Origin of the sequence: Brevibacillus sp. M2.1A, from assembly GCF_013284355.2 — a bacterium.
Taxonomy (GTDB): Bacteria; Bacillota; Bacilli; order Brevibacillales; family Brevibacillaceae; genus Brevibacillus.
The window spans coordinates 3822916-3938258 of the sequence record NZ_JABSUY020000001.1 but is presented as its reverse complement, the minus strand read 5'-3'; the positions used below and the strand labels follow the sequence as shown (position 1 = coordinate 3938258).

At 47.2% G+C, this 115343-nt stretch carries 120 protein-coding genes and 4 riboswitches (1 of these 124 running past the window's edge); of the genes, 90 read left to right on the top strand and 30 right to left on the bottom strand.

Translation table 11 applies throughout. The features are described from left to right. The first annotated feature begins 94 nt into the window (after nucleotides 1–94). Genes HP567_RS18935 through HP567_RS18890 form a run of 10 tightly spaced genes read left to right on the top strand, consistent with a single transcriptional unit; the run spans nucleotide 95 to nucleotide 7905 of the window. Nucleotides 95–2065, top strand: a complete 1971-nt coding sequence (locus HP567_RS18935) for a BglG family transcription antiterminator (RefSeq protein ID WP_173607796.1) — start codon at nucleotides 95–97, stop codon at nucleotides 2063–2065. After that, nucleotides 2025–3170: an amidohydrolase/deacetylase family metallohydrolase gene (locus HP567_RS18930; protein ID WP_173607795.1), complete on the top strand. Its 1146-nt coding sequence runs from the start codon at nucleotides 2025–2027 to the stop codon at nucleotides 3168–3170. Before HP567_RS18935 ends, HP567_RS18930 begins: the two co-directional genes overlap by 41 nt. Continuing rightward, entirely contained in the window at nucleotides 3161–3532 is a 372-nt protein-coding gene (locus HP567_RS18925) for a hypothetical protein (RefSeq protein ID WP_173607794.1), read from the top strand. Before HP567_RS18930 ends, HP567_RS18925 begins: the two co-directional genes overlap by 10 nt. A 32-nt stretch (nucleotides 3533–3564) precedes the next feature. Then, the gene (locus tag HP567_RS18920; protein WP_007727312.1) at nucleotides 3565–3927 is read left to right on the top strand and encodes a glycine-rich SFCGS family protein; all 363 of its coding nucleotides are present in this window, start codon (nucleotides 3565–3567) and stop codon (nucleotides 3925–3927) included. Nucleotides 3928–3930: 3 nt separating this feature from the next. Continuing rightward, nucleotides 3931–4269, top strand: a complete 339-nt coding sequence (locus tag HP567_RS18915) for a DUF4312 family protein (RefSeq protein ID WP_173607793.1) — start codon at nucleotides 3931–3933, stop codon at nucleotides 4267–4269. A 22-nt stretch (nucleotides 4270–4291) separates the two neighbouring features. Further along, nucleotides 4292–5080: a DUF4311 domain-containing protein gene (locus HP567_RS18910; protein WP_047067408.1), complete on the top strand. Its 789-nt coding sequence runs from the start codon at nucleotides 4292–4294 to the stop codon at nucleotides 5078–5080. Next, a complete protein-coding gene (locus HP567_RS18905) occupies nucleotides 5080–5730 on the top strand; it encodes a DUF4310 family protein (protein WP_173607792.1) in 651 nt (216 codons plus the stop codon). Before HP567_RS18910 ends, HP567_RS18905 begins: the two co-directional genes overlap by 1 nt. A 40-nt stretch (nucleotides 5731–5770) precedes the next feature. Continuing rightward, nucleotides 5771–6886, top strand: a complete 1116-nt coding sequence (locus HP567_RS18900; protein WP_173607791.1) for a DgaE family pyridoxal phosphate-dependent ammonia lyase — start codon at nucleotides 5771–5773, stop codon at nucleotides 6884–6886. A gap of 5 nt (nucleotides 6887–6891) precedes the next feature. After that, nucleotides 6892–7614, top strand: a complete 723-nt coding sequence (locus tag HP567_RS18895) for a KDGP aldolase (RefSeq protein WP_173607790.1) — start codon at nucleotides 6892–6894, stop codon at nucleotides 7612–7614. Between the two features lie 33 nt (nucleotides 7615–7647). Then, the gene (locus HP567_RS18890; protein WP_173607789.1) at nucleotides 7648–7905 is read left to right on the top strand and encodes an HPr family phosphocarrier protein; all 258 of its coding nucleotides are present in this window, start codon (nucleotides 7648–7650) and stop codon (nucleotides 7903–7905) included. A 103-nt stretch (nucleotides 7906–8008) separates the two neighbouring features. Here the strand turns inward: HP567_RS18890 and HP567_RS18885 are convergent, their stop codons facing one another. From HP567_RS18885 to HP567_RS18865, 5 genes are all read right to left on the bottom strand, one after another. Beyond that, on the bottom strand, nucleotides 8009–8707 hold the full coding sequence (locus HP567_RS18885; RefSeq protein ID WP_173607788.1) for a DUF4386 domain-containing protein: 699 nt from the start codon (nucleotides 8705–8707) through the stop codon (nucleotides 8009–8011). A 177-nt stretch (nucleotides 8708–8884) separates the two neighbouring features. Continuing rightward, nucleotides 8885–9229, bottom strand: coding sequence for a YkgJ family cysteine cluster protein (locus HP567_RS18880; RefSeq protein ID WP_173607787.1), 345 nt, complete (start codon nucleotides 9227–9229; stop codon nucleotides 8885–8887). A 198-nt stretch (nucleotides 9230–9427) separates the two neighbouring features. Then, nucleotides 9428–9739, bottom strand: a complete 312-nt coding sequence (locus tag HP567_RS18875) for a GNAT family N-acetyltransferase (RefSeq protein WP_229088077.1) — start codon at nucleotides 9737–9739, stop codon at nucleotides 9428–9430. A 162-nt stretch (nucleotides 9740–9901) separates the two neighbouring features. After that, complete coding sequence (locus HP567_RS18870; protein WP_173607786.1) at nucleotides 9902–10393, bottom strand: GNAT family N-acetyltransferase; 492 nt, start codon at nucleotides 10391–10393, stop codon at nucleotides 9902–9904. 173 nt (nucleotides 10394–10566) lie between these two features. Continuing rightward, the gene (locus HP567_RS18865; RefSeq protein WP_173607785.1) at nucleotides 10567–11244 is read right to left on the bottom strand and encodes an O-methyltransferase; all 678 of its coding nucleotides are present in this window, start codon (nucleotides 11242–11244) and stop codon (nucleotides 10567–10569) included. A gap of 611 nt (nucleotides 11245–11855) precedes the next feature. On the opposite strand from HP567_RS18865, the gene HP567_RS18860 reads away from it, so the two are divergent. Next, nucleotides 11856–12329 (top strand): YhcN/YlaJ family sporulation lipoprotein, encoded by a 474-nt coding sequence (locus HP567_RS18860; RefSeq protein WP_173607784.1) that lies wholly within the window; start codon nucleotides 11856–11858, stop codon nucleotides 12327–12329. 136 nt (nucleotides 12330–12465) lie between these two features. Here HP567_RS18860 and HP567_RS18855 read toward each other — a convergent pair whose 3' ends face one another. Beyond that, nucleotides 12466–12714: a hypothetical protein gene (locus tag HP567_RS18855; protein ID WP_173607783.1), complete on the bottom strand. Its 249-nt coding sequence runs from the start codon at nucleotides 12712–12714 to the stop codon at nucleotides 12466–12468. A 177-nt stretch (nucleotides 12715–12891) separates the two neighbouring features. Between HP567_RS18855 and HP567_RS18850 the strand changes: the two genes are divergently transcribed. Together HP567_RS18850 and HP567_RS18845 are read left to right on the top strand one after the other, a co-directional pair. Then, nucleotides 12892–13866 (top strand): bile acid:sodium symporter family protein, encoded by a 975-nt coding sequence (locus HP567_RS18850; RefSeq protein WP_173607782.1) that lies wholly within the window; start codon nucleotides 12892–12894, stop codon nucleotides 13864–13866. Nucleotides 13867–14073: 207 nt separating this feature from the next. Next, nucleotides 14074–14325, top strand: a complete 252-nt coding sequence (locus HP567_RS18845; RefSeq protein ID WP_173607781.1) for a YolD-like family protein — start codon at nucleotides 14074–14076, stop codon at nucleotides 14323–14325. A 216-nt stretch (nucleotides 14326–14541) separates the two neighbouring features. Here HP567_RS18845 and HP567_RS18840 read toward each other — a convergent pair whose 3' ends face one another. Beyond that, nucleotides 14542–14775, bottom strand: a complete 234-nt coding sequence (locus HP567_RS18840; RefSeq protein WP_173607780.1) for a hypothetical protein — start codon at nucleotides 14773–14775, stop codon at nucleotides 14542–14544. Nucleotides 14776–14953: 178 nt separating this feature from the next. On the opposite strand from HP567_RS18840, the gene HP567_RS18835 reads away from it, so the two are divergent. Continuing rightward, complete coding sequence (locus HP567_RS18835; protein ID WP_173608362.1) at nucleotides 14954–15511, top strand: GNAT family N-acetyltransferase; 558 nt, start codon at nucleotides 14954–14956, stop codon at nucleotides 15509–15511. Between the two features lie 60 nt (nucleotides 15512–15571). On the opposite strand, the gene HP567_RS18830 is transcribed toward HP567_RS18835, so the two are convergent. Both HP567_RS18830 and HP567_RS18825 read right to left on the bottom strand, forming a co-directional pair. Next, entirely contained in the window at nucleotides 15572–15757 is a 186-nt protein-coding gene (locus tag HP567_RS18830; RefSeq protein WP_083994995.1) for a hypothetical protein, read from the bottom strand. Nucleotides 15758–15829: 72 nt separating this feature from the next. Beyond that, nucleotides 15830–16837, bottom strand: a complete 1008-nt coding sequence (locus tag HP567_RS18825; protein WP_173607779.1) for a glycerophosphodiester phosphodiesterase family protein — start codon at nucleotides 16835–16837, stop codon at nucleotides 15830–15832. A gap of 171 nt (nucleotides 16838–17008) precedes the next feature. Between HP567_RS18825 and HP567_RS18820 the strand changes: the two genes are divergently transcribed. Together HP567_RS18820 and HP567_RS18815 are read left to right on the top strand one after the other, a co-directional pair. Next, nucleotides 17009–17254 carry a hypothetical protein gene (locus tag HP567_RS18820; RefSeq protein ID WP_173607778.1) on the top strand — a complete coding sequence of 82 codons (246 nt, stop codon included), beginning with the start codon at nucleotides 17009–17011 and terminating at the stop codon, nucleotides 17252–17254. Nucleotides 17255–17273: 19 nt separating this feature from the next. Continuing rightward, the gene (locus HP567_RS18815; RefSeq protein ID WP_173607777.1) at nucleotides 17274–17624 is read left to right on the top strand and encodes a DUF952 domain-containing protein; all 351 of its coding nucleotides are present in this window, start codon (nucleotides 17274–17276) and stop codon (nucleotides 17622–17624) included. 4 nt (nucleotides 17625–17628) lie between these two features. On the opposite strand, the gene HP567_RS18810 is transcribed toward HP567_RS18815, so the two are convergent. After that, nucleotides 17629–17844: a hypothetical protein gene (locus HP567_RS18810; protein ID WP_056487845.1), complete on the bottom strand. Its 216-nt coding sequence runs from the start codon at nucleotides 17842–17844 to the stop codon at nucleotides 17629–17631. A 124-nt stretch (nucleotides 17845–17968) separates the two neighbouring features. Between HP567_RS18810 and tlp the strand changes: the two genes are divergently transcribed. The 4 genes from tlp to HP567_RS18790 all read left to right on the top strand — a co-directional run bounded on the left by tlp (nucleotide 17969) and on the right by HP567_RS18790 (nucleotide 20348). Next, nucleotides 17969–18187, top strand: a complete 219-nt coding sequence (gene tlp, locus HP567_RS18805) for a small acid-soluble spore protein Tlp (protein WP_173607776.1) — start codon at nucleotides 17969–17971, stop codon at nucleotides 18185–18187. 139 nt (nucleotides 18188–18326) lie between these two features. Further along, complete coding sequence (gene mnmA, locus HP567_RS18800; protein WP_173607775.1) at nucleotides 18327–19439, top strand: tRNA 2-thiouridine(34) synthase MnmA; 1113 nt, start codon at nucleotides 18327–18329, stop codon at nucleotides 19437–19439. A gap of 27 nt (nucleotides 19440–19466) precedes the next feature. After that, nucleotides 19467–19796, top strand: a complete 330-nt coding sequence (locus tag HP567_RS18795) for a hypothetical protein (protein ID WP_173607774.1) — start codon at nucleotides 19467–19469, stop codon at nucleotides 19794–19796. 39 nt (nucleotides 19797–19835) lie between these two features. Next, entirely contained in the window at nucleotides 19836–20348 is a 513-nt protein-coding gene (locus tag HP567_RS18790) for an ACT domain-containing protein (RefSeq protein WP_173607773.1), read from the top strand. A gap of 31 nt (nucleotides 20349–20379) precedes the next feature. On the opposite strand, the gene HP567_RS18785 is transcribed toward HP567_RS18790, so the two are convergent. Continuing rightward, nucleotides 20380–21201, bottom strand: a complete 822-nt coding sequence (locus HP567_RS18785; RefSeq protein WP_173607772.1) for an alpha/beta hydrolase — start codon at nucleotides 21199–21201, stop codon at nucleotides 20380–20382. Between the two features lie 170 nt (nucleotides 21202–21371). Further along, nucleotides 21372–21571, top strand: a riboswitch (cobalamin riboswitch). A 161-nt stretch (nucleotides 21572–21732) separates the two neighbouring features. Between HP567_RS18785 and nrdI the strand changes: the two genes are divergently transcribed. The 18 genes from nrdI (at nucleotide 21733) to HP567_RS18695 (ending at nucleotide 44166) form a co-directional block, all read left to right on the top strand. Then, entirely contained in the window at nucleotides 21733–22092 is a 360-nt protein-coding gene (nrdI, locus tag HP567_RS18780; RefSeq protein WP_173607771.1) for a class Ib ribonucleoside-diphosphate reductase assembly flavoprotein NrdI, read from the top strand. Next, on the top strand, nucleotides 22079–24163 hold the full coding sequence (nrdE, locus tag HP567_RS18775) for a class 1b ribonucleoside-diphosphate reductase subunit alpha (RefSeq protein WP_173607770.1): 2085 nt from the start codon (nucleotides 22079–22081) through the stop codon (nucleotides 24161–24163). Before nrdI ends, nrdE begins: the two co-directional genes overlap by 14 nt. Before the next feature lie 54 nt (nucleotides 24164–24217). Beyond that, the gene (gene nrdF, locus HP567_RS18770) at nucleotides 24218–25168 is read left to right on the top strand and encodes a class 1b ribonucleoside-diphosphate reductase subunit beta (protein ID WP_087350004.1); all 951 of its coding nucleotides are present in this window, start codon (nucleotides 24218–24220) and stop codon (nucleotides 25166–25168) included. An 86-nt stretch (nucleotides 25169–25254) separates the two neighbouring features. Next, nucleotides 25255–25453: riboswitch (cobalamin riboswitch) on the top strand. Nucleotides 25454–25598: 145 nt separating this feature from the next. Then, a complete protein-coding gene (metE, locus tag HP567_RS18765; RefSeq protein WP_173607769.1) occupies nucleotides 25599–27881 on the top strand; it encodes a 5-methyltetrahydropteroyltriglutamate--homocysteine S-methyltransferase in 2283 nt (760 codons plus the stop codon). 14 nt (nucleotides 27882–27895) lie between these two features. Next, nucleotides 27896–28390: an acyl-CoA thioesterase gene (locus HP567_RS18760; protein WP_173607768.1), complete on the top strand. Its 495-nt coding sequence runs from the start codon at nucleotides 27896–27898 to the stop codon at nucleotides 28388–28390. A gap of 323 nt (nucleotides 28391–28713) precedes the next feature. Next, nucleotides 28714–29712: a thiamine pyrophosphate-dependent dehydrogenase E1 component subunit alpha gene (locus HP567_RS18755; RefSeq protein ID WP_173607767.1), complete on the top strand. Its 999-nt coding sequence runs from the start codon at nucleotides 28714–28716 to the stop codon at nucleotides 29710–29712. Nucleotides 29713–29739: 27 nt separating this feature from the next. Then, on the top strand, nucleotides 29740–30774 hold the full coding sequence (locus HP567_RS18750) for an alpha-ketoacid dehydrogenase subunit beta (protein ID WP_173607766.1): 1035 nt from the start codon (nucleotides 29740–29742) through the stop codon (nucleotides 30772–30774). A 51-nt stretch (nucleotides 30775–30825) separates the two neighbouring features. Continuing rightward, on the top strand, nucleotides 30826–32070 hold the full coding sequence (locus HP567_RS18745) for a dihydrolipoamide acetyltransferase family protein (RefSeq protein ID WP_173607765.1): 1245 nt from the start codon (nucleotides 30826–30828) through the stop codon (nucleotides 32068–32070). A gap of 13 nt (nucleotides 32071–32083) precedes the next feature. After that, the gene (gene lpdA, locus HP567_RS18740) at nucleotides 32084–33463 is read left to right on the top strand and encodes a dihydrolipoyl dehydrogenase (RefSeq protein ID WP_173607764.1); all 1380 of its coding nucleotides are present in this window, start codon (nucleotides 32084–32086) and stop codon (nucleotides 33461–33463) included. A 190-nt stretch (nucleotides 33464–33653) separates the two neighbouring features. Further along, entirely contained in the window at nucleotides 33654–35537 is a 1884-nt protein-coding gene (locus HP567_RS18735; RefSeq protein WP_173608361.1) for a sigma-54-dependent Fis family transcriptional regulator, read from the top strand. A gap of 79 nt (nucleotides 35538–35616) precedes the next feature. Continuing rightward, the gene (locus tag HP567_RS18730) at nucleotides 35617–37125 is read left to right on the top strand and encodes a YcdB/YcdC domain-containing protein (RefSeq protein ID WP_229088076.1); all 1509 of its coding nucleotides are present in this window, start codon (nucleotides 35617–35619) and stop codon (nucleotides 37123–37125) included. A 165-nt stretch (nucleotides 37126–37290) separates the two neighbouring features. Further along, nucleotides 37291–37656 carry an SH3 domain-containing protein gene (locus HP567_RS18725; RefSeq protein ID WP_173607763.1) on the top strand — a complete coding sequence of 122 codons (366 nt, stop codon included), beginning with the start codon at nucleotides 37291–37293 and terminating at the stop codon, nucleotides 37654–37656. A gap of 159 nt (nucleotides 37657–37815) precedes the next feature. Then, nucleotides 37816–38703, top strand: coding sequence for a MurR/RpiR family transcriptional regulator (locus tag HP567_RS18720; RefSeq protein WP_173607762.1), 888 nt, complete (start codon nucleotides 37816–37818; stop codon nucleotides 38701–38703). Nucleotides 38704–38743: 40 nt separating this feature from the next. Further along, the gene (locus HP567_RS18715; RefSeq protein ID WP_173607761.1) at nucleotides 38744–40045 is read left to right on the top strand and encodes a CapA family protein; all 1302 of its coding nucleotides are present in this window, start codon (nucleotides 38744–38746) and stop codon (nucleotides 40043–40045) included. Between the two features lie 46 nt (nucleotides 40046–40091). After that, nucleotides 40092–41351 carry an MFS transporter gene (locus HP567_RS18710; protein WP_173607760.1) on the top strand — a complete coding sequence of 420 codons (1260 nt, stop codon included), beginning with the start codon at nucleotides 40092–40094 and terminating at the stop codon, nucleotides 41349–41351. Between the two features lie 63 nt (nucleotides 41352–41414). Continuing rightward, on the top strand, nucleotides 41415–42923 hold the full coding sequence (locus HP567_RS18705) for a fatty acid--CoA ligase family protein (protein WP_173608360.1): 1509 nt from the start codon (nucleotides 41415–41417) through the stop codon (nucleotides 42921–42923). A gap of 24 nt (nucleotides 42924–42947) precedes the next feature. Continuing rightward, nucleotides 42948–43424, top strand: a complete 477-nt coding sequence (locus HP567_RS18700) for a GNAT family N-acetyltransferase (protein ID WP_229088075.1) — start codon at nucleotides 42948–42950, stop codon at nucleotides 43422–43424. Nucleotides 43425–43602: 178 nt separating this feature from the next. Beyond that, the gene (locus HP567_RS18695; protein ID WP_173607758.1) at nucleotides 43603–44166 is read left to right on the top strand and encodes an NAD(P)H-dependent oxidoreductase; all 564 of its coding nucleotides are present in this window, start codon (nucleotides 43603–43605) and stop codon (nucleotides 44164–44166) included. A gap of 66 nt (nucleotides 44167–44232) precedes the next feature. On the opposite strand, the gene HP567_RS18690 is transcribed toward HP567_RS18695, so the two are convergent. The 3 genes from HP567_RS18690 to HP567_RS18680 all read right to left on the bottom strand — a co-directional run bounded on the left by HP567_RS18690 (nucleotide 44233) and on the right by HP567_RS18680 (nucleotide 47039). Further along, entirely contained in the window at nucleotides 44233–44598 is a 366-nt protein-coding gene (locus tag HP567_RS18690) for a winged helix-turn-helix transcriptional regulator (RefSeq protein ID WP_173607757.1), read from the bottom strand. 105 nt (nucleotides 44599–44703) lie between these two features. Continuing rightward, on the bottom strand, nucleotides 44704–46215 hold the full coding sequence (locus HP567_RS18685) for an MFS transporter (RefSeq protein ID WP_173607756.1): 1512 nt from the start codon (nucleotides 46213–46215) through the stop codon (nucleotides 44704–44706). A gap of 269 nt (nucleotides 46216–46484) precedes the next feature. Then, on the bottom strand, nucleotides 46485–47039 hold the full coding sequence (locus HP567_RS18680; RefSeq protein ID WP_173607755.1) for a GNAT family N-acetyltransferase: 555 nt from the start codon (nucleotides 47037–47039) through the stop codon (nucleotides 46485–46487). A gap of 283 nt (nucleotides 47040–47322) precedes the next feature. Between HP567_RS18680 and HP567_RS18675 the strand changes: the two genes are divergently transcribed. Further along, complete coding sequence (locus HP567_RS18675) at nucleotides 47323–48156, top strand: MerR family transcriptional regulator (RefSeq protein WP_173607754.1); 834 nt, start codon at nucleotides 47323–47325, stop codon at nucleotides 48154–48156. Between the two features lie 12 nt (nucleotides 48157–48168). Continuing rightward, a complete protein-coding gene (locus tag HP567_RS18670; RefSeq protein ID WP_173607753.1) occupies nucleotides 48169–49182 on the top strand; it encodes a serine hydrolase domain-containing protein in 1014 nt (337 codons plus the stop codon). An 82-nt stretch (nucleotides 49183–49264) separates the two neighbouring features. Here HP567_RS18670 and HP567_RS18665 read toward each other — a convergent pair whose 3' ends face one another. Next, nucleotides 49265–50002, bottom strand: coding sequence for a MerR family transcriptional regulator (locus tag HP567_RS18665; RefSeq protein ID WP_173607752.1), 738 nt, complete (start codon nucleotides 50000–50002; stop codon nucleotides 49265–49267). Between the two features lie 133 nt (nucleotides 50003–50135). Between HP567_RS18665 and HP567_RS18660 the strand changes: the two genes are divergently transcribed. Next, nucleotides 50136–51134: a phosphotransferase enzyme family protein gene (locus HP567_RS18660; RefSeq protein WP_173607751.1), complete on the top strand. Its 999-nt coding sequence runs from the start codon at nucleotides 50136–50138 to the stop codon at nucleotides 51132–51134. 236 nt (nucleotides 51135–51370) lie between these two features. Next, nucleotides 51371–52144 (top strand): alpha/beta hydrolase, encoded by a 774-nt coding sequence (locus HP567_RS18655; RefSeq protein WP_173607750.1) that lies wholly within the window; start codon nucleotides 51371–51373, stop codon nucleotides 52142–52144. Nucleotides 52145–52311: 167 nt separating this feature from the next. Here HP567_RS18655 and HP567_RS18650 read toward each other — a convergent pair whose 3' ends face one another. Further along, nucleotides 52312–54252 (bottom strand): helix-turn-helix domain-containing protein, encoded by a 1941-nt coding sequence (locus HP567_RS18650; protein WP_229088074.1) that lies wholly within the window; start codon nucleotides 54250–54252, stop codon nucleotides 52312–52314. A gap of 306 nt (nucleotides 54253–54558) precedes the next feature. On the opposite strand from HP567_RS18650, the gene HP567_RS18645 reads away from it, so the two are divergent. Then, nucleotides 54559–56010, top strand: a complete 1452-nt coding sequence (locus HP567_RS18645) for an aldehyde dehydrogenase family protein (RefSeq protein ID WP_173607748.1) — start codon at nucleotides 54559–54561, stop codon at nucleotides 56008–56010. 26 nt (nucleotides 56011–56036) lie between these two features. Beyond that, the gene (locus HP567_RS18640; RefSeq protein WP_173607747.1) at nucleotides 56037–56927 is read left to right on the top strand and encodes an NAD(P)-dependent oxidoreductase; all 891 of its coding nucleotides are present in this window, start codon (nucleotides 56037–56039) and stop codon (nucleotides 56925–56927) included. A 94-nt stretch (nucleotides 56928–57021) separates the two neighbouring features. On the opposite strand, the gene HP567_RS18635 is transcribed toward HP567_RS18640, so the two are convergent. Continuing rightward, nucleotides 57022–57651 (bottom strand): LysE family translocator, encoded by a 630-nt coding sequence (locus HP567_RS18635; protein ID WP_173607746.1) that lies wholly within the window; start codon nucleotides 57649–57651, stop codon nucleotides 57022–57024. Nucleotides 57652–58067: 416 nt separating this feature from the next. Between HP567_RS18635 and HP567_RS18630 the strand changes: the two genes are divergently transcribed. The 12 genes from HP567_RS18630 to HP567_RS18575 all read left to right on the top strand — a co-directional run bounded on the left by HP567_RS18630 (nucleotide 58068) and on the right by HP567_RS18575 (nucleotide 67622). Continuing rightward, complete coding sequence (locus HP567_RS18630) at nucleotides 58068–58376, top strand: thioredoxin family protein (protein ID WP_173607745.1); 309 nt, start codon at nucleotides 58068–58070, stop codon at nucleotides 58374–58376. Between the two features lie 64 nt (nucleotides 58377–58440). Then, nucleotides 58441–59724, top strand: coding sequence for a LysM peptidoglycan-binding domain-containing protein (locus tag HP567_RS18625; protein WP_173607744.1), 1284 nt, complete (start codon nucleotides 58441–58443; stop codon nucleotides 59722–59724). Nucleotides 59725–59820: 96 nt separating this feature from the next. Then, a complete protein-coding gene (locus tag HP567_RS18620) occupies nucleotides 59821–60048 on the top strand; it encodes a hypothetical protein (protein WP_217366846.1) in 228 nt (75 codons plus the stop codon). Between the two features lie 82 nt (nucleotides 60049–60130). After that, nucleotides 60131–61342: an alanyl-tRNA editing protein gene (locus HP567_RS18615; RefSeq protein ID WP_173607742.1), complete on the top strand. Its 1212-nt coding sequence runs from the start codon at nucleotides 60131–60133 to the stop codon at nucleotides 61340–61342. 33 nt (nucleotides 61343–61375) lie between these two features. Beyond that, nucleotides 61376–61759 (top strand): kinase-associated lipoprotein B, encoded by a 384-nt coding sequence (locus HP567_RS18610; RefSeq protein WP_173607741.1) that lies wholly within the window; start codon nucleotides 61376–61378, stop codon nucleotides 61757–61759. Between the two features lie 41 nt (nucleotides 61760–61800). After that, a riboswitch (TPP riboswitch) is annotated at nucleotides 61801–61911 on the top strand. A 198-nt stretch (nucleotides 61912–62109) separates the two neighbouring features. Continuing rightward, nucleotides 62110–62313 (top strand): sulfur carrier protein ThiS, encoded by a 204-nt coding sequence (thiS, locus tag HP567_RS18605; RefSeq protein WP_173607740.1) that lies wholly within the window; start codon nucleotides 62110–62112, stop codon nucleotides 62311–62313. A gap of 5 nt (nucleotides 62314–62318) precedes the next feature. Continuing rightward, nucleotides 62319–63092 carry a thiazole synthase gene (locus tag HP567_RS18600; protein WP_173607739.1) on the top strand — a complete coding sequence of 258 codons (774 nt, stop codon included), beginning with the start codon at nucleotides 62319–62321 and terminating at the stop codon, nucleotides 63090–63092. After that, a complete protein-coding gene (locus HP567_RS18595) occupies nucleotides 63085–64380 on the top strand; it encodes an acetylornithine deacetylase (protein WP_173607738.1) in 1296 nt (431 codons plus the stop codon). Before HP567_RS18600 ends, HP567_RS18595 begins: the two co-directional genes overlap by 8 nt. Before the next feature lie 8 nt (nucleotides 64381–64388). After that, nucleotides 64389–65069 carry a thiaminase II gene (gene tenA, locus HP567_RS18590; RefSeq protein ID WP_173607737.1) on the top strand — a complete coding sequence of 227 codons (681 nt, stop codon included), beginning with the start codon at nucleotides 64389–64391 and terminating at the stop codon, nucleotides 65067–65069. Then, nucleotides 65054–65836: an ABC transporter ATP-binding protein gene (locus HP567_RS18585; protein WP_173607736.1), complete on the top strand. Its 783-nt coding sequence runs from the start codon at nucleotides 65054–65056 to the stop codon at nucleotides 65834–65836. The genes tenA and HP567_RS18585 overlap by 16 nt, the downstream gene beginning before the upstream one ends. Further along, entirely contained in the window at nucleotides 65836–66594 is a 759-nt protein-coding gene (locus HP567_RS18580; protein ID WP_173608359.1) for an ABC transporter permease, read from the top strand. The genes HP567_RS18585 and HP567_RS18580 overlap by 1 nt, the downstream gene beginning before the upstream one ends. Next, the gene (locus HP567_RS18575) at nucleotides 66591–67622 is read left to right on the top strand and encodes an ABC transporter substrate-binding protein (protein ID WP_173607735.1); all 1032 of its coding nucleotides are present in this window, start codon (nucleotides 66591–66593) and stop codon (nucleotides 67620–67622) included. The genes HP567_RS18580 and HP567_RS18575 overlap by 4 nt, the downstream gene beginning before the upstream one ends. 97 nt (nucleotides 67623–67719) lie before the next feature. On the opposite strand, the gene HP567_RS18570 is transcribed toward HP567_RS18575, so the two are convergent. Next, entirely contained in the window at nucleotides 67720–69102 is a 1383-nt protein-coding gene (locus HP567_RS18570; protein ID WP_173607734.1) for a sensor histidine kinase, read from the bottom strand. Beyond that, nucleotides 69103–69816, bottom strand: a complete 714-nt coding sequence (locus HP567_RS18565) for a response regulator transcription factor (protein ID WP_173607733.1) — start codon at nucleotides 69814–69816, stop codon at nucleotides 69103–69105. A 152-nt stretch (nucleotides 69817–69968) separates the two neighbouring features. Here HP567_RS18565 and HP567_RS18560 point away from each other — a divergent pair, with 152 nt between their 5' ends. From HP567_RS18560 to HP567_RS18550, 3 genes are read left to right on the top strand one after another with little or no spacing between them, the layout of a single operon-like run. Beyond that, a complete protein-coding gene (locus tag HP567_RS18560) occupies nucleotides 69969–70880 on the top strand; it encodes an ABC transporter ATP-binding protein (protein ID WP_173607732.1) in 912 nt (303 codons plus the stop codon). Beyond that, nucleotides 70880–71629 carry an ABC transporter permease gene (locus HP567_RS18555; protein WP_173607731.1) on the top strand — a complete coding sequence of 250 codons (750 nt, stop codon included), beginning with the start codon at nucleotides 70880–70882 and terminating at the stop codon, nucleotides 71627–71629. The genes HP567_RS18560 and HP567_RS18555 overlap by 1 nt, the downstream gene beginning before the upstream one ends. Before the next feature lie 12 nt (nucleotides 71630–71641). Next, on the top strand, nucleotides 71642–72373 hold the full coding sequence (locus HP567_RS18550) for an ABC transporter permease (protein WP_173607730.1): 732 nt from the start codon (nucleotides 71642–71644) through the stop codon (nucleotides 72371–72373). A 262-nt stretch (nucleotides 72374–72635) separates the two neighbouring features. On the opposite strand, the gene HP567_RS18545 is transcribed toward HP567_RS18550, so the two are convergent. Further along, complete coding sequence (locus HP567_RS18545; protein WP_173607729.1) at nucleotides 72636–73178, bottom strand: hypothetical protein; 543 nt, start codon at nucleotides 73176–73178, stop codon at nucleotides 72636–72638. 179 nt (nucleotides 73179–73357) lie between these two features. Here HP567_RS18545 and dacB point away from each other — a divergent pair, with 179 nt between their 5' ends. The 10 genes from dacB to HP567_RS18495 all read left to right on the top strand — a co-directional run bounded on the left by dacB (nucleotide 73358) and on the right by HP567_RS18495 (nucleotide 86259). Next, a complete protein-coding gene (gene dacB, locus HP567_RS18540; protein WP_173607728.1) occupies nucleotides 73358–76252 on the top strand; it encodes a D-alanyl-D-alanine carboxypeptidase/D-alanyl-D-alanine endopeptidase in 2895 nt (964 codons plus the stop codon). A 165-nt stretch (nucleotides 76253–76417) separates the two neighbouring features. Beyond that, on the top strand, nucleotides 76418–77482 hold the full coding sequence (locus HP567_RS18535) for an Ldh family oxidoreductase (protein ID WP_173607727.1): 1065 nt from the start codon (nucleotides 76418–76420) through the stop codon (nucleotides 77480–77482). Nucleotides 77483–77562: 80 nt separating this feature from the next. Continuing rightward, a complete protein-coding gene (gene panD, locus HP567_RS18530) occupies nucleotides 77563–77955 on the top strand; it encodes an aspartate 1-decarboxylase (protein ID WP_173607726.1) in 393 nt (130 codons plus the stop codon). Between the two features lie 38 nt (nucleotides 77956–77993). Beyond that, nucleotides 77994–78686, top strand: coding sequence for a YheC/YheD family protein (locus tag HP567_RS18525; RefSeq protein WP_217366845.1), 693 nt, complete (start codon nucleotides 77994–77996; stop codon nucleotides 78684–78686). 181 nt (nucleotides 78687–78867) lie between these two features. Next, on the top strand, nucleotides 78868–80223 hold the full coding sequence (gene brnQ / locus HP567_RS18520) for a branched-chain amino acid transport system II carrier protein (RefSeq protein ID WP_173607725.1): 1356 nt from the start codon (nucleotides 78868–78870) through the stop codon (nucleotides 80221–80223). Nucleotides 80224–80354: 131 nt separating this feature from the next. Continuing rightward, nucleotides 80355–81560 carry a DUF418 domain-containing protein gene (locus tag HP567_RS18515; protein WP_173607724.1) on the top strand — a complete coding sequence of 402 codons (1206 nt, stop codon included), beginning with the start codon at nucleotides 80355–80357 and terminating at the stop codon, nucleotides 81558–81560. 221 nt (nucleotides 81561–81781) lie between these two features. Then, nucleotides 81782–83194, top strand: a complete 1413-nt coding sequence (locus tag HP567_RS18510; protein WP_173607723.1) for an FMN-binding glutamate synthase family protein — start codon at nucleotides 81782–81784, stop codon at nucleotides 83192–83194. Nucleotides 83195–83200: 6 nt separating this feature from the next. Further along, nucleotides 83201–83995: a YqjF family protein gene (locus HP567_RS18505; protein WP_173607722.1), complete on the top strand. Its 795-nt coding sequence runs from the start codon at nucleotides 83201–83203 to the stop codon at nucleotides 83993–83995. Between the two features lie 127 nt (nucleotides 83996–84122). After that, nucleotides 84123–85298: an acyltransferase gene (locus tag HP567_RS18500; protein WP_173608357.1), complete on the top strand. Its 1176-nt coding sequence runs from the start codon at nucleotides 84123–84125 to the stop codon at nucleotides 85296–85298. 61 nt (nucleotides 85299–85359) lie between these two features. Next, nucleotides 85360–86259, top strand: coding sequence for a DMT family transporter (locus HP567_RS18495; protein WP_173607721.1), 900 nt, complete (start codon nucleotides 85360–85362; stop codon nucleotides 86257–86259). A 134-nt stretch (nucleotides 86260–86393) separates the two neighbouring features. Here HP567_RS18495 and HP567_RS18490 read toward each other — a convergent pair whose 3' ends face one another. Next, entirely contained in the window at nucleotides 86394–87701 is a 1308-nt protein-coding gene (locus tag HP567_RS18490) for an aminotransferase class I/II-fold pyridoxal phosphate-dependent enzyme (RefSeq protein ID WP_173607720.1), read from the bottom strand. Nucleotides 87702–87879: 178 nt separating this feature from the next. Between HP567_RS18490 and def the strand changes: the two genes are divergently transcribed. From def to HP567_RS18475, 3 genes are all read left to right on the top strand, one after another. Next, entirely contained in the window at nucleotides 87880–88440 is a 561-nt protein-coding gene (def, locus tag HP567_RS18485; RefSeq protein WP_173607719.1) for a peptide deformylase, read from the top strand. Further along, nucleotides 88437–89447: a homoserine dehydrogenase gene (locus HP567_RS18480; RefSeq protein ID WP_173607718.1), complete on the top strand. Its 1011-nt coding sequence runs from the start codon at nucleotides 88437–88439 to the stop codon at nucleotides 89445–89447. The genes def and HP567_RS18480 overlap by 4 nt, the downstream gene beginning before the upstream one ends. Nucleotides 89448–89547: 100 nt before the next feature. Beyond that, complete coding sequence (locus HP567_RS18475) at nucleotides 89548–89700, top strand: hypothetical protein (RefSeq protein WP_173607717.1); 153 nt, start codon at nucleotides 89548–89550, stop codon at nucleotides 89698–89700. 64 nt (nucleotides 89701–89764) lie between these two features. Here HP567_RS18475 and HP567_RS18470 read toward each other — a convergent pair whose 3' ends face one another. After that, the gene (locus HP567_RS18470) at nucleotides 89765–90553 is read right to left on the bottom strand and encodes a CAP domain-containing protein (protein ID WP_173607716.1); all 789 of its coding nucleotides are present in this window, start codon (nucleotides 90551–90553) and stop codon (nucleotides 89765–89767) included. 7 nt (nucleotides 90554–90560) lie between these two features. Next, a riboswitch (cyclic di-AMP (ydaO/yuaA leader) is annotated at nucleotides 90561–90717 on the bottom strand. A gap of 84 nt (nucleotides 90718–90801) precedes the next feature. Beyond that, nucleotides 90802–91146, bottom strand: coding sequence for a rhodanese-like domain-containing protein (locus tag HP567_RS18465; protein ID WP_229088073.1), 345 nt, complete (start codon nucleotides 91144–91146; stop codon nucleotides 90802–90804). 430 nt (nucleotides 91147–91576) lie between these two features. Between HP567_RS18465 and HP567_RS18460 the strand changes: the two genes are divergently transcribed. Further along, the gene (locus HP567_RS18460) at nucleotides 91577–91780 is read left to right on the top strand and encodes a cold-shock protein (protein ID WP_007729289.1); all 204 of its coding nucleotides are present in this window, start codon (nucleotides 91577–91579) and stop codon (nucleotides 91778–91780) included. 166 nt (nucleotides 91781–91946) lie between these two features. Here HP567_RS18460 and HP567_RS18455 read toward each other — a convergent pair whose 3' ends face one another. After that, nucleotides 91947–92318 carry a hypothetical protein gene (locus tag HP567_RS18455; protein ID WP_229088072.1) on the bottom strand — a complete coding sequence of 124 codons (372 nt, stop codon included), beginning with the start codon at nucleotides 92316–92318 and terminating at the stop codon, nucleotides 91947–91949. Nucleotides 92319–92525: 207 nt separating this feature from the next. On the opposite strand from HP567_RS18455, the gene HP567_RS18450 reads away from it, so the two are divergent. The 10 genes from HP567_RS18450 to HP567_RS18405 all read left to right on the top strand — a co-directional run bounded on the left by HP567_RS18450 (nucleotide 92526) and on the right by HP567_RS18405 (nucleotide 102365). Continuing rightward, nucleotides 92526–93248, top strand: coding sequence for a 2-phosphosulfolactate phosphatase (locus HP567_RS18450; RefSeq protein WP_173607713.1), 723 nt, complete (start codon nucleotides 92526–92528; stop codon nucleotides 93246–93248). A gap of 80 nt (nucleotides 93249–93328) precedes the next feature. Then, the gene (locus HP567_RS18445) at nucleotides 93329–94918 is read left to right on the top strand and encodes a catalase (protein WP_173607712.1); all 1590 of its coding nucleotides are present in this window, start codon (nucleotides 93329–93331) and stop codon (nucleotides 94916–94918) included. A gap of 142 nt (nucleotides 94919–95060) precedes the next feature. Further along, entirely contained in the window at nucleotides 95061–95636 is a 576-nt protein-coding gene (locus HP567_RS18440; RefSeq protein ID WP_173607711.1) for a TetR/AcrR family transcriptional regulator, read from the top strand. 76 nt (nucleotides 95637–95712) lie between these two features. After that, a complete protein-coding gene (locus tag HP567_RS18435; RefSeq protein WP_173608356.1) occupies nucleotides 95713–97827 on the top strand; it encodes a regulator in 2115 nt (704 codons plus the stop codon). Between the two features lie 335 nt (nucleotides 97828–98162). After that, nucleotides 98163–100073, top strand: a complete 1911-nt coding sequence (locus HP567_RS18430) for a putative bifunctional diguanylate cyclase/phosphodiesterase (RefSeq protein ID WP_173607710.1) — start codon at nucleotides 98163–98165, stop codon at nucleotides 100071–100073. Nucleotides 100074–100231: 158 nt separating this feature from the next. Further along, on the top strand, nucleotides 100232–100690 hold the full coding sequence (locus HP567_RS18425) for a GreA/GreB family elongation factor (RefSeq protein WP_047068594.1): 459 nt from the start codon (nucleotides 100232–100234) through the stop codon (nucleotides 100688–100690). 113 nt (nucleotides 100691–100803) lie between these two features. Continuing rightward, complete coding sequence (locus tag HP567_RS18420; protein ID WP_173607709.1) at nucleotides 100804–101028, top strand: hypothetical protein; 225 nt, start codon at nucleotides 100804–100806, stop codon at nucleotides 101026–101028. Between the two features lie 270 nt (nucleotides 101029–101298). Beyond that, nucleotides 101299–101487, top strand: coding sequence for an alpha/beta-type small acid-soluble spore protein (locus tag HP567_RS18415; protein WP_173607708.1), 189 nt, complete (start codon nucleotides 101299–101301; stop codon nucleotides 101485–101487). A gap of 82 nt (nucleotides 101488–101569) precedes the next feature. Then, nucleotides 101570–101749, top strand: coding sequence for a hypothetical protein (locus tag HP567_RS18410; protein ID WP_173607707.1), 180 nt, complete (start codon nucleotides 101570–101572; stop codon nucleotides 101747–101749). A gap of 73 nt (nucleotides 101750–101822) precedes the next feature. Beyond that, the gene (locus HP567_RS18405) at nucleotides 101823–102365 is read left to right on the top strand and encodes an NAD(P)H-dependent oxidoreductase (RefSeq protein ID WP_173607706.1); all 543 of its coding nucleotides are present in this window, start codon (nucleotides 101823–101825) and stop codon (nucleotides 102363–102365) included. Nucleotides 102366–102393: 28 nt separating this feature from the next. Here HP567_RS18405 and HP567_RS18400 read toward each other — a convergent pair whose 3' ends face one another. Continuing rightward, complete coding sequence (locus tag HP567_RS18400) at nucleotides 102394–103116, bottom strand: EAL domain-containing protein (protein WP_173607705.1); 723 nt, start codon at nucleotides 103114–103116, stop codon at nucleotides 102394–102396. A gap of 223 nt (nucleotides 103117–103339) precedes the next feature. Between HP567_RS18400 and HP567_RS18395 the strand changes: the two genes are divergently transcribed. The 6 genes from HP567_RS18395 (at nucleotide 103340) to HP567_RS18370 (ending at nucleotide 108519) form a co-directional block, all read left to right on the top strand. Beyond that, a complete protein-coding gene (locus tag HP567_RS18395) occupies nucleotides 103340–103954 on the top strand; it encodes a superoxide dismutase (RefSeq protein WP_173607704.1) in 615 nt (204 codons plus the stop codon). Between the two features lie 13 nt (nucleotides 103955–103967). Continuing rightward, nucleotides 103968–104627, top strand: a complete 660-nt coding sequence (locus tag HP567_RS18390) for a helix-turn-helix transcriptional regulator (protein WP_173607703.1) — start codon at nucleotides 103968–103970, stop codon at nucleotides 104625–104627. Nucleotides 104628–104817: 190 nt separating this feature from the next. Next, on the top strand, nucleotides 104818–105696 hold the full coding sequence (locus HP567_RS18385) for a hypothetical protein (RefSeq protein ID WP_173607702.1): 879 nt from the start codon (nucleotides 104818–104820) through the stop codon (nucleotides 105694–105696). Nucleotides 105697–105795: 99 nt separating this feature from the next. Further along, nucleotides 105796–106581 carry a CsxC family protein gene (locus tag HP567_RS18380; RefSeq protein WP_173607701.1) on the top strand — a complete coding sequence of 262 codons (786 nt, stop codon included), beginning with the start codon at nucleotides 105796–105798 and terminating at the stop codon, nucleotides 106579–106581. A 295-nt stretch (nucleotides 106582–106876) separates the two neighbouring features. After that, a complete protein-coding gene (locus HP567_RS18375) occupies nucleotides 106877–108076 on the top strand; it encodes an MFS transporter (protein ID WP_173607700.1) in 1200 nt (399 codons plus the stop codon). Between the two features lie 77 nt (nucleotides 108077–108153). Beyond that, complete coding sequence (locus HP567_RS18370; RefSeq protein WP_173607699.1) at nucleotides 108154–108519, top strand: MerR family transcriptional regulator; 366 nt, start codon at nucleotides 108154–108156, stop codon at nucleotides 108517–108519. Between the two features lie 47 nt (nucleotides 108520–108566). On the opposite strand, the gene HP567_RS18365 is transcribed toward HP567_RS18370, so the two are convergent. From HP567_RS18365 to HP567_RS18345, 5 genes are all read right to left on the bottom strand, one after another. Continuing rightward, nucleotides 108567–109325, bottom strand: coding sequence for an SDR family oxidoreductase (locus HP567_RS18365; RefSeq protein WP_173607698.1), 759 nt, complete (start codon nucleotides 109323–109325; stop codon nucleotides 108567–108569). 508 nt (nucleotides 109326–109833) lie between these two features. Then, nucleotides 109834–110535 (bottom strand): LutC/YkgG family protein, encoded by a 702-nt coding sequence (locus HP567_RS18360; protein ID WP_173607697.1) that lies wholly within the window; start codon nucleotides 110533–110535, stop codon nucleotides 109834–109836. Then, the gene (locus HP567_RS18355) at nucleotides 110522–112021 is read right to left on the bottom strand and encodes a LutB/LldF family L-lactate oxidation iron-sulfur protein (protein ID WP_173607696.1); all 1500 of its coding nucleotides are present in this window, start codon (nucleotides 112019–112021) and stop codon (nucleotides 110522–110524) included. The genes HP567_RS18360 and HP567_RS18355 overlap by 14 nt, the downstream gene beginning before the upstream one ends. Beyond that, nucleotides 112018–112752, bottom strand: a complete 735-nt coding sequence (locus tag HP567_RS18350; protein WP_173607695.1) for a (Fe-S)-binding protein — start codon at nucleotides 112750–112752, stop codon at nucleotides 112018–112020. The genes HP567_RS18355 and HP567_RS18350 overlap by 4 nt, the downstream gene beginning before the upstream one ends. A gap of 100 nt (nucleotides 112753–112852) precedes the next feature. Further along, nucleotides 112853–113554, bottom strand: coding sequence for a FadR/GntR family transcriptional regulator (locus tag HP567_RS18345; protein ID WP_173607694.1), 702 nt, complete (start codon nucleotides 113552–113554; stop codon nucleotides 112853–112855). Between the two features lie 345 nt (nucleotides 113555–113899). Between HP567_RS18345 and HP567_RS18340 the strand changes: the two genes are divergently transcribed. Then, nucleotides 113900–115343: the 5' portion of an L-lactate permease gene (locus tag HP567_RS18340; protein WP_173607693.1), read on the top strand. It continues 254 nt past the right edge of the window; the window shows 1444 of its 1698 coding nt (coding positions 1–1444); its start codon is at nucleotides 113900–113902; its stop codon lies off the right edge, out of view.

Genomic DNA, 115343 nt, shown 5'->3' with positions numbered 1-115343 from the left:
TGATGGGGAAAGGAATCGTTCTTTACCACCGAGAAAGCGTTTTCTATAATGAATCTCAAGCAAGGACACAGCTTTTTATGGAAAGGAGAAAGGAATGGTCTTTTTAACCACACGTTCCCATTCATTACTGAAGGTGATACTCGACAGCTATTATCCGCTGAAAATTAAGGATGTAGCGCGCGATTTCCAAGTTAGCGAGCGAACCGTCAAGTACGATCTGGAGAACGTCAGGCAATGGCTAAAGGAACGAAATGTCATCCTCCATTCTCAACCGAATAAAGGGCTGTGGATCACGGAAGAACAAGAGCATCGAAATGCTTTGAAGGAAAATTTGCAAAGGGATGACAGCAAGACACTCATTCTGCCGCAAAAGGATCGGGTCAAGCATTTTTTGTTCATTCTTCTGCTGTCAGATGGGTATCAGAGGATGAACGATTTGGCCGACCACATGGGAGTCAGTCGCAATACAGTCGTTGCCGATGTTAAGGACGCGGAAAAGCTGCTCGATGGCTGGCGTCTTGAGCTCGTCACGAAGCAGAGGTACGGTGTACGTGTGGACGGGAGTGAGCGGCACAAGCGGTATGCTCTCGAAAACTTGATTCACGATCTGTTGGATGGAAACGACATGTATCGGATGGTACAGGGGATGTTTTTAGAAAATGGACAAGAGGCGAGAACGGGTCCGTTATTGGAGAAGTGGCTGATCAGCCGGGCAGAATTAGGGGAGATTATTCACAGCATCAAAGCATGGATGAATGCTGCTGCGGAGACGCTGACAGACCGAGCGCTGATTAGTTTGCTGATTCGCTTATGCATTGTCGTCCATCGCGTACAGCGGGGTCAATTGGTCACTGCAGATGATGCCGAGATGGGAGAAGCGAGGCATTGGATCGGGTACGAGCTGTTTTCACACGAGGTTCGAGCATTATGTCAGCGATTGAACGTCGTTATTCCCGAACACGAGATTGCGTATGCGTGCCTTCCTCTGTTAGGGACCGAACAGGTGCCACGAGAGGCGCGAGCAGGGAGGATTGTTTTGGACGTTTTCCAGGCCACCAAAGAGCTGACGGAAGCGGTTAGTAACCGGATGCTGGCACCGTTGTACGAGGATCAGGAACTGGTCAGACTGCTATTTGCTCACCTGGATGACAGTTTGAACCGTTATCGTCAGGGAGTTCTTTTTGCGAATCCTCTGACGGAGGAGATTCGCCGTTCCTACGCACGCATGTTTGATGCAGTCAAGCGCTCATGCGAAGAAGTGTTTTGGCATCGCGGGGTGTATTGGCTTGATGCCGACATTGCTTACTTTGTTCTGCATTTTCAAGCAGCTTATGATCGCTGGCTGGAGCAGAAAAAGGCAGATGCGCTCGTCGTGTGCGGAACAGGCAGAGGGACTTCACGGTTTTTGAAAACGTACCTGGAAAGCGAATTGCGTTCACTTCGGGTCGTAGGCCTGTGTTCCAGCACAGAGGTAGAGAAGTATTTGGCGAGTCGTCGCGTGGATGTCATCATTAGTGTCCTGCCGATCAAAGCTGAGGTGCCTGTTGTGATTGTCAGTCCTCTTCCAACCCGACAAGATATCAACCAGATTCAGAACTGTCTGGAAGCCTTGCAAGTGGAGGGAGGAATTCGAGAGCAGGCTGTGAATGCTCGCAAGGAAGCTTGGTTCCCTACTCTGACTGCTGATCTTATTCCGTCAGATTTGCCGGTGGTCGAGAGGCTGTCCCAGGATTTCATTTGCAAAGGGTATGAAATCAGTCAAAAAATCGTGACTGCTTTCCGGGAGTACCTAACAGAACAAATGGCAAGCGGACTGACGCTGCACCTCCTATTGATGGTAAATCGACTGGCTTTTGGCTCACCTTATCAGGAGGAGTGGGAATCGTCGGCAGAGGCGGAATCGATAGAATGGAAGGCATGGCGTGAAAGGCTGAACCGATTGATGGCTGAGGCAAACCTCCAAGTTCCACCTAGTGAAGTGACGGCCATTATGCGCTATTTTTCAGGAAAGGGGACGGTAGAGAGTGAAAGTGGATCTACTCATACGCAACGGACGGGTCGTTGATCCTTCCCAGAACCTGAACGGGCACTATGATCTTGCCATTCGGGAAGGGCGGATCGTTGGGTTGTATGAGAAAGGGAAGACAACCGATGATCAAGGGATGAATCTGGAAAGCAAGGAGATAATCGATGCTGAGGGATATGTGGTGACACCTGGTCTGATCGATTTGCACGCTCATGTTTTTCCGACAAAGACGAGTTTGGGCGTAGCCGCGGATCGGGTCGGGATCGAGCAAGGAGTGACAACCGTAGTAGATGCTGGCAGTGTCGGACTATGGTCGTTTGATGCTTTTCTTGAAGAAGCAGTGTATCCTTCTGTTACTCGTGTTCTGGCATTTCTGAACATTTCAGGGGATGGCTTGTGCACAGGAGGCGGGGAACTCGCAGACATGTCGCGGTTAACCCCGAGAGAAGCGGCAGCCCTCATAAGAAAACAACCGATTTTACGAGGGGTAAAAGCCCGCATGAGCGGTTCTGTCGTCAAGCAAAACGGGATACAACCCTTGCTCGTAGCCAAGGAAGCAGCGAGGGGAGCGGGCGTACCTATGATGGTTCACATCGGAAACGCTCCGCCAAAACTCACGGAAATATTGCCTCTCTTAGACCGGGGAGACGTAGTGACACATGCGTTTCACGGAAAAAAAGGAGGGATGTTCGACGAACGAGGAGAGTTGATACCAGAGGCGCAAGACGCGTTGGAGCGGGGAGTCTTACTCGACATCGGGCACGGCGAAGCGAGCTTCAGCTTCCAAACATTGCGTCATGCGCAGGCCCAAGGTATTAAGCCACATGTCATTAGCACGGATGTTCACCGGCGCAACATCGATGGTCCTGTGCACAGCTTGACGCACACCCTCACGAAGTTTCTCGCCATGGGTTATTCGCTCGACGATGTGATTGCTGCGAGTACGCTTGCGCCCGCACGAATTCTCGGGCTGGAAAACGAGATCGGGACGTTGAAAGTAGGGGCATGCGCGGACGTATCCATTTTGCAGATTAAAAAAGAGCCGACAATTTTGACCGACAGTGAACAAGAAACGGTGGAGACAATGGAAAGAGTAGTGGCTTATCAAGGGATTACTTCGGGAAGGGTACTGACATGCAAATGATTGATGACATTCTCAAGGAACTGATTGAGACAAAATCAGAATATTTATCTGAAATTTCAGAAACAAAACAAATTCTCCAAAAAATTGAGGAGGAGTTCCGCCTCATGGAGATTCAAATACCGAGAGATCGCTGGCTAGCCATCGGAGCTCATGTACTGGCATTTGTACGACGGATGACCAACGGTGAAAGGCTGCCCGTGATTGAAGCGGAGTTATTCGCCGAAATTCATCCCGATATGGTTACGCTCTCGCACAAAGTTCTTTTGGAAGAGAAGAGTGCGTGGCAGGCAGATGACACAGAAGCGTTTCTGTTAGCAGTTCATTTTGAAGCCATCCGTGCCATGCAGATGGGGCCATCGTAAAACATTGCTGTGAATATAGGGAGGTTTTGGATATGTCTAAGGTAAAAATCGTGATTGGTGATCGTCTCGGAAAAGGACAGAACATTGCAAAAGGAATCGAAGCTGCTGGCGGGACCGCGATCGTCATTCCAGGTGTTGGCGCGGATATGAAGGTAGGAGATGTCATGGTCAGTGAGAGTGCAGATCTCGGGTTGTCCTTTTGCGGAAGTGGTGGGGCTGGGGCACTCACTGCCAAGACCAAGTATGGTTTTCCGGTCGAGTACGGCTTGCGCTCCGTAGATGCTGGTATTACTGCCTTGCGTAGCGGAAAAAAAGTAATTGGCTTTGGCTTCATGGATACAGAAGAGCTGGGCAGGCGCATGGTGGAAGAATACATCAAGCTGGGAGGGAAGTAATCCATGTACACGGAGACGACACAGACCTTGCGATTATCCGGCAGTGGCGATACGAAAGAAGGAGCCTTCAACAAGATTTTTTCCCAAATCAAGCATGTGGTTGCGAGACAGACGAGTGATTTGGTCGTGCGAATCGAACCTGTAGGGGTTTCCATTGTGTCGGCGACAGAAACAGTCAAGCATGAGCGATTTTTGGGATTGTTCTTCCCTCGCAAACGGACGCGGTATGACATCACCGCAGATATTCAAGTGAGGCTGGGTCTAATCCATGTAGAAAATATAACGTTTCAGCAGCAGACCGAGCAGAATGCGGGTATAGGGCAGTTGGTTCGTCAGCGATAGAAAGAGACAGGGGGTAGGTTCAGTGGTTACGTTGATGATTGTGTTGAAGTCGATTGTCATCGGGGCATTGGTCGGCTTCGGTGTTGGTGCGGGGGCAGCGAGGATGTTCCATGCACCCAATGTACAGGGGATGGGAGCATTCCGGACTTTTGGAGAGCTGAACGCGTGTGCGGGCGATCCCATTTCCCACTTTTCATTTGGTCTTGGCTTTTTGTTTAACTCGTGGGCGTCTGTTGTTGGTGCGGGTGCGTTGACGCAAGATGTGGATCATCGCGTTATCCCGAACTGGGCGGCGGCCGTGTTGCTCTGGCGCAACAAGAATGTCGCGGAGACGTTGCACAATCCGAAGCAAATGGCGATTGCCGGAGCAGCAGTTGGTGTCGTCGTGGTCACTGTGTTGAATTCCACTGCAACGGCGATTCCCGAATCGATGCAGCTCGTAGCGACGAAGGTACTGGTCCCGGCTGCGAACTGGTTGATCAACCCGATCATGCCGATTGTGTTCTGGATGGCGGCGATGGATGCAGGCAAACGGACAGGGATTTGGGGAACGGTCTTGGGTGGTTTGTCTCACTTGGTCATGGGAAATGCGGTGCCTGGAATCGTCTTGGGTATTTTGATCGGGAAAGGCCTGGACGACAGTGGTTGGAACAAAATTACCAAATCCATGTTTATTGCAGTCATTCTCTTGTTTGTATTCAGTGGCTTCTTCCGCGGTTTTGATGTCGCGCTCTTGAAGAGTATGTACGTGGAAATTCCACAGTGGTTGATAGAGCTTCACGAAACATTTGGATCGGTGGTGAAAAAGTAATGGGTGAATTGCAAGCAAAAGGGTTTTGGTATTCAGAATGGGCATTTCCGCTTTTTGTGGCGTGCTTGTCTGCGGGAATCTTTGCGGGTACTCATCTTTACTATGTGTATCATGTCGGTGCTTTTAACGATATCGCCATCGTTGCGATGCTCGAGGCGGGGATCAAGGGTGGCGGTTATGGTGCAGCTGCTGCGTTTGGTGCGAGCTTTTTGTTTGCACGTGTTTTGGAGGGGCCGCTGGTTGGGATTCTCGATATTGGCGGTTCGTTGCAAACAGGTATCGGGATTGGCGTACCAGCGTTGATGTTGGGAGCGGGATTCACAGCTCCGTTGACTTCTTTTCCTTTGGCGCTGGCGACAGGTGCGCTCTTGGGCTTCATCATTGGTACCGTGATTATTTTGATTCGGAAGTATACGATCAACGCATCGAACTCCACCTTTGGTGCCGATGTCATGATGGGAGCCGGAAACGCTGCTGGGCGTTACTTAGGCCCATTGATCATCATTTCTGCGATTATGGCTTCGATTCCAGTTGGACTCGGCGCAACAGCAGGAGCAGCGATTTTCTACTATTACAACAAACCGATTGCAGGAGGTGCGATTATCGGAGCCATGATTCTTGGCGCCATTTTCCCGATTCCGACACAATGAGGATAGAGAGAAGAGTTTTCACAGGAAGGATGGGCAAACCATGGGAATCTATCAGCAGTTAGGGTTGAAGCAAGTCATAAACGCAAGCGGTAAGATGACGGCACTGGGTGCTAGTGCCGTCCATCCTTCTATCGCACAGGCCATGGGAGAAGCCGCCATGGATTATGTAGAAATCAGTGAGCTGATGATTGTGGCAGGTCATCATATCGCAGAGGCGACAGGTGCAGAAGACGGTTGTCCTACCTCAGGAGCAGCTGCCGGCATTGCTATTAGTGTAGCGGCAGTCATAGCAGGGTGCCATCTGAGTATGATCGAGCGGCTTCCTTTTTCCGAAGGGTTGAATAACAAGATCATCATCCAAAAAGGACACGCGGTGCACTTCGGCGCTTCCGTTCAACAGATGATTGCACTGGGCGGTGGGAAAGTCGTAGAGGTCGGGCATGCCAATCACGTTGAAGCAGAGCATTTGCGAGAAGCCATTGACGATCAGACCGCAGCACTGCTCTATGTCAAATCTCACCATGCGATTCAAAAAGGGATGCAATCGCTAGACGCGATGATTCAACTCGGTCGGGAGTTTGGACTTCCGGTCATTGTTGACGCGGCGGCGGAGGAGGATCTGCGGCGCTACGTGGCGATGGGTGCCGATCTTGTCATCTACAGTGGCGGAAAAGCAATCGGCGGACCAACGTCAGGCTTTATCGCAGGGCGTGCCGATCTGATTGCCGCATGCCGCGCGCAATATAAAGGCGTCGGTCGTGCCATGAAGGTAGGCAAGGAAGCCATTGCGGGTTTGCTTGCAGCGCTTGGACAGTACGACCCCGAAAAGCAAAATGCTCCCGAGCAGCGCAGGCGAGTGGAGTGGCTGGCTGGAGAACTGAACAGCTTGCCCGGTGTGAAAGCAGTGATCGCACAGGATGAGGCAGGCAGGTCGATCTATCGAGTGCAAGTTCAGCTTGACGAACGAGTGGCAGGAATGACGGCTCGGGAGCTTACACGCCAACTGGAGCAAGGAAATCCAGCTATTTTTACCCGTAACCACTATGTGAATACGGGTGTGATTGCCTTTGATCCACGACCGTTTCACGAAGGGCAAGAACACATCATTGCAGCGCGAATAAAGGAACTGCTGCAAAAACAGGGAGAAGGAGAATAACAAAAGTGGGCACACCGAAAATTCGTTTAAACGTTTTGGCAAGGGATGTAGAAAACGCAAAACAAATATGTGCCGTCGCTGATGGCCGCGCTCTAATCGGGATCTTGGTCAAAGGATTTGCGTCCGTAGAAGCAGCAATAAAGGCTGTTGAACAATACCAGCAAGCAGGTGTACCCGTGTCTGTAGGGCTGGGCGCAGGTGATCCTACGCAATGGAAAAAGGTCGCAGAAGTCGCGGTGCAGACCCAACCGGATCACGTCAATCAGGTATTTCCAGCAGCAGGCTATACGCTCGGCGGGCTACAGGCAGTCGGCAACTCACATACGATTGTGAATGCATTGATTGCCCCTGGTGGCCAACCAGGAAAGGTTCACGTCACCACGGGACCAATGAGCAACAAAGTTACAGAATGGCTGTCTTGCGATGCAGCCGCCGCGATGCTGGCGGAGATTGGTGTACACTCGGTCAAATTTTATCCAGTTGACGGACTGGAAAGGCTGAATGAAATCAAGGCGATGGCAGAAGCAGCCGTACGTTACGGGATTCCCGTTTTTGAGCCGACTGGCGGGATCGATGCTGCTTCGATTCGGCCGATTGTGGAGGTATGCCTCGAAGCAGGTGCAAAGCAGGTCATACCGCATATTTATACATCCATCGTGGACAAGGAAACGGGATTGACTCGTTTGGATCAAGTAGAAGAACTGCTGACGGCTATAGAAGGCCTATAGCAATTTAATGAGAAAGGGATAGGAGTGAATCGAATGAGAGAGAGACAGGTCATCGTCCAGTTGGCACAGGGATTACACGCGCGTCCGGCTTCTTTGTTTGTGAAAGTGGCAGCTTCCTTTTCCAGTGAAATCGGATTGAACAAGGATGAGAAGAAGGTGAATGCGAAGAGTATTATCGGCGTCATGTCCCTCGCGGTGTCGAAAGGACAATCGGTCGTCTTGACTGCGGATGGTGCCGATGCGGAGCAGGCGCTGGATGCATTGGAGCGCGTGTTGGCAAGTGTGGAGTAAAGGGATGCGTGAATGCGTGTAAAAGAAAAAGGGATGTCTCAAGTGAAAGCTTTGAGATATCCCTTTCTCCATTGTTTCGCTCTTTAGCACTAAAACACGTATTTTAATTGGTTACAGAATCCTGTTCCGTGGGGTTGAAACCTCTAATGATTAGCCATATAGCCAAAACCAATTGTTGAAAGGCTATTGGAATGTTCAACACCATATAGGATGTATCCAGCCCGATGAAGCGAATCATAAATAATAAGCTAGCCAATATGGACAATGTTGACCCAATAAGACCCCAGACTGACAACCAACGTGGAACTAATGTAGTTCGGTAAAATATGTAGTTGAACAAGAACATAGCCAAAACAAATGCCAGTGTCGTTGCCACATGGTTTACCAAATCACGTCCTTCCCGCAACAATCCACCCAGTGTCTGAAAATACGTTACATGCAAGGTTCCAACCTTTTCCAACTCGTGGCTTGCTGACAATAGCAACAGAAGAATGATTACACCAAGAATAATGAACACGCCCGCAATGATGCCAAAAGCAACAGATCCGAGAGCTAAACATTTATGATGCTTACTTAACAACGGATACATCAAAACAGGAATACCAACATAGGCAACAATCATCAACAATTGAAAAAATGCGCCTAGTAGTACCTGATTCTCATTTGAAGAAGCCATGACAAGGTAGTCTGCTCCATCAATTACAGGAACAACACTAAATAAACCTGTAATCAATCCGGCTATTAATAACACCCCAGTCATAATTGCAGATCTTCTACCTGCATTTGTACTCTTCCTCAACATAAATTGCCTCCTTCGGCATTTTTATTGCGTATCAAGTCTAGAGGGTGAAGACGAGTATAGTTCAATGACGCTGTCTATAACATTACTATTCAGTTGAGATCCATGTTTTGCTTCATGCTGACGTTGAGTCTGGAACTAATTTTCAAACCAAAACCGCACATCTTATAGCTCCATTCTTTAAAAATGCTTCCAAGTAATATCAATACTCAAATACCCAATCGCTTTCTCCTTGAAGGTTAGCGTTTCCTTCGTTGCCAATTCTGGTTTACGAAAACAGACAAGGTCTCTGTGATATCCAAAAGCGCGACACACTTCCGGTCGAACGCTATGAATGCCACACTGATCTTTTTGCATGTCGTAGAAGATACAAGTCCCAAACAGTCTCGGTTGATTTTCCAGGTCGTCACGGAGCTTTTTTGGAAACGCTTTCAATTTCTTGTATATCATTTTAAATTCCTTCTCTGTAATGGGAACAGGACCACAGCACAATCCTTTACAGCCATGGCAAGGCAATGCTTCCATATCATCTACAACCTTTCGTCATGTGATAATTACTAGAAAGAACAAAAAAGATGATCCTCGTTGATTCAGGGGATCATCTTTAGAACTACCGCATGTAATTGTGTGGGTTATTCAGAAATTCCGTTAGAAGAGAATACTGTTCTTTTATTATAACACATGTAGGAAGATTTTGACGAAGCTTTTGAATGAATGGCTTGTTTATTTCGTCAAAACATACAACCACTCACCGTTGCAGTCCTCGTCGTCCCCGGTCAGGCCATCCAAAACGCGTTCAAACGAGAAGCCGAGTTTCTCAATGATGCGCCGCGATGCTTTATTGTCTGGGTGTGCTTTTGCGTACAACCGATCCAATCCGATTACATCAAATGCGTACGCAGTAAGAGCGGAGGCAGCTTCAAAAGCGTAGCCGTTCCCCCAATAATCCCGTCCGATTAAATCATAGAGCTCTTTTTCTGGAGTCAGAAAATCGAGAACGCCAGGTAAACAACTTTGGGTTTTGCATGAGTTCAAAAGATTCCATCAAATCAACTTCTGCGTAAGGACGGATGATGAGGCGTTCGGTTTCTAAGTGCATGGTAGAGATCGTTGATTGCATATAGGATGTTCCCGTTCGATTTAGAAATGATCGTTGGATAAAAAGAGGAGAAGCGCTCACGGTAAGCGCTTCAGACCTCATGTGTGTTTAATCAGAATGAGTTCTTCCACTTCTACGCCTCGTGCTTCCGAAAATGCCCGATCTACACCGAAAGGCTGAAAACCGTTTTTTTCCAACACACGAATGGACGCGATGTTGTCATGGGCGACACGCGCATATACAGGACGTGTTCGGAGTTCCTCTAAAAAGAGAGTAAGTGCATTTGTCGCGACTCCTTTGCCCCAAAAGCTTTTGTCTATCCAGTATCCAATCGTAGGCAAGCCAAACAGTTCAAAGCACGAAACATTTCCGACAATCTGCCCATTCATGACAATGGCTTTTTTCACAATCGAATCATTGTTCAAAATCCTTGTCCAATGAGCGGTGAATCCGTCTCTATCTTCCGGGTCCTTGACAGTAAAGGCCGCCATCTCATGAGCAGATTTGTCTAATTGCTGAGTGAAAAATATGGGGAGATCTGCCTCTGTTACTTCTCGTAAAGCAAGGGACTGATCACGCAATGGTTCCAAGGAAAAGCACCTCCGAAAAACATCAGCTATTCTCTCTTCACCAACACTTTGATAATCATCGACAGTACTGTGAGAACCAAAATGACATTAGCGATGAGCATAAAGCTAGGTAAATCCAGCCTAAACAAGATGTACACACTCCTACTCGTTACTACCTCTGAAAGTGAAGAAGACTAGTTCTCCCCGGTGACAAGCATGATCGCAAAGCCATCATAGCCCTTGCTGCCAACTGTCTGTACAACGGTTCCACTGACACGTTGCTCTTCAGCAACCATATCGGTGAATTGACGTACACCGACAATATTAGGATCCGTGTTTGTTTCGTCCACAACTTGACCACTTCGTACAACATTATCTGTGATAATCACAGTGCCTTTGCGAGAGAGCTTCAATGCCCATTGGAAATAATCGGGGTTTCCTTTTTTATCTGCATCGATAAAAATAAAATCAAAAGGACCCTGATTTTCTTCGTGCAGTTGGATGAGAGAATCAAGGGCAAGTCCGATCTTCACTTCTACAATCTGATCCAGCCCTGCGCGGGTAATGTTCGATTGCGCAACTTCAGCATGCTTCTGATCATATTCGAGAGTAATGAGACGACCATCTTCAGGAAGTGCCCGGGCTAGCCAGATGGTACTGTATCCACCAAGAGTGCCAATTTCCAGGATCGAACGAGCGCCTTGAATCCGTGCTAATAGATGAAGGAATTTACCTTGATTGGGTGCTACATCAATAGCTGGAAGACCTGCAGCTGCATTCACTTGAAGAACTGTGTCCAGAACGGAATCGGCTTCCAGTAATTTATCCGTAAAATAGTGATCAACCGCTGTCCATTGCTCTCTGTTCATCATCTCAACTCCTCAAGAATTTACAGGGATATCATAACACGATTAGCAACTTTTGGCTGAATTTTTTGAAGCAATTAACACATTTCAGCGGAAGGTTCCATGGTCGATCAAGTTTTATAGGTAATATTTTCACCTGTTACCATTATTTTCGCATAGCGTGAACGAAGAGTTTTCAAGATAATAGAAAAGTAATCCAAGCTAGCTAGTATAATCCAACCTTGGGGATTCTATTCCACGCGTCCGACTAATTGATGCAGTCAAAGTCGGCGCCATTTTTTTATTCCATTCATAGGTAAATGTACCTATTATTGCTCGTTGTCAACAGAAAACAAGTCCTATATGATTATATCATTCACGTATGACATACGCGTACTACCCCGTACGCCCCAACCACTTTTTGTTGGTTGGGATTTTTTTTTGGTCCGTTTCATATCCAATTATCTCCTATCGCGTTTCGATGCGATTTTTTATATCCTTGTACATAGGACTCGAAATGTTCTTGGGGTCCGCGGTGACTCAAATTATGCAGAAGAGTCACCGCTTTTTTTCTTTACATACTTCCTCCATTCAAGGTCAAGCTAGTAACAGGTGATTTTGGTCAGGAGGTGTTTTTTGTGCGTGCAACTTTCGTGGTGCTGACCCTAGCTTTTGCTTTGACCGTAACGGGGTGTACAAAGCAATCTGGTACGGAAACAAAGAAATCTGGTACAGAGACGAAGAAAAAAGCGGAAGCGGAGCCGTTGTGCATGCCTGTTCCCGTCAGACATTATCAATGGGAAGATCGGGCGAGATCAATTACAGCTAGCGTGAAGGGCATTGACAAAATAGTGGTTGTGCAAATCGATAAAGATCTCGATGTGGCTATTCAAGTAACGAATTTTAATCGGTTCAAGATGGAATCGATTCAAAAGGAAGTCGGAAAGAAATTAAAAGAGGCCTTCCCAGAAGCCAATATTCATGTGACAGCTGATAAGCGATTGATAAAAGATTTACAAAGGCTGAGTGACGAACGGTGGCCAACCGATGTAAAGGCGGCATGCCAGAAGAAGAAATCCTTAAAAGAAATTGAAAAGAAAATGAAAGGCTAGCGGATTTCTCAAACCTCACATACTACATGGGTAGAGTGAGGTTCTTGTTGTCTCTTTTTGGTGGAATAATTAAAATCGAATGAAAATTATGTGATTGAAAACGAAGAAGGACCCCCTGACTGGGAGTCTATATAAGCTAGTGGTGATCATGATCGTAATAATGCGCGCGTTCTCGATCTCGTTCTCGATCTCGATGGAGGTCGATGCCGCGTAATTCACCCTTGGCTTTTTCCACGAGGACTTGATAATCTCTTACCACTTCCGTCAAGGTCGTAACGGATTCCTTATAGTCGGGATCATTACAGATTCCATCTATCGCTCGATGGAGGTGATACATCTTATCTTCGGTTTTTCGGATAAATTCTACCCAATCCATTCCGTTCATAAAATACCTCCTTTCCGTCATAGCCTTTACTCCCATGTATGAAAGTATGCAAGGTGAAATTCGAATAAATGATGCGTAAGTAATCTAATAATGAACTTTGGTCTTGTAACAATAATCTGTTCATGATAACATACCTCACATCACTAGCATCAAAGGACGAGACTTGAGGTGTATCAAATGAACGGGTTAGCCAAACTGAATCGATCGCTTGAGAAAATCATGCCCATACTAACGCCGAGCAGTGTTGCTATTGGCGTTTTAGCCGGGACACATTTGCAACCGTTTGCTTTTTTGTCCCCTTGGGTGTTTGCCTTCATGACATTTGCGGGCAGTCTCGGTTCAGGATTTAAAGAATTTGCAAAAGTACTGACCAGACCGCTCCCCTTAATCGTCAACTTGTTGATTCTCCATGCACTAATGCCGCTTGTTGCTTGGTCGATGGCGCGGTTGTTTTATCCAGATGATATCCATGTCATCACGGGCTTCTTGTTGGCTGCCTTAATTCCCACAGGGATCACGAGCTTTTTGTGGTCATCGATTTATTTCGGGAATATCGCACTGACGCTATCCATTATTTTGTTGGATACGATGCTCTCCCCACTGATTGTTCCGTTGGGGATGTCCTTGTTTTTGGGGGCTACCGTCGAGATGGATTTGGCAGAGCTGATGAAGGGTTTATTTTATATGATCGTGTTGCCATCTCTTGTGGGAATGCTGCTCAATCATTTGTCAAAAGGGAACGTCAAAAAAACGCTGGCACCAAAATTAGCGCCATTTTCCAAGATGGGTATGGGTGTTGTCGTCGCCATCAACAGCTCGATGGTCTCATCTTACTTTCATATGATGGATGCTAAACTGGTAGGAATGGCGGTCCTCGTACTCGTAGTAGCCATTTCGGGTTATGTAATGGGATGGGGGATCGCAAGGCTATTCGGATGGGAACGTGATGTGATTGTCACGTTAACCTTCAACAGTGGAATGCGAAACATTAGTGCAGGGGCAGTTATGGCAATCACGTACTTTCCGGCGCCAGTTGCTCTTCCTGTTGTTCTCGGTATGCTTTTTCAGCAAATACTCGCTTCTACCTTCGGAAAGTTTTTGGAGCTGGTCGAGAAAAGACCGCAGCATCAACCACAGGAACTATCAAGCTAAAAGCAAGAGCCGTTTTCCAAGACCAATGGGAGAACGGCTTTTTTCTTAGAGATTCTTCCTAAATAAAGCAATTTGTGAGACTTGGCAGGACAATATTGAAAAAAGGGTTGCGAACTTATGTTCTCATTTCCTATAATGTAAATACAATTTCCCACACAGGATGGGTATCTGGATTACAAATGTTCGTAGGTAGGCGGGTGGAAAGGTGTGGCTAACGGCAATCTTGAAGTAACGAACGAAGAAAGAGAGGCATTTATGTACATGCTGCGAGATTCTGCAAGAGAGAATTACCCCTTGAATGTGAGCTGGTGTGTGTCCTTTGAGGGGGAGCGGGGGAATACCTGTAGCATGTGGGGTGTGGTCAAATGGGTAGACCCAAAGGCGAGACGTGTTCAATTAGCAAACCAGACGGGTAGTCAATGGATCGAGATGGAGAAAATTATCAATGTACATGCATAAGGGAACGTATAGAAACCTTACATGAAAATCGACTCATCGTAAGGTTTCTTTCCTTTCTTTGCACAAAGAAGAGGATGTGTCACAAAACTTAACATGAAAACGCAGAAAATTCGAAAGTTTGGTTGACATTCGAATTTTCGATGTTAGAATATATAACATAGCATGCATTCTCTCCACTTCCTATTTTGACCCAATCATTGGGTCCTTTTTTTTTGCCTATGTTTCATTCTTCAAATACGGCTTTCCATCCGCTTGAAATAACTTGCTCACCATTCCATAAAGGCGACCTGACATGTTAGGAAAAACGAAGGAGTATTCATTCGCTCCTTGATTCAGCAAGACAATCGGTGCTTCCACGATGTAGGGGATTTTCATGAGATCGAGCATCTTCTTATATTCCTCTACCTTGGAATGGTCGACCGTATAATAAAATGACTTGGAAAAATTCATGCGAGCACGCTCCTTTTCCTTATTGTAGCATATCCTCAGTATGTCGTATAAATGGACATAATAAATATTATGTAAACACAATGTGATTTTTTCTTTATCCTTAGAAATAGAGAAGATTCACAAAGACCCCTACCTGTGATAAGATGAAAGACCAAAATTTTACCAATAGGAGAAAATGATGATCATCAGCCAACAACTACTTTCTGTGAACGGGTTATCCTACACGATTCGCTCTGCAATGGAGACAGATGCACAACAAATGTCGGAACTGCGACTGCAAATCGATGGTGAGACTGAAAATTTGGACAGAGAAAGAGGGGAGGCTTTCATCGATGTGCAAGGATTCGAACACATCATCAAAACGGATGCAGAAAGTGCAAGAAATTTGTTTTTAGTGGCTGTTACTCAAGATCGGATTGTCGGGTTTTCCAGATGTGCAGGCGTTTACTTAAACAGATTTGCCCACAAAGTAGAGTTTGGTGTATGTGTTTTACAAGAGTTCTGGGGTTATGGCATTGGGAAGAATCTCTTGCAAGAATCGGTTGACTGGGCAGACGCCAACCACATTACCAAAATGACGTTGAATGTAATGGAAAAGAATGAGAAGGCAATTGAGTTGTACAAACGGTTTGGTTTTGAAATCGAAGGGGTACTCAAAAACGACAAGGTCCTTTCTGATGGCAATTACTACAACACCATTATTATGGGTAGATTCAAAGGTGACATGAGAGCGTAATGAAAAAACTCCGCTAGCATAAGCGGAGTTTTGCTGTCTAATCATTGGTGAAACAGTTGTTTAACTGCTGAAGAAGCTACGGCTGGAGTGCTTTCTTTTATAATGAGAGCTGCCGTAATGGGAATGTCCGTACCGATTGCTAGAGCTATACTTTCTGCGGTGTTTGTAATCGCTGCTGCTGTATTTCCGGTACTTATGCGAAGATGAGTGATTACCGAGTAAATTTTTCAAAAGCTTCTTAAGCATATCAATCACTCCTAGTTAGGTTGGAAGTCTATTCCGTATAAGTATATACGAATATGTCTGAGAACCGTTTCATTATTTTTCTACGTTTTCGTGAAAAGCTGGACCAATCAGATCGATCCGGTTCGTCCATATTCCACCTGTAAAGCTTTCTGGCACCCGTTTTAAATCAGTCGGAACATCAAAGCCTTGCGACACATCTCCACTGCCTGCGACTAGGATCACGCGTGTGTCTTTTGCTTCCATTCTTGCCATGAACCGATTCGGCCAACCCCAGAGCCATGGGGCAATCTGATCGGGAATATGCAATTGGGTTTGTGCACAGGCTTCTGGTACATATCCGGACCAACCTGCTGCTATGTACGGGATCAGGCAGCTTTTCATTGTCGCCATAGACATCACACGCAGCTGGGGCAGTTGTTGTTTCAATGTCTCGATTGGCTTGTCACCGCCATAAACAGAGAGCTGTGCCAGTCGTTTTGCAGGCAATGCCGCCAAAACATCCGCCAACGCTTTCCCTTCGAGTGGGTCATTACTTTTGATATGGATAAGCAGTGAGCGATTAGGGAATGTTTGTAGCACATCATCGAGAGAGGGCATCATGCCAATCCCTTTTCCACGGAAGGGGAAGGTTTTCCCTTCATCCGCAGTATAATGGTAGCCAATGTCGAGTTGTTGTAATTCGGCCAAGGTATAATCTCTCGTGACACCGGTGCCATTTGTCCGACAGTCGAGCGTCCAGTCATGAAACACGGCGAATCGATTGTCTTTGGTCCATTGTACATCCAGCTCGACGACGTCCGCACCTGCATCAAAAGCTGCCTGCATGGACGGAATCGTATTTTCCAGGTACGGATGCTCCGGTGGATAAATCCGTTCCGCCGTACAAGTTTCATTGGTGATGTTCTCCATATGAAAGGTTTGTGCCATCCCGCGGTGAGCAAGTAAAAAAGGCTCGCCTTCTGGCTCTTTTGCAAGATAAGAGCTGTTGCCTAGAAAGAGGAAAGCCATGAAAAGAAGGGGAATCCAGATGCGTTTTCGCTGGAACCATTTCTTTCGTGGTTGATTTCGTTGCTTTGACATGATGGAATACCGCCCCTTCCTTAAAATTCTCTGTTCATTGTAGCAAAACGCAAGGGAGGAAGGTACATCCTTTGGGAGTAGGGCTAGGGGCTTGGCATCATTCGAAAAGACTGGCACAATAGACAATAGACGGAAGAGAAGATGTATCCTTGAACAGCAAGGGGAGATTCCATGAAAATAGCATTGCACCAAATCGCTTATCAGATCGGTATGCATCCAACTGAGATGGCGAAGCTTGTCTACGATGGTGAAATAACGGGTGAGGTACCTGACCGCGATCCGCAAGCAAAGGATGCCTGGGTGGATTTGCACGCTCTGCGTAACTTCGTTCAATGGCGATATGATCAGGGACGAATGGAGCAGATGTTCTATGATAAAGCTATGCGTCACCTAAACAAAGCAATGCCAAAAAAATAATCGAAACCGGAGGAGAAACATGCAAGACAATATTATTTACTGCATGGTGCCAAAAGCATACTGGGAAAAGTGGATGGACAAGGATCACTACTTGCCGCGCGATTACGAGCAGGAAGGCTTTATTCACGCGACGAAAGGGGACGAGCTGCTTGAAAAGGTAGCAAACCGCGTCTATGCACAGTTTGACGAGGAGTTGTATGTACTCGTTGTCGATGAAACAAAAACGACTTCGGAAGTCAAATACGAGGCTGCGAAGGACGGGTTGCTGTATCCACACATCTATGGACCGCTGAATCATGATGCGATTGTGGATATAAAGAAAATGAATCGGATAGACGATCAGTGGCGTCTGGGAACGTCCATCCGCTAATCTTCTACCAGCTAAACCACTTGAGTAGCGCAAGCACTTCTTGGCGCTTAGCCTCAGGGAGCTTGTCGAGTCTGCGCAAGAGAAGATCGATTCGCATGCGCTGTTCCACTTCGGATTCCGGTACCTTTTGTCCCTTCACCCATTGACGTTTCAGGCGGACTGGATCTGTATCAGAGATGATCCGAAGCAGCTTTCTTTCCAACAAATCTAAGGAAGCCATAGGTGAAACCCTCTTTTTCGTTTAATCCGTTTCTTCTATTATAACACGGGTACATAAAGAAACCATGATTGGCGCACAATGGTAAAGGTGTTGAATATAACCCTTTGTAGGAGGCGTATCGATTATGGCGAAGCCGGATGACCGTTCTGACAACGCAGAAAAACTTCAACAGATGATTTCCAATACGGAAGAGAACATTCGTGAGTCCGAAGATTACCTGACGGCTCATGCTGGAGAGATTTCTGCAGAGGAAAAATCAACCCTCGAAGCGAAAAATCAGCGTCGTGAAGAAAGCATCGAGGGATATCGCGCGGAAATCAAGGATGAATCTTCGCAGGCATAACCTTGCTATCAAACGTCTGGCGCCACCTATGCGTCAGGCGTTTTTTCATTCTATCGGGCAAAAGTGCAACAAAACATGATTTGTTTTGCGAAACATGGTAATCTGTAAGGGGACAAATTGAATAAGAGGAGAAAGACTTATGAAGCGACCAGAAGATACACGCGTCGTTGTCGGCATGTCCGGCGGAGTCGACTCCTCCGTGACGGCTTACCTGCTTAAGCAACAGGGATATGACGTCATCGGCATCTTCATGAAAAACTGGGATGATACCGATGAATTCGGCCACTGCACGGCGGAAGAAGACTTCCAGGATGTCCGGCGCGTCTGTGAACAGATCGGCATTCCATATTACACGGTAAACTTTGAAAAAGAATACATGGACAAGGTATTCCAGTATTTCTTGGATGAATATAAACGAGGACGTACACCGAATCCGGATGTCATGTGCAACCGTGAAATCAAGTTCGGTGAGCTTCTCGCCAAGGTCATGGATCTGGGGGCGGATTATATTGCTACCGGCCATTACGCGCAGGTCAAGTACATCGATGGCGAGTACAAGCTGATTCGCGGCGCTGACAACAACAAGGATCAGACTTACTTCTTGAATGTACTGGGCCAAGAACAGCTTTCCAAAACGATGTTCCCGATCGGTCATCTTCCGAAACCGCAAGTAAGGGAGATTGCAGAGAAAGCAGGACTTTATACAGCGAAAAAGAAGGACAGTACTGGGATCTGCTTTATTGGGGAGCGCAACTTCCGCGAGTTCCTGCAAAACTACTTACCTGCCAAACCAGGAAATATTGAGACCGTAGATGGAGCAGTCATCGGTACGCACGACGGACTGATGTACTATACATTGGGTCAACGACAAGGCTTAGGGATTGGCGGAGGTCATGGCACGAGCGGACAGCCTTGGTTTGTTGTAGACAAAGATCTGGAACGGAATGTCCTGATCGTTGGTGAAGGCTCTGATCATATCCGCCTGTACTCGAAGAGTCTCTTGGCGACCAACGTGAGCTGGGTCAGTGATAAGAAGCCTTCCGAAACGTTTTCTTGTACAGCCAAATTCCGTTATCGTCAGCCAGATCAGGGAGTAACCGTTCACCTGCTGGAGGATGGCAACGTAGAAGTTGTATTTGATCAGCCGCAAAAAGCAGTGACACCTGGTCAGGCTGTTGTCTTCTACGATGGAGAAGTATGCTTGGGTGGAGGGACGATTGACAAGGTACGCTTAGTCGATAAAGAGAACTAAGATAGACATAGACGGGGGAAGCACTCGGTGGATGCTACGAAAAAATCAAAAGTGATTATCGTTTCATTTTTGGCGGGAGCAGTTCTCTTGGCGATCATCTCTTATTTCGGGATGGCCTCCATGGGTAAAGAGCATATGGCGACGATCCAAAACGTCATCAAGGAGAACGGCGGGGTTGTAAACGCGGGTGGAGTGACAGCGGTTCCGCTGGAGGAAAGTCCTTTTACCAACAGCGGAAAAGGCAATACCATTTACCGAATCCACTTTACGAAAGATGGGCAAACGTTGACGGCTTGGTATCGTGCCGATAACGAATCCTCCATCAAGAAAGAGCCGGAAGCATGGATTCTACCGTAATAACAAGGATAAACCTGACTGGGAGAGTGAAGGCATCACATGACCCAATATGCTGGACTGCGTGAGCTGGCTGAACTGATTCGAAGACTCGAGCCAGAGTTAGCGGGTGCACAATTAAGTATTCTTGCTCATGAGAATAAAGAGGAAATCGCAACACTGCTAGTGGAAGGACTCGGAATGAAGGTTCCTGTCCAACACAGCTCCGGCGAATATGCGAATCATTTGGCGATTTTGCGTGTTGGAGCGAACAAGTACACCTTTGCGCAAGACTGGAGAGAAGTGTACATCAGTGAAATCAACTACTGTGCGTGTCGCATACCTCCAGGGGCCCATGGATTGTTGGTTCACCATATCGATTATCCAGGCGTGATTTATGATGTCTCACGAAAACTGGCCGAGTATGAAATCAATGTTTCCAAGTTGAATGTATCGCGCGAGCAAAAAGGGAAGAATGCCCTGCTTGTCTCTGTGACTGATGAAGAGATTACACCGACGATTGTTTCCGCCATCGAAGAGCTGCCCCAAATCACCAGAGTGTTATCACTACAGTAAGCAAATCATGATAAACAAAAACTGCCCGTTTTTAGCGGGCAGTTTTTTTCGTAGCGAATTTGAGTCCATAGCTAATGAGGACTGGCAAAACAGACGAATGATTTTCGTCAGCAAATTCTTTAAAGGAAGCCTTGATTTGACCTTTACCCATGGAGGATAATCGTTCGACCATCGCCAGGGATTTTTCTTTGACCAAGAACCGGCCATCGTTTTCCAACTCCCCAATGGTGAGGAGCGCATGGACGTCGAGATCATCTGTCAGCAGCTTCGGTAATTGACTCTCCTTCGCAAGCAGCACGCTCTCATTCCAATGAATCGAGGGACTGCCAGCTATATAACGTTGAAAAGCATGTGGTTTGGTCAAAAGTACATGCAAAACAAACAAGCCACCTAGCGAATGTCCAATAATCGCTTGCTGCGTCCGATCGATGGGGAAGTCATTTTCAATGCTAGGCTTGAGATCCTCCTCCAAAAAGGTGAGGAACTGCTCCGCTCCCCCCATCTGAGGCCACTCTGTACCACTTGGGTTGCAAGGAAGCTCTGAGGCTGGAACTTCATATGTGTAATCAAAGAAACGGGCAGGATGGTACGGACCCTCCGTTGGATAGCCAATCCCGACGACGATAGCAGGATACACACCAGTTCGTTCAGGGCCACGTGATTGTATCCGTATCGCTTCGGTCATGGTGGCAAAAACAGAGTTGCCGTCTAGCAAATATATGACGGGAAAACCTGATTCCGGAGCGGGATCAGCAGGTATACTTACGAAAATGTGATAGTCTCGCTCTTGATAGGTCATGTTTTTACTGTATGAACGAGGAATGACGACAGGTTGATAGTCGGTGCTTTTCATGAAGGCTACTCTCCAATCTCCCCAAGGCTAACCAGCACGCACAAAATCTATTATATGAACGAGAACCAGAGATTGGCAATAGCCGAAAAAGGAGAATAGTTAGTTTTCGAAAAGAGCCCATACTGAGCTTGACTCCTACGATATATTGAGGTAAAGTAAGTTTTACCAACTACATATTGATGCGGTAAGGTGTTTGCCAGCCAGATTTGGTAGACTTAATAGGGAAGTCGATGAGAATCCGACGCGGTCCCGCCACTGTAATGAGAGAGTTCCATTTGCGAAAAAATGCCACTGATCCTGAAGGATCGGGAAGGTGTAAATGGAGCGATGATCCAAAAGCCAGGAGACCTGCCTAACCGCTTGCACTGTTTACCCTACGGGAGATAGGGAAGTGTTCGAGCGCTCAATTCGCATTGGCGAATTGCTAGATGGAAGTCATCACGCGCATTCGGCATGTAAACGTCGGATGCGCTTTTACTTTGGCTAAATAACATACATACAGAGTAAAAATAGTAGGATAGGATGAGGGACATGCTAATCGCTTATGATTCAAAAACAGGAAACGTCCGAAGATTCGTCAACAAAATTAATTTGCCACATGTGGAAATTAATCAAGATATGGTGCTGGACGAGCCATTCATTTTGGTCACATACACGACGGGATTCGGACAAGTGCCGGAGAAGGTGGCGACGTTCCTGAAGCGAAATCATGTCCATCTGCGCGGAGTATCTGCCAGCGGCAACCGCAACTGGGGAACCAGCTTTGCCAAAAGCGCGGATACGATCGCGAGCCAATATGGCGTTCCGGTGATTTCTAAATTTGAACTGTCCGGTACCGGCCGTGACGTGGAACAATTTACGAGTGGGGTGGCAGCAATTGCGGCATATTGAACTGAACAACGAACTGATGCAGCGTGGCAACGACGGATTTTATCAACTGGAAAAGGATCGGGAAGCGGTTGCGGTCTTCATGGAAGAAGTGCAGTCCAACACGATGACTTTTAACAGTGTCAAAGAACGCATGGACTATTTGATCGAGAATGACTTCTATGAAAACGTCTATGAAACATACACGGTTGAGCAGGTTGATGAAGTTTTCCGTTTGGCCTATGACGCTGATTTTCAATTTGCTTCGTATATGGCTATCTCCAAATTTTATAAAGATTACGCCTTGAAAACGAACGATAAATCGATGTACTTGGAGCAGTACCCAGACCGGGTGGCCGTTGTGGCACTGTCCCTTGGACAAGGTGACTTTGAGCTCGCCAAGCGTTTAACAGTATCCATGATGGACCAACGTTTGCAACCAGCGACACCAACTTTCCTGAACGCAGGCAAAAGCCGCCGTGGAGAAATGGTCTCCTGCTTCTTGCTCGAAATGGATGATTCACTGAACTCTATCAACTTTATTTTGGGCACTTGTATGCAGTTATCCAAAATTGGCGGCGGGGTAGCCGTGAACCTGTCCAAGCTCCGCGGACGAGGAGAGCCGATCAAAGGCGTCGAGGGCGCGGCAAAAGGTGTCATGCCAGTCCTCAAGTTGTTGGAAGATGCATTTTCCTACGCGGATCAAATGGGCCAACGCAAAGGCTCAGGTGCAGCGTACTACAACATTTTCGGCTGGGATATCAACGAGTTTCTCGATTGCAAAAAGATCAATGCAGATGAAAAAGCGCGCATCAAAACGTTGTCCATCGGCCTGATCGTACCAAACGTTTTCTACAAGCTGGCTGAGGAAAACAAGCCACTGACTGTGTTTGCTCCGTACTCCGTGTACAAAGAATACGGCGTGCATCTGGATGATATGGACCTCGATGACATGTACGAGGAGCTCCTGGCAAACGATCGCATCAAGAAAAAGACCGTGATGAGCGCACGCGAGATGTTGACCAAAATCGCGATGATCCAAATGGAATCAGGCTATCCGTACATCATGAACAAAACGAATGCGAACAACAATCATGCCCTGAAAGATCTCGGCTCGGTGAAAATGTCCAACCTGTGCACGGAAATCTTCCAGCTGCAGGAGACTTCGACGATCACCAATTACGGCGAGATGGACATCATCCGTCGCGATATTAGCTGCAATCTGGCATCGCTCAATATTGTCAACGTGATGGAACGCAAAATGATCCGTGAATCTGTCCACGAAGGAATCGAAGCCATTACAGCCGTAAGTGACATGACGCGTGTAGAAAACGCTCCAGGCGTTCAAAAGGCTAACCGCGAGCTGCACTCAGTAGGTCTCGGTGCGATGAACCTGAACGGTTATCTGGCAAAGAACAAAATCGCTTACGAAAGTGAAGAAGCGAGAGATTTCGCCCGTACGTTTTTCATGATGATGAACTTCTACTCCTTGGAAAAAAGCATGGAAATTGCCAAGGAAACAGGCAAGACCTTCTTGGGCTTTGAACAATCGGAATATGCAAAGGGCACTTATTTTAACAAGTACGTGACGAATGACTACAGCCCACGGACGGAAAAAGCAAAGCTTCTCTTTGAAGGAATGCACATTCCGACGCCAGAGGATTGGGCGGAGCTACAGCAAAAGGTGCAAAAGCATGGCGTTTACCATGCGTATCGTTTGGCGATTGCACCGACACAGAGCATTTCCTACATTCAGAATGCGACTTCTAGCGTGATGCCAATCGTTGAGCATATCGAAACGAGAACGTATGCCAACTCTACGACGTATTACCCGATGCCGTACTTGTCGCAGGAAAACTATTTTTACTACAAATCGGCATATGTGATCGATCAATTCAAAGTAATTGATCTGATTGCCGAAATTCAAGAGCACATCGACCAAGGAATATCGACTGTGCTGCACGTGAACAGCAACATTTCAACCAGAGAACTGGCTCGCTATTACATTTACGCAGCGAAAAAAGGTCTGAAGTCACTCTACTATACGCGTACGAAGCATTTGACTGTAGAAGAGTGCATTAGCTGCGCGGTTTAGTGAACGCGATTCATAAAGGAAAAGCATCAAGCAAAAAGAGAAGAGGAACGCCATATGAAAGCAGTCAATTGGAACAGGCCGGACGACGATTTTACGATGACGTTTTGGAATCAAAACATCATGCAGTTCTGGACGGATGATGAGATTCCGCTATCAGATGACAAGATGGCCTGGATGGAGCTCAGTGCAACTGAACGGGACACGTATAAAAAAGTATTGGGCGGTCTCACCTTGCTGGATACGGTTCAAGGTGGAGTAGGGATGCCGAAAATCATGGAGCATGTCGATGGACTGCAAAGAAAAGCGGTTCTCGCCTTCATGGGCATGATGGAGCAAATCCATGCCAAATCGTACAGCAGTATTTTTACCACGCTGGCATCGACAGAAGAGATTGACGGTATTTTTTCGTGGGTAGAAAATAATCCACATCTGCAAAAGAAAGCGGCCCTCATCTCGAAACGCTATCAAGAAATTGAGAAACCGAAAGATTTGTATATGGCGATGGTAGCGTCCGTCTTCCTGGAAAGTTATCTGTTTTACAGCGGCTTCTTCTATCCGCTCTATTTGGCGGGTCAAGGAAAGATGACAAGCAGCGGGGAAATTATCGATTTGATTGTTCGCGACGAGAGCATCCATGGACTCTATGTCGGCGTTCTCGCGCAAGAAGTCTATCAAGGTCTGAGTGTGGTCGAGCAGACCGCAGCAAAAGAGGAGCTGTATGCCCTTTTGCATGAGCTGCAAGAAAATGAAGAGGCCTATACGACTTCGTTGTATACGGAAATCGGATTGGCTGACGAGGTTCATGCCTACGTGCGCTACAACGCGAACAAGGCATTGATGAATTTGGGGCTGGACCCGCTTTTCCCGGAGGAAGAAGTGAACCCAATCGTGCTGAACGGAATTCGTACGCAGACGAAGCAGCATGACTTCTTCTCGAAAAAAGGAAATGGTTATGTCCGCACGCTAAACGTAGAACCATTGACGGACGATGATTTTAGATTTTAGTATGACAAAAAATGGAATCTGTGTTACTGTATGAACAGTATGCTGCCCTGCTCGTTTAAGGGGGCACTTCACAGAACCATGACAATTTCATAAGAGTGGGAACAGGTTCTTTGGTTATCAAGCTCGACCAAGGATGAAAAGGGAAGTCGGTGAGAATCCGACACGGTCCCGCCACTGTATGTGGGGAGTCGGCACATTTATCAGCCACTGATCCAAACGGATTGGGAAGGCATGTGCAGATGATGATCCCAAAGTCAGGAGACCTGCCTGTTTCGACGACACTGCTTAACCTACGGGAGATAGGGAGGTGTTAGGATGCTGTGATCTCAGTGCTTATTTGGCATTTCTAACGTTCTTTTTGATCGTTGGAGATGCCTTTTTTATTGGGCGGATTCAAGTCAGGATCGAATGAAGAATGGAGAGGAAGCTCATGAAAAGCAGCAATTTGGGATATCCACGGATCGGGAAGAACCGCGAGTGGAAAAAGGCATTGGAAGCATTTTGGGCTGGCACCCTCGATGAGGCAAGCCTGGTTCAGCAAATGGAGCAAATCCGTCACCAAAACCTGTTGGTTCAGCAGGAAAAAGGGGTCGAGCTGATCCCTGTAGGTGACTTTACGTACTACGATCACATGCTGGATATGGCTGTGATGTTTGGATTGGTCCCCAAGCGCTATGAATACGAGGGCGGCCCGGTTTCATTAGCGACATACTTCGCCATGGCTCGCGGTTCGAAAGAAGCTGTCGCCAGCGAAATGACGAAATGGTTTAACACGAACTACCATTATATCGTCCCGGAATTCGGGGAACGACAACCAACCATAACCGAGAACAAGCCTCTCCAGGCATATTTGGAGGCCAAAGAAAAGTATGGCATCATCGGAAAGCCCGTCATTGTAGGCCCGTATACGTTTGTCAAATTGTCCAAAGGATATGAGAAAAACGAATTGGAGATCGTCGTGGATCAACTCGTACCGCTCTACATAGACGTTCTCCAGGAGTTGGAGCTGCACGGTGTGGAATGGGTGCAAATCGATGAGCCTGCATTTGTACTGGATGTTTCGGAGCAAGAACGCGCCCTCATCAAGCGTATCTATGCGCAAATGGGTCAAGCTCTACCACATCTGCAGTGCATGCTGCAAACCTATTTTGAAGCAGTGGATTGGTATGAGGAGCTGGTTTCCTTACCGGTAAAGGGAATCGGTCTTGATTTTGTACACGGAGCGAAGCGAAATCTAACCAATCTGAAAAAACACGGGTTTCCAGCAGGCAAGATTCTCGCAGCGGGAATCATCGACGGTCGAAACATATGGCGTGCATCCATTGAGGAGAAATGGGAGCTGGTCAAAGAAATTTCCGAGATTGTTCCGCTCGAAAAGCTGTGGCTGCAGCCGTCCAGTAGTTTGTTGCATGTACCGGTGACGGTTGAGGCAGAGAGCGGTTTGCCAGAGGAAGTCATGCCTGCATTGGCGTTTTCTGACGAAAAACTGGGGGAAGTACAGCTTTTAGTCCAAGGATTCCGATACGGTAAGTATGTTATATCAAAAGAGATCGCCCAAAATGAAGCGGACTTGCTGAGGCTAGCATTATCCCCAGCGAGGAATCGGGGAGAAGTAAAGAATGCTTTACGTCAAATCGCTACTGCAAAACTTGAAAGAAGTGTTCCTTATCCCGAACGTCGACAGATTCAACAAAATACGTGGAAGTTGCCACTGCTGCCAACTACCACAATCGGAAGCTTCCCGCAGACGGCAGAGGTTCGCCAAGCCCGACAACAGTTTAAAAAAGGGAGTTGGTCAGTGGAGCAATACGATGCTTTCATTCAGGCGCAAATCAAGGAATGGATCGAGATCCAAGAAGAGCTCGGACTGGATGTCCTGGTCCATGGTGAGTTCGAACGAACAGATATGGTTGAGTATTTTGGCGAAAAGCTCGATGGCTTTTTGTTCACGAAAAACGGCTGGGTGCAATCATATGGCTCCCGCTGCGTCAAGCCTCCTATTATTTACGGAGATGTAGAGTTTGTGGCACCAATGACGGTCAAGGAAAGTGTGTATGCAAAATCATTGACCGACAAACCAATGAAGGGCATGTTAACGGGCCCAGCAACCATTTTGAACTGGTCGTTTGCTCGGGTAGATGTCTTCAGAGAAGAAGTGTGCGAACAAATTGCCTTGGCATTGCGAAAGGAAGTAGAAGCCTTGGAAGAAGCGGGGATTCTCATGATTCAAGTCGATGAACCAGCGCTGCGCGAAGGACTTCCGCTCAAAAAAGAAGAGCAAGCCGCTTATCTCGAATGGGCAGTCAGAGCGTTTCGTCTAGCGACCTCTACCGTTGCGCCGAGCACACAGATTCATACACATATGTGCTACTGCGAATTCCATGATTTCATGGATGTCATCAGTGAGCTCGATGCCGATGTGATTTCGATTGAGACTTCCCGCAGCCACGGAGAGCTCGTGTCAGTGTTCGAAACAGGTACATATGACAAAGGCATCGGGCTCGGCGTATACGATATCCATAGCCCCCGAGTTCCAGCTGTCTCTGAGATGGAAGATATGGTAGCCCGAGGTGTACAAGTACTTCCACCTGATCAATTTTGGATTAACCCGGATTGCGGGCTGAAGACAAGAGGGAGAGAAGAAACCGTTCAGTCATTGCGAAACATGGTTGCGGCAACCAAAGCGATTCGGAGTCGTTTGACAGCCCAGTAGGGAAGGTGCACACGATGAGAGGAGCCACACAAATGATGACAGAAGCGCGACCGATCCAACAATCGAGAACCTTTTTGACTGATCTCGTCTTGCCGCCGGATACCAATCACCACCATACCATTTTCGGCGGGAAAGTCATGGCATACGTTGACAAGATCGCCTGCATCGCAGCCATGCGGCATTGCCGTAAGCCTGTTGTCACTGCGTCCAGCGATTCCTTTGATTTTCTAGCGCCAATCAAGACGGGGGAAGCAATCAACCTGGAGGCCTATGTCACCTGGACACATAAGACATCGATGGAAGTATTCGTGAGAGTGGAAGCGGAGAACTTGTTGACCGGAGAAAAGCGGATGACAGCACGCGCGTATCTGACGATGATTGCCCTCAACGATCAAGGAAAGCCGACGAGCGTGCCTGGTGTCATTCCTGGTACAGAAGAAGAGCGGATACAGTATGAAAAAGCGAAGGAACGCCATGTATTGAGAAGGAAGCGGAAGGAAGAGAGGTAAGGAGAAACACCGTGCTACATAGAAGCCTTCGGTTAACTTGTTTGCGACAGGTTACCGGAGGCTTCCTTATTTTATTCGCAAACATAACCCATTTCCAAAAGTTCGTCCCTCGCCGTACCCCTTATCCGTCCAAAGGTATGCGGTGAGCCAGTGTACAAAAGGAGACAAAACGAGACAGGTGTCCACTTTTGTTCCCCCCAAAAAGTAAAGCGGTTACAAAAAACCGCAATGTGACCTGCTTCGGCGGTTGGCATACTTTTTGCGATATCCCTTGAGTCAAAGGCTGGACCTCAATAAAACATGTTCGAGGAGGAGACACGTAAATGACGAAAGTGGATCAGCAAGTCAAAGGGATTCCGTTGTCCCGCGAAAAGGCCGCTTGGATGTACCAAAAAATGCTGGAGATCCGGAAGTTCGAGGACAAGGTGCACGACCTGTTCGGCCAAGGGAAAATACCCGGTTTCGTCCATTTATACGCGGGGGAGGAGGCCATCGCGGTCGGGCTTTGCGCGCACCTGGACGACAGCGATACCATTACCAGCACGCATCGCGGGCACGGACACTGCATCGCAAAGGGGTGCGATCTGAATGGAATGATGGCGGAGATTTACGGTAGAGCCACGGGACTTTGCAAAGGGAAGGGAGGCTCCATGCACATTGCGGATTTGGACAAAGGAATGCTCGGGGCGAACGGCATTGTCGGTGGAGGCTATCCGCTTGCTTGCGGAGCCGCTTTGACTGCCAAGTACAAGCAGACAGGCGCTGTAAGCGTATGTTTCTTTGGTGACGGAGCGAACAACCAGGGGACGTTCCATGAGGGGATCAACCTGGCAGCCATTTGGAAGCTGCCAGCCGTGTTTGTAGCAGAGAACAACGGATATGGGGAAGCCACGCCGTTTTCGTACGCCTCCAGCTGCAAAACCATTGCGGACCGTGCGATCGCCTACAATATTCCCGGCATCCGAGTGGATGGCAAGGATGTACTGGCCGTTTATCAGGCTGCACAGGAAGCGATCGAGCGTGCCCGCCGGGGAGAGGGGCCGACTCTGATCGAGTGCGTGACGTACCGCAACTACGGCCACTTTGAGGGCGACGCCCAGAAATACAAAAAAGAAGAAGACAAGAAGGCGCATTTGTCGGAAATAGATGCGATCAGGAAATTCCGGAACGATTTGCTCTCCGGAAAGCTGTTTACTGAAAACGAGTTGGATGAAATCGAAGCTGCGGTTGACAAGGCGGTCGAGGAAGCAGTCGCGTTTTCGGAAAACAGTCCGTACCCGGAGCCGTCCGAACTGCTGACAGACGTATACGTGTCGTACTGAAAAAACGATAGCAAAGGAGGAAGGAACATGACCAAAAAAATGAGCATGTCGCAGGCAATCAACGAGGCGATGAAACTGGCGATGCGCAGAGACGAAAACGTGATTTTGATGGGCGAGGATGTAGCTGGCGGGGCACAGGTCGACCATTTGCAGGATGAAGAGGCATGGGGAGGCGTTCTCGGGGTAACGAAAGGCCTCGTCCAGGAGTTCGGAAGAGAGCGGGTGCTGGATACCCCGATTACCGAAGCGGGCTATATCGGGGCGGCGATGGCTGCTGCGACCACTGGTCTTCGCCCGATTGCCGAATTGATGTTCAACGATTTCATCGGGAGCTGTCTGGATCAGGTGTTGAACCAGGGGGCCAAGTTCCGGTACATGTTTGGCGGCAAAGCACAGGTGCCGGTTACGATCCGCACGACGCACGGCGCCGGATTCCGGGCGGCGGCGCAGCATTCGCAAAGCCTTTATGCTCTGTTCACGGCCATTCCTGGCATTAAAGTGGTGGTCCCGTCCACACCTGCTGACGCGAAAGGGCTGCTGCTGGCATCCATCGAGGACAATGACCCCGTAATCTTTTTTGAGGATAAAACGCTATACAACATGACGGGGGAGGTGCCAGACGGTTATTACACAATTCCGATCGGCAAGGCGGACATCAAGCGTGCCGGTTCGGATTTGACGATCGTCGCGGTTGGTAAACAGGTGCATACAGCCTTGGAGGCGGCGGAGCAGCTCGCCAGGAAAGGAATTGAAACAGAGGTCGTCGATCCGCGCAGCCTGTCGCCGCTCGATGAGGATGCGATCTTGGGGTCCGTTCAAAAGACGAATCGGCTGATTGTCATCGACGAGGCAAATCCACGCTGCAGCATTGCGACTGACATCGCGGCCTTGGTCGCGGATAAAGGCTTCGACAGTCTGGATGCGCCGATCAAGCGGATTACAGCACCGCATACCCCGGTTCCGTTCTCACCAGTGCTGGAGGACCTGTACTTACCGACGCCACAAACGGTGATTCAAGTGGTATCCGAATTGCTTGGCGACAAATCGCTGTTGAGTGTCTGATTCAGAACGAACGAAAGAAAGAAAGAAAGAAAGAAAACGGAGGGAAAACCGATGGCAGTCGAGGTGCTCATGCCGAAGATGGGAATGGCGATGAAAGAGGGAACGGTTTCCCATTGGAACAAACAAGTCGGCGATCTGGTAACCAAAGGAGAAGTGATCGCTAGTATCAGCTCGGAAAAAATCGAGGCGGATTTGGAAGCACCGGCGAACGGTGTTTTGCTGAAAATCGCTGTTTCGGAATGGGAGGGTGTGCCGCCTGGAACGGTCATTGGATATATCGGTCATCCAAGCGAGCAAATCTCGGAGGAAACGGCCGCAACGGCGACGTTCGAAACGGTTGCTCCCGAGAAAAAGCCGGAGAAGCCAGAGGTTGCGGCGAAGTCGACCACAATAGCAGCAAGTCCGGCGGCTGCGAAAGAAGTGAAAATTTCCCCGGTCGCGCGCAAGTTGGCCGAGGCGGCCGGTCTTCCCTTGGAATCTCTCATCGGCACGGGACCGGTGGGCAGGATCACAAAGGAAGACGTAGAAAAGGCGATCGCTGACCGGGAGGCGAAGCAAGCTGTAGCAGCGGAGGATGATAGACCACCTGCCGTTGTCGTGGAGGAAACGACGGAGCAATTGCCTGTCACGGGAATGCGGAAAGTGATCGCTTCCCGGATGATGGCCAGTTTGCAGGAAAGCGCCCAGCTTACGATCACCACACGGGCCGATGTCACGGACTTGATCGGTTTGCAAAAGAAAATGAACGAAGTCACTCAAAAAGAGCATGACATCAAGCTGACCCTAACCGATCTCATCGCGAGGGCGACGGTTCTCGCTCTCCAAAGGCACAAGCAAGTAAACAGCGCCTATATCGATGACCGGATTCATCGGTACGGGAACGTCCACCTGGGAATAGCCGTCGCGCTCGAACAAGGGCTGGTCGTTCCGGTCGTTCGGTACGCGGAATCAACATCGGTGCTGGACCTCTCCCGCCGGATCAAAGCGCTGGCTGCACAGGCGCGGGAAGGGACGCTTGGCATGGAAGAGATGCAAGGGTCTACCTTCTCCATTACGAATCTTGGGGCTTACGGAATTGATTTCTTTACGCCGGTGCTGAATCCACCGGAGGCTGGCATTCTGGGTGTAGGGGCCGTGCAGGAAACGCCTGTCTTCATCGATGAAGAAGTGCAGCGGCGGAGCATTCTCCCACTCAGTCTGACGTTCGACCATCGCGTACTGGACGGAGCACCGGCAGCCGAATTTTTATACACGCTGAGAAAATACCTGGAAGAGCCGTACCGGATGCTCTTGTGAAGGACGTGATGGGATGAGTACGATTGCAGTGATCGGAGGGGGACCTGCCGGCTACGTTGCAGCGATTGCCGCCGCAAAAAAGGGCAAACAGGTCACCCTGATCGAGCAGCAGGTGTTGGGTGGGACCTGTCTGAACGAAGGATGTATGCCAACCAAATCGCTCCTGGAGTCCGCGGAGATGGCCGAGAAAATAAAGCATGCCGACCGTTTCGGAATTCGCGTGCCCGAGCGGGAAGTATCGATTGACTGGCCGGGAGTGCAGAGCTACAAAAACAACATCGTACAGCAACTCGTCATGGGAATCGGATTTCTCATGAGAAAAAACAAAATCAAGGTGCTGACGGGCAAGGCTCGTTTTGTCAGCCAACGCCAAATAGCGGTAGAGAATGATCAGGGAGAAGAAATTGTTGAAGCCGATAAAATCATCATCGCTTCGGGATCGGAGCCGATTGAGCTACCGTTTGCGCCGTTTGACGATCGCTGGATCATCCACAGCGGACAAGCGATGTCGCTTTCAGCGGTTCCCCAGACATTGCTGATTATCGGCGGAGGTGTCATCGGATGCGAGTTTGCTAGCATATACAGTCGCATGGGGTGCGACGTGACAGTGATTGAAATGGCGGATCAGCTTCTCCCCGGCGAAGATGCGGATATTGCGGGTGTTCTGCATGATCAGCTGGAACGAACCGGGGTGAAGATCTTGACCTCCACGTCGTTGACCTCGGTCGATCAGCAGACGAAAACCGTTCGTTTCAAGAACCCGGATGGTAGCGGGGAAGCCGCAGCAGAGATTGTGCTGGTTGCCGTCGGAAGGATACCACGGACGGCTGAACTGCAACTTGATCGGGCGGGTGTAGCATTCGGCAAGCAAGGTATTTTCGTAAACGGGCATATGCAAACGAACGTGCCACATATTTACGCATGCGGGGATGTTGTCGGAGGCATCCAGCTCGCCCATGTCGCTTTTCATGAGGGAACGGTAGCAGCCTTGCACGCGTGCGGTCTGGACGCCAAAGCCAATTATCGGGCCGTACCGAGGTGCATCTACACGTCGCCGGAAATCGCTGGTGTCGGCCTCACTGAGAAGCAAGCCAGGTCGCAATATGGAGACGTGCGAATCGGAGAATTCTCGTTTTCTATTAATGGCAAGGCAATGATTCTCGGTGAAGCAATCGGAAAGGTGAAGGTCATCACGGAACCGGAATACAACGAAATACTGGGTGTGTCCATCGTAGGTCCGCGTGCGACGGAGTTGATCGGGCAAGGAACGCTCATGATCCACGGGGAAATGACGGCGGATATGATGGAAACGTTCATTTCTGCCCACCCGACGTTGTCTGAAGCTGTTCACGAAGCTCTGCTGTCTGCCATCGGTCATGCCTTGCACGCCTGAAGCATCGGTGCAATCAAAAGCCCCCTGTAACCCAGGGGGGAATTTTGATTTGGACCATTGTAAGCGCTGCTATTATTGATTAGAATTTAGACAAAGAGAGACGACCTTGCATACATTCTGGCAGGAGTTACTTCAGGCGAGTTACTGAGGGAGGGAATGTATCTTGTTTGAATTCGCATTAAGTTCGCAGATGTGGAAGCGGTTCGTTCAGGAAGGTGTATTGGATTCTTCCCGGATTCACCAATCCATCATCGAATCTTGGTATCGCTCCCGGAACGCCCAAGTCAGCCCGTACTTGGACCGGGGAAGGCACATTCTGAGCGGGGAATCTCTTAGGCACCAACAGCAAAAGAATGCTTTGCTTATGGACGTCGCTGCCCCTTTTCTCGAAAAAATGGATCGAATCGCGAGCGAGATGGGAATGATCGCGCTTCTAATCGATCCGGAAGGCTACGTGCTCTGGATGAAGGGAAACAAAAATGTCCGGGAGGTAGCCGAAAAAATACGATTCGTAGAGGGCGTGCGCTGGACCGAAGCCGAAATGGGGACAAATGCAATTGGGACGGCGTTGTCACTGGGGCAGCCGATTATGGTAACCGGCTCGGAGCATTATTCCATAGCTTCCCATGGCTGGAGCTGTGCTGCCGCTCCAATACGCAGCGATGACGGGGAGGTCCTGGGTATCCTCGACGTTTCGTGCCCGGTCGACCGGGCGCATCCATACATGCTGGGGATTGTTACCCAAGCCGCTTATACGCTGGAAAAAGAAGTGAAAATCCGCTCTCATCGCGATGAGATGGAATTGATTCAGGGATCGATGGAAGTACTGGAAAAGGAACAGCCGCTCATTATTTGCACCCCACGTCAAAACGTCGTCGCGGCGAGTAGGTCGATTCGTCAGAACATTCCGAACTGGAGTGGGATGCGTGCCGATGAAATATACATACGCGGGTACCAAAATCGGATGGAAGTGCCGATTTGCTCTGCGGAGCACGGTGGTTTCATCGGCAAATGTATCTACCTTCGGAATGCAGAGGAGCAACAGGTAAGGCAGGCCGTCTATCAGGACAAGGGTTCCGCCAAGCCGTTTCGGTTCCTTGGCGAAGCTGGCACAAGCCGTGTATTTCGAAAGATGCTGGAAGAGCTTGGACGGGTTGCTTCCACGGACATCAATGTCTTTATCCTGGGCGAGACAGGCACCGGAAAAGAAGTGATCGCACGTTCGATTCATGAAAACAGCAAGTGGGCAAGCGGGCCGTACGTTGCGGTAAACTGCGGCGCGATCCCGAGAGAGCTGCTGGAAAGCGAACTATTCGGCTATGTGGAAGGGGCGTTCAGCGGGGCGAAGCGAACCGGAGCGAAGGGGAAATTCCAACTTGCCCACCAAGGAACTATTTTCTTGGACGAAATTGGGGAAATCCCCCACTCCATGCAGGTGTCGCTTCTCCGTGTCTTGCAGGAACGGAAAATTACTCCGCTAGGCGGCAGTCAAGAGATACCCGTCGATTTTCGCGTGATTGCGGCCACGCACCGCAATATCCATCAACTGGTCAAAGAAGGTAAGTTCCGAGAAGACCTTTTTTATCGTCTGTACGTATATCCGGTGCATGTTCCGGTACTCAGGCAGAGGGCAGAAGACATCCCGCACCTCGTTCACCATTACTGCGAAAAGCATGACTGGGATGCTGTTTTCCCTCCGGAATTCTTTGCCGCGCTGATGGCTTACACCTGGCCAGGAAACATTCGCGAGCTTATGAATGTACTGGATAAATTGCGGATTCTCTCTATGAACAGCTGCGACGACCTCTTGCATCTGCTGCATTCCTTGCTCTATCAAAACGCAGAGTTGAGCAAAAGCGTCTCCTCCAGCCTTAGCTTTTCTGAGCAGAGGATGGAGGAACATGGGGCTTCTCTTTCGTTTCGCGATAAGATATTGCAGCAGCAAATGGTCGAGGCGCTGCAAAAGACGAACGGGAATGTGTCGAAAGCGGCAAAACTTCTGGGAATCCCCAGAAGTACATTCTACAAACGAATGCATCGGTTTGAAGAAACGACAAATTCCCCTCGGAGTTGACGGTGTCAGAGGGGAGCACTACAGGATAAGTCTTCCTCTCTGCCAACTGAGAAAATGGAAGAGAAGGTACGCGAGCGAGTTGAAAGGGTATAGGTTAATTAATAAACATTATAAGGAAGACAGCTTTCGCCGTTATCCTGCACCGATCTGGAGCTTGCACTTCACCAACATGCCAAAAACAGCTAAAAAAGAAGAGTATGACGCATACTCATCCGTTAGGCTTGAGCTGGATGCGCATACGGGCCGACTGCTTTTCATGAATATCCGAAATCCAGCATGGGCTTCAGCTGATTACCCGGAAGAAAAGCTTGCCAGAGACAAGGCTGCAACTTTTATCGAGGACTTATTCGGTACGGAAGCAAAACAGCTGAAAGCCGAACAAAATCTCGGCAGAGGAAAAGCAGGATCTGGTGACGGGAAAGGCAACAAGCTGGAATGGGCTCACACCACCGTCGACTATCACTCTCTCATCAATAACCTCCCTCTGTCCAGCAACTCTCTCTCTGTATCCGTTGATCATGCTGGTCATATTATTCGCTATGAAGCGTATGATTTCATCGATCCTAGCAAAGTGAACTGGCCTGATCCGAAAAAAGCGATAACACTTGAGGAAGCGAGCAAAATCTATAAGGACAAGCTTAAGATGGACCTGGTATACGTATCGGAGCAGCCGATTTCCTATGCAAAAAATGGAAAGCCGGCAGAAAAGAAACCGATGCTCATTTATCAATTGAATACCAGTGGTTGGATCGACGCTCTAACCGGCAAAGTCATAAGGGAAGAAACCGAAATGTCAGGAGAGAGTGTTCATGTAAAAGGAGAAGGGAAAAGCATCAAAATAGCTTCCCGCGAACAAGGAGAGAAATGGCTGAAAACTCAGTTTGGTATTGATGTGTCTGGTGCGACCTTTGAATACGATGATCACAAGGACAATCTTTTAGATGGACTTCAGACAATCGAATCCTATCGTTGGATGAACGATTCAAATAAAGGTACGCCTGCATTTGAGCTGGTTAGCATCACGACAGATGAACAGAGTGATCGGCTCATCGACTTCGATCTGATTTTGCCAGACGAACGAAAAACAGAGCAGAAAATCAGTGTAGAGGAAGCGAAGAAAAAAGCGATCGCAGCACTCGTACCTTATCTTGACCCGGCGTTAACGGAGCTATCGCTTATCATAGAGACTCCTGAAGAGGATATTCCGGAGTGGGTAGACAAGAACAAGCTGGATAAGGAAGAGGATAAAGCGTATTCATTCACTTTCCTCGGAAAACGCAACGGGATCGAAGTATATGACGAGTCTTATATGGTGAGGGTAGACAAGGCAACGGGGACGATTACAAAGTTAAACCTCCACCCTCTCAACCCGGGCATTACCCTTCCAGATTCCAAGAAGATTGTAAGTGCAGCAGAAGCAAAAGAAACGATCCAACAAGAAATTGACCTGGAACTGGTCTACGTGTGGGAGCAGTATGATGGTCAAAGAGCTCCCGAACCGCAGTTGGTCTACCAGCGCAAATGGAAGAATGGCTATAGCTTTATCGATGCTTCGACAGGGGAGCTCGTCAAGGTGTCCCGCCAATAAATGACGACAGCCGATTTGCTCTCGCAGCATTATCGGCTTTTTTGGTGCGCCTAGACTGGGCGTCGTCTCAAAGGTGAAAGTCGGCAACCACGCAAAAAAATATCCATGAGACATGAGTTCAGATATAATGAGAATATATGTTCCTATTCTTGTGAGGTGTTTCACGTGACGAAGAAAAATGAGGTCGTAATCAAAAATCATCGCTCCAATTATCCGAATCCGATCACGCTTGTAGAAGGGCAAAGAGTTAGAATAGGCAAGTTGTATGATGGACCGGAAAATTGGCAAAATTGGCGGTATTGCTACACCTTGGATGAACAGCAGCTGGAGGGCTGGGTACCTGAGCAAATCATTGAAAAAGATGGGGAGATTGGGATTTTGACCACCACCTATACGGCAAAAGAGCTAAATGTGGACGCTGGTGATCGCGTAGTCTTTATGCATGAGTTGAATGGCTGGAGCTGGTGCGAATTAGAGAGCACCGGGGAATGTGGATGGATTCCAAATGAATGTCTCAGTACGGAACGATAAAGAAAAGAGAAGGGGGCATCCGACTACGGAGGCTCCTTTTCGTTATCCACCAAAATGAAGCATAAACTACATTTTCCAAGAAGTATTGAAGTGATTTATTGCAAGAGATATACTATTCTCAAAATTAAAACAAATCAGCATGATAAAGGAGCTTCAGGCATGGCACAACTCGTAAAAGAACGGATTCGGAAGCAGTATGGAAAGCTGACAGCAAGCCAAAAAATCATCTGTAAGATCGCGATTGAAAAGCCAAGCTTACTTGCGATCCATACCGCCAAAAAAATCGCGGAGTTTACGAATACCAGTGAAGCGACCGTCATTCGCTTTTGTTATGCATTGGGTTACTCCGGATACACAGAGCTTCAGGAAGAAATCAAAAAGTCTCTATTGATAGGAGACCAAAGGAAGGGGCCGATTCAGAAATATCGAGACACGGAGGTTACGCTGGATCTGAGCAATTACGCTCATCAAGTGATGGAAAGTGATATTGCGTATCTCCAACAAGGCTTGCAGCAAATTGATTACACGTTGCTCCAAGAGGTGGTTAAAAGCATCGTACAGGCAAACCGAATCGTAGTGGTAGGGTTTCGCTGGTGCCATATTCCTGCAAAATGGTTGTTCCAGGCGTTGAATGCGATCAAAGGAAACACACATCTGTATACGGGAGCCGTTGATAACGCAGATTATTTTCTCACCGAACGGGATCAAGAATGGCTAGTCATTGCGATTTCATTTCCTCGTCATCCTGGCGAGACGGTCGCAATGGTCCATTCAGCAAAAGAGTTGGGAGCGAAGATTTTGGCGATTACGGAAGGCGAGTTCTCCCCCATTAGCCAAGTCGCAGATTATCTTCTGAAAATCACCACACCCCAACCCGTTGCCACTAGCGGTATGCCCACACTATTTTCCATGCTAAATGTTCTAATCAAAGGCGTCATGCTCCATGACGCGGAAAATGTCCAGAAACGATTGCACCACTATGATGAAATCAGTTCGAAACTATACTCGTTTGTCGGAGAGGAAGAGGAAGACTTCTCGATCTTTTGAAAGCAGAAAAAAGGAGAAAAGGGAAAGGGGAATCCTGCCAATGACCAAGCCGATTTGGTTCACAGCGACTGGCGACAGCTTCATTACTCGCAATCTTCCATACAGGGACCAAGCTTTTGAAGAGATAGCCAGCTTGCTGCACCGTGCGGACGTACGCATTGCGAATCTGGAGACGACCGTACACGATAATGAGGGCTATCCCAGCGCACAAAGTGGAGGCACGTGGGCAATGTCACCACCTTCCGTTTTGCAAGTCATGAAAGATTATGGCTTTAACATGATTGGCTGGGCGAATAACCATGCGCTCGATTATTTGTATGGGGGGCTAGAAGCAACGGAACGATATCTCAATGAGTATGGCTTCGTCCATGCTGGCGCAGGCAAAAATCTCGCTGAAGCGGGAGCTCCGCGTTATCTTGAATGCGAAGGCGCCAGGGTAGCCCTGATCGCTGCGACATCGACTTTTCATCCATGGTGGGCGGCCGGAGATCAGCGTTCGGATAGTATCGGGAGGCCAGGTATCAACCCGATGCGCTATGTGATGACTCACCACATTACGGAAGAAAAGCTCGCTGATCTGCAAGCCATTGCGGAGTCGACGGACATTAACGCCTTCAACAAGCTTCTCATCGAGGAAGGCTTCATGAACGATCCGGGCAAGGAGATCTTTCTCTTCGGAAATGCACGTTTCATGGTAAGCGAAGAAGAAGGGACGACTACTCAGCCGCATCCGCGTGATCTGAACAGAATCGTCAAAACGATTGAGCAGGCAAACAGGCGGGCTGATTACGTCATCGTGAGTATTCACGCTCATGAGATGAAGGGGGAAGCGAAAGAGGTTGCGGCTGATTTCTTGCCTGTATTCGCAAAAGCGTGCATCGATGCGGGTGCACACGCAGTGGTGGGACATGGCCCCCATTTATTGCGAGGCATTGAAATCTACAACAACCGACCGATCTTTTACAGCCTGGGAGATTTTATTTTTCAGACAGAAGCCGTTACGAGTCAGCCCGCAGATTTCTACGAGCACTATGGTTTAGACCACACCCATAATGTGGCAGATGCGTTGGAAGCGATGAGTGCCAACTATACACGCGGACTCTGTGTGCACAAAGAAGTGTGGGAGTCGGTTATTCCCTTGTGGAAAATGCAAGATGGTGAACTTCTCGAACTGGAGCTGCATCCGATTGAACTAGGTTTTGATCTGCCTGTACATCGTATGGGGTGGCCGAAATTAAGCGGGGATACCACCATTTTAGAGGGGCTTAAAGCGTTGAGTGAACCATATGGCACAGTGATTGAGATCACGGATGGAATTGGGCGCGTGAGACTTACAAAATAGCGGGAAACAGCGGTAGTCTATTTCCTGTACAAACGGAGTGATTCACATGATGGCCAGAATCACAATGATTATGTTGTTTTTGCTATACATGATCAATTATGCGGATAAAACGATTGCGGGATATTCTGCCGTGCCGATCATGACTGAATTTTCATTGAACGAAAAAGACTGGGGACTTGTTGGAAGCAGTTTCTTCTGGTTTTTCTCCATAGCCGGGATTGTAGGCGCGGCATTGTCGGATCGCATCGGGACGAAAAAAATGCTGGCGATCATGGCACTTTCCTGGACTGTCATTCAATTCGGCGCTTATGCGATCGCGGGTTTGCCGATGCTTGTCGTAGCGCGGGTATTGCTTGGAATAGGCGAAGGGCCGTTTTGGGCAACAGTTGTCAGCCATTTAAACAAATGGTTTTCCGAAGAAAAGCGTGGATTGGTTTATTCCATCGTGAACTTCGGTGCTTTCGTCGGTGCGGTTGCTTCCGCACCGGTGATCGTCGCGCTGATTGATAGCTATGGATGGAGATTTTCCTGGGCGTTTATGGGCGCACTCAGTCTGATGTGGCTCTTGGTCTGGCTGTGGATCGGAAAAGAAAAACCACTTGTCAGCGTCGCACCTGCAAAAGTCGAACCTCCGACCTTGCCAAAAGCGAAATGGTCGGATATATCCGGTGTCTTGCTCTCATCCACGTTTCTATTCTGTTTTTTAATCTATTTTGCTCAAATATGGGGGACGACCTTCGCATCCGTATGGGAGCCTGTCTATCTCGTCAAGGTCTTCCAGTTTACGAATCAGGAAATGGCCTATGCGATTGCTGGCACGGGACTTTTAGCTGGACTGATGACCATACTGATTTCTTCCATTGGTGATCGTTTCTTTAAAAAGCATCGCAGCTATCGCAAATCATACGTTCTGGTTGGAGGTGTTTCGATTATACTAGGGGGACTGTGCTTTTACAGTGTTACTCTTTTTCAATCTACGGTACTTGTTTTGATCTTTCTGTGTCTAGGAAAAGGGTTTGCTTTTTCTGTTGGAACAGCTGCCTCAGTCATTGTCAGCAGCTTGTGGCCAGAACGCACGGGACTTTTGGTAGGCGTGTTGTCCAGCCTGGTTACGTTGGCAGGGATCATCTCGCCGCTAGTAACAGGCTCTATCGTTCAGTCTGCTGGAGATATTGGCACTGGTTTTGGCAACGCCATGATCGTCAACGGGTTGCTCTTTATCATTTGCGGCGTGCTTTTCCTGCTCTTTGTGAAGCGCAATGAACAAGTCAATCAATCAGCACCGCCAATCCCTCATGTTTCCTAAAAGTAATACTTTATAGGCTTGGTTCCAGATGTTAAAATTTTCTGAAAAGGGGGTAGGTGTGTGATGTATCATTTGAGTGAAGGTCTCATGCAGAGCGCGAAACAGTTTGCGGATCGTCCAGCCTTTGTCTTTATGGGAGAAACGACATCGTATGCACAATTCAATCAGCAGGTCGAACATCTCGCAGCAGGACTTGCCCAGCACGGGATTGGAAAAGGGGATGCTGTCGCCCTGCTCATGGATAATCGGCCGCATTTTGTTAGCGCTTACTATGCGATACTCCGCGTAGGAGCTGTTGTTGTTCCCATGAACCCCATCTATACGGCTCGCGAAATTAGCTTCATTCTATCAAATAGTAAAGCAAAGGCAGCCATTGCCTTATCCACATTGCAGCCGGTACTAACCCCGATGAAGGACCAAATAGAAGATTTGCAGCTTCTCATCTACACGGAATCTATTGAAAATGAAATAACGATCGATCAGCTTGTACAGGAAGGGCAAGAGTCAGAGGAAGGATACGTGGAGCCGGAACGAAACGAAGATGACCTCGCTGTAATTCTGTATACATCAGGCACGACTGGCCAGCCAAAAGGAGCGATGCTCTCCCACCGTAATATGGCATCGAATGCGGATGCGATGGGGATATTGTTCGAGTTGGTGCCAGAAGATCGCATGGTCGCGGTACTCCCGATGTTTCATGTCTTCTGCATGACGGTGTGCATGAATGGCCCGATTCGCACGGGAGCAGCCATCATTATCGTGCCAAAATTTCATCCAGTAGACGTCCTTCAAACGATTCGTGAGCAAAAGGCCACATGTTTTGCAGGTGTTCCGACCATGTACAACTATCTGCTACAGGTGCCGACTGCGACAAAAGAAGATGTCTCCTCCATACGGATATACTGTTCGGGAGGTGCATCCATGCCCGTAGAGCTCCTGCACAAGTTCGAAGCGAAATACGATGCCAAGGTACTGGAGGGCTACGGTTTGTCCGAGGCAGCACCAGCTACAACATTTAACCCACTGCACGGGACCAGAAAGCCAGGATCGGTAGGAGTCGATATCCCGCTTGTGAAGAACAAGGTCGTCGATCCGGAAGGAAACGAAGTGGCACGTGGAGAAGTGGGCGAGCTGGTGGTGCAAGGGCCGAACGTTATGATAGGGTACCTTGGTTTGCCAGATGATACGGCAGCGGCGCTTCGAGATGGTTGGTTGTATACGGGAGACATGGCGCGTATGGATGAAGAAGGATATGTGTACATCGTTGACCGCAAAAAAGACATGATTCTCGTTGACGGCTATAACGTGTATCCGCGTGAGGTAGAAGAAGTGCTTTATCAGCACCCTGCGGTTATCGAGGCGGCTGTGATCGGGATTCCTGACGAGGTGCATGGTGAAGCAGTCAAGGCATTTGTGGCTTTGAAGGAAATAGCGGTTTCTCAAGAGGATATTATGGCATTTTGTCGTGACAAGCTGGCGAAATACAAAGTTCCTCGTCAGGTCGAATTCGTAGCAGAGCTTCCCAAAAACACTACAGGGAAAATCTTGCGTCGCTCGTTGCGCACCTCTTAAATGATCGTATGACGGGATGTGGAGGTGTTTGGATTGCTGCGTTTGATTCATGCAACAGAAGGAAATCAATACGAACAAGCACATGAACTTTTCATGAAGTACGTAGATTCATTAGGAGTTGATTTGAGCTTTCAAAATATTGCGACCGAATTGCAAAATATACCGGGCGAATACGCACCCCCAGACGGTTGTATTTTGTTGGCGTTAGATGATGAACAGCCAGCAGGATGTGTTGCCTTACGAAAAATAGATGAACAAGTTTGCGAAATGAAGAGGTTGTATGTGAAACCTGAATGGAAAGGAAGGGGCGTTGGGAAAAAATTAGCCTTGGCGATCATGGACGATGCGAAATTACGAGGCTATTCCTTCATCCGTTTAGATACGCTTCCTACGATGGAACAAGCAATTCAGCTATACCGCTCGTTGGGATTCTATCCAATTGAGCCCTATCGTTTCAATCCGATTGAAGGCACGCTGTATATGGAGAAAAAGCTCATATAAAACATTGGCAAAGAGGCTTCCCAACGATACGAACCTAGATGCATTAGGTCGCGGGGAGGCTTTTTTCTGTTCTTTACACTCACCTTTATGTAAGTAACTGAACAAAATGTGCATACTTACAAATTTGCAGAGAGCATTTTATACTCATAAAACAACAAACTTCAAGGAGGAACTTACTTTGAAAACCCTTGTAATTGTCACACATCCAAGCATCGAAACATCCGTCATCAACAAGCGATGGGTAGAAGAACTCAAAATATATCCAGAAAAGTATACCGTACACGAATTGCATAAGGCATACCCAGATGGAAACATTGATGTGGAAAAAGAACAGCAATTGATTGAATCGCATGGGAATCTTGTTTTACAGTTCCCGGTTTACTGGTTTAATTGTCCGCCTCTCCTGAAAAAATGGCTTGACGATGTTTTTGCATATGGGTGGGCGTACGGTTCAAAAGGAGGCGATAAATTAAAGAATCGCAAAGCTGCATTAGCCGTATCTGCGGGAATAAGGAAAGAGGATTATCAGGAAGAGGGAAGGTATCGGTATACACTTGCGCAAATATTGACCCCTTTTGAAACAACCTTCCGCTACTGCCACGCGGATTATCGTTCATTCTTTGCGTATTATGGTACGGAGACGGAGTCCGGGGAAAATGTACCTGGTCAAGAGCTTGAACCGACCGGCAGCGTATTGGATAAGAGTGCGCAAGATTATTTGAAATTCATTGATAACCTGTAAGAAGTCGGAAAGAAAAAAGAAGTATTTCCTCGTTCGGGAGATACTTCTTTTCCTGTTAGAAACAATCTATGCCTGCTGCTTTACTTCCTCCCGAGGGGGCACGCTGTTTTTCTCTCCCCAGTCGCACATCATATTTAATAAGGGAATCAGAGAAAGCCCACGTTCTGTTAAGGAATATTCCACTTTGGGAGGGACTTGGGGGAATTCCTTGCGGATGATCAGGTCATCTGCCTCCAGCTCTTTTAACATCAAGCTCAGCGTTTTAAAAGAAATGGTACCGATGCTTCGCTTTAGCTCATTATGCCGCATTACCTTCTTTTCAGCTAGCCAATACAAAATGATCATTTTATATTTACCGCCTATTAGAGACAATGTATATCCAAAGCCAGTGTCTTTCAGCTCCACACCAGTCGGAACACAGGTTTCACGCACGAAGTACACTCTCCTTTGGGAAGTATAGTTTGCAAATGCATATACTTCACCATACATCATGCTGCCATTTTTGGAAAGCGATGCGAGCAAGAAACCCTTGGATCTTTATGATTCGACACTCTTTTGCTGGCGCTCAAGCTTGCCGGGGCCTGCGTATAGTACAGAAAAGAAACCAATAACGGCGAAAATCAATCCCACGGTATAACCATGATTGATGGCGCTTCCTAGAGAGTGACTCAGAAAAGAATGAACACTCGGCTCAATTGTTAAAGGCTCACGCATGAGAACTTCAGGATTAAGCAGATCAGCTACTTTCTCCAAGGAAATGCCATGTAATGACGCCCCTGTGGATACGATACTCGCATAATTTTGGTTCACAACAGCAGCCGTGATCGATGCGCCGAGTACGCCTCCCATGTTTCGACAAAAACCAACGATCGAGGAAGAAATACCGATATATTTTTTATCAACCGAATGCACGATCGCGTTTTGTGCAACGCTCATTAACGGCCCGATTGCAGCAAACCCGAACAGAATCATCAAGAGTGTTAAGAAAAAGAAGGAAATGCCAGTTGAAACGTACATAAGAAAAATAGAACTAACTACACAAGCGAGCATAGAGAACGCCATGAGAGATCGAAAGGAAAATTTTGTTTGCAACATTCCGAATACCACGGCACCTCCCGTCAAAGAGAGCATCAACGGGGTCAAAACACTATTGGAGTTCGGATATCCAAGTACGGCCACAGCGAAAATAGGCAAATAAGTAATAGCAGCAAACATGATGGCACCTTGAGAAAGACAGGCGATACAAGTCGCGACCACCATGCGGTTTTGGAAAATCTGGAAAGGAAGGATCGGTTCCTGTGCATGACGTTCTACCATAATAAAAGCGATCCCCACTATTCCGGCCAGTGCAAACAGTGAGATGATTTGCCACGAAGACCACTCATATTCTTTTCCTCCCCATTCAAGTGCCAGCATGACAGCTACACAAGCGACGATTAATGTAACGGTACCCCAATAGTCAATCTTTGGCTTTGTATGAGAACGGGATTCTTTCAGGGAAAACAGAAGCGTTAAGAGAGACAACAAACCGATCGGAACATTGACATAAAAGCACCAACGCCACCCCAAGTAATCAGAGAGCAAGGTCCCGACTTGAGGGCCGGCGATAGAGGAGAGCCCAAAGATTCCGGCAAACACGCCAGAGATTCGTGCCGTATATTTCGGATCAGAGGATAGCGTAAACAGGATTGTGAAAGTAATCGGAAAGAGCGCCCCTGAACCAATTCCTTGAAGGGCACGAAAAGCAATTAGCTGTTCGATGCTTTGGGCAACGCCACACAGTGCCGAGCCAATGAGAAAAATCGTAATGCCTAGTAAGTAAAACAACTTGCGCCCAAAAAGATCGGACATTTTCCCGAAGATGAGCATCGTACTGGTCGCGGCTAAGACGTATGAGGTGAAAACCCAGCTCATGCTTTCAAAGCCACCGATATCTTTAATAATGTGACTAATAGCCGCCGAGGTGATGGTATTGTCGAGGGAAGACATCAGTAAGCCCAGTGCCATTGCAATGATAATGAAGCGATTACGTGTATCGGATCGTGACATAAAAAGCGAACTCCTATCTCTTTTTTCTATTTATCTAGCAAACTTCGCTACAAGACTATTATTTGTGCATTCGTTGCCAATAAATAGGGAAAGAACAGTTGCAAATCAAACTTTACCTCGTCGATGAATTGTACAGAAAGTGCAGTCAATCTTACCATCTACCCTTACCAATCAAAATAGCGGTAGCCATGGACCAGAAATAAAGTCCTTGTCTACCGCGATTCATTGAACGATCATTCCGATAGTTGAAAAGTGCTGAGGATTACTTTTTAATCAAGCATGAGATACCAGTAAATTGCTACCTCATCACTATCTTTGTCAAGCCCCCTGTAGACGTAGGAATCGAAACCTCCGATGACAAAACCACAACTTTCGTAGAATTTACATGCGCGGACATTATTACTTTGTGTCTCCAGCATGATTCCCGTCATCCCGCCATCCTTCGTCCAGCGTATAGCCTGTTCGATTAGTTTTTTACCGAGACCGTATCCTCTATATTGCTTATCAACTTTAATATCTTCTACATAGGCAAATTTGTTCCAATTTCTTTTCAAAACAATTTGACCCACAACTTGATTATTCACGAGCGCTACATAAATGATTTGATGGGGATTGCCGATATAGTTCGAATAATCCTCAACAGTATCTTCCTCAAGCTGTTCATCATCGTAGCTTTTATTCCTAAGAGGGACCTCCTTCACCGTATATCCGATTCGCTGTCCCATAAGTTGTAAGACAAGGGTAGAGTCTACGATAAAGCTCCCATCAATGTTTGAACCACAATCATCGTCCCCAGCACGCAGTTCCCTAATGAAAATATCCATATTCGTCCTCCTCTATTTTTATAGGGTGAGAATAGAGATATAAGGGGGACCACGGACTTAACGGAATACATATTGCTCCGTCATTTTCAGAACCTCCTGGTTTTATTTAGCATTTACGATTCACTAGATCATTGTACAATCATTGCTTAGCAGGTGCTAGCAGTTTGAGAACAAAGTCAGATTCGAGCAGGGTGCCGGAAAACCGCACTTGCAGTTGACTTTGCCCTAAGGGGAAGGGGTATAAGTAGAATATCGATACAGATTGAGCAATGGAGGTGAGCCTGTGCTAGCAATCGGAGAGTTCTCAAAGATATGCGGAGTGTCAACGAAAACACTTCGTTATTATGCCGAAATTGGACTAATGAACCCAGACGAGATTAATCCTGAAAATGGCTATCGGTATTATTCCATCAAGCAACTGACAAAGATGCTTTTGATCAACCGTTTGAAATCGTACCATTTTTCGCTGGACGAAATCAAAGCCATTCTGGAAGTGGAAGATGATCAATCGGAAGAAAAGCTTGTCTCCGCGCTTCTTCGCAAACAAAAGGAAATGTATGAAAAACGAAACGCTTTGGACTATACCATAAAACAACTGAACCATGATCTTTTGAAAATGGCGCAGGGGATCCCCATGATGGCATACCTTGACAACATAGAAGTACAGCTTGTGGAGACCCAGCCAATCCATATTCTCTCGTTACGCCAGATGCTGACGAGTGCTGATTATGCAACAGGATATGGAAAGTACTTTAGTAAGCTGTATGAAAGGGTTGCGACTGAAAAGTTTAACTTGCTCGGTACACCAATGACGATTTATCACAGCCCAGAATACAATCCCGCCGGAAACGATACAGAGTTTGCGCTCCCGGTCGCGGAGGCTGTAAAGGGAACAAGGGATTTTCCAGGGGGACTTTGTGCAAAGTCTGTCTGTCAGGGTCCTTACTCAGAATTGACATCGGTATATGCCAGGTTGAGGGAATGGGTAGAAAATGAAGGCTATGAATTGGTGAGATCACCTTACGAAGTCTATGTAACCGCACCCGATCATCCCTGTGTTGTTACGGAAGTGTATTTTCCAGTCAGAAAAGAAAAAATTGACATTCTCCGTGCATAGGAGGGAATTATCATGCAAAGAAGCGATTGGCCTACTACAGAATGGCAAGCAGGAGACCCGGCCGTGTTGAACATAGACGCTGAAAAACTAGCAGAGCTAGACCCTATCATTAAAGCCTCGTACAGCAACATAAACGGAATCGTTGTTGTGAGAAATGGTTATCTCGTCTATGAAAGCTATTTTCATGGCTATGGACCGAAAGATAGGCACCATGTAGCGTCTGTAACGAAAAGTATTCTATCCGCTCTCATTGGTATTGCTATAGAGGAACGGTTTATCAAAAATGTCGACCAAAAGGTGCTGGATTTTTTCCCAGACTATGCACCCGATCATACGGATACACAAGCAATCTCCATTCGCCATCTTCTCACGATGACAGCCCCCTATCCTTTTGAGGACTGGCACGAACCACTGGACAAGATGTGTATGCAGTCCGATTGGGTAACATATACCCTGGATATGCTCGGGCAAAAGGGAGAGATTGGAGCGTTTAAGTATTCGACCGCTGGAGCGCATCTGCTTTCAGCCATCCTTACACGCAGCACAGGTAAAAGTGCCAGAGAATTTGCCAACGAACACTTGTTTAAACCCATCGGTATAGAAGAAATCTCTGATTATGATATGAAAGCGTTTGGGTTTGAAGATTTATTCGGGAATGATGTGAGAGGGTGGGTAAAGGATCCTGACAACAACTCCACAGGAGGATGGGGGCTCACGTTAACTCCCCGTGATATGGCACGTATTGGCTTGCTCTATCTGAATCGCGGCTGTTGGGACAATCATCAGATCATTCCAGGGGCTTGGATAGATGAATCAACCGCAATGAATCCCAATCAATACGGCTATTTATGGTGGTTGCGCGAAGAGGACGGTGTTTTTTCATATGCTGCACTGGGCGATGGCGGTAATGTTATCTGTTGTATCCCAGAAAAAAACCTCGTCGTAGCCATTGCTTCAGCATTCATGCCGCATTCTCGTGATCGATGGACGCTGATCAAGGAGCATATTAGCGGGGCGGTAATCTAAGGCATTAGATAGGAATGGAAACAATGAACCGGGGAGTTGCAGCTCACCCGGTTTCACTGTTAAACGATCGTTTAACTACACTTTACTTGGAAGCGTAATTTTCGGCAGCAATGCAAATGTAGTAGCTTAATCCCGTTTGCTGTTCTTCCAACATCGCGCGGTGGAACTCATCTGATAGGAAAAATCTTGCCTGCTCGGCAAATGCTCTCGCATCAATCGGATGGTCTTTTTGTAAAAAAGCAAGATGGTTTTCGATCGCAGAAACAACAGCTTCGTCGTCGACACTTTTGTTGTTTTTCAACGCCTCTGCCATAAACGTCATGAAAGCCTTCGCTTCTGCAGCTTTTTCATTCAGGGAAACCACGTCGAGATTCTCTGTATCCAATTGAAAATCGTACGCTTTCTGCAAATGCTCATTTTGTTGAGTGAATGCCTGCTTCCATTCTTCTTCATTCAATCCATCAAACATGTTCGCTGTGGACATATTTCCTCGCTTCCTTTCGTGTCGAATCGTTTCTTCGAGAGTATTCAAGAGGCGCTCCAAGCGTAGCTGGCGTGCCTTTAACAGCGTTTGCTGCTCACATAAACACCGAAGTCTGTCTGGCTCGTGATCAAGTGCAGCTTTAATACTGTCCAACGAAAAATCAAGCTCACGATAAAACAAGATTTGTTGTAACCGCTTGAGTTCATTCTCACCGTAATAGCGGTACCCATTTTCTGAAACGGTTTCTGGCATCAGCAAACCAATCTTTTGATAGTGATACAGAGTCTTGATTGTGGTACCAGACAGTTTGGCTACATCGTTAACGGTATACAACATGGCGATTCACCTCCTGAAGTCGAGTTTGCAGTCTGACCTTAGGTTGGAGTCAAGCGAAAAAATGAAAAGAGGAGGATGGCGAAAATCAAACGAATGTAAGCGTATGATCCATTTATTGGGTGGAGGGATTCGCATGACGAAGTTGTTTCACTTGGATTCTGAAAATGACATCGAGAAGGTAGTGGCCCAGTCACAGCAAATCGCACAAAAAGCGATGCACGAATACGACTTGGATTGGCAACACATTCGATTCAACCAACTGTCCGACACTTGCACGTTTGTCATTGAAACGGAGAAGGATGGGAATTATTTACTCCGCATTCACGGGACCACGAACAGAAAGGAAATAGATTCCGAGCTTGCTTGGCTCAGTTATTTGCATGAAAAAATAGAGGTCGAGATTCCAACGGGAATAGATGGCCGCAATGGTTCCAAGACTGTGAGCATCAAGCTCGCAAATGGTGAATGTGTCTTCGTATCCGTCATGCGTTGGGTCAAAGGGGAGCATACAGATAAAGAACTGACCGAAGAACAAGTTTACAAAGAGGGTGTCTTATTAGCAAAGCTTCATACAGTATCTCAGCATTTCCAATTGACCCCTGAATTTGCTCGTCCGATCTGGGGAGTGGATAGCTTCAAGCACGCTATGACTCGTTTGACAGAGCATTACCATCGGTTTCTGACAGAAGAAGAATTCGAGCTATATCAATTGGCTGCGGATAAAGTACTCACTTGTCTTGAAAAATTGGACATGAATAGCAGCCACTATGGAATGATTCATGGCGATTTGCACCAAGGTAACATCGTTTTTCACAACGGAGATCCTCGGCCGATTGATTTTGGAAGATGTGGGTTTGGTTACTATCTTTATGATATCGCCCATACCATTTTGGGTCTATATCCTGCCCAAAGAGAGCTAGTCGTAAAAGGCTACGAGAGTTTGCGGAAGCTAGAAGGTGACTGGCTCCCCACACTCGAGAGCTTCACGGTGATGGTCATGATCGAAAATTATAGTCATCATGCTCCTGACCCCAGGGAAACCGAGGGGCTAAAAGAGGAACAGCCCTATGCAATACCGATCATCCAAAACTATATGAACGGTAAGCCGTTTCTTTTTCCTTCATCGCACTAGCAAAAAAGGCGACGGAAACTATTCGGGATAACTACACGAATATCAAGCCACTATTTGAAATGGTTTTATGTGTTGGAATTGAGAAATTTAATAGGAAACAGTTAAAAGTTATGAAAAAAAACAAATAATTACAATGATGCGTTGACAGATAAAATGCTTGGGGATAAATTTTGGTAAAGAATTTTTTAAAGTAATTTAAAAAATCGTAATCCAGAAGAATAAACGGAGGCAAAGAAATGATAGTAAGGGGTAGTGTTTTTTCTAGTATGCTAGAAATGGAAACCGGAATAACGGTTATTATTCCAAACAAATTTAATATGGAGCAAAATTATCAAGTGGTATATCTGCTTCACGGTCTTTGCGGAAGTAATGGTGATTGGGCAAATTATACGATGTTGCCTGTTTACGCAAATGACTATCATGCAATATTTGTAATGCCGGAAATTTCCAGAAGTTTTTGTTCGGATATGAAATTTGGATTTAAATATTTTAGTTACATTTCCGAAGAATTGCCAATCATATGCAAAAGTGTCTTTAACATATCTTCAGAAAGAGAGGATACGATAATTATTGGTGATTCAATGGGAGGATATGGAGCTTTGAAATGTGCATTGTCAAAACCAGAGCAATATGGTTATTGTTGTGCATTTTCATCACCGTGCTTGTTTTTAAAGGAGGATTTAGATGAGCATGGAGAGATTGAAAAATTCAGAATGGTTTATGGAGAACAGATGCTCAAGGATTTTCAAGGGATTTTAGGAGGGGACTTGGAGTGGAGTGAAGAGCATGAGATATTGGACTTAGCTAACAAGATCAAAGATCAGTCAGTCAGACCTGAAATATATATCGCATGTGGAACTGAAGATTTTTTGCGTGATAGTAATGTAAGATTCAGCAATGAAATGCGGAATCTTAACTTTGACATTGAATATGAAGAATGGTCTGGCAATCATGACTGGTATTTTTTCAATGAAGCGTTACAAAAAGCATTAAAGAAAGTTTTGAAATAATTTGAAGTGTTATTCTCATCAAAGCCTCGGCACTTTAATAAAGAAATTTACATAAGATAATTATGGTAAACAAATATTCAAGGACACGTAAGCAGACTTTGCTAACAAAAAAGGCAGCGGTAGTCTAGGACTTTTTCTCGTCCGAAGCTACTCCTGCCTATTTGAGTTTATCCTTCCTGTCGCAAATGACAAGCGAGCTGTAATTTCAGCAAGTCTTCGGGATTTCGCAAATCAATATGAAGAAGCTCCTCAACTTTGCGCAATCGCTGATACAGCGTATTGACGTGAATGTGCAGCTCTTTGGCGGTCAGTTGAGGGGATTGACTGCATTTCATATAAGTTATGATTGTCTGTTCCCATTCCTCATATTTTTCCGGGTCTTCCCAGAAAGGGGCAAAGACATCTTGAATGAATGCATCAATATCGGCCTGACTCTGGTTCAGCATGAGGCGATTGACACCAAGGTCTTTGTAGTGCACCACACCAGAACGGCTGCGGTTGGTCAGGTAGTGAGCGGCTTTCTTGGCTTCCTCGTAGCTTTTGCTGATTTGCTCAATCCCGCTTGCCAAACTTCCCACACCAATGGATAACGATGCTTCTTTGCCAAGATCCCATTCATAGGACGCTTGTTGCAGCCTCTCCCGGATGTCCTTTCCATCTCGAGAGCCGAAAGACCGGACGAGGAGGGTGACATGGTTATGGAATCCATAGACAAACATCTGTGTTTTACTAAACTCCCATTTCCAACGGGTAATGAGTCGGTGAATGTTTGCTTCTAGCAATGCCAGGTCTTGGCACTGCGTCAGATGGGCATAAACTACGTAGTATTTTGCTTGCGGCTGTAACCCCATCGAACGGGCGCGGTCAACCAGTTCATTGCCTTTGCTTGCGATCAGTTCTTGAAAAAGATCGTGTGCACGTTTGTACAGCACGGAGCTGATCGATTGCTTTTTTACCAAATCGAGTATGAGCACAGCACTCCCTTGCTCGACTGTCATACGTGCGAGATCAGATAGTCCGCGTTCGTCCAAGGGAATCATGAGACATCCGAGAAAAATGCTCCCATTGATTAGTGGATACAAACAAAATAGTTGATCGTCACCCGAAGCGGGAGAGAACAAGGTGACAGAAACAGGCTGTCTTCTTTTGTTCAGCAACGTATACAGTTCATCCCAGCTAAAAAATATCATACTCTTTTCAGGATACATTTTTTGCTCAAGCCAGTCGGCAAAATGGATGGAATGTCCGGTCATTTTGCTGAGGTTTTTTACGATTGTTTCGGCCCCTTTATTTTGCAAGGACAACTGCTTGATAGATTCATGGATATGGTTGCGTTGTATCAAATCATCGTGCTTGGCTTGCAGTTGAGCTCTCATGGCAGCCATGTGGTCATACGCTTGTTTGACTTCAGCATAGAGCTCGGCATTTTGCAGGGCGATGGAAGTTTGGTCTGCGAAGCCTTGGAGGAGGTCAAGGTCGTACTCGGTGAACACATTTTCCTGATGAAACTGATGCAGGACCAGTACACCAATACGCTTTTCTCCACGTGATATCGGAACACATAACAACCCATTCAAGTCACGCAATGCTTTGGCGTGGTTCAGAGAGTGAAAGTTGTCAGCAGAGATATCCTTCATCGCATGGGCTGTTTCTTGGTTGGTTCTGTACATGCGTGGGATTCCGTCTTCGAACACTTTGCCCGCGATGGATTCTCCCACCCGCATTTTGAGATCCTTGAACACCGTATCGTGAAAACCGACGGCCTCTTTCGGAATCAATCGGTCGATCGTGGGATCGTACAAGTGCAGGAGGCCTGCGTCTGCAGCCGGAATAACAGCCAGTGCATTACCAATGATGCCACGGATGATTTGGTGAACGTCGAGGGTAGCAGATATGGAACGAATTCCTTCAAAAAGCTTCTTGCTTTCCTTTGCTTTGGCTGTCATTTTTTCTTCTGCCATCAACAGGCGAATGCCGAACCACAATAGTTCCCATTGGTCAGCGGTGAGAATGATGGGTTCGTTTGTTGTATGTGCAAGGCAAATGACGGCTTGTCCCTCGTTTTCGTAGAAAAAACGGTATTTCTGTTGGGCATAGGTATAACGCATGTGGACAGCATCGTTGTCACAGGGAGGTACTGTCAGAGGGGGAATATTCGTGGTGGCGTTTTCATGAAAAGAGGAGAAAACAAGCCGAAAATGTCGATCACGCGAAAATTGGAACCAGATCGAAAAGGGCTGATCGCCAAACCATTCATGTAGTTTTTTAAGCAGGAGCGAAAAAGAATTCATCCACGTGTCCTCCATGTAGAGAAATACACATTTATAGTTGGAAATAAGTGTCTGTATATACATTGTATTCATAATTTTTGCTATATACAATACTTCTATAAGACGCGGAAGGTGGGAGACGATTTGACAGCAACCTACAATAACTACATCGCTGGAGCTTGGGTGACGAGCCATACTGGACAGGTTTTCCCTAGCACGAACCCTGCCAATACGAATGAGATTCTCGGTTATTTTCAAAAATCGGACGGGCTGGATGCACGTTCTGCGATTGAAGCTGCTGCCAATGCTTTTGGTGAATGGTCGCAAAAATCGGCTCCCACACGTGGAGAGTTCTTGTTTTCCCTCATTCACTTATTGGAAAAACACAAAGAAGAGCTCGCAGAAACGATCACCCGTGAAGTAGGAAAAACATTGCGCGAAGCGAGAGGCGAAGTTGCCAAGACAATCACTTCCATGAAGCAGTTGACCGGGGAAGCCACACGCTTGACGGGTCAAACGGTGCCTTCCTTTGATGAACGGGTAATTGGTTACACGGTGCGAGAGCCAATCGGGGTTTTCGCGATCATTGCCCCATGGAATTTTCCGCTGGGGATTGGCTTGTGGAAGATCGTCCCAGCCATCCTCGCGGGCAATACGGTTGTATTCAAACCAGCGAGCAACACCTCCTTGATTAGCGTAAAGCTGGTACAGCTCCTGATTGAAAGCGGCGTTCCCAGTGGCGTTGTGAATTTGGTAACAGGACCAGGTGCGGTAATCGGGGATGAATTAGCGAATCATCCACTGGTCAAAGGGATCTCATTTACGGGTTCTTCTGAAGTGGGACTTGCCTTGGGGAGGGCAGTTGGAGCCAGAGGAGGCAAGATTCAGGCGGAGATGGGCGGGAAAAATCCGGCGATCATACTCGCGGACGCCGATATTGACCTCGCTATCGATTCCATCGTATTGAGTGGATTCTTCGATAATGGCCAACGCTGTACGGGGACAAGTCGTGTATTGGTTGTTCCCGAAGTAGCCGAACAAGTAAAAGCAAAACTGATCGAGCGGGCGAAGGGCTTGAAAATCGGGAATGGTTTCGATCCAGACAATCATAACGGTCCAGTAGTGGACGAGCATCAGCTCAATTTGTATCTTCATTATGTACAGAAGGGCATCGAAGAAGGCGGCGTACTGGAATGCGGGGGTAAGCGCCTTGTAGAAGGTGAACTCGCCCAGGGCTATTTCGTTGCTCCGACGGTATTTACCGGCATCACGCAGGAGATGACGATTGCCAACGAAGAAATTTTTGGCCCTGTGATCGCCGTGATCGATGTGGATTCTTTCGAACATGCTATGCAAGTGGCTAACCAGGTGGAATTCGGCTTGTCCTCCACGATTTTTACGAACGATTTGCAAAAAGCGTTCCAATTTGTCAAAGGCATTCAGTCAGGTGTCACGCATGTCAATATGCCGTCGACTCATTTTGAATCACAGTTTCCGTTTGGCGGCAAAAAAATATCTGGGTTGGGTCCGAGAGAGCAAGGGGAGTCAGCGCTCGATTTTTACGTCGAGACAAAAACGGTTTATATTCGGCCATAAGTATAGGGAAAGCAGGAGGAGCGAAGATGGAAGCGATTGGCGTTATCGGCATTGGTGCAATGGGCAAAGGGATGGTCTGCAATCTGCTGCAAAAAGGCTACCACGTGTATGCCTATGATCCAAGTCCGGCAGCAAAAGCCTGGGCGAAGGAAAAAGGAGCGACGGTCGTAGAGTCTCCACTGGCAGTGGGTAGCGTAGCACGTGTCGTTTTCACTTCGCTTCCAGGTCCTGCGATTGTTGAGGAAGTCATGCTGGGTGAGGACGGACTTTTCTTATCATTAGGGGCTGGTAGTTTCGTATTTGATACAAGTACGATCGATCCTGCCACGGCAAAACGTCTGAATCAGCATGGCGTAGGTAAAGGGATCTACTACTATGATTGTCCGGTGAGTGGAGGACCCGCGGGTTCTGCTGCCGGAACGTTGACCATTATGGTTGGCGGTGATGAGGCAAAGCTTCCGGAAATCATGGACTATCTCAGGGCGATTGGGAAGGAAATTTTTTATCTGGGGGAATCCGGCTCCGCACAGGTGGCGAAGCTTTGTCACAACTCTGTCGTTGCAGTCATTACAGCAGCGTTGGGCGAGGCGTTCAGTGTCGGGGCAAAAGCTGGCGTTGATCCACACAAGCTGGCAGCTGTCATGGACAAAGGCTCTGCCCACAATCGTGTGCTCTCCGTTTTTGGGCCGAACATCTTGTACGGTACGTATGAAAATACCGTCTTTTCCTTGGATCATATGCACAAGGATTTACAGCTATATGCACAAACCGCACGTGAACAGCAAGTGCCTGTTCTCGTTGGAGGCACGGTTGCGCAAATGTATGCGGCAGCCAAAGCACAAGGCAAAGGGAGCTGGGATTCGAGTGCGGTCTGTACCGTGACCGAGGAGCTGGCTCATACAACGATTGCGCGTTAAGTGTTGAGTTTGACGAAAGAGAAAGTAGACTACGGCAACTATTGCTGTAGTCTACTTTTTTATGCAGGCTCTTATTGAATGAAAGTATGGAGCACTATCTACGATCAAAAGCAAGACTCGCAGCAAGACCTGTCAAGACACTTGCCATGAGCCAACGCTGCACGCGCAGCCATGTTGGGCGTGTGCCAAACCACATAGCAACTCTGCTTGCTACCAGAACAATAAGCAGGTTAACGGTAAAGCTGACGGCTATTTGTGTGAGGCCTAAAATAGCACTTTGCAGGAGCACCGATCCCCGCGCAGGATCTACAAACTGAGGCAAGAGTGAAACATACAAAATAGCAATTTTGGGGTTCAGTAGATTTGTCATGAATCCCATCAAAAATAACTTTTTCGGTGGTTCAATCGAAAGAGTATCAGGCTTGAGAATGGAAGCTGCACCCGGTTTGACCGCATTCCAAGCGAGCCAAAGCAGGTATACAGCTCCGACCCATTTGACTGATTCGTAAATAAACGGAACCGTTATGAAAAGAGCAGAGAGGCCGAGCATGGTTGCAATCATGTAAATCACGAATCCAAGTATGACACCAAGAAGTGAGATGACTCCAGCTTTGCGACCTTGAGAAATGGTACGAGAAATGAGGTAAATCATGTTAGGGCCCGGAGAACAAACCATGCCGAGCGAAACAAATAGAAAGGCAATAAGAGTACCAAAGCTCACCAATTTACATAACTCCTCTCCGTGGTTTTGTTCATTTTTGCACAAGAGTGCTCAATCACATACAATGCTTCGAACGGATGGATCACTGTCGGGTTGCTATAGCTATAGTACATCGTCGGGTCGAAATTAAACAGATTAAGTGTAAACGGAACGCCGTAAAAAGGACTGATTGGGGCAAGAACGGGGATGTTTTGATTCATATAAGTGAGAAAAGGCGGATTCATCGACAAGTAAAACAAGAAAAACAGGCAAACAGAAGAACCGCTCTGACATTATCTTTTCGATCATGAAACAAATAGCTGAAAACATTCAATTGGCTATCAATTTTTACGAAGCCTGTGCATCACGCTGTTGACATCCACAAACAGTGGGTCTAGCATGAATGATCATGTCCGATGAGATAGAAAGGAGTGAACGACTTGCAAGAACTATCCTCCATAGAACTGAACCAATACCTGCAAGAAAAGGAGTCGGTCGCTCTTTTTGTCTATACACCGATGTGTGGGACCTGCAAGCTTGCAGCACGTATGCTCAGCATCATGCAAGAAACATTGCCTACCGTCCCTCTGTATCAGATCAACATTAATACGGCACCAATATTGGCAGAACAATGGCAAGTAACCAGCGTACCCGCCTTGCTGATCTTTTATAAAAATCAATTGTTAGACCGCCATTATGCCATCCAGTCCGTTGGATTTTTATACGATGTATTGAAACCTCTTGCCTAGACATACACCTATTTCCTTCGCCATGAATATGACAAAGAGAGAAGAAATGCGAAGGAGGGGGCGTATGCAAATCCACGTGGTGGAAGAAGGACAAACCTTAGCGAGCATCGCCGAGACGTACGGAACGACCCCGGAAGCGATCAATAAGGCGAATGAATTGCCAGACCCCGATAAACTGGCAACCGGACAGGCGATGGTGATCCCGATTGTAGGAAGCTACTATTGGGTCAAACGAGGAGATACGTTGTATACGATCAGTCAGCGAAATCAGATCAGCGCAGCAGAGCTTGCTCGCGTCAATGGGATTTCTCCCTATAAACCGCTACAAGTCGGGCAAAAGCTATATATCCCGCCTCGCCCTAGACGAGCGGCTGATTTCAATGCGTATGTGGAACCGCGCCGTACAGTCCCACCCGCGATGGAAGCGGATGTTCGGACGGCTGCCCCTCATCTTACGTATTTGGCACCGTTTAGCTTTCGTATCAAACGGGATGGAACTCTCCAACGACCAAATCTGAACAATTTTCCGGCGATCGCAAAAGAAAACCAGGTCCTACTGATGATGGTCGTGACGAATTTGGAAAAAGGTCAGTTCAGTACGGAATTGGGCGCACTCATCCTGAACGATCAAGAGTTCCAGAACAAATTGTTGGATAATATTCTCGCGACCGCCCGTGAGCTTGGAATGGGGGATATCCATTTTGATTTGGAGGCTTTGCCTACAACAGGTGCAGAAGCGTACGCGAGCTTCTTGCGAAAAGCAAGGGATCGTATACATGCAGCGGGGTTGATGATGTCTGTTGCGCTCGCGCCGAAGACGAGTGCTGTGCAAGCAGGCAAATGGTATTCCGCCCATGATTACAAGGCGATAGGAGCGCTTGCCGATTTTGTCGTGATCATGACGTATGAATGGGGCTATAGTGGTGGTCCTCCCATGGCGGTTTCTCCGATCGGACCGGTGCGGCGTGTCTTACAGTACGCCATTACCGAAATACCAGCCGAGAAAATTTTGATGGGCCAAAATCTGTACGGATACGACTGGACCTTACCGTACGAGCGAGGGACGACAGCGCGAGCATTGAGTCCACAGGCAGCGATTGCACTGGCTTCCCAGCATAATGCCGTCATCCGGTATGACTATCGGGCGCAGGCTCCGTTTTTTACGTACACCGATAATCAAGGCAAGCAACATCAGGTGTGGTTTGAGGATGCACGGTCGATCCAAGCCAAGTTCAATCTGGTTAAACAGCTTGGTTTGCGAGGCGTCAGCTACTGGAAACTCGGTTTGCCATTTCCGCAAAATTGGCTGTTGATCGAGGAGAACTTTCGCGTCCGCAAGCGTGCATAGTCATCTGGCGTACATTCCATCACGGGTTGTACGCCTTTTTTTCGAATGAACAATCATGGTATGATGAAGATGACAGGAAGGAAAAGGGGAGAAATCATGGGAGAATGCAAATTGGATCACAGCCATGAGGACGTACTCAAGAAACTGGCAGAACAAGCGCCTCATCTGTCGGAATTGCGTGTGAGTCAATTCAAAAATAAGTTGAATAGCGAACTCAGCCAAGAGCGTCTAAACGAGCTGTTTCATTTATTGAAAAAGTATGACCTGGCAAGCCCAGAGGAGCGTCAAGAGCGCGAAAAACAAATGGATCAGTTGTTTGGCTAAGCTTTATACATACGTTTTTTCGTTTTGCCCCCAAGTGGGAGAATCAGGCTGGAACCATGGTTCCATGCAGCGAGGAGTAACGATGGACGACAGACTCTATTATCAGGATGCCTATACAAGAACCTTCTCGGCCCAGGTGACGAGGACTGGTGTCGAGCAAGATGGGACACCTTACGTGGTACTGAATCAAACGGCTTTTTACCCTACTGGAGGCGGACAGCCTTCCGACCTGGGCGTATTGGAAGAGATTCGTGTGGTAGATGTGGAAGAGGTAGATGGCGAAATTCGTCACCGACTGGAGGCTCCTTTGTCCGAAAGCACAGCGGAAGTAACGGGGCACATCGATTGGGACCGCCGCTTCGATCACATGCAGCAGCATGCTGGTCAACACATTTTATCGGCGTCTTTCCTGGAAATCTTGCAGGCGGAGACCGTCGCCTTTCACCTGGGCAAAGAGCGTGTCACCATTGATGTACGACTGGATGAGTTGACTGCAGATGTATGGGAGAAGGTAGAAAAGCGAGCGAATCAGATTGTTTTGGAAAACCACCCCATCATTGCACGGTTTGTTGATGACGAGGAATTGGCAACGCTGCCCTTGAAAAAACAACCGACTGTTACGGAAAATATTCGCGTCGTGATGATACCTGATTTTGATTACAATCCATGTGGAGGAACACATCCAGCGCGGACGGGCGAAGTCGGGATGATCAAGATCTTGGGCTGGGAGCGGCATCGCGGAAACATTCGTTTGGAATTTATCTGTGGCTGGCGAGCTTTGCGGGACTATAACCAAAAGCAAGCTGTCGTTCGTGATACGGCGAAGTTGCTCGCTACCAATGAAGGAGAACTGATCGCACAGACGGAACGTCTCCTTGCAGAACGCGACACCTTGAAGGCAAAAGTGGCAGAAGTGGATAAGCAGTTCTTGGAAGTGGAAGTCAATCAACAATTGACTGCTGCCACCAAACTCGGTCATTCTCGCCTCATAATGAGCACCTTCACAGACAAAACCATTCAACAGCTTCAGCAGTTCGCACAGCTGGCTACTGCTCTGGCGCCAGATGCGATTTGCCTCTTGGCTGCTACTGCCGAAGACAAAATGCAAGTCGTGTTTGCTCGTGGACAAGAAGTCAACATAGCCATCAATCAAGTGTTGAAAGAAACCTTGCCGATCATTAACGGAAAAGGCGGGGGAAATCCTGCCATGGCACAGGGTGGCGGGCAGTCAGTAGTGGATGCGGAAGAAGTATTGCTGCATGCACGCAATCTGCTGGAAGCCTCGCTGATGTAAATGCATTCGATTCAAGAAAAGGAGGAAACCGCGATGAACTGGAATCCGGGAGATATTGTTCGTGTTTCGCAGCGGACTGGTGAATATATTGCAGAAGTATTGGAAATCCACGACTCGAAGCTGCTGGTAAAAGTGTTGGCAGTAACCAAATACCCAACCCAAGGCGATTTGCATTCTTCCTACGAAGTAGATGTGCCGCTGTTTCACCAGCGTCCAGCACTCTCTTACATGGAAAAATTCATGACGCCTGTCCAAGGGGTCATTCGCTACAATGGAGCGATTCCAGATTACAAGGAATCTGTGCGTCAGGCGATGGAGAGAGAAATGGAAAAGCTTGCAAAAATGGCAGCTTGGGCAGAGCGCTGTCTCGCTGAGCTCGAAAAGATGCACAAGGAAGCCTTTACAAACACGAAATAGAGTGGTACTGTAAAACTCGAATGTACGATAATTGCATAGCTTTACTACCAAACGGGGGCCAAGCAACGTTGGCTGAGATTGTAACGAGTGTGTTACTGACCGTTGAACCTGACCTGGGTCATGCCAGCGGAGGAAGAGGTATTTGGAATCAGGATCACATGTCGCATCCGAGCGGAACTATGCTTGTTTGCGAGCATGGATGATAAGATGACACTCAACCATCCGAGGCGGATGGTTTTTTTATGCCATTCGTCCGGGGAGATGGGATGGGTATACGGCTTCTTCTGTTTGTCTGAATCGACTCAGGCAGGTGGGAGAAGCCGTTTTTTTCCAGTAGAAGGAGGTAATCAATGATTGTTCAACTGAATGGGAAAAAAGTAGAGTTGGCGGAAGAAATCACGACAGTGCGGGCCTTGCTCGCTTCTTATTCCCTGCAAGAGAAAATTGTCGTCGTTGAGCGAAATGGTGACATTATTAATCGCTCTGCGTACGAACAAACACCGATTGCAGACGGAGATCGCATAGAAATCGTTCATTTTGTCGGAGGAGGATGATCAGCATGATGGATACATTGAAAATTGGACCTTACGAGTTTCGCTCCCGTTTACTTCTAGGGACAGGTAAATTCGCTGATTTGGATACACAAGGGAAAGCAGTAGAGGTGTCGGAAGCAGAAATTTTGACCTTTGCGATTCGCCGCTTGAATTTGGAAAATCCGCAAGAACCGAACTTTTTGGAACAACTCGATTTGAAAAAATTCACACTGCTACCAAATACAGCAGGTGCCTATACAGCAGAAGAAGCAGTGCGCATTGCCCGTTTGGCTAAAGCATCTGGACTGTGTGACATGATCAAGGTCGAAGTCATTGGAGACCCGAAAACACTTCTCCCTGACCCAATTGGCACGCTCGAGGCTTCGAAAATCTTGGTGGAAGAAGGCTTTATCGTGCTGACCTACACCAATGATGACCCGATTCTGGCCAGACGTCTGCAAGAGGTTGGCGTACATGCGGTTATGCCAGGTGCGTCTCCAATTGGTTCCGGGCAAGGGATTGTCAACGAAAACAATATCCGCTTTATCATCGAAGATGCGAAAGTACCGATTATCGTAGATGCAGGGATTGGCTCGCCAGCAGACTGCGCAAAAGCGATGGAGCTAGGGGCTGACGGTGTCTTGTTGAATACAGCAGTCGCTCTCGCTGACAATCCTGTCCTGATGGCAGAAGCGATGAAGCTAGGGGTCGAAGCAGGTCGCAAAGGCTTCCTGGCAGGCCGTATCGCGAAAAAGCGTTACGCATCCGCGAGCAGCCCGACCGAAGGGATGATTGAGTAACGTGCATCGACTGACAGAAGCGGTAGAATCGATTGCCAGCCGCAAAGAAGAGCTGTTCGCCTTATTGGCAGAGCTCGTTTCTCATCCGACTGTGAGTCCTCCCGCACGAAACAGCGATGTGGCACAAGGAGTAATCGCCAACAGACTGCAAGCGATGGGATTCGAAGTGGATCGCTGGACGGTATATCCGGGAGACGACAATATCGTCGGGCGGTTATCAGGGAGTGCCTCAACTCACGCAAACAGCTTGATTATCAACGGGCATATCGATGTGGCTGAAGTCGGAGATGACATCGGGTGGACGTATCCACCTTTTGCTTTGACATATGGCAAGGATGGACGCCTGTACGGTCGTGGAGTTGCGGATATGAAAGGTGGACTCGCAGCGAGCTTGTTTGCGATCCAAATGCTTCGCGAACACGGAATCGAGCTCCAAGGCGATTTGCTCTTTCAATCCGTCATCGGTGAAGAAGCGGGTGAAGCGGGGACATTGGCCGCCATCGAGCGTGGCTATCAGGCTGACTACGCCGTTGTAGTGGACACGAGCAATCTCCAAATGCAAGGGCAGGGCGGGGTCATTACAGGCTGGATCACGATTGAGAGTCCGACGACGCTGCATGACGGAATGCGTGCACAGACGATTCATGCAGGCGGCCGCGTCAGGGGAGCTTCTGCCATTGAAAAAATGACGAAGGTGATTACCGCACTACAGGAGCTGGAGCGGGACTGGGCAGTCATGAAGTCCTATCCCGGCTTCCCGGCAGGCAGCAATACGATCAATCCCGCAGTCATCGAGGGAGGTCGTCACGCTGCGTTCATCGCAGACCGTTGCGCTCTCTGGATTACTGTTCATTTTTATCCGAACGAATCCTATGAAGAGATTATTCGAGAGATCGAGGATCACGTCGGGCGTGCAGCAGCCGCTGATCTTTGGCTGAGAGACAATCCTCCAACCTTCCGTTGGGGTGGACGTTCGATGATTGAGGAGCGCGGTGAAATCTTCCCATCACTGGAGTTGGATACGAAGCATCCGGGGTTGGCTACACTGCAATCCGCATATGAGAGTCTCATGCATCAAACGCCTATTGTTAACATGTCGCCTACGGTGACGGATGCAGGCTGGTTTGCGCATGCAGGCATTCCGGCTGTCCTATTCGGACCGGGTGAGCTCGCACATGCACATGCCGTAGATGAATCCATTGATCCTGACCAGCTCGTTCATTTTGCCCAGATCATGACCCGTTTCATCGCCACCTGGTGCAATACCCCAAAGGAAGCGAAGGAGTGAGTATCCGCATGACAACCTTTACTGATCGTTTGAGAAAAAGTGTAGCCCCAATCTGGGAGCGTGTTCATCAACATCCTTTCGTCACCGGACTTGGAGATGGCAGCCTGCCTATTGGTGCCTTCAAATATTACATGAAACAAGACTACATCTATCTGATTGATTACGCGAAAATGTTCGCGATTGCCAGTGTGAAGGCGTACGATCTGGAAACAAGCTCTCGCTTTGCTGCTTTGCAAGAATCGACGCTGAACACAGAGATGGAGCTGCATCGTCAGTATGCCGAGCGCTTTGGCATCTCTCGCGCGGAGCTGGAAGCGACAGAGCCTTCCTTTGTGATGCTCGGGTACACCAGCTACATGCTGCGTGTCGCTCATCAAGGGTCGTTGGCCGACTTGGTGAGTGCACTACTCCCATGCACATGGAGCTATTGGGAAATCGGAAAGCGCTTGGCACAAGTAGAAGGAGCGCTGGATCACGAACTGTATGGCGAATGGGTACGTATGTACAGCTCTGATGAATTTGGGCAGTTGGCGATTTGGCTGATTGAGATCATGAACCAATTGGCGGAAGGTAAGAGCGAGCAAGAACTGGCCAAACTGGAGGAGTATTTCGTCAACACCTCCAAAATGGAGTACATGTTCTGGGACATGTCCTACAGAGAGGAAATGTGGCCGTGGGAGAACAACTAGCTTTCGCCGACGTCAGCTTTTCGTATGGCGACAGGCAGATTCTCGATCATTTTGATCTGCGTGTGGAAAAAGGGGAATTCGTCAGCTTGATCGGTCCGAGCGGGATCGGGAAAAGCACCTTGTTTCAGCTCATCGCAGGTCTTCTTGAGCCGGGACAAGGCGAAATCTGGCTCGGCAGTGTACCAGTCGCAAATCGTTTAGGGCAGGTCGGCTATATGCCCCAACGCGATCTGCTCATGCCATGGCGTACAATTGTCGAAAATGCAGCTTTGCCGCTGGAAATCAAAGGTATGACGAAAAAAGAAGCGCATGAGCGTGTCAGACAGCAATTGCCAAGGTACGGGCTTCAGGATTGGGCTTACAGCTATCCAGCCCAGCTTTCCGGTGGCATGCGTCAGCGGGTTTCCTTTTTGCGTGCGTTGTTTTCAGGCGCAGAGATGATGCTGTTGGATGAGCCGTTTAGTGCGTTGGATGGAATTACGAGAATGGACATGCAAGAGTGGCTGATGGAAAAGTGGCAGGAAACAGGCAGTACGATGCTGATGATTACGCACGATATCGACGAAGCTATTCTACTTGCAGATCGGATTATCGTCCTTTCAGGTAGTCCGATCACCAAGCCCATCGAATTAACCGTTCCGGTGAGCAGACCGCGAACGGCGAGCAGCCGCAACCAAGCCGGATTTTTGGCATTGCGTGAGCAAATTTGGGAATTGCTTCGACAGGATCGCCAATCAGCAATGAAGCCCTTGAGGAGAGAAGCATGATGGGGAGAGGCATTTGGTTTGGCATCTCCATCGCCATTTTTCTCCTGGCGTGGGAAGCTGGATGTCGCTTCCTAGGGGTGCCGCCATTCATTTTACCGCCACCTAGCGCTGTGGTCGTATCGTTGTGGGATTTACGTACCTCTTTAGTAGGTTTACATCTTTGGGCGACGTTAAAGGAAGTGTTACTGGGGCTATCGATCTCGATTGTATTTGGAATCTCACTTGCCTTTGCAATGATTCGCAGTCGGATTGTGGAGCGTCTGGTCTATCCGTACATCGTTATTTCCCAAACAATCCCAATCATCGCATTATCACCTGTATTTATTTTGTGGTTCGGGTATGATTTATCTGGAAAAATCGCTGTAACGATTCTGTTTACTTTCTTTCCGATCGTTGTCAACACGTATGATGGACTTCGCTCGACTGACAAGGAAATGCTCCAGTTGTTAAAAACAATGGGGGCAACGAACGGACAAATTTTCACCAAGCTGCAACTCCCGTCGAGTTTACCCCATTTCTTCAGTGGTCTGAAAGTGGCAGCTACTTACAGTGTGGCTGGGGCGACGATTGGGGAATGGCTGGGAGCGAGCGAGGGACTCGGGTACTTTGGGAGACGGGCATCCGGCAATTTTCAGGCACCCGCGTTGTTTGCCTCGGTCCTGTTACTCTCCATTCTCGGCATGCTGCTGTTTTGGCTAGTTGGACGAATCGAACGTCATTTTTCCCCGCATATGAAAATCAAAGGAGAACAACAATGAAACCTTTCAACAAATGGACAAAAGCATTCATGGCACTTACATTGGCAACGGGTCTTGCTGCATGCGGCAATCAGGCGAGCTCGGATGCTGGTCAGACGCAAGCCCCTGCTGATAAAGGAACGGAGCCGACTGAGTTGACGATTGCGCTCGATTGGTATCCGAATGCTGTACATTCCTTCTTGTATGCCGCAGAGGAGCAAGGGTATTTCAAAGACGAGAACCTCAAGGTGACCATGCAAATGCCTTCGGACAGCAATGATCCGTTGAAGATGGCGGCTGCGGGCAAAGTGGATTTGGCGATCAGCTATCAACCACAGCTCATCCAAGCTCGTGCAGAAGGCGTTCCTGTCGTATCTGTAGGTGCGCTCGTTCGTCATCCGTTAAACGTGATCATGACGCGCCAAGACAGTGGAATCGATACTCCACAAAAGTTGGCTGGAAAAAATATCGGTTATCCATCACTTCCACTGGATGAATCGATCGTACGTCAAGTTGTGAAGCATAGTGGTGGCGATGATTCCGGATTGACCTTCACAGATATTGGCTTTGACATCGTCCCAGCGTTGACGGCGAAAAAGGTCGATGCAGTGGTAGGTGGCTATATCAACCATGAACAACTGATTTTGGAGAAGCACGGCATTCCAGTCAATGTGTTCAAGCCTTTTGAGTTTGGTGTTCCAGACTATTATGAGCTCGTATTGGCAACAAGTGACGAGACTTTGGGCAAAAAGCAGAAAGCTGTGGAAGGTTTCCTGCGTGCGATTGGCAAGGGCCAGGACTATGTGAAAAATAATAAGGAAAAGGCACTCGATCTGTTGCTTGCCAAACAGGCTGCCGATTTCCCGCTGGAAAAAGACATTGAGACCAAGAGCTTGGATACCCTGATTCCGTTGATGGATGCGGGGGAAAAGCCTTTTGCATACCAGACGGCCGAATCTTGGCAAACACTGATTGATTGGATGAAAAAAGAGAAGCTGATAACCACTGACGTCAAAGCAGAAGAGATCATGCGCGATCTCGTGAAGTAATTAACGAGGAACATTAAAAGCACCCCATTTGCACGCTCGTGAGAGTCTACTCTCCATTGGCGAGACAAGGGGGTGCTTTCTCTATGCTGTCTTTCTTTTAGGAAGAGAGGGGGAAACAAAGCTCTGCTGTCATCCCTTTTCCTGTATCGCTTGTTAACAGCAGGTGTCCATGATGAGCGGCAGCTATACGTGCAACCATTGGCAAACCGAGACCATGACCATTGTGTAACGGAGATTTTCTTTTTGACGAATACGGCAATTCCACCAAGTCAGGCAGCATGCTTTGCTCAATGCCTTTTCCGTTGTCAGTGATAGTCAGGAGAGCATTGCGCTGGTTGGGTGACAGGGTCGTTTGCACGTGGATGCGACAGCCTGATGGGTTATGCACGATGCTGTTTTGGATCAAATTCGTAATGGCGCGGACAAGAAGTTTTTCATCGCCCATCACGAAGCATTGTTCAGTCGTGACATCCAACTCGATGGTAAACGTCTCTGCCAAATCATTATTCAAAAAGTCAGTGACAATTTGCCGGGCTAGTGTCGATAGCCGAATTGGTTTGGGATGGATGGGCTGCATCTCGTATTCCAGCATGGAGACGAGATTCAAGTCGCTGACCAAAGACCGGAGCTTTTCCCCTTGCTTTCGAATAATGCTTGCTTTTTGTTGCTGTTCGTAAGGCACCACGTCGCTTTCTTCCAATTCACTGGCATACCCGAGCACCATCGATAATGGCGTGCGTATATCGTGGGAAATTCCTGCGATCCAGTTCGAGCGTGCTTCGTCTCTGGCTTTTAGCAAAGCGTTCTTCTCCTGCAGAAGCGCCGAAGCATGATTGATGCTTCGGGCAATCCCGCTGAACACTCCTTTTGCCTCAACATGTGTATGCTGATCTTCTGACAGAGCGTGAATCCCCCTAATCAGTGGACGGATTGACCGAATGAGTCGAGAGCCGATGAATAGCGAGAGAAGAGCGGCGAGCAGTATATTTCCGAAAAGTAAAGCCAGCAATCGATATGGCAAATCACTTATCCAACTGATCGGGAAATGAATCTGGTACTTGGCGAGACTGTCCTTCGGGTAGCCCACGACGACCAGCCCCATCTCATGTTCCCAAACAAAAACAGGATAGTCTTGTAAATAATTTCGTGAGAACTGCGCCACTTCTGCTAAGGAAAAGGTGCGGGGCAATTGGTCTGGTATGGCGTAGTCCCAGAGGACCTTCCCATCGTTCGCAATCAGCATGGCCCAAGCCTGGCTTTTTTGCAACCATTCTCGTGCATTTGGTTCCAACGTATAGTGGGAACCGTTTACGTGAAGACCTTCTGCGACAGTTTGTGTGACGTAAATGGGAGGAGAGCCTTCATTTATGCCTTTGAAAACAAATGTACCGAGAATGATGTAATTGACGATGAGCAAAAAGACGGCGATTAGGATAGAAGCACCTGTATAACGACGTAAAATTCGTGCGGCTCCATCCATCTACGACTCTTCCTTTACGAGTAATTTGTACCCGAGTCCTCTTACCGTCAGCAAATATTCAGGAGTGGACGGACATGGCTCGATCTTTTCGCGAATGCGCCGCATATGAACCATCAGTGTGTTTTCATACCCGTAGTAATCGTCACCCCAGACGGATTGGCAAAGGGCATCACTCGTGACGATTCGTCCCCGATTTTCATAGAGTTTTCGCAAGAGGGCGTGCTCCTTGGCAGTCAACGCGTATTCTTGTTGGTCTCTCGTCACGGTTGCTGCCTCCAAATCGATTATACTGTCACCAAGCTGGAAAACGGGCAGACGTTCGATTTGGGGAGGAGCGTAAACGCGTCGTAAAATGACCAGAAGACGAAGAACGAGCTCACGCGATAAAAATGGCTTCACGATATAGTCGTCAGCGCCCAGGCCAAGTCCGAGCAATCGATCTTCATCTCCCCCTCTCGCTGACAAAAAAATGACAGGGATTTGCGAGAAACGACGGATCGAAGTCAAAAGTCCAAATCCATCTCCATCAGGCAGCATGACATCCAGAATGGCGACATCTGGCTTGTCCGAAGCGAATATCCCTAGCGCCTCTTTACAACTACCCGCATGAAAAATACGAGAGAATCCTTCCTTACGCAAAAATCCATCGATCATATTTCTGATTCCAAGCTCATCTTCCACGATGAGCACTTTTTTCTGTTTCCACTCTTCCATATTGAATCACCTGTATTCATTATACTCGCTCGATTTGTCTGTTCTACCCACTTGGAGTCGATTTAAGGTTGTCGTAAGATTCCTGTCAGCTTATTGACGGGTTGGGACTCTATGATTTCATTTGAGAGACCAACAGATAGGAGCGAGAAAACATGAATACGGTGATTCGAACGGAAAACCTTTCAAAACATTATGGAGGAGCCTATTGCGTCCAGCGTGTGAATCTTGTGGTAGGAGAAGGGGAGGTCTATGGCTTCCTCGGTCCAAATGGTGCAGGAAAATCGACGACTCTAAAAATGCTGCTAGGATTAGTCAGGCCGACGGAAGGGAGTGTATCTGTATTCGGGAAGGATTTTTGCAGAAACCGACTTGAAATTTTGAGTCAGACGGGTTCCTTGATCGAGGCTCCTTCCTATTACGGTCATCTTACCGGCCTTGAAAATATGCGTGTCATGCAGCGGCTGCGAGATGTCCCGGACAAATATGTAGAGAAGGCTTTGCAAATCGTTCGTTTGGAAAAACAAAAGAACAAAAAGGTAGATCAGTATTCGCTCGGGATGAAGCAACGACTGGGAATTGCCATGACTTTGCTGCATTTTCCAAAGCTCGTTATCCTCGACGAACCGACAAACGGTCTGGATCCTGCGGGAATCGGGGAAATTCGGGAATTGATTCAATCATTGCCACATCAGTATGGAATGACCGTGTTGATTTCCAGCCATCTGCTCTCGGAAATCGAGCAAGTAGCGACGTCCATTGGCATTATCCACGGAGGGAAACTCTTGTTTCAAGGAAGTATGGAGCAGCTGCAACGGAACAGCCAGCCTCATGTTTGGATGAAAACGCAGGATAATGAAAAAGCAAGAAGAGTTCTTCAAGAAATGGAGCTTTCTCCAAGTCTCCAAGATGGCTTTCTTGTCATCGAGGGCATGGAAGATAGGGAAGTAGCACAGACAAACCGGACGTTGATGATGGCGGGCATTGATGTTTATCGCATTGAAGTGCACAAGCAAAGTCTGGAGAGCATTTTCCTCTCCCTGACTGGTAGGGAGGGAAGTTTGTAATGAGGACGCTTTGGCTGGAGTTTTATAAAATTCGACATAAGCGTTTGTTTCTCATGCTCGCTATTCTTTTGAGTATCGAACTGGCATGGGGGTTTATGGCTGTCAGTACGTCGATGAATAAAAATCCAGATGCGCAGACGTGGAGCGCCATACTGGTTACGATTACAGCCATGAACGGATTGTTTTTGCCGATCGGTTCGGCTGTCATTGTTTCACGAATTTGTGATATGGAACACAAGGGGCGTACATGGAAGCTGCTGATGGCTGCCTCTGTTAGCCGAAAAGCGGTTTATGCGGCAAAATTCGTCTCTGCGGCTGTTCTGATGGGGAGTGCAGTCATTCTACAGGCTATGGCGATCGTGGCACTTGGCATTGGCTATGGTTTAGCAGAGCCAGTCCCGATTGGCCTATTACTCTGTTTTGTCGCAGGGACCACACTGACAAACCTCGTGGTGATTGCTCTGCAACAATGGGTTTCTCTCGCTATCAAAAATCAGGCGTTCAGCCTATGCCTCGGGATGATCGGGGGATTCATTGGCATGACAGCGAGCTTATTTCCGCCACAAGTCGGACGTCTTTTCATCTGGTCGTACTATGTAGACTTTTCGCCCGTTACGTATCGGTACGTGAACGAAACCATGCTGTTTGCTACACGTGAAATCGGCATTCATTTGCCGATCATCGTCGTACTCATGGGCATCGCATTTTTCCTTGCTGGGAGCATTCACGTATCCCGGCAGGACGTATAGGGAGGACCTTGCATGATATTCAGATGTTTGGGAGTAGAATGGGTAAAACTTCGCCGTTCTCGTATATGGCTCGTTTTGCTTGTGCTACCTGTTTTCAGTACGCTGATCGGCTTTGCGAACTACTGGATGAACCAAGCGATCCTGCAAAATGGCTGGTACAGCCTGTGGACGCAGGTGAGTTTGTTCTACGGAGAATTTTTCTTGCCCATTCTCATCGCGATCTGCTGTTCGTTTGTGTGCAGACTGGAGCATGTAAATCGTAACTGGAATGTAATCCTGACAGCGCCTGTATCAATTCCAACGATTTTTTTCGCGAAGCTGGTGATAGTTGGTGTTCTCCTTTTTATTGTGCAGCTTTTCTTCTTTGTGCTGTATATTTGTGCAGGTTTCATGGCTGGACTGCACACACATTTTACGTTTCCTCTGGAAGTGTTCGGATGGATCATGCGAGGCTGGCTGGCTTCGCTCACCATCATCGCCTTCCAGCTATGGCTTTCCACGCGGATACCGAGCTTTGCTGTACCTGTCGGCATTAGTGTTTGCTCTGTTTTTGTAGGGTTGGGCTTGTATGTGTCGGGGCTCGGGATGTTATTTCCTCAGTCACTTTTAACGATTGGCATGGGCGTGCTCAGTCAAGAGAGTTTGACGCTAGGAGAGCTGGGGGCGTTTGTAGTCATGTGTGTACTTTTCGTGACGAGCGGTTGTGCGCTGGGGATTCGTCGTCTTACGAGAGAAGGTCTTTAACAGTTTTCACCATATTAACGGTTTCCCTTTCCTGCCAAACAACCTTATAATAGAAGGTGAATGCTTGAATGAGGAGAAGTTTCCATGGACGACAAACACATAAACAAGACGAATAGCAAATGGGTGATCTGGGGGTTTATTCTCAGTGTACTCGCTTGTGCTGTGTCTATGGTGATTTTCATCTACGTGATGCGCAACTGACAGCACATGATGGTAACGTCAAAAAACCGCTCGTTAACGAGAGCGGTTTTTTGCTATTTCATTAGCGGGATATTGCCGTTATTTTTCGGATGACTTGTTCTTGTGATAGCTGATTCAACTCGGTAAAGCCAAGGTTGGAAAGAGCAATGGTTTTTCCTTGATAGATTGGATAAACACCTTGCCAGAGACCTGCTGTACTGTACATCTGTGATCCGCTCACTTTTCGTAAAAATAATAAATAATTTCCTTCCGCCAGCGGCCCAGGATACTGCAGATTGAGCGGACTGGAGGCATCGGGAAGCGGCTCTACGCCAGTGCTTAGCACAGTTACTCGTCTGGATGCTGTGCCTTTTATGGCCTTTTTTACCTGGAGTCTTTGTGTGTAGTTCACGATCTTGCCTTGGGGAATGTTGCGTCCCGTGGGATAAGCCCGATGGGTACTGTCTACCTGCGCGATGACGATTAAGTCGCATTTTTTGACGAGCTCCGCAAGGGAAGAATAGGGGGAGGGATCTACTTGTACGCGCCCGATGTCGGTTTGGGCATGGACGGGGAATGAAAAGGCGCAGAGAAGGGACAGACAGAGGAGCAATCGATAGAACATGAAACCATTTCCTCCAAACAAAAGAAGTCTTGAAGGTAGTATGAACGGAATGGCTATCCTTCATGCCTGTAGACTTTTAGTATAATGGTAATATTCCGAATAAATAGAATACGTGCTATCATGATGGCGTACTGTGATTTGTTGGTGGAAATCGCCCAGACTATGACAAGGAGGTTATCATGAATCATTTATTTGCTTTTCGACGTGTCGGTACGTGGTTTTTCGTGTTGGCTCTCTTGTTGCAGGTAGCAGCTTCGCCTGCGCTAGCCAAGGAAGAGACCGCTTCTTCTAGTCCTCTTGCACTCAGCATAGAAAAATTCCTCGCCGATTTGAAAAACGATGAGAATAGCAAGGGAATGTACGCTGGAATCGCGGTCTACGATCTAACCGACAAAAAGTACGTATATACGCACAATGCCAAACGTAATTTTATCCCGGCCTCCAACATGAAGCTGTTTACGACAATTGCAGGTCTGGATAAGCTGGGGCCAGACTATCAGTGGAAGACCGAAGTGTTTGTTTCAGGAAAGGTAAATAACGGTGGCATTTTGCAAGGAGATCTGATTTTAAAAGGCTATGGGGACCCTAGTCTGAAGCCAGAGGATTTGCAGCAAATGGCAAAAGCCATCAAAGATTTGGGGATCAAACGAATCAATGGAAATCTGCTTCTCGATGACAGCTATTTCGATGAGACCAGATTGGGTACGAGCTGGATGTGGGATGATGAACCGTATGGGTACAGCGCCCAGATCAGTGGATTAGCCGTAAATAAAAACGTTGCGACTCTAACCGCAATCCCTGGAAAAACGGTGAACGATGCCCCCGTCCTGACCATGAACCCAGCTACTACATACATAACAGTCACAAACCAGTTGAAAACGACAGCGGGCAAGGAGAGCAATGTGCTCATTGAGCGTCCGCGCGGAAAAAATGAAATCATCGTATCCGGTACGATTGGGATGGAAGCAGCTCCTTATGCTGAAGATGTCACGATGGAAGACCCGGCATTGTATGTGGGCGATCTATGGAAGGATCAGTTGCTGAAACAAGGGATTGCCTTACATCCGAAGACAGAAGTGAAAAAAAACGTGCTGCAAAGCGGAGTACCGCTCTATACTCACTTGTCCAAACCGTTGGGTGAGATCACGGTGGAGCTCAACAAGGATAGTGACAACTTCTATGCGGAGATGCTTGTAAAGACACTGGGCGTTACCCAGAAAGGTGAGGGGAGCTTTGAGGCAGGCAGTGAGGCGGTAGCAGACGTGATGAAGCGAGCTGGCATTGAGTCAGGCTTCCGTCAGGTAGATGGCTCGGGGTTATCGAGATTTAATATGATCACTCCGGAACAGATAATCGAAACACTCATCTTTTTGCAGGAGCAAGAATATCGAACGGAATTGGAAAAATCACTCCCAATCGCAGGAGTAGACGGCACCTTGAAAAACCGCATGAAAGGAACCAGTGCGGAAAAGAACCTGGTAGCAAAGACAGGCTCATTAAGCGGAGTCAATACCATGTCGGGTTATGTAATGGCAAAAAATGGTCATAAGCTCGCTTTTTCGATTTTGATCAACGGCATTTATAAATCGAAGTATGCAAGGGAGCTGCAGGATCGAATCGGAATTTTGTTAACAACCTACCCGGATATCGCAGCACCGGAAGGATTCAGCCCTCCAGAGAAAAAGACGTACCCACTCTCTGCTATGATCGATCCCATCCTAGATACCCCGGAAGCAGCAGGGGTAACGGCCGGAGTTATGATCAAATCGTTGGATTCAACAGGTGACCCTGTTTTATACGAACGGGATGCGGACACACTGCTTACCCCTGCTTCGAATCTGAAGCTGCTGACGACTGCCACGGCGTTGAACCAGTTTGGCTCGGATTACGTATTCAAAACGGAAGTGTATGGAGACGTCCCGATCACCTCTACAGGCATACAACAAGGCAATCTGTATGTGAAAGGATACGGTGACCCTACCTTGCACACAGAGAATGCGCTAAAAGCGCAGGAAGGTGTGTCGATTGAAAAAATAGCAGGGTGGCTCAAGCAACAAGGAATCACGCGTATCAATGGGAACCTCGTGATGGATGACAGCTACTTTGACCAACAACGGCTTGGCCTCGGCTGGGCATGGGATGACGAGAGCTACTATTACAACCCGACCATAGGGGCTCTTGCCATGAACCGTGGGACGGTCATGATCGAATTCAAGCCCGCTAACGATGCTGGAGAACCAGTGAAAATCAACGTACTTCCCAAAACGGCTTATGTGCAAGTGATCAATGAAGCCAAGACCGTACAAAAAGGCGAGGAAAATACATTTGCTATTCTGCGTGACCGTGGAACAAATACCATTCGACTGTCAGGGAACCTCCCGCTTGATCATGAAGGGGATTACGAGCGAGTCCCTGTGGAAGAGCCAGCCAAGTACGTAGGGACCGTGCTGAAAGAGACGCTGGAGCAAGAAGGAATTGCGTTTGCTCCGAAAAGCGAAGTGCTGATTAAGCCAGTTCTTCCAGCAGCAGTAAAATGGACACAATTTGAGTCACTGCCTCTAAAGGAAATCGTACAGTACCTCAATAAACGAAGTGACAATTACTACGCAGAAATGCTCCTCAAGACGCTCGGAGCTGCAAAGAAAGGGATAGGGAGTGCAGCCAATGGTGCAGAGGTCGTTCAGGAAACCGTAGCTTCGCTCGGCGGAAATACCACCTTCGACATGATGGATGGCTCAGGATTGACCCGCTACAATCTTATTTCTGCTCGGCAGATCGCATCTGTACTTGAGGGGATGACCACGGAATCGAATTTTGCCGCTTATGATGAATCTTTACCCATAGCGGGAATAGATGGGACACTGAAAAGCCGCTTGAAGGACACAGCCGCTGCGAATAATCTTCATGCGAAAACAGGTTCGATGACAGGTGTGAACACGCTGTCGGGCTATATCACGACCAAAGGCAAAGAGAAGCTCATCGTATCGATTATGTTCAATGGGTATGTCGAGGATGAAGAGCTGTTTACCAAGATGCAGGACCAGATCATTACGGTACTAGCCAATTATGAATAGGAATCACGCAAAAAAGGAGCCCCAATTCCGGGAGCTCCTTTTTCTGTTGGCGTCCCCTGAACTGGGTCAATGCCTGTAGCGGTCAATCAGCAGGCGACATATCTATATTCAGATCAGGAAGCAGGCGAAGTACAGAACAACGGTGAAGGAGGGGAAAAAGAGAAGATGCACCCTGCACTCTTTCATTGGAAGCGTTTGGAGCAAGTCGTAACAGAAGTGCTTGTTCAGGCAGGTGCCAAACATAAGCACGCAAGGCTTGTCGCAGAATCTCTCGTTCATGCTGATTTGCGCGGCATCGAATCCCATGGTTTAGCGAGGCTGCCGATCTATATCCAACGAATCGAAGCAGGCTTGATTGAATTGAATGATGAACCAGTGGTATGGAAACAGGAAGGAGCAACAGCACTGGTAGACGGCAAAAACCAACTGGGTGCGGTCGTCGGGGTTGCGGCATTGGAGGAAGCGATCAAGTTGTCGCAGCAGATGGGAATCGGGGCAGTAGGTGTTCGTCATTCCAACCACTTTGGCTCCTGTTCGTACTATGCAGAACGAGCGATAACAGAAGGGAGGATTCTTCTGGTCCTTTCCAATGCCCCCGAAGCCATGGCGCCAACAGGAGGGATTCGCCCTTTTTTCGGAACGAATCCGATTGCAGTGGGGATACCGGCAGGGAAAGAACCATCCTTTTTGCTAGATATGGCTACAAGTGTCGCTGCCAGAGGAAAAATCGCCTTAGCCGTTAAAAAAGGAGAATCCATTCCTGCGGATTGGGCCATCGACCCCAATGGGAATGAAACGACTGATCCCACACAAGCCTTGCTAGGCTCACTATTGCCGATCGGGGGAGCAAAGGGTTATGGATTGGCGATGTTCATCGATATCTTGTGTGGGCTGCTCACGGGTGCTGCGACAGGGCCACATGTAAAAAGTCTGTATGACAATTGGGACGATCCACAAAATGTTGGACATCTATTCTTGACAGTGGATATTGAACGATTTATGCCACTCCCCGATTTTTGTGCCAATATGGATGCCTACATTCGTGAGGTGAAAAGCATACCTACGAAAGAAGGTGTATCCGAAATTTTCATTCCTGGGGAGATCGAGTGCCGAAAAAAGCAAGAACGTTTGGAAAACGGTATCCCATTCGATCCGAATCTGACAAAAGAACTCAGCCAATTATGCCGCACCTATGGAGTCGATTTGCGCGCTGCGTATCATACCCCCTAACTTTCCTTTCGCAGGAGGTTTCCTGGACAATCCATGGGACATAGACTAATGTCATCGGTTTGGAAAGGAGTGAACCGCTTATGCAGCGACACATGTGCAAAGGCAAAATTCACAGGGCGACAGTTACGCAGGCCGAACTGGATTACGTGGGGAGTATCACAATTGACGTTGCTCTCATGGATGCGGCAGATATCAAGCCGTATGAAATCGTGCAAATAACCAGTTTGCGGAATGCAACGCGCTGGAAAACATACGCATTACCCGGAGCGTCGGGTAGCGGAGTCATCTGTCTGAACGGTCCGCCTGCCCACTTATTCTCGCCAGGAGATCTTGTCATCATTTTGAGTATGGGCATGTACGATGAATCCGAGGTCGAACAGCTCGTTCCCAAGGTCGTGTTTGTGGACGGACAGAATCGTATCACGAAAATAGAGGAGCATCATCTGATAAAGAATGGAGAGACACTGCCATAAAACCGCCAAACGTTGGAAAATGGGGCAAGCATAAGCACTTGGTTAAAGACGAACTTTTGCAGGAGTATTTGCCCAAAACCCGCGTGTACTCTCCAGAAGAGCTATGGCAGTATGCAGAAGCGTTTACACACGTGATGCTGAAGCCTTCGGGAGGCGGCGGTGGGGCAGGAATTATTCAAGTAACGGCACGTGGAGAAGAGAAGTATTTGGTCCACAGCGGGAGTCGTCAGCGTCTCGTAGAGGGGAAGGAGGCCACGATCCGATACGTGGAATCGCTGTTTCGACCAAAAACATACCTGCTCCAGCCACGTATCCCACTCGGTAGAATCAACGGCAAGCCTTTTGATGTGCGTGTCATGATCCAGCGCAGGAACAACAAGGAGCCTTGGGTGATAACAGGGTGGTGTGCAAAGCTAGCAGGTCCGGGCTATGTCGTGACAAATGTGGCTCGCAGCCGCGGAAAAGTCTTGCCTATCCAGACGGCAATCAAGCTGTCCAATATAGAAGCAGGCCCGCACCTCTTGCGTGATATCCGCATGATAGCTACGGCGGTAGCGAATCGATTGGGAAGAGCCTATCCGACACTCCGGGAGATCGGTTTGGACTTAGGGATTGATGTGGATGGCAAACCGTGGATTATTGAGGCCAATTTCCGTCCTTCTCTTTCTCTCTTTCAAAAGCTGGAGGATAAGACCTTTTACAAACGAATTGTTTCCATGCGAAAACGATAAGAGGAAGACCACTTGTCGAGGTTGCTCAAACGGTAAGATATGGGCAGGTGGTTTCCTCTTTTTTCTATTGCGAATGAAGTGTGAAAAATCTTTCAATTACAACTATGGCGTTGCTACTAGCGAAGGAGCGCAAAAGTTGATAGAATGCCTCTCAATAAGATGGGAGGTAATATACACGTCGATGATAACCTTGTCTAAGAAAGAGATGCTGCTGGTCAGTTTTATGCTGTTTTCGATGTTTTTTGGTGCAGGAAACCTTATTTTTCCACCCTATCTGGGTCAAGAGGCTGGTTCCCTTGTTTGGCTGTCGATTGCAGGCTTTGTACTATCTGCTGTTGGTCTTCCTATTCTTGGTGTGATTGCTATCGCAAAGGCAGGGAGCTTTTACCAATTGGCAAGTCGTGTTCATCCAAGCTTTGCTCTTATTTTTCCTATTTTGATTTATGTGTCGATTGGACCCGCACTTGCCATCCCGCGTGCAGGCAGTCTCGCTTACGAGATGGGAATGGCACCGTTTTTGCCGGCACAAGCCGCTGATTCCACCTGGAGTCTTTTCCTCTATACGCTTGTATTTTTTGGCATTGTCTTTTGGTTCAGTCTGACTCCTTCCAAATTGATTGATCGTTTTGGGAAAATATTGACGCCTACACTATTGACAATGATTGCATTGATCTACATCAAGAGCTTATTCACACCACTCGGTCCAACGGGGGTACCAGCAGGAAAATATGCCACCAATCCGGTTGTGCAAGGTTTTCTGGACGGGTATTTAACGATGGATGCTTTGGCTGCACTCGTATTTGGAATCGTGATCGCCAATACACTGCGGAGCAAGGGAATCGAGGACAAGAAGCAACTGTCAGCGAATATGATCAAAGCAGGTCTCGGAGCAGGCATGTTGCTGACATTCATCTATGTCGTTTTGGGATTGCTGGGTTCATCCGGTGCCTCTTTAGGAAGACCGGAGAATGGCGGGCTACTCCTGACAGCAATCATGAGGCAGCTATTTGGGACAAGCGGTACGCTGATTCTTGGTGTCATCTTTACCGTTGCTTGCCTCTGTGTATCAATTGGACTCGTAACTTCTTGCAGCCAATACTTTCATGGACGATTCAAAGGTTTGTCTTACAAAGGATGGGCGATTATTCTCTGTGTCCTGAGTATGGGGGTTGCAAACCTGGGACTATCGGAGATTTTAAGTGTATCTGTCCCCATTCTGGGAGCTATTTACCCGATTGCTATCGTACTCATTTTGCTGGCGCTGCTAGAGCGCTGGATACCTGCGCATTCGTCTGTGTATATGACGACTGTCGCAGTTGTGACGGTTTTTGGTATCGTGGATTTGATGAATCTTACGTTTTTTAATCAGGGCTGGAACGATATTTTGGGTGTCCTTCCGTTTTATAAGGAAGGTGCCGGTTGGATCATGCCAGCGATATTTGCTGGTTTTGTCGGTGTTCTGCTCGACCTTCGGAAAAGGACAAACCGCACAGGAACAGGAACAACAACAACAACAACAACTTCCCCATCAAAATAAGGCAGCATGTAGAGAGGGCTTCGTTTTTGCGAAGCTCTCTTTGTTGTGGAAGAAGCATTTGTTACTTTTTCCGAGGTTCATCCGTATTAAAAGTGTTAAAGCTTAAGCAGCAGTTGAGGAGGTTCATTGACGTGAAAGTAGCACCTGTAGCGGAAGGTGAGCGCATTCGACAGCTAGATGGGATTAGAGGCTTTGCCCTTCTGGGGATTGTGCTGGTGAATATGCCGTCATTTTTATATCCCATCATGTTCTTGCCAGATGCAGGGATGGTCAATACCCATTCGGAAATGGATAGTTGGATACGGCTTTTGTTTAACATGTTTGTACAGGCGAAGTTCTACACCATCTTTTCGTTTTTGTTTGGGGTAGGTTTTTTTCTGTTTATGCATCGCGCCGATAGCAAACAGTTGCCTTATCGGAGTCTGTTTACTCGCAGATTATTCGTGCTGCTGATTGTGGGGATGGCCCATCTTGTTTTCCTCTGGTACGGAGACATTCTTCATACGTACGCCTTAGCTGGTTTTCTTTTGTTGCTGTTTTACCACAGGCAAGAAAGTACGATCAAGAGATGGGCGTGGACGCTTTTGGTTGGTATGCAGGCCCTCTCTGCTCTGACTCTGACCGTTCCTGAGGAGCTCGTTCCTATACCAGATCAATCACTACTCATTCAAAAAGCTATCGATGCTTATACCAATGGGTCGATGATCGAGTGGTTGCAATTCCGGGTTGGTTACGAAATTCCGCTCGTTCTTTCCTTTGAGTTTTTTGTCATTCTATCGGTATTTCCTCTCTTTTTATTCGGATTCTTGGCAGCCAAGCGGGGAGTATTCGAGAGGACGGAAGATTTTATTCCAGCCATCCGCCGCGTTTGGTGGCTCGCACTGGGCCTGAGTGTTGTGCTTGTACCAATGATTCCTCTTGTTCAGTTTGGCGTTGTAAAATTTCCTGCCTCAATCTGGATCACCGTTCAAACATTTGTTACATGGAGCGGTCTTAGTCTATGCGCTTTTTACATCACATCACTGCTGCTTCTTTATCGGAAAGAGAGCGGCAAGCGCATGCTAAAGCATTTCGAACCGGTCGGCAGAATGGCGTTAAGCAACTATTTGAGCCAAACCATCATCGCTGTGTTGGTTGTGCGTGTTGGACATTTGTACGGAACGCCTGCGTTGGCTCTCGGATTGGTGTTTAGCTTGGGAATCTTCACTGTGCAAATCTTCGTTAGTCGCTGGTGGCTTGCCAACTATCAGTTTGGTCCGGCAGAATGGCTTTGGCGCTGCTTGACATACGGTAAATTTGTACCAATGAAACGAAAAGGAGGATCTCATGCGATTTGACACTCTCATGACAATTGCTGTCGTGCTTGTGCTGACGTCCTGTTATTTTTATTTGTGGAGAAGGCTTGGCTCGAAAACGTCCAGTTAATTTGGACGTTTTTTTGTACCTTCAGCGTCAGGGCAGAGCATCGGATAAAAGTGGAAGGATTGGGGCAAAATTTTCCTATCTCATAACCCGAGTAAGTAATAGCAGCGCTCTGACAGTAGGAAGGAGAAAGAGGATGGCGGGCAACTGGATTCCGTTTTTGATCGGCTCCTTTGTAGGATCGATGGCAGCACTCATCGTGGTGGGACTGCTTTTGATCTGTCTTTTTCGTCCTCTTACCCAGTGGGTGCTCGCCAAGTTTATGAAGCGCATTATGTCAGACCGCTATCCGGAAAATATTTTTGAGATGGTCTCTGCAATGACCAAAGTCAGTCCACGTTACGTCCTGGAGAACAGCTTGCGAGCAGCTGCTGGACAAGCTATCGAGCGTCCTTTCGGAAGTCCACGCAAGTTCTTGAACTTCGATAGCTTGATATTTTCACCTGCACAGCTGGCGAAGATGCCTTCGAGTGAGGATACAGAAGTGGATATGAAAATCACGATTGGACCGATGGCAAAAAAGCCGTTAACTTTGGACATTCCGCTCATGGCAGGGGCCATGGGATACGGTATCGGTGTAAGTGAGGATGTGAAAATCGCGATTGCAAAAGGAACGGCCGCCGTGGGGAGTTTGACGAATACGGGTGAAGGTCCATTACTGCCGGAAGAAAGGAAATTCGCCAAACATCTGATTCTCCAATACAACTCGGGAAAGTGGGCAAAGGAGCCGGAAATTTTGCGACAGGCGGACGCCATCGAAATCCATTTTGGGCAGGGGGCGACTGCAGCTGCCGCGAGCTTTATCCCCGCTGAATATATCAAGGGAAGAGCTGCTGAAATCATGGGGGTTCAGGATGAAGAAATGATCGTCATTCCTTCGCGGCATCCGGAAGTAACAAAGCCGGAGGATCTAAAGAAGCTCGTAGACAAGCTGCGCACCATAACAGACGGCGTTCCGATCGGCGTCAAAATCTGTGCTAGTGCCATTCTTGAAAAAGACCTGGAGATTGTCATCCAAGCCGGTGTAGATTTTATCAGTATTGATGGCGGGCAAGCAGGGACAAAAGGAGGACCTCCCATCCTGGAGGATGATTTCGGTTTGCCGACGATTTATGCGCTTACCCGCGCTGTACGCTATTTGAAGAAAAAAGGTGTAAAAGAACGAATTACCTTATTGTCCGGGGGCGGATATAATACCCCGGGGGAGTGCTTGAAAGCGATTGCTTTGGGAGCAGACGGCATCTTTATGGGGACGGCTGTTTTGTGGGCGATGACTCATGATCAGGTGACAAAAGCCATACCGTGGGAACCACCGACAGAGCTAACCACCTATCCAGGAAGCTTGAAAAACAAATTCGACCCCGAATCAGCCGCGAAATATTTGACTAACTTTTTTCTTTCGTTTGTGGATGAGATGGAAATTGCCATCCTCGCGCTGGGGAAAACGTCTCTTCGTGATGTGACCGCTGCGGATCTCGTCTCACTCGATGAGATGACGAGCAAAGTGACGAAAGTACCCCTTGCCTATCATTCATCCTCTTCCAGTTAGAATCGCTTGATCGACGTACGAATGGGAGGGATTCGTATCGAACAGAAGATCATCCAAATCAAGTCGCCCGCACAGTATAACGGATGGACCATGACGCAGACGTGGGAGCATCTTCTTTTTTTACATTGGGCAATTTCCCCAGCGTCTATTCGAGCACTGATTCCAGCAGGACTTGAACTCGATACCTACAATAACATGGCTTGGATCAGTATTATCCCGTTTTTGCTGAGTGGCGTGCGTCTGCGTAGGATGCCATCCGTACCATTCACGACGACTTTTCCTGAAATCAATGTTAGAACGTATGTGAAGGGGAAAGGGAAGACGGGCGTGTATTTTCTTTCTCTGGATGCGTCGAATCCTTTAGTAATCAAGATTGCAAAATTTTGGTACCGACTGCCGTATTATCGGGCCCAAATGGCTTTTCAACGCCAAGGGGATGAGATCGATTTTACCTCTCGACGACTATCTGGTCTACCTCAGTCACCCTCGTTCGAAGGCAGCTACCAGCCTCTCAGTGACAAATTTTTGGCCAAAGAGGGAACGCTGGTGCATTGGCTAACAGAGCGATACACGCTCTTTTGCAGGTGTAGCAGAACGAAGCAATTGATGTTTGCGGATGTAGTACACGAGCCGTGGCAGCTACAGGAGACAGCCTTTCATATTCGTGAAAATGCGATGACCGAAAACCTGTCGATCCCACTCACGGATTCTCCACATTTAGCACTGTATTCACGTGGGGTACAAAGTCTGATTTGGCCGATTCGAAGTCTAGCGGATCTATATTCGGATCAAGGTGGATAGTAGTGACTGATACTGCTCCAAAGGGTATCAGTCTTTTTGATTTGAGGCTTGCCAGACTGACTTTTGGTCGGTAAGATGGAAGGTAGCACTTTTTTTCGCAAGAACAGGAAGGATCTGGTATTTGGTTATGGCTCGAAAAGAACGAATTGGTGAGTTGGATCTGATCCGGGCCTTTGCATTCTTGGCTGTGGTTTATCAGCATGTCATTGGTGTGTACATCCGTGAGCCGGGTCTGACAGAGCAGGTGTCGATCATCTACGGAATGTTGTTTCATTTGCTAAAATTCGCGGTACCAGCATTCATTTTCATCACGGGTCTTGTTTTGTTTTACAACTACGCTGAAAAAGTGAACTATATTTCCTTCACGCGTAAACGGATAACCGAGATTTTGGTCCCGTATGGAATATGGTCGGTGGTCTATCTTTACTTGATGGAGAAGCCTTTGGGTGAGGGAGCAGCGTTCGTTTGGAATGTAAGCAAAAATTTCCTGACAGGTACATCCTCGTATCATCTGTGGTTCGTCGTGATGATTTTTCAGTTCTATCTTTTGTATCCGTTTTGGCAAAGAGTATTTGAACTTTTCCGCAGATTCGTGACAAGCCGCTTTCGTCTCGTTCTCGCTCTTGGTGTCACCGGATTGATTTATGGGGGCCTCATGTGGTTTTCAGCGCGGTACATCCCGGCGCACGGTTTTCGGTTCGATATGAATTGGCTTGATACGTATTTCATCAAATACCGTGATCGAAATGCGTTCTATTATTTCTATTACTTTTTGTTCGGTGGCTTGGTCGCCTTCACGTTGCCTGCTTTTCGTGCCATGCTGAAAAGATACTGGTACTGGATCATCATTTCGGTTGGTGTCCTGTACGCAGTCATTGGCTATGAGCTTTTCCGTGAATCAGGGCAAGGCCAAATCAATTTAAACGAAGCGACATCCTTGAAACCGTCCATGTTCCTCTATACGATGGCTTGCTTGCTGGCTGTGTACGCTCTCTGCCTATGGGTGAGCAAAAAGCAGTCCAAATGGACACATTGGCTAGGACTCCTTGGGAAGTATTCGTACGGAGCTTATTTGATTCATGCGCTGATCTTGACATACTTGATGAAGTTTTTGCGCGAGCTTCAGCTTTTTCACACGGGCGTGTGGGGGAGTATGGTAGCATTCGTCTTGTGCTCCATTCTTTCATTTGCCGTATCATATGGGCTCGGAAAACTGCCGTTTGGTTCCTGGCTAGTGGGGGCAGCAGAGAAAAAGACAAAAAAAGTCCCGTCCTCTCAAAAAGAATGGCAAAACGCAGGGTAATCGCAGGCAGTTTGACCAGATGCAGAGAATTGTTGGAGCTTGAAGGGAGAAGCGAGACGTCATGCTGTTAGCTTACATACAGTTAGCCATGGCTATGGCCTTGGTCGGAAGCAACATCTCCATCGGAAAAGAAATTGTTTCCCATGTTCCCGTGTTTTTGTTTTCGGAGCTGCGCTTTTTGCTCGCGATTGTCATCCTATTGCCGTTGCTCGCTATGCGTGGCGAATGGAAAATGTCTTGGAGCCGTGAGGAAGGCAAGGTGTTATTCTGGCAGTCGTTTTTTGGCGTTTTTTTGTTTAGTATTTGCATGTTGTATGGCGTTCAGTGGACGACTGCTACTGCCGCCGGTATCATTACGAGTACGGTACCTGCCTGCATCGCTTTGTTTTCGTTCTGGATTCTCAAGGAAAAATTACACGCCAACAGCTTAGTGGCGATCGGTCTTTCTGTGGGCGGCATCGGCTTCATTACGTTCACAGGAAGCGGAGGGGAGCAAAACTGGGTAAGCATGCTTGGCAATTTGCTCGTGTTTTTTGCGGTCGTCAGCGAAGCGCTTTTCACGATTTTCGCCAAAAGACTATCTGGGAAAATTACGCCTTTTCAAATGACGACTGCGATTAATGTCATCAGCTTTGTCTTGTTTCTTCCGTTTGCGATCTGGGAAAGCTTGCGGTTTGATTGGAGTGCCGTACCTGCACATGTATGGTGGCTTCTTGTGTACTATGCGTTTACGGCAAGCGTCTTATCTTTCTTTCTCTGGTACAAAGGAGTGGAGAAGGTGGAGGCTTCCAAAGCGGGCCTGTTCACCGGAATGATGCCGATAAGCGCTGCTCTCGTGGCTGCCTTTTTCTTGAACGAAGCATTTACTTGGATGCATGGGGTGGGGATGATCCTGGTGCTCGCCTCCATTTTTATCGGGACACAGCAGCCTCGTCGTATGCGTTCGTCAATTGATAGCTAATAAAATAGCATGATGGAACAGGTCTCGGAAACCCTCGCATTTATACTTCTTGGGTATTCGGGGCCTTTTTTGAAAGAAAACGAAAAGCGCCCAGACACGAGGTCCAGACGCTTGTTCAATAGAGCCAGTTACATTTATTTGGTCAATGCCTTTTCCAAATCTTTCACACCGCTGTAGACTAGTTCGAACAAGTCCGCAATGTTTTCTTCTTCAATGCAAGAGAAAGCGATACGCAAATCGGTTTGACCGAGAGCGATTGTACCGACGCCATACTGTTCCAGCAAGTGCTGGCGCAATGCTTCCGCTTCGACAGTCTTTAGCTTGAGGCACATGAAGTAGCCGGAGTTGAATGGATAGTAGGTCCACACGTCATCGTATTTACCGCTGTCGAGCACTTCCTTGGTGCGGTTGGCGCGGCCTTTCATGATATCGAATTTCTCCTGCTTCTGTGCTTTGTACTCCGGTGCAGTGATTGCCTGCAGGACGAACGTTTGGGAAGGATGTGATCCGCTGGAAAGAGTCGCACGGATGATTCCCATTGTCTTCTGCTCCAAAGCACTGAGCAAGTCGCTGGATGGGGATGCATACGTAATGAAGCCAACACGGAAGCCCCATACGTAATCCTCTTTAGTAGCCCCATCTACTTTTACAGGCAGAATGCGAGGGTGAACGTCGCACAGGCTAGCGAAGAGAGATTCGTGCATCGAATCCTCGAAGAACAAGCCGAAGTACGCGTCGTCCGTTACGGCAACAATGTTGATCCCAGCCTCTGCGCCTTCTTTTAGTGCAGCGACGATTTGTTTTCCTTCCTCTGGACCTGGTGTATAGCCAGTTGGGTTATTCGGGAAGTTGAGTACGACGATGGCTTTGCCTTTGTCTTTTTGTGCGAGAATGGCATCACGCAAAGCAGCAGCATTAAATTTCATCTCGTCGTTATACAATGGGTAGTAGACCATTTTCGCACCACGGCGGATCGAAAACGTAAGCTCGTAGTTTTCCCAGTTTTTGTCCGGGATGATGACGCTGTCGCCGCTGTCAGCGAACAAGTCAGATACGATGCTCAGACCATGGGTCAATGCGTTTGTAACGATTGGGTTACTAAACGTATGATTAGCCAGTGCAGGCTGTTCCTCGATCATTTTTTTACGCCATGCTGCACGCAGCTCAGGCTTTCCTGCTGGGGGAGCATATTCGTAAATGTCTTTTGGCTGGTAAGCAGACAGGTTATCCTGGATGACCTTAAGGTGCATCGGTTGACCATTTTCCAGTGCAATCCCGATGGTTGCATTGTACTTTTTCGCTTTTGCTTTCGCTTCTGCCGACTGGCTGAGAATCCCCTCTTTAGGGAAATAAATCAGCTTGGCGATATTGGATAGCATTTCATACACGTGCGGGTTTTCTCGTTGGATGGTTTCGTTCAGCGTTGATGCTAATGAATGCATGGTAGCCTCCCTTTTCATATACAAACATCTATCTTTACCAATAAAGATAGCGTATCTACATGCATTTGTCACCCTTGCCCAACGGGATATTTCAGATTTTACGAGGTTCCTTTTGACAGCGAGGACCTGATTTGCTACCTTGAAATCGAAAACTGACTAATGCGGGAGGGAGAAGCAAATGGCTGAACGCAGGATCGTTCGCCTGGGGGACCCTGTCTTGCGTGAAACTTCAAAAAGAATACTATCCATTACTCCGCAGGTCGAAAAGATATTGGATGATATGGCCCAAACGATTTACGCTGCGAAAGGTCGAGCAGGCTTGTCTGCGATCCAGATTGGCATCCCGGAGCGTTTAGTCGTGATGGATTGCGGTAGCGGCTTGATTGAACTAATCAATCCGGTGTTGGTGGAAAAATCCGGTGAGCAGGTAGGGCTAGAAGCTTGTCTTTCGATACCAGGTGTTTTTGGAATCGTTCGTCGGGCGAATTATGTCAAAGTTCAGACGCTGAACCGCCAAGGACAAACAAAGACAATCGAAGCGGAAGATTTCCTGGCTCGGTGTATTCAGCACGAGATGGACCATTTGGAAGGAATATTGTTTATTGATCATACGGAAGAGATCTACTCAGCGAAAACAGGAAAGAAACTGAATCGCAAGGATTTGCTCCGGATACAAGATAAAAGTAGAAAAAATGGTGGAAATAAGCGACGCATAAACAGCAAGGAGATTGACTCATGAAACGTTGGAACATTATGTTAACAGGCTTCGGAACAGTAGGACAGCAGGTGGCTCGACTGCTGGAGCAGCGAAGGGAGAGGTACCGCGAGCTATATCAAGCGGATGTCAGACTCGTGGGAGTCGTTCGTTCAGCTTCCGGCCTCTACGATGAGAACGGAATCGATTCGGGAAAATGGGCAGACTATGCTCATACAAAACAAACAAGGAACCCATCTTGGAACGCGCTGGAATTTATCAAGTCAGCTCAAGCAGACGTGCTCATCGAGGCAGGTCCATCTGAAAAAGAGGGCGGACCCGGTCTTACTTTTATTCGTTATGCTTTGGAGAATGCCATGCATGCGATCGCCATTTCAAAAGGCGCACTTGTAGTCGATTATGCTGGCTTAGCCGCTCTTGCCAAAAAACATGGCGTCGCATTGAAAGGGAGTGGAGCAACAGCAGCAGCTCTGCCGACGATCGATCTGTTGCAGTATAACTTGGCAGGCTGTGAAGTAAAACGCGTCGAAGGTATTTTTACGGGAACGACAAACTTCGTGCTCACAAAAATGATGGAAGAGGGGCTCACCTGTGCAGAAGCAGTCGAGCTCGCTCAGAAGATGGGGATTGCCGAACCGGACCCTTCCTATGATATCGATGGATGGGATACAGCTTCGAAGCTCACGATCTTGGCAAACGCTGCTTTTGATGCGCAAGTAAAACTAACCGATATAACACGCGCAAGTATTCGCGAAATAACCTCGTTACAAATCGAGGCATGGAAAAAGCACTCGAAGATTCCCAAGCTGATCGGAACGATCCAAAAGGAAGCGAATGGCACGGTATCTGTCGCAGTAGATTTATGTGCGGTGGATCTTACCCATCCATTTGCATCTGTATCTGGTACGACAAAAGCCATACGGGTAGAAACAGATGTCATGGGGGATTTATTGGTCGTTGGAGGAAAATCAGATCCTGTGGCGGCAGCGGCGGCTGCCTTAAAAGACCTTGAACATATTATAAGCAGATAGGTTCATTTGCATGTGCTTCCAGTGTTCCTTAGGAATGAGTCGTTTAGAACCGCGTGCATACTAGGGATGTACCACCAATAACGGTGAGGGGGCCATACGGATGAAACAATCGTCTGATGTCAATGCCGAGCTGCAGCAAGTATCTGCTTACCCAACGAAGCAAGAAATGAATCAAAAGGATGTTGCTTTGCTCAATGAGCAGGAAAGCTGCTGTACCCCCAAAAAACAGGCGGCAGAAGCGAAGCGAAAGTAACGCGTACACGAAAAAGCCGGGTCTCGATTACGAGACACCGGCTTTTCGTTTATCAGGCAGTGTTCTACCCGATAAATTCTTGTACCCAGTAGCCATTTGTGAAGCCTACACCAATTTTTGTGAAATCAGGGTTCATAATGTTTTGGCGGTGGCCTTCACTGTTCATCCATTGTTGCATAACTTCTTGTGGACTCTGTTGACCCATGGCGATATTCTCGCCTGCAGTCGAGTACTGAATGCCATACTGCTTCATCATGTCAAATGGAGAACCGTACGTTGGACTGTTGTGGTCAAAATAGTTGTTAGCAGACATATCTTGTGCTTTTGCCAACGCTACTTTGGACAGTGCCGCATCCATTTGAACAGGTTTGAGACCTGCTTTTGCACGTTCTTGGTTCACCAAATCCGCGACTTGTTTCGCAAAATCACCAGTTTTAGCTTCATCCGCTTGATTTACCGGAGCGGCAGGCTGAGTGACATTATTGCTAGGTTGTGCTGGTGCCGTTTGAACTGGTGCTGGTTGTGCTGGAGCTTGTTGTACGGGTGCTGGTTGGAAAGTTCCTGGTTGAATCGGGCAAGGTTGTACAGGTGTTGCTTGTCCTTGCTTAACAGGTTGCATTGGCTGTACTGCTTGTGGCTGGCCAGGAACAAAGCCTTGTTTTTGGAAAAAGTTAAAGAACTGTTGTGCATTTGGTGCTTTTTGGAATTGTCCCATATTTTGACCCGCATTGAATTGGAATTGTCCGTTCTTCAATGGGCAGTTAGATGCTGCGGAAGCAGAAGAAGCAAACCCTGTCAAAGCCAAGCCCAGACCAAGAGTCATCGCGATTGTAACAGAACCAAAACGTTTCATTAAACAAATCTCTCCTTTTTTTGGCCTACGAGGTTAGTTGTCGGATTCGGATTGAGGAAACAACCCTACGCCAGTTCGGCGATTCACCCCAATGTGGAATAACTCATCCACAAAAAAGTCCCCCGCACTTCCTTTTCAAGAGGAAGTCTCGGCTTATTTCGTTTGGCATGAACAACGATATCAGACAATCCCAATCGAAATAAAGGAGTAATATATGGCAACTAGCTAGAATCGTTGATAAATTAGGCTCATTTCGCTTTGTTTGATTGTTCCTTCCATGCAGTTAAGCCGCCTTCCAATGCATTCGCATGAAAACCATGCTCACGAAGCAGAGCCGCAGCTTTTTGAGCTTTATTACCTGTTGTACATAAGGTAACGATCTGCACATTTTGCGCGAGTTTTTCGGTTTCTTCATCAAGTGGCTTGTCCTGTTCCTTCATAAGAAGATAAGGGACGTTTCGCGCCGACGCGTTTTCGTGAACGAGGCTGCCGGAAATAAATTTCTCGGAGTCGCGTACGTCCAATAAAAGTACAGGCACTTTCTTTTCAAGCATTTCGGATAATTGAATGGTTGTCAAAATATGATTTTCCAATGTAATCCCTCCCAATCCTATTGTAACAGAGTACCGCTTCGTCCAGAATAAGGCTGAACGGTTGCTTTTATTGGACAACCATGGTAGAATGAGGTTGCTACTTGAAAAATTGATACCTAATCATTCATCGAGGTGTTTGTATGCTGATGGATAACATTTTTGAATCCCCGATTCACACTGGCGCGGTCATCGGAGCCGCAAGGATGGAAGAGAGGAAGGGCTTTCATTGTTTTAGGTTTTCAAAAGGTTTAGTTTTTAATTTTGCAGTTCCGTCCTATGACATTCATATATTTGCTAAGTAAGTAAAATTCACATATCATGAAGGCGTATCACAGCACATGATTTGGTATTTCTTCATGATATGTGAGCTTTATTTGCTTCGGTAAATATGACTAGCATATTCAAATTGAATTTTTGGAGGTTTTTTTAGATGCAAACGAACGGAACAGTAAAATGGTTTAACGCAGAAAAAGGTTTCGGTTTCATTCAAGTAGAAGGCGGAGACGATGTATTCGTACACTTCAGCGCAATCCAAGGTGACGGTTTCAAAACTTTGGACGAAGGTCAAAAAGTTCAATTCAACATTGTTCAAGGCAACCGTGGCCCACAAGCTGAGAACGTAGTAAAACTGTAAGTCTCCTTTTAAAAGAAACTGTCCTTTCGAGGGCAGTTTTTTTGTCGTAGAACATAGAAGTAAAAAGGCGTTGGGATAGTCCCCAGCGCCTATTCGTGCATGCGAATCATTAAAAAAGGAACTATGGCGTCCCACCATAATTCCTCATTTTCTTCCTGCAAAATAGTTAAATACAAGTTTCGATATCGACAGTTTGGAATTGACTGTCAAGAACGGTAAGACCAACAACTTGACCGCCGCCGATAGAAGTACGGCCATAAGTGGTGAGAAGGACATTTCTGTTGTTTTCTGCTACGGTAAGGCGAACTTCATAGTGGAAAGAAGCGGGGACAAGCGCATTGAAAGCAGTGCGAGTATTCGCAGGGATAAATTGCGTAATGTCAAGCAAGGTGCTAACTGGATTCGTTTGCGTAACGGCGTTACCCCAGTTCAATACTTGCACACGTACTTCAACCTCTTCTGTGTTCAGGTTTACCAGGTCGAGGTGAGCAGTGACAGCTCGGGCGAGGTTATTTTGCAAAATACCAGTCGTTCTCACCGTATTTCTTCTTGGGCGTCTGTGATTTCTGCTTTCAGTATTACCTTGATCGTCGTCGTATTCGATTTCAGACATCCATGTTCACTCCATTCTTGTGTAATCTAGTGGGACAATAATACGATATTGTTTCTTGTCTTGATTTGTAACGGCGAACGTAAGGGGACGAGTAACTATTTTTGATAGAGGACGGTGGAGGGTTTGGGAGAAATGCCTGTATACAAGCAACTAGACTATACGGCTCGATTTGATTGGGGATACGAAGGGGTGGAACAGGTCGGAGCAGCATCGGATATGATCGTTATTATCGATGTACTCTCGTTCAGTACGTGTGTAGATATCGTAACGGGACGTGGGGGTATCGTCTATCCTTATCAGGTACAGGATGAGTCAGCCATTGCATTCGCCAAACAAAAAGCAGCGCTGCTCGCTGGAAAACGCGGCGAACCAATCTCCCTTTCGCCAGCCTGTCTGAAAACGGTTCCGGTGGGAAGTAGAGTGGTGTTACCCTCACCAAACGGATCGACCTGTACCGTGTTGGCAAAGAAAACAGGGGCGAGGGTGGTCGCTGCGTGCTTGCGTAATGCGCTATCCGTAGCCAGATACATACAGCAGCAGAAAGGAACGATAACGGTCATTGCTTGCGGTGAACGGTGGGGAAATGGAGCATTGCGACCCGCTATTGAGGATATGATTGCGGCAGGTGCGCTGCTTCACGAACTAGAGGGGTATCGTTTGTCACCAGAGGCTGAAATGGCGGTGGCAGCCTTTCGATCCACTCAAGGTCTTCTTCCCGCTTACTTGCAGAAGTGTGCTTCCGGCCAAGAACTGATCAGTATGGGCTACCTGGAAGATGTCTCACTGGCAGCGGAATGGAATCAGAGTGGCTCAGTTCCAGTGCTTAACGATGATTTTGCGTACGAAGCGATTTAGTCTTTTCGCATAAAGAATCCCTCATTCGGTAACCATGGTTATGAACCACACATGAGAAAAACTGGACAGGGAGGATTCATATGGATGACAGCAGAAAGTCCATCAACCAGGCAGAAGAAAATATCCTGACGAATCGTCAAGGCCATCCGATCACAGACAACCAGAACTTGCGGACAGTTGGAAATCGCGGGCCAACCGTTCTGGAGAATTACGACTTTCTTGAAAAAATCACGCATTTTGATCGAGAGAAAACACCTGAACGTGTCGTGCATAGTCGAGGTGCAGGAGCACATGGCTTTTTTGAAGCGTATGGAACCGTAGGTGATGAGCCAGTTTCTACATACACGAGGGCGAAGCTGTTTTCGGAGCGTGGGAAAAAAACGCCTGTGTTTGTGCGTTTTTCTACGGTTAATCATGGCACGCATTCGCCCGAAACATTACGCGACCCACGTGGGTTCGCGGTGAAGTTTTATACAGAGGATGGGAACTGGGATCTGGTTGGCAATAACCTCAAAGTTTTTTTCATTCGGGATGCGATGAAGTTTCCTGATCTTGTACATGCATTCAAGCCTGATCCTGTCACAAACATCCAAGACGTGGAACGGATCTTTGACTTCATCTCGAACACGCCTGAGGCCATGCATATGATTACGTTTTTGTTCTCCCCGTGGGGAGTACCAGCGAACTATCGGCAAATGCAAGGCTCTGGCGTAAATACGTACAAGTGGGTAAACCATGAAGGCAATGCGGTCCTGATCAAGTACCATTGGCAGCCGTTAGCGCAAGGGATTAAGAATTTGACACAAAAACAGGCGGAAGAGATCCAAGGGAAAAACTTCAATCATGCCACACAAGACTTGTATGAAGCGATTGAGCGAGGAGAATATCCAGAGTGGGAATTGTGCGTCCAGATCATGAGTGATGACGATCATCCTGAGCTCGATTTTGATCCGCTTGATCCAACGAAAATATGGCCCGATGATCAGTTCCCGTTTCTTCCGGTAGGCAAAATGGTTTTGAACAAAAACCCGGATAACTATTTTGCAGAGGTCGAGCAAGCAGCTTTTGGGACAGGTGTTTTAGTGGATGGACTGGATTTTTCTGATGACAAGCTCCTGCAAGGAAGGACCTTTTCTTACTCCGATACGCAACGCTATCGGGTCGGCGCCAACTATTTGCAGCTTCCGATCAACGCGCCCAAAAAGCATGTCGCTACCAATCAGGAAGGCGGCCAAATGCTGTATCGAGTGGATCGGACGCAGCGGCATATTAACTATGAGCCATCAACGATTGGCGGATTGCAGGAAGCCAAGCAAGCAGCTCCTGATCATCAGCCAGAAGTGGAAGGGAAGGTCGTTCGTCAAAAAATTGATCGCACCAACGATTTCAAACAAGCGGGAGAACGTTATCGCCTCATGGAAGACTGGGAAAGAGAAGACCTCATTGCCAATCTGACGGATGCACTTCTCTCCTGTGATCCTCGTATTCAAGAGAAAATGCTTGGCTACTTCTCGCAATGTGACGAAGAGTACGGTCAGCGTTTGAAAGCTGGAGTTGCACAGGGCAATGGCGGAAATAGCAAAGGGATGGGCGGACCGATGGGGGCAACAAATCCTGGAGCGGCTGTCAAGGAAGCAGAACAACAGTCCCGTCCGTCCAAGCCTTACTGATGACCCGTGAACAACATTACTGAATGAACAGTGGAGCTTTGCTAAATCCATGGCAAAGCTCTTTTTGTATCCTGTTGCAATTTTACTTAACAATCAGTAGGCTAAAACGTATCGGATTGATTTACCAAAGGAGACGTCATTCATGTCAAAAGATAATAAAACACATCAACATATTGTAGATGCAGCCTTTCAATTGTTTGCGGAGCATGGGATTGAAAAGACAAGTCTAACGATGATTGCTACTGAAGTAGGGATCACGAAGCCTGCGATTTACTACCACTTTGCATCAAAGGAAGCACTTCTCGATTATTTGTTTGATCAACTGTTTGGAAACTATACATTCTCCCATTTTTTCACCGTTACAGATTTTACAGCTGACAATTTCGCGGAACTCCTTATCGAAACTGGGTTGAAGCTATTGCCGAGCGAGGAAGAGGATTATGCGGTTTTACGTGTCTTCAATCAATTTCTGCTGTCTGTCAGTCAAAAAGAGAAGTACCGAGACAAGCTGCGTCTGATGCAAGAAGATTTTTTGCAGGGCTTTACCTCCTTACTGGAGCGAGGGATAGAGTTAGGTGTCGTCAAGCCTGATCGTGTCGTAGCAAAAGCTCATATTCTATCACTCGTCGTCGATAATATCAGTAATTACATGCTGATGGGAATTGAGCTAGATCAGAGGGAAATCTGGACTGAAACAGTGGGAAGCGTACTAAAGTAATCGAAAAACAGTGACGCAATTCGAGTTGCCAGCGTCTTACAATTGTTTACATTAGACGATGGCGAGGAGATTCATGATGGTTCGAAAAGAGAAATGGGTAGCACTGTTGAGCTATACCGCGGTACTCTCCCTATTGACGACGGGTGGGGTCTTTGCTGCATCCCCTGCGAAGGTAGCTTCCCATAAAGTAGAAGCATCGGTTGATGCGAAGGGCAATACCGAGGAGAAGCTACAGGCTTGCAGTCAAGATAATGCGAAAGCGGATCTTTCGAGCATAACGACGAAATCCTGGAAACCATTGGAAAACAAGCCGGTACTGGAAGGGATTACTTCGATTGCAACAGGCGTCATTTTTGATGAAGCAGGCTATGGGTGGAGGCCAGGCATTTCTTATGCCTTCACCAGGGATGGGGAAGTGTGGAAATGGGGCTTTCAATCTGACAAGAAGTATGAACCGTACAAGCTAGCCGGGATCAAAGATGCTAAGCAAGTCATGACGGATTATGTCCTCACGAGCGCCGGTGAAGTATGGCAGATCGATGAGAAGAAAGCACCAGAAAAACTGGCCGGTCTGGATAAAATCAAGAACATTCAGCAGATCGACCTTCATGACGGCGTACTCTTTTTACTGAAAGAAGACGGTACTGTATCGAAATGGGAAAAAGGAGCGAAAGCAGCCGAAAAGGTGACGAAGCTCTCGAATATCCGTGACATGTATAGCTCAGCTTTTTCCTTGTTTCTAGTAGATGACCAAGGGAAACTGCTTTATCTCGATGGCAAATCCGGAGAGCTGAACACAGAAAATCTGCAGGTCATGGATATCCCCGGGAAAGTCAAACAGATAGCCATCGATTATACGGATCGCGCCTTGATCCAAACAGAAAAGGGCGAAATGTACAGCTACAATGCAAAAGAAAATGAAAAAGTAGTGCGTGCTGCTCATGCAGATGGTGCGATGCGGATGGCAGTTGGCGGAGAAGGATTGTATTTGATCGTAAAAGCGGACGGAACGGTTTGGGGTTGGGGACATAATACCCTTGGAATGATCGGTGCGAATCTGGATAATGATCTGGAGGAGCCTGTCAAAATAGCAGGTCTTTCAGATATTACAGACGTAAAAGCTGGTACCGACCATGTGATTGCTCTCGATAAAAAAGGAAACGTCTATTCATTTGGCAGCAATATGACAGGACAGCTGGGGAGAATTCCTGTTACCTTTGACAAATGGACAGAATTTGGCGAATTACGTGATGTAAAACAGGTAGTAACTGAGCTGGATCAACCGTACTTCGTTCGGAAGGATGGTTCTGTATGGAGTTTTGGCGCAGATCGAGTGCCATATGAAGTGAAAGGACCTACCAAAGTAAAAACGATGGATACTATCCTGGATTCTCCGGTTACCTTGAATGAGAACGGACAAATCCAGTTGTGGACCAGTAAATTTAGCAATTGTGAGACATTGGCGTTGCCTTCTCGCATCAAGGATTTTGTTGGTGGGGAGGAGCATCTCTTATTGCGTACGGAAGATGACCAATTCCTGACGGTAGAATTCAGCTTCGATTCCGCAGAACGCGGAGGGGTATATGTCATCACGAACTTGCGCCCACAAAAAGTGGAAACCCTCCAAATTGATTCAAAAATGGCAGCAGATGTGACCAAGCTTTATGCTAATCTTTATACGTTTTTTGCTGTGACGAAAAATGGTCAGGTATTATACGCAGAACGGAAGAATGATGAGCCGTTCACTTCATTTGCGCAAATAGCAGGTTTGGAAGGTATTCGTGAGCTAGCACCTGAGTATTTTGTCCGTTATACAAAGGATATCGCATCAGTTTGGGCAATCAATGATGCAGGCAAGGTTCAGGAAATTCAGGTTTACCCTGAGAGCGAAGGAAAAGATGCAGGAGCAATCAAAGTGAAGCTGGAATCCAAATCGGAAGAAGGCATTGCCATGATGAGCGGACGTTTGCGAATTACCCAGGATGGGCAAATATTCGAACATGATTGGGAACCACTTCAAAAGCAAAAAGTGGCGGCTCCCGTTAGACTAATTTCCTCCTCGTACAACTATGCGATCGAAGGACCAGGCTCGCATTATCATGTGCTGGTTACTGAAGATGATAAGATCGTATTAATTGGCAATAATCCATACGGAAAAGGTGAGCATCAACCGGGTATGGTCAGACAATAAAAGACGGGAAGAGATGGCACAGTGGGAACATTCATTTTCCACTGTGCTTATTTTTTGCCGTTTTTAGAATGAAGGTGATCTGGCGAGATGATCCAGCGACAGCGGAGCAAATAATTGAGCGTTTAGCTGACGCATTTGAAAATCATGAAAAAGTAGCGGGAACATTCAAGTCTGTACATAAATCGTCCAGACTTTTTCCTTTTCACCGAGAGGGAGATTCATCATTGCCATGGATAAACATGGGAGGACAATGTAGAATTATGTCGAATGTATATTTGTGAATAAGCATGAGCCTATACGCACGTTGGTTCTATGGAAAAGGAGAATCTATGTAAATGCAGAAGTCATCAAATTCGTCCAAAGAAAACAGCGCTGCATGCTGCCAACCGTCGAATTCGCCGGCAAACGATTCTGCACGGATATTAATAGAAGGAAACACCGAAGTTATCGCACAAATGAACATGATTAACTTGACGGAAGAGGATTTGCAGTTAATCGCAGCGTTTCGCCCTGTCATTGAGACTGAAATTGAGCAGATTACTTCTTCTTTTTATGAATCGATTCTCCATGTGGACTCTTTGAAACAAATTGTGATGGAGCACACTACCGTTGAACGATTACGTCAAACCTTAAAAAATCATTTAATCGAGATGTTTGACGGCCGGATCGATCCTGCCTTCATTGAAAAACGCATGAAGATTGCGATGGTCCATCGAAAAATCGGGCTTCCTCCCAAATGGTACATGGGTTCTTTTCAAAACCTATTAGGTACACTCATGCGAATAATAGATGATCGGAAAGACGTTTATCCTGACTCAAAAAAATTGGTTCATGCTATTACAAAGCTGCTCAGCTTTGACCAGCAATTGGTTTTGGAGGCTTACGAAGACCAGACACGTATGCTGGAGCAGCGTGCCAAGTCGATGATCGAATATCAGGCGTTCCACGATGAACTAACCGGCTTGCCGAACAGAAGAAAGCTCCATCAAGCCTTGCAGGAGGCGATTGGCAGCAATAGCGAACAGGGTACGCGATTTGCGGTGCTGGTACTGGACATCGATCGTTTTAAAATGATCAATGATTCTTTGGGCCATACGTACGGGGATCGCTTTTTGCAAGAAGTGAGTGATCGGATCAAAAAAAGCGCGGAAGGATTCGATGTGACGATTGCCCGTATGGGTGGTGATGAGTTCACACTGATCTGCCAAAATGTCGAAGATGATCACGAGTTTTCGACGTTGGCTGATCGGGTGGTCAAGGAAATCGAGATCCCCTATCTCTTGCAGGGAAAAGATTATTATGTCTCGGCGAGTATTGGTGTCGCGGTGTATCCCGATCATGGATGCAGTGAGGAGCAATTGCTCAAAAATGCTGATGCTGCCATGTACGAAGTGAAGAAAAACGGGAAGAACGGATTTCAGTTTTTTACCAATGAGCTCGATGACCAAGTGTTGATGCGTATTGAACTGGAGAGGGATTTGAGAAAAGCGGTAAAGAATGACGAGCTGGTTTTGTACTACCAGCCACAGATTCAAACGGGGATCAATCAGCTTATTGGCGTGGAAGCGCTCGTCCGATGGAATCATCCGACAAAAGGAACCCTGTCACCTGGCGTGTTTATCCCGATCGCGGAAGAAACGGGCTTGATCTTTGAGATAGGCACGTGGACATTAAAGGAAGCCTGCAAGCAAATGAAAAAATGGCATGAGGCGGGTGGACCCTTGATTCCCGTTTCAGTCAATCTGTCCTCTCGTCAGTTCCACCAACCCAATCTCGTAGGCTATATCCGACAAATCCTTGTGGAGACTGGACTCGAACCGCAGTACTTGGAATTGGAAATAACGGAAAGCATGATGATGGACGCAGAGCTTTCCACAGAAATTTTAAAGGAATTGCACGAATATGGCGTGAAAATTAGTCTGGACGACTTCGGAACAGGTTACAGCTCGCTCAGCTACCTCAAGCTGCTACCCATTCACAAACTAAAAATTGATCGTTCGTTTATTACAGATATCACGATGAATCCGAGTGATCAGGCGATCGTCGCAACGATCATTTCCATGGCGAAGCATCTAAACATGAATGTCATTGCGGAAGGAATCGAGACGCAGGGACAGTTAGATTTTCTCACAGAGAATGCTTGTAAGGAAATCCAAGGGTATTACTTTAGCCACCCACTACCCGCAGCGGAAATGGAAGAAGCACTCTTCATGCCAGTTCGCGAGCGTTTTGACCATCCTTTGTAAAGCATTTCTAAACAGTCGATGGAATCATTTTGAAATTATTGATACAATGATAAGAGTCCCTTCGGGGGCTATTTTTTTAAGGAGGGTTTTTCCGATGATGAAGAACATTACGCTCATCAAACATGTTTATGAAAAGCAACTAGGGGGTGAAATCTACTATGAACCCTAGTATTTTGAACGGCACCAGAAATCATCTGATCAACCAGCTTGTCTTTTTTGACGAGCAGTATTCACTTTTTTACGATCAATATGTACGCAATTATGGGAAAGAAAAGCAAGCCATCGATGAGATTGTCGAGCGTTACAAGCAAACACTCGAAAGCCTTTTGGCAAAAGAAGACAGCGCACTCTTTCAATCGCTTAAAGCAATTACGTTATTAGGCAGCAGCGTTAAAGTGCTATTTGAAGAAGATCAATTTGAGGAGTCATTTACTGTGGTTTATCCCACAGACATTGACCCGGATAACAACAGAATTTCATTCTTATCGCCTATAGGCAGGCAACTGCTGCTAGCGGCTCCACACGATTCTGTTGTGCTGGAGAGCCCTGTTGGCAGGCAACAGGTGCAGGTTCGGGAGATAAGCTTTACATATATGGGGGGATTCTCGTCACCTTAGGAATCTACCCATCACAAAGATCATGTGAGAAGACACTAACACGAGGTTAGTGTCTTTTTGTCCATTCTAGTAAAATACAAGAAAGGAAGCTGTGGATACAGGAGGGAAAGACGATGAAAATCATAGCCTGTCCAACATGTGAGCAAGACGTGCAATGGGATATGAATCGCCTGCAGAAGCTTGGGGAGCGATGGGTGATGGCTTGCGAAAAATGCGGTGATCAGTGTTTCAGCGTGTCAGAGGAAGAAAAGGAAATGATTCTTGGAGGCATACGATTGACGGAAGAGTATGTACCGGATATCATCAATGCTTATTCGACTGTTATTCCTCGTAAGTAAATGCCACTCGAATACTTCGAGAGTCTGATTGTTTTTAGGGATGATGATTGCTCTGGTATGTCATACAAAGAAAGAGATAGGTGTGGAGCATCGTATGGAAGAAAAAATTACTCTAATATCTACAAGAATCCATCTAATATTGAAGATGAAGAGTTAGTCAGTTGGGCTATAGATCTCGATTAATCGACAATCGGAGCATGTTTGAATACACTACCATAATCTGCACATACTACCATTCACGAAAACAATCAAAACCTGAGGTGAACAGCAATGGCACGTTCGAATTCCCTGGTGTATGGACAAGCTCGTGCACTATTAGATCAATTAAAGTACGAGATCGCTGCTGAATTTGGAGTCGAGTTGGGAGCAGATACGTCAGCACGCCAAAATGGCTCTGTCGGCGGAGAGATGACGAAGCGTTTGGTACAATACGCGGAACAGCAAATGTTTCGACTGTAATCCCTCCTTGTGAGGGATTTTCTTTCGCTTACATTTGACCGAAATATCGCGTATAGGATTTTCTCCTACTCATGCGTATCTCATGTTGACTGTTAACGAAAAGGAAAAGGTAACCCCGACTCAATTGGCGCAAATTCTTCACATGACGCCATCAACGATTACTCGTTTTGTCGATCAGGTAAAATCAGTCACACAGATGATTCACGAAACAGTCGAAATGCTGGAAGGGAGCAAGTCGGAGTCTGGATTCCAGCATTTGTAAGGTGCGGGATAGTTGACAGTGTCCTAGACTTTTGTCAATTTGTATGTACAAACCAAATTTTTGGAGGATTTCCATGAAAACTCTCGTCATCGCAGTACACCCTACCATGTCTCAATCTCGAATCAATCGAACATGGAAGGAAAGAATACAACAAGAAGAAAGTGTAACGGTTCACGATTTATACGCTGCCTATCCGGATTTTCAGATCGATGTTGAACAAGAGCAAAAGCTGATGCAAGAGCACGATCGTATCGTCTTTCAATTTCCGCTTTACTGGTACAGCACACCGGCCCTGTTGAAACAGTGGCAGGATGTTGTGTTGACGTATGGTTGGGCTTACGGATCTGAAGGAAACAAGCTGCATGGAAAAGAGCTTCTCCTCGCGATTTCTACGGGCGGACCCGAGGAAGCTTATCAACGTGATGGATACAACTACTATTCCATCAGCGAATTGATCAAACCGTTGCAAGCGATGGCAAATTTAACGGGAATGAAATTCTTGAAACCATTCTTATTCCAAGGGGTATCGGGGGTTTCGGATGAGCAAATTCAACATAGTGCAGAAGAATATGTTGCTCATGCACTGAACGCTTCCTTGGAGCTGATAGGAAAATAGTCAGACACGAGAGACGATGAGAAAGTTATCATCGTCTTTTTTGTGTTGCTTGAAGTGGTTCGGGGTACCCCAGCAAAAAACCTTGACCTACAGGTACCCCAAGTGCCAAAGCGACAGCTAAGTCCTCTGGCTCCTCGATTCCTTCCAGTACAAGCTGAATATGATCTTGGCAGTATTGGACGAAAAGCGAGACGAGCTTTTGCTTATTGGGCATGGAGGACAGTTGATTGCCGAAGTATCTGTCGAGCTTAACGATATCTGGTTCATATTCCACGATCTTTTTTAATGACGCGGCACCTGAGCCGACATCATCTAATGCGATCAGGAACCCATGCTGACGCAGCTCACGTATTTTTTTCCCCAACAATCTTAACTCCCACATCTTGTCTTCTTCATTGGTCTCATTGATTTCCAAGACTATTCGACGGTTCCACGATCCAAATAGGCCCTCGGTAACAAACGATAGGAAAGCGGGGTTCACCAACGTAGAAGGAAACACATTGATGAACAAATATGGGGCATGATCGTTGAAAGTCACATTCGTAAAGTAAGATTCAATCGCTTTTTTCATCGACATGGTATCCCATTCAAACAAGTGTCCTTCTTCACGAGCTTTTCGAAAAAGGAATTCTGGTGAGTGCTGTGTAGAGGAGCGAAGAAGTGCTTCGTACCCGAAAAAATGTCCTGTCGCCAGATGCACCAGGGGCTGAAAAACTGGATATGGCGGTTCCTTTGCCAATACGACGTTCATGGAATCATATTCCTTCCTGCACGAAAGATTTTACTTGAGGAAAAATTGTTTCCTTAAGGAAAGATGATTTGTCGATATTTTACAACAGAGAGGTGTTGTTTGCAATGCAAGCCTCATGTGAAATAAATTTTGCATGAAGGAAACAAATTTGGGTGTATACAAAATATTTTTCATCTTGTAAACTAGGCTTGTAATCGACAATCAAGATTGGAGGAAATAGGAAATGGAAGCCTTTACGTTACCGGAACTGCCATATCGTTATGATGAGCTGGAACCTTACTTGGATGCGAAAACGATGGAAATTCATCACGGAAAGCATCATGCTACGTATGTGGCTAACTTAAATAAAGCCTTAGAAAACCACTCGCAGTTCAGGAATGCCTCGGTCAAAGAACTAATCAGTAACTTGCAGGATATCCCGGAAGACATTCGCATGGCAGTTCGAAATCATGGGGGCGGGCATTATGGACACAGCTTGTATTGGTCGATCATGAGTCCCACTGGCGGCGGGAAACCAACAGGGGATATTGCGAAAGGAATCGACAAGTATTTCGGAAGTTTTGAGAAAATGAAGGATGAATTGACAAAAGCATCTGTCAGTCGTTTCGGATCAGGATGGGGATGGCTCGTCGTCAACGGAGACAAGTTGGAAGTGATGAGCACGCCTAATCAGGATACTCCTTTTATGGAGAAGAAAACGCCTATATTGGTCGTAGATGTGTGGGAGCACGCGTATTACTTGCAGTACCAAAATAAACGTCCTGATTTTGTCTCTTCGTGGTGGAATGTAGTCAATTGGGAGGAAGTCAATCGTTTGTATAACGAAGCAATCCGCTAAGGCAGGTCCATTAATGAACAGACACGCAGTTTATTTTCAAGAACAGGAAAAACGTCGAGAAATTTTGGTGTTGCTTAAGAAGCGCCGTTCGGTCGATGTCCAGGAACTGTCTAAATATCTCGGCATAACAAAAGTCGCAGTACGTAAGCATTTAGATGTTTTGCATAGGGAACGGTATATCGAGTCTCGATTGGTTCGTCAGCGAACAGGCAGACCAGCCTATGTGTATCATCTATCGAATACTGCTGAACAATTATTTCCGCGTCACTACAGCGAGTTGGCTACAGAGATGCTGACGGGCATTCAGGATTTGTATGGGGAAGCTTTTGTCGATCAATTATTTGAGAAGCGGATGGCACGGATGTTACAAAACTATCGGGAGGTAATGAGAGGACAAGGTTTTGACCAGCGAGTGAAAACATTGGCAAGCATACAAAATGAAGAAGGATACATGCCTCACTTAGAAAAAGTCGGGGATGGTTTGTATACGCTTGAAGAAGCGAATTGCCCTCTCTTACAGGTAGCTATTCGCTATCGCCAAGCATGTCGATGCGAGCTCTCCTTGTTTGAGTCGCTAGTAGACGCGCATGTAGAGCGTACTTCGTGTATGGCGGAAGGTCAAGTAAAATGCCGTTACCTGATTAAAGAAAAGCTCAGCAATGAAGAATCGTAGGTAGCAAGACATCCGTTACAAGGGCGGATGTCTTTTTGTTGTAAGCAAGGAGTTGATTGGTCGGTGATTCATAATTTTGCGGGTTATGCGGGATAAGGTTTGCCATGGGAAGACGAATTGTATACCCAAAGGGCAAGTGTCTATACAACCAGACGGGCGATCACGTATGGATAAAGAGAGGCGTATTTTGATGGAAAGGAGTGAGGACATGCCGATCGACAAGAAAAATCCTAAGAATAAAAGACCAATGCCAAACCAGCGAGGCTCCTTGCAAAAGTCGAGAGCATCACTCCCGCTCCTCTTTGTCGCACCGAAGGAACAGATGCGGTCTCTGGAAGGTGCCACAGATAAGCAGAAAATGTATCGCTCCAAGAAACCAAAGGGCAAGCGAAAACAAGCACCTCCACCTCCGGTCAAGCAGATGACTACCGAACAAGTGCCACCTGTTGCAGCTACGACCCCACCCCCTATGAATGCCAAGGATCGTACGCAAGAAAACAACAGTTCTCAACAAGAACTGATTCAAGCAAAAGTAGTCTACGTTGAAAACGCGGGTCAATCGTTCATGCAGGTTGCTTTTTTAGAAGAAATTTGGGACGTAGAGTGGGTACATTCCTTACGTGTCCCCTGGAAACTCGAGTGGAAGGAAGTGGAATGCCAAAGTAAGATCCATATCCAGCACGTTCGACACGATGATAGCAAAAAGATTGTCTGGCTGTCAGGTGAGTTGGAAATCAAGGGGGTGGGGGTCACTGTCCATTCGCAAAAAGTAGAGCATGAAACGATTCGCATACCCTTTACTTCTACAGTATTACGCCCTTCTTTGCCCAAAGAAAATGTAGGAACAAGCGCAATTCTTCTCACAGCACCAGCTTGTCCGACGAATAGATGGGTAGAGACAGGGGACTGGCAAATCAACCTCACAGCAGATCCTCTCACCCATTCGCAATCAGAATGGAAGGAGTTCAGCGGCTTGGCAACCATTAGCGGTCGTGTATGGTGGTATCGGAAGCAGCTGGTTCCCGTTCCGCCTCCATACATAACGAAAAAGGTAAACAGTCTTTTCTAGAAAAAAGGGCAGATAACGCTTGGCATCAGCCAAATCCATATTGTGTCTAGTCCATATAATATAAAGAGAGTAGGTGGCTGATAAAGGAGTGAGAGTAAAATGGGTATACATGGCGATGGCTGTAAATGTGGTCAAACTCAAGTGACGCAAAACAGCTGTACAGTGGAAAATGCCCGAGTGTTCGGAATGGCTTCAACCGAAACCACTTTTCCTAAAACGATTAAAGTACCTGTAACGTTGGCAGAAACGGCTGTTGTCGTATGTGTCGAGGCTAATGTCCATTTAGAGAGGCCTGCCCTTGAGATCATTCGGGTATTGAAGAGTGTCATTCTGGAACAATGTGAGCTGGTTCCCACATTTAACCCGCTGTCTGCAAAGCTGTTCGTCAGCGGTTTTATTCGAAAAAATATCGAGTACACCACAGTCGATCAAGTAACGGGAACTGCTGTTTGCGGTGATGTACGACATACAACAGCACTGATACCATTCGATTTCTGTACGGATCTGACCTTTCCTGCTACAGGACCGACTTTGCAACTGGCACCAGATTTCGAGTCACACGGAGAATATTTGAATAAATCAGGTCACGCGGCAAAGATTAACGTAGGTTTGTTTGGCAACCGAAAAGTTTACAATGAGAGACCGTATTGTGAGCTGTTATTCACGGAATTCACCGAATTAGATATCGGTTTGGAAAGTAAGCGGTGCAAGGACACAACCAAAACATTCTCGACCGTTCGTGAAAAAATCGTTCTGCGTATTGGTCTAAAAGTTTTGCAGGATCAACAAGTTCCTATTCCAACGACCCCACCACCGACACCCCCACCAAAACCGACATTTCCGCCACCTTGCAAACCGATATGTCCACCTAAGAAAAAATGGTAGTAAAGCTGTAGGAAAAGAAACATAGAAGAAGGGCAGATGAGACTTCCGGTAGCGTGATTACATGCTGACTGGTAGTCTCATTTTGTTAGGCGTGATAAAAAATGTTAAATATGAAATGAAACGCAGGAAGTAAGTGAGGTCAGCTGTGACGATGGATGGAAAGGATTTATTTAAACAAAGCGACAAACAAAATCCGTTACGGAGCATAAACTCTCCGTTCTCAGGTAGTAGCGGTCACGCATTTCTCTTACGATTTTGATGAAAAGCGTGCTCTATGGAAGGAGAAGGATGTGCGATGTTTCGAATCCGTTTTAGTATATTTTTGAGTGTATTTGTGGCGATGGTGGGATTGATGATTATTGCTCCCGTAATGCCGCCGCTTATCCGTGAATTAGGCCTCAGTGAAATTCACTCTGGCATCATTATTTCACTCGGTTCAATTGCAATGGCTGTGATGGCACCTGTCTGGGGGCGGTTAAGCGATCTGAAAGGAAGGAAAGCTGTCATTGTCATTGGTTTTTTCGGAATGTTTATGAGTTATGTCCTGTTCACAGCGACCATGTATGCAGGATTATCACAGGTAATAAGTGGCGGGCTTCTCGTTGGATTGCTCATTGTGGCACGCGGATTGATCGGTATGTTTATCCCGGCAGTTCCATCTGCTGCGCAGGCGTACATAGCGGATGTAACTAACGAAAAGGGTAGGGCGGCAGGAATGGCTTTAATCGGTGCAGCCAATGGGATGGGGCTTGTTCTGGGTCCAGCGATTGCTGCAGCCTTTGCACTGATCGGTCTGATTTGGCCGTTATACATAGGCGCACTGTTGCCGCTGGTCGCATTGGGCATCGTGTACTTCTTGATTCCGGCTCAAAAACCCATCATTCACGAAAAACCTCCCAAGGTGAGTCCTTTTCAAAAAGGCCTTCCCCTATATTTGTTTGCCGGTTTGGCAACGATGCTCAGCATTATCACCTTACAAGTCGTTGGAGGGTTTTATTTTCAGGATCAGTTGTCTTTAACAACAAAGGAAACCGCCAGAATGTTATCAGTAGGACTTATGATTTCTGGCATAGCGATGATTGTCACACAAGGACTACAAATGAAAAATCCTAAATGGCAACCAAGATCACTCATACTTTTCGGGGCGGTGCTCTTAATCATCAGCTTGTCTCTCTTTCTTTTCTTCATCCATGTGATCGTCTATGCCGCGGCATTTTTCTTGTTTGGTGTAGGAACTGGGCTCATGATGCCAGGATTTATGGCAGGAGCTTCGCTTGCCGTTGATCATGAACAGCAAGGAGGAGTTGCGGGGCTTGTGGCATCGGTCCAAGGAATTTCCGCTGTCATCGCACCGATTCTCAGCACAAGTCTTTACCAGTTGAATAAGTATCTGCCTTTTGCCGTAGTAGGTTTATTTGTGATGCTGATGGGAGCAACATTGCTTTTCGTCAAAAGCAGGTCAAAGATCAACGAAAATACAAGAATAGATTCGTAATCAAAAACGATATGGATACATTGACATTCTGGCATATAATTGGGATAGCAATTTCTTACGAGGAGGATCTATGCTCCGTGAAAATAAGCGAATTATCCCAATTAACGAATGTCAGTACCCGGTCGATCCGTCATTATGAAGAAAAGGGCTTGCTACAGGCAGAACGACTGGAAAACGATTACCGCTATTTTAATGAATCGGCAGTCAAACGTGTCAAAATGATTCAACTGTACTTGAAGCTGGGGTTGACCGCAGATGAAATCAGGACGGTCTTCAGAGGGGAAGTGGCAGCTCCCGACGATTACGAATATTGCGAGGAAATGCTGGCGATCTACGAACAAAAGCTCAGAAAAGTGAACGAACAGATGGAGGCACTCCAAGAGTGGAAGAAAACGCTGGAGAGGCAAATAGCTATTACACGTGGTAAAAAGGTTACGAGTTAGTTCATGGTCACGGCCCCGAAGCGATCAGCTGCTCCGGGGCCGTCTTTTTACAAGGAATGCAAGTTTTGCCCGATGCCACCATCCACAGTTAGCCTCGCACCAGTCGTAAAGGTAGCGTCAAAGGCGAGGAAAAGCACCGCTTTCGCCACTTCTTCTGACGAACCATGACGTTTCATGGGTGTAATCTTGTCACCAAGCTCCTGGAAGGTAACGCGTTCTGCATCCGTGAAACCGGCAACTCCCATGGAAGGCGTATCAATGAAACCGGGACTCACGACATTGACGCGAATACCCTTGTCTAGCAACTCCACCGCAAACCCGGAGGCCAAGGAACGCAATGCCGCTTTAGATGCACTGTATACGCTCATGCCAGGGTAGCCGCCTTCATCCGCTACGGAAGATGTAAATACGATGGAACCTCCTTCATGAATTAGCGGCGCCAAGCGCTGGACGGTGAAAAATGCCCCTTTCGTATTTACCTCAAAAATCCGATCGTAGGTCTCTTCAGTGACTTCCAAAAACGGTTCCAGAATAGAAGTACCTGCATTCACATGGAGAAAATCGATCTTGCCAAAATGCTTTTCAACATAGTCCCCGAATGCTTGCACATCCTTCATGCTCGATACATCAGACACCACAACATGTGCCCGTTCGCCCAGCTCACGTTTTGCTTCCTCGGCATTTTTTGGATTACGACCAGAGACGATGACCTCGGCGCCGCCTGTCAGCAAAGCTTTTGCCACAGCCAAGCCCATACCATGTGTTCCTCCAGTTACGACTGCTTTTTTCCCTGTGTAGTAGTTCATTTTTGTTCCTCCTTGAGCGAATGAGATCTCTTTCTGGATGTAGTCTAAACGTTCACGCTAATGTGAAAGTCAAGGGCTTATAGAAAAAAGAGCGGTTCATCCCTCATGAATACGGAACCGAAGTCGTAATTTTTTCTAATTTGATCCTACCTATGCTTTTCATATCTTTGTTAACGCTTGGCTGTTGGGAACAAACGTGATGAGAGAGGAGAGCTCGCACGCCAAAAGAGGTGTACCATATACAGAAGCACTGGATATTCCATTTACAGGTAATCGTCAACAGCTTTTATGATACTCCTAAGGCGGAGAAAACCTTCTAATTCAGAAAAGTAGCTTTGAGATTAATGGGAGCATGATAGAAAAGGGGGAGGCGAACCCCCACCCTTCTGGTGGTTCGAACGATGGTGGCCAGTTGAAAATTCGCGTTTACGTCTCTGGAGAACGTCTATTCAATAAAAAGAGAAGCGAATATAAGTACCTTCCATCGGACGTTCGTCTGTGATTCCATTTATCCTTTGATCTCTTCTTCAAGGATAAGTGCGTGAACAATTCCTGGACCATGAACGCCAATAGTTAAGTCGTTCTCAATATCGGCGGAACGGCTGGGACCGGAAATAAAGTGAACGCCCGCAGGCATTTTGCCGTCATTCCATTTGTTGATTTCCTGTAGAGCTTCACCCATACGTGTTTTGATATTTTCAGTTCGAATGACAGCCATAAAAATGGTGGGTAGCAAGCTGAGAGAGCGGCCTTTTGACGCTGCCGAAGTCATCACGACTGTGCCAGTATGGGCAATGGCAAAATCTGCAATAGAAATCCCAATATCAGCATGCGCCGCTTTACTCAGCAAATCAGATTCTTCCTGTTTCCGCCATATCGTCATCTCTACACCATTGAACGAGCTGTCCTGGTACATGCTTTGAAAAAGGACGTGGTCTTCGTGAATGATTCGTTTTGCTTCAAAGGTTTGGACTACTTCAGCGATATATGAGCAAAGAGCTTCTGGAGAAGAAAAGCGTTTAGCGACACCACCAAGCATCTCCCAATTTTTAATAAATAGGTCTATTCTTTCATCAGAGCTGAGATGGTACATTTTCCAAAAGTCCGGAACACCGCGAACGGGTTGTGGGGGAGGAGTGGTCATCCGGTTTCTGCCTAACCGATTTGCGATCGTGTTGAAGAATTGTGCTTCTTTTTCACTGTGACTCATGTGTGTTCCCCCGTTTTTTCAGGATGTCGGTTAGACGATCTTTCATTTCCGGACCCATTTCCTGCAATTCAAACTGAAGTTCAGTGTCAAGCGCTTTCCACGTATCCCGGAAGGAGTGTTGGGCAAGTTTTGGTGCGTAACGATAGGTATTCCAACCCTTTAAAGGTCCGATTTTGGCTGTGATCACTCCACCTTTGACAAAAGGCTTTTGTCCCAGTTGGCTGATTCGCAGAATTCGACGGAACAGTCTGTGGTTGGAAGAAATAAATTTAAAGGCTTTCATTCCCAGTTGTTCCGCTTTCTTTGTCAAAGCTTCTTCCACATTTCGTCTGCGTTGGTAGACGAGCATATCATGCAGCGGTATTTTAACGGGACAGGCTTCATAGCAGGCCCCACATAGGCTGGATGCATTCGCCAATTCCTTGTCTTCATGCAGGAGAGGAGTCAGTACGGCGCCAATCGGACCACTGTACACCCAACCATACGCATGTCCGCCTACATGTCGATAGACAGGGCAAGCATTTAGACATGCTCCGCAGCGGATGCAGTTTAAAACCTCCTGAAATTCGGGATCTCCCAGCTGCTTTGAACGGCCGTTGTCAATAATTACTACGTGTAACTCCTCTGGTCCGTCGGAGTCATCTGAGCGGCGAGGCCCATTTATCAACGACATGTATACCGTCAGCTTTTGCCCTGTAGCGGCACGCGGCAGCAAGGTAGCCATTACTTCAAGGTCTTCCAAAGAGGGAATGATTCTTTCCATGCCCATGAAGGTGATCTGTGTTTTAGGAACCGTGCTTACCATGCGGGCATTTCCTTCATTGGAAAACAATGCGATGGAGCCTGTTTCCGCGATAGCAAAGTTGCATCCGGTCATCCCAATCTCGGCTTCAAGGAATTTCTCCCGCAGCTTTGATCGGGCAAAGCCTGCCAGAACAGCAGTATCTGCTGGTAAGCGCTTTCCAGCCACGTTTGAAAATAGCTCTGCTACTTGCTCTTTGTTTTTGTGAATGGCGGGAATGATTATATGGGAGGGAGTCTCACCGGCGAGTTGAATAATATATTCTCCCAAGTCCGTTTCCACCACTTCGATTCCATGTTGTTCAAACACTTGATTAATATGCACTTCTTCAGAAAGCATCGATTTTGATTTGACAACGGATCGAGTATGTTTTTCTTTCACGATATTCATTGTGATTTCTATAGCTTCTTTGGCATCAGAGGCGAAATGTACATGCCCACCTAACGCTCGCACATTATTTACGAACAGCGACAGGTAGTAGTCTAAATGTGCAATTGTATGCAGGCGAATCTGCCGTCCTTGTTCACGCCATTCTTCCCAGTTACCCAACTCGTCAGTTGCTGTAACTTTGTTTGTTCTCAGTCTTTCTGTTGTGAATTTTACGGCATTTCGTAAAAAATTATCGTTTAGTGCAATTTGTGCGCGTTCATTTAAAGTTGCGGTTGAGGATGTTTTTGCGTTCATACCCTCTCTTTCACTCCTTCATACAATAGCTCTGCCAGATGCATTACGCGAATCGGATGTCCCTCATGGTGCAAACGTCCGGAGATATTTGTTAGGCAGCCCATATCAAGGCCGACCAGGACCTCTGCATTGGTTTCCAGCACATGTTCTGCTTTTTCTGTAACCATCGCACCGGAGATGTCGGAGACCTTTATGGCAAAAGTTCCTCCGAATCCGCAGCAATCCTCCGCGAAAGGAAGGGGCACAAACTCCAAACCTTTTACCTGGGAGAGCAGAATATGAGGCTCGTCTTTTACGCCAAGTAAACGGCTACCGTGGCAGGAGGGATGATAGGTGACGCGGTGGGGGAAGAGGGCACCAATATCGGTCACCCCGAGCACATGAACAAGAAACTGCGAGAACTCATAGCTTTTACCAATGAGATCATGAGCAAGTGCCAGATATTTCGGATCTTCTTTAAAAAGAGTAGGGTAGTGGTGATGAATCATCCCGATACAAGAACCGGACGGAGCAACCACAAAATCGCTGTCTGCAAATGTATGAATAATTGTTTTTGCTCCTTCTCTAGCGGTATCCCAATACCCGCTGTTAAAAGCTGGTTGGCCGCAACACACTTGCCGTTCGGGAAAATCCAGCTTGATGCCATATCTAGCCAGAAGTCGTGCCATTGCTTCGCCCACTTCAGGATAAAAAGCATCCGATAGACAGGTAATAAACATTGATACTTTCATTCATCCAGCTTCCTTTCGAGTTTATTAGCCATCATGTTCCATCCAAATATATGATCATGATGTCATCTGATGACTTGTTTAAAAAAGAAAATGCTTGATCTTAATCAAACATTTCTTTTTCTACGCCAAGTAGGTGGTAGAGCATGGATTCTTCGGCTCTTTTGGAATTTTTGTTAGCGATAGCCTTGAAAATTTCCTTGTGTTCAGCCAGGAGCCGTTCCGGATTTCCTTTCGTTTGAAACATTTTTTCGCGGCTTGCTTTTAGTGCCTTGCTCATGGTCTCAGATATGGATTGCATGATTGATTCCAGAACCGAGTTATGGCATGCTTTGGCGATTTCGTAATGAAATTTCCAGTCGGCCTTTTCTCCTAAATCTCCATTTGAAACTGCTGCTTCCATTTCCTTCAATGCATCCTCGATACGTTGCAAATCTTCATCAGACCGTCTCTCGGCGGCTAGTTGAACGATTCCCGTCTCAATGATCTTCCGAACCTCCAAGAGTGACATGATGTCTTGTTCCGTGACAGGTTGAATCGGTTCAAATCCAGACAATACCTCTTCTGGATTTAAGCGGGTGACAAACGTACCTTCACCCTGACGAATGGTCACAAGACCCAACGTTTTGAGTGCACTGATTGCCTCTCGCATGGTTGACTGACCGACTCCAAAAAGGTCACTGAATTCGCGAAGAGAAGGCAGTCGATCTCCAGGTTTGTAAACGCCATTGATAATTTGATCTTTGATATAGTCAGATACTTCTTCGTACGTTTTGCGTACTTTGAATTGTGGCACCGCTTTCATTCTGCATTCACCCTTTACTTTCTTAGGGTCATCTGATGAGTTCATCCTACCTGAATTGTCAGTTATTTGTCAAGGCTGCATCCTTTCTGGCATAGGTTACGAGGGAAAGGGTACATAATTCAACTTTTAAAACAACTAGTTTCGAATATTCAAAAAATACTTGTCAAAAAAAACAAGGGTACATATAATGAGAACTGTCGAAAAGAAGACATCAGATGACCATATCAGATGGTGACACTTTGACTGTCTGGTAAATACAAGTTCGTAAGGGGGATATCAAGCCATTTTACATTTAAAATTCCGAAACCGCTTTCAAATAAAAAGAATAAAAAAGAGGTGGAAACCATGACATGGACGCAAGTTTTTACTCCGGTTGGGGGGAGTCTCGTAATCTCTGCGCTTGTTGCGCTTATTCCCATTCTTTATTTTTTCTGGGCGCTTGCGATCAAACGTATGAAGGGCTATATGGCAGGGCTGACCACTTTACTGATGGTGATCCTAGTTGCTGTATTGGTGTATCGCATGCCCGCGGGAATAGCGATAATGTCTTCGGTGCAAGGAGCCGTTTATGGTATTCTGCCCATCGGTTGGATCATCATTTCCTCCGTATTTTTGTACAAGCTCACGGTGAAAACAGGGCAATTTGATATTATCCGCAGCTCTGTCTTATCAATCACGGAAGACCGCCGTCTGCAGGCACTTCTTGTCGCCTTTTCTTTTGGAGCCTTTCTTGAAGGGGCAGCCGGTTTTGGCGCTCCTGTAGCGATTTCTGCTGCGCTTCTTGTCGGCTTGGGTTTTCATCCTTTGTATGCCGCGGGTCTTTGCTTAATTGCCAATACGGCACCCGTTGCTTTTGGTGCTATTGGAATTCCGATTATCGCCATGGAAGGTCCCACTGGCGTTCCAGCCATGGAAATATCCAAAATGGTCGGCCGCCAGCTGCCTATCCTATCTGTCTTTGTTCCCTTCTATCTGGTTGTAATCATGTCTGGATTTAAAAAGACTCTTGAAGTGCTTCCGGCGATCCTAGTTTCCGGCATTTCTTTCTCCTTGACACAATACTTGACATCTAATTTTATGGGGCCGGAGCTACCTGACATTTTATCTGCACTGGTTTCTTTGGTTGCGTTAACCTTGTTCTTAAAGGTTTGGAAACCGAAAACGATTTTCCGTTTTCCCTCGGAACAAGCAGCTACCGCGGAAGTAGCTGCCTCTGCACAAGCTATCAAGAACAGCAAAGCTCTCTTTACACCCGGACAAGTTTTCAAGGCATGGTCTCCCTTCCTGGTATTGACCGCCTTTATCTCTATCTGGGGAATTCCGACTGTGAAAAAAGCGCTGGTCGGCAAATATGAAGGGGCTAACCTTTTATTTAACTGGCTCAATCCGATTGGGAAAGCATTGAGCTTCACGCCTGAGGTCCCTGGTCTGCATAATCTGATTATCGATGGGAATGGAAAACCGATTGCTGCTCTTTTCAAATTAGAAGTATTGGCAGCAGCGGGAACAGCGATATTGTTTGCCGCCATTGTTACCAAATTTATCGTTAGCATCCCTTGGAAAGATTGGCTTGCCACTTTTGGCGAGACATTGATCGAGCTGAAATTTCCGCTGCTCACGATTGCGACTGTTGTCGGTTTTGCCTATGTTGCAAACGCTTCCGGAATGAGTACCACACTGGGGATGGCGTTGGCGGGCACAGGGGCGTTATTTCCGTTCTTTTCTCCGTTCCTTGGCTGGTTAGGGGTGTTTATAACTGGCTCAGATACTTCTTCCAACCTGCTGTTTG

Bases quoted from the DNA above. Each gene is read 5' to 3' on its own strand.
- HP567_RS18550 (WP_173607730.1), top strand. From the start codon at position 71,642: ATGATATTCAGATGTTTGGGAGTAGAATGGGTAAAACTTCGCCGTTCT.
- HP567_RS18680 (WP_173607755.1), bottom strand. From the start codon at position 47,039: ATGGATATTTTCATTAGGGAACTGCGTGCTGGGGACGATGATTGTGGT.
- HP567_RS18745 (WP_173607765.1), top strand. From the start codon at position 30,826: ATGGCAGTCGAGGTGCTCATGCCGAAGATGGGAATGGCGATGAAAGAG.
- HP567_RS18815 (WP_173607777.1), top strand. From the start codon at position 17,274: ATGCAAGACAATATTATTTACTGCATGGTGCCAAAAGCATACTGGGAA.
- nrdF (WP_087350004.1), top strand. From the start codon at position 24,218: ATGAAAGCAGTCAATTGGAACAGGCCGGACGACGATTTTACGATGACG.
- HP567_RS18450 (WP_173607713.1), top strand. From the start codon at position 92,526: ATGCCTGTATACAAGCAACTAGACTATACGGCTCGATTTGATTGGGGA.
- HP567_RS18705 (WP_173608360.1), top strand. From the start codon at position 41,415: ATGTATCATTTGAGTGAAGGTCTCATGCAGAGCGCGAAACAGTTTGCG.
- HP567_RS18355 (WP_173607696.1), bottom strand. From the start codon at position 112,021: ATGAACGCAAAAACATCCTCAACCGCAACTTTAAATGAACGCGCACAA.
- HP567_RS18580 (WP_173608359.1), top strand. From the start codon at position 65,836: ATGGGGAGAGGCATTTGGTTTGGCATCTCCATCGCCATTTTTCTCCTG.
- HP567_RS18500 (WP_173608357.1), top strand. From the start codon at position 84,123: ATGGCTCGAAAAGAACGAATTGGTGAGTTGGATCTGATCCGGGCCTTT.
- HP567_RS18350 (WP_173607695.1), bottom strand. From the start codon at position 112,752: ATGAAAGTATCAATGTTTATTACCTGTCTATCGGATGCTTTTTATCCT.
- HP567_RS18670 (WP_173607753.1), top strand. From the start codon at position 48,169: ATGCAAAGAAGCGATTGGCCTACTACAGAATGGCAAGCAGGAGACCCG.
- HP567_RS18615 (WP_173607742.1), top strand. From the start codon at position 60,131: ATGGACGACAGACTCTATTATCAGGATGCCTATACAAGAACCTTCTCG.
- HP567_RS18935 (WP_173607796.1), top strand. From the start codon at position 95: ATGGTCTTTTTAACCACACGTTCCCATTCATTACTGAAGGTGATACTC.
- HP567_RS18755 (WP_173607767.1), top strand. From the start codon at position 28,714: ATGACGAAAGTGGATCAGCAAGTCAAAGGGATTCCGTTGTCCCGCGAA.
- HP567_RS18735 (WP_173608361.1), top strand. From the start codon at position 33,654: ATGTGGAAGCGGTTCGTTCAGGAAGGTGTATTGGATTCTTCCCGGATT.
- tlp (WP_173607776.1), top strand. From the start codon at position 17,969: ATGGCGAAGCCGGATGACCGTTCTGACAACGCAGAAAAACTTCAACAG.
- HP567_RS18600 (WP_173607739.1), top strand. From the start codon at position 62,319: ATGATGGATACATTGAAAATTGGACCTTACGAGTTTCGCTCCCGTTTA.
- mnmA (WP_173607775.1), top strand. From the start codon at position 18,327: ATGAAGCGACCAGAAGATACACGCGTCGTTGTCGGCATGTCCGGCGGA.
- HP567_RS18655 (WP_173607750.1), top strand. From the start codon at position 51,371: ATGATAGTAAGGGGTAGTGTTTTTTCTAGTATGCTAGAAATGGAAACC.
- tenA (WP_173607737.1), top strand. From the start codon at position 64,389: ATGACAACCTTTACTGATCGTTTGAGAAAAAGTGTAGCCCCAATCTGG.
- def (WP_173607719.1), top strand. From the start codon at position 87,880: ATGGCTGAACGCAGGATCGTTCGCCTGGGGGACCCTGTCTTGCGTGAA.
- HP567_RS18620 (WP_217366846.1), top strand. From the start codon at position 59,821: ATGGGAGAATGCAAATTGGATCACAGCCATGAGGACGTACTCAAGAAA.
- HP567_RS18920 (WP_007727312.1), top strand. From the start codon at position 3,565: ATGTCTAAGGTAAAAATCGTGATTGGTGATCGTCTCGGAAAAGGACAG.
- HP567_RS18460 (WP_007729289.1), top strand. From the start codon at position 91,577: ATGCAAACGAACGGAACAGTAAAATGGTTTAACGCAGAAAAAGGTTTC.
- HP567_RS18435 (WP_173608356.1), top strand. From the start codon at position 95,713: ATGGTTCGAAAAGAGAAATGGGTAGCACTGTTGAGCTATACCGCGGTA.
- HP567_RS18660 (WP_173607751.1), top strand. From the start codon at position 50,136: ATGACGAAGTTGTTTCACTTGGATTCTGAAAATGACATCGAGAAGGTA.
- HP567_RS18820 (WP_173607778.1), top strand. From the start codon at position 17,009: ATGAAAATAGCATTGCACCAAATCGCTTATCAGATCGGTATGCATCCA.
- HP567_RS18375 (WP_173607700.1), top strand. From the start codon at position 106,877: ATGTTTCGAATCCGTTTTAGTATATTTTTGAGTGTATTTGTGGCGATG.
- HP567_RS18475 (WP_173607717.1), top strand. From the start codon at position 89,548: ATGAAACAATCGTCTGATGTCAATGCCGAGCTGCAGCAAGTATCTGCT.
- HP567_RS18925 (WP_173607794.1), top strand. From the start codon at position 3,161: ATGCAAATGATTGATGACATTCTCAAGGAACTGATTGAGACAAAATCA.
- HP567_RS18750 (WP_173607766.1), top strand. From the start codon at position 29,740: ATGACCAAAAAAATGAGCATGTCGCAGGCAATCAACGAGGCGATGAAA.
- HP567_RS18385 (WP_173607702.1), top strand. From the start codon at position 104,818: ATGGAAAGGAGTGAGGACATGCCGATCGACAAGAAAAATCCTAAGAAT.
- HP567_RS18855 (WP_173607783.1), bottom strand. From the start codon at position 12,714: ATGAACGGAATGGATTGGGTAGAATTTATCCGAAAAACCGAAGATAAG.
- HP567_RS18380 (WP_173607701.1), top strand. From the start codon at position 105,796: ATGGGTATACATGGCGATGGCTGTAAATGTGGTCAAACTCAAGTGACG.
- HP567_RS18415 (WP_173607708.1), top strand. From the start codon at position 101,299: ATGGCACGTTCGAATTCCCTGGTGTATGGACAAGCTCGTGCACTATTA.
- HP567_RS18810 (WP_056487845.1), bottom strand. From the start codon at position 17,844: ATGGCTTCCTTAGATTTGTTGGAAAGAAAGCTGCTTCGGATCATCTCT.
- HP567_RS18535 (WP_173607727.1), top strand. From the start codon at position 76,418: ATGCACCCTGCACTCTTTCATTGGAAGCGTTTGGAGCAAGTCGTAACA.
- HP567_RS18915 (WP_173607793.1), top strand. From the start codon at position 3,931: ATGTACACGGAGACGACACAGACCTTGCGATTATCCGGCAGTGGCGAT.
- HP567_RS18510 (WP_173607723.1), top strand. From the start codon at position 81,782: ATGGCGGGCAACTGGATTCCGTTTTTGATCGGCTCCTTTGTAGGATCG.
- HP567_RS18890 (WP_173607789.1), top strand. From the start codon at position 7,648: ATGAGAGAGAGACAGGTCATCGTCCAGTTGGCACAGGGATTACACGCG.
- brnQ (WP_173607725.1), top strand. From the start codon at position 78,868: ATGATAACCTTGTCTAAGAAAGAGATGCTGCTGGTCAGTTTTATGCTG.
- HP567_RS18490 (WP_173607720.1), bottom strand. From the start codon at position 87,701: ATGCATTCATTAGCATCAACGCTGAACGAAACCATCCAACGAGAAAAC.
- HP567_RS18575 (WP_173607735.1), top strand. From the start codon at position 66,591: ATGAAACCTTTCAACAAATGGACAAAAGCATTCATGGCACTTACATTG.
- HP567_RS18420 (WP_173607709.1), top strand. From the start codon at position 100,804: ATGAAAATCATAGCCTGTCCAACATGTGAGCAAGACGTGCAATGGGAT.
- HP567_RS18880 (WP_173607787.1), bottom strand. From the start codon at position 9,229: ATGGAAGCATTGCCTTGCCATGGCTGTAAAGGATTGTGCTGTGGTCCT.
- lpdA (WP_173607764.1), top strand. From the start codon at position 32,084: ATGAGTACGATTGCAGTGATCGGAGGGGGACCTGCCGGCTACGTTGCA.
- HP567_RS18480 (WP_173607718.1), top strand. From the start codon at position 88,437: ATGAAACGTTGGAACATTATGTTAACAGGCTTCGGAACAGTAGGACAG.
- HP567_RS18840 (WP_173607780.1), bottom strand. From the start codon at position 14,775: ATGAATTTTTCCAAGTCATTTTATTATACGGTCGACCATTCCAAGGTA.
- HP567_RS18390 (WP_173607703.1), top strand. From the start codon at position 103,968: ATGAACAGACACGCAGTTTATTTTCAAGAACAGGAAAAACGTCGAGAA.
- panD (WP_173607726.1), top strand. From the start codon at position 77,563: ATGCAGCGACACATGTGCAAAGGCAAAATTCACAGGGCGACAGTTACG.
- HP567_RS18440 (WP_173607711.1), top strand. From the start codon at position 95,061: ATGTCAAAAGATAATAAAACACATCAACATATTGTAGATGCAGCCTTT.
- HP567_RS18835 (WP_173608362.1), top strand. From the start codon at position 14,954: ATGATCATCAGCCAACAACTACTTTCTGTGAACGGGTTATCCTACACG.
- HP567_RS18610 (WP_173607741.1), top strand. From the start codon at position 61,376: ATGAACTGGAATCCGGGAGATATTGTTCGTGTTTCGCAGCGGACTGGT.
- HP567_RS18640 (WP_173607747.1), top strand. From the start codon at position 56,037: ATGGAAGCGATTGGCGTTATCGGCATTGGTGCAATGGGCAAAGGGATG.
- HP567_RS18760 (WP_173607768.1), top strand. From the start codon at position 27,896: ATGAGAGGAGCCACACAAATGATGACAGAAGCGCGACCGATCCAACAA.
- HP567_RS18345 (WP_173607694.1), bottom strand. From the start codon at position 113,554: ATGAAAGCGGTGCCACAATTCAAAGTACGCAAAACGTACGAAGAAGTA.
- HP567_RS18410 (WP_173607707.1), top strand. From the start codon at position 101,570: ATGTTGACTGTTAACGAAAAGGAAAAGGTAACCCCGACTCAATTGGCG.
- HP567_RS18885 (WP_173607788.1), bottom strand. From the start codon at position 8,707: ATGTTGAGGAAGAGTACAAATGCAGGTAGAAGATCTGCAATTATGACT.
- HP567_RS18405 (WP_173607706.1), top strand. From the start codon at position 101,823: ATGAAAACTCTCGTCATCGCAGTACACCCTACCATGTCTCAATCTCGA.
- HP567_RS18565 (WP_173607733.1), bottom strand. From the start codon at position 69,816: ATGGAAGAGTGGAAACAGAAAAAAGTGCTCATCGTGGAAGATGAGCTT.
- HP567_RS18790 (WP_173607773.1), top strand. From the start codon at position 19,836: ATGACCCAATATGCTGGACTGCGTGAGCTGGCTGAACTGATTCGAAGA.
- HP567_RS18445 (WP_173607712.1), top strand. From the start codon at position 93,329: ATGGATGACAGCAGAAAGTCCATCAACCAGGCAGAAGAAAATATCCTG.
- HP567_RS18495 (WP_173607721.1), top strand. From the start codon at position 85,360: ATGCTGTTAGCTTACATACAGTTAGCCATGGCTATGGCCTTGGTCGGA.
- HP567_RS18825 (WP_173607779.1), bottom strand. From the start codon at position 16,837: ATGTCAAAGCAACGAAATCAACCACGAAAGAAATGGTTCCAGCGAAAA.
- HP567_RS18710 (WP_173607760.1), top strand. From the start codon at position 40,092: ATGATGGCCAGAATCACAATGATTATGTTGTTTTTGCTATACATGATC.
- HP567_RS18715 (WP_173607761.1), top strand. From the start codon at position 38,744: ATGACCAAGCCGATTTGGTTCACAGCGACTGGCGACAGCTTCATTACT.
- HP567_RS18365 (WP_173607698.1), bottom strand. From the start codon at position 109,325: ATGAACTACTACACAGGGAAAAAAGCAGTCGTAACTGGAGGAACACAT.
- HP567_RS18905 (WP_173607792.1), top strand. From the start codon at position 5,080: ATGGGTGAATTGCAAGCAAAAGGGTTTTGGTATTCAGAATGGGCATTT.
- dacB (WP_173607728.1), top strand. From the start codon at position 73,358: ATGAATCATTTATTTGCTTTTCGACGTGTCGGTACGTGGTTTTTCGTG.
- HP567_RS18560 (WP_173607732.1), top strand. From the start codon at position 69,969: ATGAATACGGTGATTCGAACGGAAAACCTTTCAAAACATTATGGAGGA.
- HP567_RS18430 (WP_173607710.1), top strand. From the start codon at position 98,163: ATGCAGAAGTCATCAAATTCGTCCAAAGAAAACAGCGCTGCATGCTGC.
- nrdI (WP_173607771.1), top strand. From the start codon at position 21,733: ATGCTAATCGCTTATGATTCAAAAACAGGAAACGTCCGAAGATTCGTC.
- HP567_RS18720 (WP_173607762.1), top strand. From the start codon at position 37,816: ATGGCACAACTCGTAAAAGAACGGATTCGGAAGCAGTATGGAAAGCTG.
- thiS (WP_173607740.1), top strand. From the start codon at position 62,110: ATGATTGTTCAACTGAATGGGAAAAAAGTAGAGTTGGCGGAAGAAATC.
- HP567_RS18685 (WP_173607756.1), bottom strand. From the start codon at position 46,215: ATGTCACGATCCGATACACGTAATCGCTTCATTATCATTGCAATGGCA.
- HP567_RS18570 (WP_173607734.1), bottom strand. From the start codon at position 69,102: ATGGATGGAGCCGCACGAATTTTACGTCGTTATACAGGTGCTTCTATC.
- HP567_RS18395 (WP_173607704.1), top strand. From the start codon at position 103,340: ATGGAAGCCTTTACGTTACCGGAACTGCCATATCGTTATGATGAGCTG.
- HP567_RS18625 (WP_173607744.1), top strand. From the start codon at position 58,441: ATGCAAATCCACGTGGTGGAAGAAGGACAAACCTTAGCGAGCATCGCC.
- HP567_RS18555 (WP_173607731.1), top strand. From the start codon at position 70,880: ATGAGGACGCTTTGGCTGGAGTTTTATAAAATTCGACATAAGCGTTTG.
- HP567_RS18865 (WP_173607785.1), bottom strand. From the start codon at position 11,244: ATGATGAACAGAGAGCAATGGACAGCGGTTGATCACTATTTTACGGAT.
- metE (WP_173607769.1), top strand. From the start codon at position 25,599: ATGAAAAGCAGCAATTTGGGATATCCACGGATCGGGAAGAACCGCGAG.
- HP567_RS18900 (WP_173607791.1), top strand. From the start codon at position 5,771: ATGGGAATCTATCAGCAGTTAGGGTTGAAGCAAGTCATAAACGCAAGC.
- HP567_RS18425 (WP_047068594.1), top strand. From the start codon at position 100,232: ATGAACCCTAGTATTTTGAACGGCACCAGAAATCATCTGATCAACCAG.
- HP567_RS18360 (WP_173607697.1), bottom strand. From the start codon at position 110,535: ATGAGTCACAGTGAAAAAGAAGCACAATTCTTCAACACGATCGCAAAT.
- HP567_RS18545 (WP_173607729.1), bottom strand. From the start codon at position 73,178: ATGTTCTATCGATTGCTCCTCTGTCTGTCCCTTCTCTGCGCCTTTTCA.
- HP567_RS18850 (WP_173607782.1), top strand. From the start codon at position 12,892: ATGAACGGGTTAGCCAAACTGAATCGATCGCTTGAGAAAATCATGCCC.
- HP567_RS18785 (WP_173607772.1), bottom strand. From the start codon at position 21,201: ATGAAAAGCACCGACTATCAACCTGTCGTCATTCCTCGTTCATACAGT.
- HP567_RS18470 (WP_173607716.1), bottom strand. From the start codon at position 90,553: ATGAAACGTTTTGGTTCTGTTACAATCGCGATGACTCTTGGTCTGGGC.
- HP567_RS18650 (WP_229088074.1), bottom strand. From the start codon at position 54,252: ATGCGTTATACCTATGCCCAACAGAAATACCGTTTTTTCTACGAAAAC.
- HP567_RS18400 (WP_173607705.1), bottom strand. From the start codon at position 103,116: ATGAACGTCGTATTGGCAAAGGAACCGCCATATCCAGTTTTTCAGCCC.
- HP567_RS18830 (WP_083994995.1), bottom strand. From the start codon at position 15,757: ATGCTTAAGAAGCTTTTGAAAAATTTACTCGGTAATCACTCATCTTCG.
- HP567_RS18665 (WP_173607752.1), bottom strand. From the start codon at position 50,002: ATGTTGTATACCGTTAACGATGTAGCCAAACTGTCTGGTACCACAATC.